This window comes from uncultured Paraglaciecola sp., assembly GCF_943787955.1.
Lineage (GTDB): Bacteria > Pseudomonadota > Gammaproteobacteria > Enterobacterales > Alteromonadaceae > Paraglaciecola.
This window is the reverse complement of record NZ_CALSOK010000010.1, coordinates 523,290-638,632: the sequence shown is the minus strand read 5'-3', so window position 1 is coordinate 638,632 and position 115,343 is coordinate 523,290. Positions and strand designations below refer to the sequence as shown.

The window sequence follows — 115,343 nt, the reverse complement described above, 5'->3', positions numbered from 1 at the left end:
TCCTACAAGCTTTACTTGAACAAGGCAGTCATTTTGAAGCGGCAAGTATTGGTGAAATTGAATTGTGTATAAAAGTAGGCGTAGCTCCTGCAAACATTCACTTTGGTAATACGGTAAAGACCATCCAAAGCATCCAAAAAAGTTATGATTACGGTATACGAAGTTTTGCTTTTGATTGTAAAGAAGAACTGGATAAAATTGTTTTGCATGCGCCTGGGTCAAATGTGATTTGCAGAATAGAAACAACAGGAGAGGGCGCGACTTGGGGGTTATGTAGAAAATTTGGATGTACAATTAACAATGCAACAGCACTTCTTTTAAGAGCTAAGACCCTAAACATGGGCAAGTTAGGAGTTTCATTTCATGTTGGATCTCAACAAAAACGACCTTTAGCATGGAAAAGAGCCTTACTCGACACTCAAAAAATTATAACCTCACTCAAAGCCCTTGATCTTGAAGTCGATGTTATCAATATTGGTGGTGGTTTTCCTGCTTCTGGATACCTTGGGGAAGATAATACACCTGCTATTTACGACTTTAAACATTATGGCGGCGAGATCACATCATATATTCAAGAGATTTTTGGTGATGATCATCACTATAATTTCATGTGTGAACCTGGGCGTTTTCTTCTCGCACAAGCGGGATGTATAAAAACTCAAATAATACTCGCCACAGATAAAAATATCGGGAATGAGCTTCAACGCTGGTTGTATTTAGACATCGGTAAGTTTAATGGTTTATATGAAGGCACCGACATTAAACATCCCATAAGTTACGCCGGTTCGTCACAAAGCAAGTTAATTACCACAACGCTTGCTGGTCCTTCATGTGATAGTGATGACATGCTTTCTTATGGAAGCGACTTACATCTATTACCTTCCGAAATAATAGCCGGAGAATACTTAACATTTAAGTCGACAGGTGCATACAGCAGTAGCTATGTAACTTCTGGCTTTAACGGTATCCCTCCGCTAAATGAATATTATATTTAACAGGAACAAGCATGACAACAACCAATGAATTGAGTAATGACCTGATAACAGAAACTAACTCAAGGAGCAATAAAATTGGCTTACTTGTTAATGTTATTTCTACTCTAATAACAAGCATATCAATGGGGATGCTTGCTGTTCTTGTACCAGTTCATTTAAGTAGTTTTGCTTATAGTGACTCGCTACTTGGCATCGTACTTTCCTTTGAAACTATAGCCGCGCTTATTATTTGCTTATGTATTCCTAGTATTTTAAAGCACACTAAAGTGCCATTAGGAATATTAAGTTCTAGCTTATTTCGCATACCCACTATCTTGCTATTCCCTTACTTTAGTGATTTAGGTGTCTTAGTACCCACTATTTTTATACACGCTGTTGGTTGTTATTATATTTTTTTATTACTGCAAATATGGGTGAACTCCATTCCTTTTAAACAAAATAAAGGATTAATGATCTCCCTGTACAGCACTGCAATTTCTGTAGGTTTGGCTATCGGTCCTATTACAGTCAACTATCTGAATGCTAATCCGGCACTATTTACCGACATGACCGATAGTGTGCTTGCTTATACGACTTCTATAATCGGTCATAGCCCAATCGTAGAATCCAGCCGACTTTTTGTGTTTGCAATGTTGCTTAGTGCTTTCTCTGTGTTGCCTCTTTTGCTCTACATTACCAAGATCCCAAAAGTAACCTATAAGGGAACCTCATCTATATTCAAAACAATAATGGACAATAAAGGCGCTATGTTTTCTATTTCAATGGCAGGTGTATCTCAATTTGGCGTTGGGGCATTTATTATCATTTATGGAATGAAAAATGGATTATCACTTTCTGACTCAGCTTTGTTATTAAGCTCTTTTATGCTGGGTTCATTGCTACTAGAAGTACCAATTGCATGGTTGTCTGATAATTTTGACCGTCGTTATTGTATTGTTGGTTGCTCATTTTCTAGCATGATCTTTGCTGTTTACTTGCCCATTGCTATTTATACCCCCATCCAGGCGTGGATATTAGTATTTCTATGGGGAGGTGTTATTGCTGGCATTTATTCTATATCACTTACTATCATTGGAGAGAGATATACTGACGGAGACGATTCTATTGCTTCAAATGCAGGATATTCATTAATGGAAAGCATTGGTGGAACAATCGGCATCGTTGCTATCGGCGCATCTATGCAGTACTTAGGTACCGATGGCATGCCATACATCATCATGTTCTCAAGTATTTTATATTTTTCATTTGCTCTAACGCGTTACCCTATTGAATAGTAACAAAGTAGATTATTAATGCTTATAATTTTTGGTTACATTGGATAGCAGGGATAAACTACTTACAGGCGCCAAGTTGATTATTTAATTCAGTATATTGGAGACTTCTAGACTAACTCGTGAGATTGTCGAACTGTTTTTACATAGTGATGGATCGTTCTATCTTCTTCATTTTACCGGGTATCTCCCAGCATTTTTTGAATGTAGGTAGGGTGAGACCTTATTTATCTGATAAGTAATAATAGGGGTTAGATCCCATCCATACCTATTTTTAAGTGGTTAAAAATAACTAAGAATGATGCCCCGTTTAAACTAACAAGCCACCTTTGCGATTTTAGGCAACACATTAGCATTAGACTTACAACCATGAAGACCCAACATTGGACCTGGGGACACAGCACAAAAACAGAAATAGACGTTAACTGAATAGAACTCTTTTTTTATTAGAGGTTATAAATGAGGGGATTACCCAAATAAACGTAAGCGTCCGGTGATCCCACCTAGCGTTTAGCGCAATTCCATGGCAACAGGTGGTCGATAGTGTCATCTGGTTTCAGGCTTGGGATTTCATTTAGCAGATGGTTGAGGTAATCGAATGGCACTAAGCCATTGGATTTAGCAGTTTCGATAATACTATAAAGTGTGGCACTGGCGTTTGCGCCGTTAGCCGTGTTTGAGAATAACCAGTTTTTTCGACCTATCACAAAGGGTTTTATGGCCCGTTCCGCCCGGTTATTGTCGATAGTCAGGTTGCCATCTTCAATGTAACGAATGAGTTTGGACCATTGATTCAGGCTGTAGGCAAGGGCTTTGCCCAGAGCCGTTTTAGGCGGTACCTCTGTGGCGGACTTATCCAGCCAGCCTTTGAATTGCATAAGTAAGGGTAAGGCGTCAGCCTGACGTATTCGGTATTTTTCTTGTGCTGTTTTACCTTTGATTTTTGTTTCTATGCGATACAGTTTTTGGATTTGATTGAGTGCCCAATTGGCTTTGCCGGTTTTGCCTTTCGGTTGTGCGGTTTCTGCCTCAACAAACTTTCTGCGGGCATGGGCCATGCAGGCGACCAGCGTGGCCTGAGTTTGGGCATACCCCTGATAACCATCCACTTGCAAATAGCCTGAATATCCGGCGAGGAAATCCACCGCACACTGACCTCTGCGACTGTTTTGATAGTCGTAGAGCACAATATTGGGAGTGGAGCTGTCGTTGGGCGAGTCTGTGCCACTGCAATACAGCCACATATAACTGGTGGTTTTGGCTTCCCCGATAACTTTTAATGTTGTCTCATCCGCTTGAATGACCGATTGTTGCAGCAGTATTTCCCGCAGTCGCTCATACAGTATTTGCAACGCCAGTTGCGACTTTATCATCCAATCAGCCATGGTCTTGCGACTCAGCTCGATGCCGTATTGTTTGAACAGGCTTTCCTGGCGGTAAAGCGGTAAACCATATTGGTATTTACTGGTAATGATTTGGCTGAGCAAGCTGGGGGTGGCATAACCTTTGGGAATAATGCTGGCTGGCACAGGCGCCTGTTTTATCTGGTTTTGTGTACCGTCTTTTTCGCAGGCTCTGCATGCATACTTTGGCCGTACCGTTTCAATCACTTTGACTTTAGCTGGGATAAATTCCAACTTCTCGCTCTTATCTTCGCCAATCTGATGCAGTTCACCGTTGCAGCAAGCACAGACTTTATCTTCATCGGCAATATCAATGACCACGACTTCACGGGGTAAGTCCTTCGGCAGCGGTTTGCGCTTTGGCTTATTGCGGGTGTATCCAATTGTCTCTTGTACTGGCTCAACGTCAAGCTGCTCTACTTCGGCTTCCACCTCATTAAACAACTCGCCTTGGCCCGGATGACCTTCACTGCTGGCACCAAACTGTTTTTGTTGGGCAAGGCGGAACTGCTCTTCTAGAAATGCTATCTTGGCATCTTTCTCTGCCAATAAGCTTTCCAGCTCAGTAATGCGTTGTTGGTATTGCGTCTCTATCATGCCTGTATTTTATCGAATAACAGACTGATTTAATTGACTTTTTTAGAATAAGTCGTGATCGTTAAATGCTGCTTATGAGCTGTGGTTATAAGCTGACGGCTTGATACGTCAAGGGGCTGTGGCCGATGATGTCATAACCGCCGAGTAACCAATTGAGCTGTTGCTCTGACAGAACTAAACGACTTAGCTGGTCATCTTTGGGCCACTTGAAGCGCTGCTTCTCCAGCCGTTTGTACCACAACGCAAAACCTGTCTTATCCCAGTAAAGGATTTTGAGTTTATCCCGTTTCTTGTTGCTAAAGACAAACAGCGCATCGCTTAAGGGTGACAATTCAAGTTGCTGCTCAACCACCACAACCAAACCGTTAATCGACTTTCGAAAGTCCACAGCCTCAATGTGCATATAGATATCCGACGGCTCAATAAACATCTTCATGCTGCCACTGCCTTGAGCAATTGTGCCAACCACAAGGGCTCGCAATTGAGTGGCAAAGACAATGTAGCGTCACCTATTTGCAGTGACATCATTGTTGTATCAGGACTTGTTTTACTGACCTTGATAAACGGTGATGATAGTTTGCGTTGTTGACGCTTGAGCAATGACTGTTTTCTGGCATGGAAGTATTTATTGTTTAGCGCGTGTTGTTTGCAAAATTGAGCAACCGATATGCCGCTGCTTTCCTGTTGCTCAATGATGACCTGCCATTCTTTAGAACTACGTCTTCCCATATTCGACTCCGATGATTATCAAAGTCGATATTCTGCTCTGCAAGGTTAACTAATGGAACGTGCTAATTACCGGACGCTTACAAATAAACCAATGGAAATAAGCCAGCTATTAAATATATCAAAAAAGTGTCCGTGTGAAGTTGAGCAGAACACAGCTATAAATATTTGACTATTGCATAAGAAAAATACATAAAAAAACGTTCCAAATATTGTTTCTTAGAGAAGTACTGATGTGCATATTTCAATCGGTTAAGCAAAGGCGCCTCTTTCAAACTGGCAAATACCTTTATAGCCGCTGCGGAGCTGCTATCAACGGCTGCCGGGTGTAGCTCTTCATAAAGGATTGTCAAGCTTTTTGCCTGTTCAATAGACAGCGAAAGATGCGCAGGATAGTCAAGCAGTGCTTTGTATAGATGTTTTTTAACGTAGCTAACTTGCTCGGCATTAGCAATGGCTCCAATCGCATTATCATTGTGCTGGCGGTAGTTTACCAGCGGCTCATCGTAAAAATCCAGCACTCCAAACAACATCGCACATTGTGCAAACCACCAATCATGGACTATTGCATTTTGCGGTATAGGTGAAGCCTGTTGCAACAATGAACGGTTAAAAAGAACCGTACAACCAGTAACCACATTTTGAAAACAAAAGGTCGGAAATTCATGTTGAGTGGGGTCAGGAATAGCTTGATATTTAATATATGATGGAGCAATTTCATTAAGCTCCTCATCCACCACTCTTAAATCAGTATGAATCATGATGGGCATACCTACGCCATACTTTGTTTCCAACTCCACCATACGAGTTTGTAATTTTGCCAATTTATCTCTGGTCCAGTCATCATCTTGGTCGCTAAAAGCAAAATAGTTTTCTTCTCTGGTGAGGGCTAAAGCACATAGCGCCGAAAAATTACTCAAATGGCTTTTTTCGTTGCCATCGCTTTTTATAAGGTCGATCTCACAATTTAACAATTGCGTCTTTAATCGGCCTATTTCATCCAAAGTATTGTCAGTAGAGCCATCATCACTTATTAACACCGAAACTCTGATATCTTTTTGTTCGGCAATACTTACCAGTTGATTTGCAATAAACCTTTCGCCATTATAACTGGCTAGCAATACACATATTTTGTTATATCTTAAATGTCCCATATAAACCTCGGTACAGAGTTATCTGACATAAGCCGAAAACAAGGTCTGTTTCGTCTTTTTAACGACGCAACAGACCAAAGAGCGATCAACATATTCAGGCAATACGGCTTGAAAGCCTATATAGCCATGTCGAGGGCAATTAAATGAATTCATCAACATTTGATACTTGTTGGCAATCAATTCCTGTTGTTTTTTTTCCATCCCAATGCAACTCAATAACTAATGGCTTTTCACAACCTTTTTGAAACGCCCAACCAACTAAATTATGGCTATCTTGAAATTCAAACTGCCCATAAGTATAACTGACATTTTTTGATGAAGGGCTTTACGTTGCTCATGCAACCGCAGCAAGAATTGATATAATTTAATATCTTTTTGATTAAGTTCAATTATTTTCTCAATGACTTGTGGTTCAAATTCAGCTGTAAGCAAAGCCTCCCTTGGTGCAGTATTATTGAACAACATCGGGATATTCATATTAAATTGCTTATTGAAAATAGCGATTGCTTCTTGATACAACTCAGTGATTCCAGTGAAACCAATTCCAAGAATTGGTACTTCGCGCAAAAAAGCACTTTGCACGTTATTGGATCGGGTTTGTTTGGCAAATTTCAGTAAACTGCCATCGTAACCACGATGCCGTTGAAAATGCTTAAATTCTGAAATAACCCTGCCAACAGGCTCGCGCACAAAAGTAGTCATATTTTCAATCGGCAATATTCGTGCATATTTAATCGCGGTAAAATGACCAGCCAGTAACACCGTTTTTCCATCGAGCAGTTTTTTACCGAACGCATAAATGTCTTCACGCCGATAAACTGAAGTCAGCACTTCTGCCGAGGTTTCCGGTGCCTTAGGTGAATAGTCTCGCATTACCCGATTAAGACCAAATTGTTGCTCAAAGGCATTTCTAAAGCTTGTGCCTGCTGATTTTGGGATATGAACAAAAAATAATGGTGAGTTCATCGTTTAATAATACTCTTTTCACTGATCATCATCTAAAGATACCAAATTCTACGCAAAATACTGGTGTCCGCAAACTTATATTTAACTATTTCTTGAGTACAATAACACTCTGTTTAGTTCTCTCAATCTTTTGGTTTTGAAAATAGACAAGACTAAAACCCGACCGTTCAACAAGACTGAAAAAAGAATAATTATTCATAACAGACCCGATGAAGCAAGGCAATCTCAGAGCTAATATTGGTTATAAACGGCGTTACTTTAAGCCTTCTACGCCTCATATTGCAGCAGATAACCATCTACAGCAGCAATTTGTTGTGTGCGAGCCTGATACCGCTTGGGTTGGAGATATTACTTACATCAAGACTTATGAGGGATGGTTGTATCTGGCTGTCGTATTGGACTTGTTCTCACGCAAAGTGATTGGTTGGTCAATGCAGCCTACTATGACATCGGATATTGTGATTAAAGCGCTGCTCATGGCAGTATGGCGACGACCCAAAGCAACACAGGTAATTGTTCATAGCGATCAAGGGAGCCAATATGCAAGCGGTGATTATCGAGATTTCCTAAAAGCGCATAATCTGACTCCGAGTATGAGCAGACGAGGGCATTGCCTAGATAACGCTGTGGCAGAAAGCTTTTTTCACTCTATTAAGACTGAACGTGTAAAGCGAAAAGTGTAAGCAACCCGAAGTGAAGCCAAAGCAGATTGGTTTGATTACATAGAAGTGTTTTACAATCGAACTCGACTGCATAGCCATCTTGGCCATGTGTCTCCAGATGAATATGAAATCATGTATTCACAGGCAAGCTAAGTGTTGTGGTTGAATTAACCGGACACTTCAATAAAGGATTATAATCCTGTTAATTGAGGTGAATATGACTAAACGAACAAATAAACATTATCCCGCAGAATTTAAACAAGAAGCGGTCGCTCTGGTAATAGAGCAAGACTATCCAATCGTACAAGCTGCTGCATCTTTAGGTGTGACAGACAAACTACTTTACAACTGGGTAGCTAAGCATAAGAAACAGGCACTAGGTGATGCATTATCTGGTGATGAACGAGCAGAGTTAATTCAACTCAGGAAAGATAGTAAACGTCTACAAATGGAGCGTGAAATCCTAAAAAAGGCAAGTGCCTTCTTCGCGAAAGAAATGAAGTAAGATATTCTTTTATAAGTGAGCTTGATGCTAAGTATCCTGTGTCAGTCGCTTGTAAAGTGATGGAAGTGAGTTCGTCAGCATACTACGCATGGCTAAAAAAACCTGGTGAACTCATTAGCGCTCAAATGCTAAGACTGTATCGACGAGCCAAAGCATTATTCAAGGCAAGTCGAAACAGTTTAGGCAGCAGAGAGCTTGCTAAAGCACTACGCAAAGAAGGCTTTGAAATAACGCGGTATCGCGCCATTAAGTTAATGGAACGGCTTAAATTAGTTGTGACTCAGCGAATAGCTTATAAAGTGACAACCAAGCGCAAACACAGTGATGCTGTGGCTGACAACTTGCTAAATATGAATTTCAATCCTGTTGGACCCAATCAAATTTGGGCGGGTGATGTGTCCTATTTAAAGACTGGTGAGGGCTGGTTATATCTAGCAATTGTCATGGATTTGTACTCACGCCGTATTGTGGGCTGGCATATATCAAAACGCATGACGCGTGATTTGGTCGAGCAAGCGCTGATAAAGGCTCATAACTTACGCAAACCACCAAAAGGTTTGGTGGTTCACAGTGACAGAGGCTCTCAGTACACGAGTAAAGGCTTTAGAAATCTACTGTCGCGATTAGGTTGTCGAGCTAGTATGGGGGATGTTGGAGCTTGCTGGGATAATGCTGTTGTGGAGCGCTTCTTTGGAAGTTTAAAGCATGATTGGTTGTTTAAAGTACCGCAGCCCACTCGAACACATATGCGAGAAGATGTTGCTAGGTACATGAAATATTATAATGTTGAGCGACTACATTCAGCTAATTTGGATCAATCGCCAATTGAATTTGAAAACTCCTTTAGAAAAGTGTCCGGTTGGACTTGACCAGAACAAAGTGTCTATAAGATTGGGGGAAGATCATACTTTGAATAAATGTAGATTCATTTTAGAAAGACACTCCATGACGATTACAGAATATGTTTCTTGCATTAATCAATTCATCTAAGTCCAAATTTTCTAGTACCTTTTTTAAGGTTTCAAACTCATCTATTGGTGCTTCACGAATCGTTCTCAATACCAAGTCACATCTGTTTTTTACCAACTTTCTGGCAACAAGAATTTCTACTTTTAATCCGAATTTCTGCATAAATTGCTCACGTAAACAATAATATTGCGCTATGAATTCTTTGTTTAGTTTAATATGTGTACTGCCCTCACCATGTTCGTAACCTCTTCGGTTGCTCTTGAATAAAGATTTCTTTTTACTATTTTGTATGGGTCTGCCTCTGGCTAGAGCTGCAATATATTCTAATTGGCTACGACACATTCTATGTAGTATAAAAAATTCTTTGATGGGTTTTGAAAGTTCTTCTTTATTAATGCGAGAATAAGGAACACATGTCTGTATAAATTCACAACCGTTCGCTAACAAATAAGTTCCAGAAGAAAATACATTATGAGGGTTCATCCTAGTTACATTCAATTTTGTATTTACTGCCACTTTAACTTGAGGCGCACGTCTACCCACTATTTCACTTTCCACAACCGGGCTAAACGGTTGATGATCATTTAACTTATTTAACCACTCAAAGGCAACCACATCCGAATTGATGACTTTTAGTACCGTATGAATATTAGTTAAAAAATCTTTTGCCATCCAGAATTCATCAATGTCTAGAAATACGACATGAGAGTATCCTTGTCTACGGCTTCGATTAAACGCGGATAAATAGACTGCGATTTGAGGAGCAAGTTCATTTTGTTGGAAAAATGCATCTCCTTCGATAAAGCTAACTTGCTTATTTACAGTAAATTTATTCGCAATCTCCTGTGTATTATCGGAAGTATTGTTTACGTAAATATCAATCGCGTCAAAACCAAAATGTAAATGATGAAAAATCCAGTCAGGAATATAGGCAGCCTCATCTTTCGCGATTGCGACCAACTTGACACGAACACGTTCGCCATTTCGCCAATGATTAATTACGTTAAACAGTTTGGTTTCTAATCTTGAGCGAACAAATGACATTCCCTTTGTTAGTAATTTATAGTTCTGGCTCATATCTTGTAACTTACTCATTAAGGAACACTCAAAAGCTGTTAATCAGAAATTGAGAAATTTTCTCTTCTAAGTGTAAGGTTTGGATTATTGTGGTTGAATTAACCGGACACTTCAATAAAGGATTATAATCCTGTTAATTGAGGTGAATATGACTAAACGAACAAATAAACATTATCCCGCAGAATTTAAACAAGAAGCGGTCGCTCTGGTAATAGAGCAAGACTATCTGTTGTGGTTGAATTAACCGGACACTTCAATAAAGGATTATAATCCTGTTAATTGAGGTGAATATGACTAAACGAACAAATAAACATTATCCCGCAGAATTTAAACAAGAAGCGGTCGCTCTGGTAATAGAGCAAGACTATCCAATCGTACAAGCTGCTGCATCTTTAGGTGTGACAGACAAACTACTTTACAACTGGGTAGCTAAGCATAAGAAACAGGCACTAGGTGATGCATTATCTGGTGATGAACGGGCAGAGTTAATTCAGCTCAGGAAAGATAGTAAACGTCTACAAATGGAGCGTGAAATCCTAAAAAAGGCCAGTGCCTTCTTCGCGAAAGAAATGAAGTAAGATATTCTTTTATAAGTGAGCTTGATGCTAAGTATCCGGTGTCAGTTGCTTGTAAAGTGATGGAAGTGAGTTCGTCAGCATACTACGCATGGCTAAAAAAACCTGGTGAACTCATTAGCGCTCAAATGCTAAGACTGTATCGACGAGCCAAAGCATTATTCAAGGCAAGTCGAAACAGTTTAGGCAGCAGAGAGCTTGCTAAAGCACTACGCAAAGAAGGCTTTGAAATAACGCGGTATCGCGCCATTAAGTTAATGGAACGGCTTAAATTAGTTGTGACTCAGCGAATAGCTTATAAAGTGACAACCAAGCGCAAACACAGTGATGCTGTGGCTGACAACTTGCTAAATATGAATTTCAATCCTGTTGGACCCAATCAAATTTGGGCGGGTGATGTGTCCTATTTAAAGACTGGTGAGGGCTGGTTGTACTTAGCCATTGTCATGGATTTGTATTCACGCCGGATTGTAGGTTGGCATATATCAAAACGCATGACGCGTGATTTGGTCGAGCAAGCACTGACAAAGGCTCATAATTTACGCAAACCACCAAAAGGTTTGGTGTTTCACAGTGACAGAGGCTCTCAGTACACGAGTAAAGGCTTTAGAAATCTACTGTCGCGATTAGAGTGTCGAGCTAGTATGGGAGATGTTGGAGCTTGCTGGGATAATGCTGTTGTGGAGCGCTTCTTTGGAAGTTTAAAGCATGATTGGTTGTTTAAAGTACCGCAGCCCACTCGAACACATATGCGAGAAGATGTTGCTAGGTACATGAAATATTATAATGTTGAGCGACTACATTCAGCTAATTTGGATCAATCGCCAATTGAATTTGAAAACTCCTTTAGAAAAGTGTCCGGTTGGACTTGACCAGAACAATTGTGAGTAGCTAGAAAAATCAATACATTAGGACTGGTAGAACGTAGACAAGACATTCAGATTTCTAGCCTTTTGCAATTAAACACCTGTCACACATGCTTTCGATTAGCGCAGAGCTGCTTAAAAGATAAATACTCATGACCGCAGAAACTTGTACTTTGAGCTTCCTAGTGTGAATGTCGTATGATTCATACGCTGACCATACAACACATTATGTAAACCTTTTACTAAATATTTTAATTTGCTCAGCATTAAAATTCCTCCCCACTGGTATAAGTATATATCTGCAGTATTGACAAACATCTATTACCTTGGCCCACCATCATATTAAAAATTCGGTGAGCAGCATGGACATCACCAAAGGATTGAAAAAGACCATGCTAAACAAAACACTGAACCTTTATAACGTCCAACAACATCCCTTTTAGCAAGAGACCAAATCAATTGCCGATACTTTACCAAACATATGAACACTTAACAGGCCTTTAAAATTTGGTTTGAAATTGGAAGATAGGGGTCAAGTCACTTGTCTAGTAATACTTTTGAATCTACACTTATTTTATAGTTAAAACGCTTTTGATGATTATGCCGAGACAACCGAGAATCGAATATGAACATGCCTTTTACCATGTTATGAACCGGGGTAGAGCCAGGTGCATGATTTTTCATGAAGATGTTTACTATCAAACGTTTCTTGATACTCTCGGCGAGGCTTGTTTGCGGTTTGACTGTTTGGTTCACGCCTATTGCCTCATGGACAATCATTATCACATTTTAATCGAAACACCCAAAGCGAATTTAAGTCGTATCATGCGACACATAAATGGCGTTTATACCCAGCGATATAACCGTTTGAAAAAATCTGATGGGCCACTGTTTAAAGGCCGATTCAAAGCGATTATGGTTGACCATGACGGTTATCTTTTGCAATTGTCCAGATATATACATCGCAACCCGATTGATATGAAAAGTCCTTTGGTGAGTCAATTGCCTGACTATTATTGGTCCAGTTACCCGAGTTATGTCGGCAAGGCCAAGCCGGTTGACTGGCTAGCGCAGGATTTGACGTTTGGAATGTTGGGTAATGAAGACAAACACAAGGGATATGCCAACTATGTAATGGCAGGGGTGGACGAAGAAACCACCCGATTTTACAGCAAAGGCAATATGGCCAGTATTATTGGTGATAAAGGATTTAGAGAATGGGTTTATGAAGAACTATTACCTCAATTGGCCGCTGAACAAAAAAGCAGAGTCATTCAACCTTATTTGACTATGGGGCAGGTGATCAGTGTCATAGCCAATGATTTTGCTGTAACAGAAGTCGATATTACAAAAAAAGTCAAGGGCCCGCAAAAAGAGAACGAAGCAAGAAAGTTGGCTATGTATTTTTGTCAGGAGTTAGTTGCATCTAAGTTGACAGATATAGCTGCTCGATTTCATTTGAGTCACGTCGGATCTGTAAGCTTTATTACCCACCAAATCCGCAAGCGCAAGAGAGAAAATAGCCAGTTTAGGACGCGAGTTGAGGGATTGATCAAGAGTATTGTGAAGCAAGCAACTTGACCCCTTTTATCCATACAGGCGACTCAACGTTTCCCAACATGCAATGCCAGCTAGACCAGGGCCATTCCTCAGGCGAGCTGACCATGTTAGCTCGCACAGGGTTTAAAACAATGTAGCGGCATAGTTCCAGCAGGTAAGCATCTTTATCTACCAAGATAGCCTTGTATCTTCCCTGAAATAAATGCCCTACCCGGTGGTGTTTGCGATTCATCGATTGCGTAAAAACACCATTTAACTGGCGCATCCCACGACTAAGGTTGGCATCCGGTGTCTCAACTAAAAGGTGGTAATGGTTACTCATTAAACAATACGCGTGAATAACCCAATTATAACGCTCACACACCTTAGCTAAAATCTGCAGAAACAACTCAAAATCATCATCCTGAAGATAGATCAAGTTTCTACCGTTGCCACGTGAGGTAATATGATAAAGCGCCCCGGCAAACTCTAATCGTAATGGGCGACTCATGCTTTCTCTCGTCTAAACTAGATATGAATAAAATAACCATAGTTTAAAAAAGAAAATATGCAAAATACAAGACCTGACCCTGCTTTTTTTGAACAATCTCAAACTATCAATCGTTGAAAATAAAATGTGGCTGGTGTAATATCGCACCAGTCACATTTGGAGAATAAGAAATGCCTAGACAAAGTGTTACATTGACGGAAAGCAATAACAGTTGGCTCAACTCTCATGTTGAAAACATCGGCGACTATGCGAATAAGAGTGAGTTGATTAATGATCTTATAAGACGTGCAAGGCGAGCTGAGTTTATAAATCAAAAGCTATCAAAGGCAGAAAAAAGTAACTTCATTTCACAGTCACCAGATGAAATTCTTGCCGAGTTTAAAGCAGATATTATAAAGTAAATGAGTAAATATCGCTTAACGGACGAAGCAAAAGAAGATTTGCGCAGAATCTACGAATATGGATATGAGGAGTTTGGTGAAGAACAAGCTGATGAATATTTTTACAGCTTCTTTGAAGCTTTTCTTAAAATTGCAGAATCACCCTTAATATATCAGTCTGTTGACAATATTAGACCTGGCTATAGACGCTGCCCACATCGTTCTGACGTAATTTACTATCGAATAAACCAAAGTACCATCGAGATCATGGCGATTATAGGTGGTCAAGATACAGATGTTTGGCTTTAGAACGGACCGGGGTCAGAACTTGGAACGGACCGGATGTCCTAATCGTAATGGCCGACTCATGTTTCTCACGTCTAAACTAGATATGAATAAAATAACCATAGTTTAAAAAAGAAAATTTTATGCTACTACAAGCAACTTTTGGATTATTGACATAAATTAGCCTTTTATCCTTGGTTGGTAGTAATTTCACATTGTATAGCTCGTTCATTTATTAAACCTTTAAAGACTAATTTTGTAGAGTTCACTCTCGGCAGGAAAGTCATTGATTATTCTGGCTAGCCCATCGGATGATACCAAAGGCCTGTTAGCAGAATTACTAGTGTTGAGAGAATCAATATTGACGTCGCAATTCAGAATACCGCTGAGCCATCGAGCACATTCGCCAATACTTTCCAAAGTGAATATTTTATCTATATGTTTTCGCCCTTCTTTGTCAATATTATGGGCTTCTAAAGAAAGTGGCGAAAAATTAGTATCATTAATATAAGAAGGACAATATATACGCCATTCCCCAATCCCTACCCTTCCACATTCTATCCAATGCTCAAAATTTGAAAGATTATCTTTATCATATGTGGGTGAGTAGTAATAATTTGAATTTATGTCAGGTTTAAAGTAATTAAAGTATGACCAAAGCATATCAATAGGATTTCGTGTAATAGTAAACGTTTGATATTCTGTAAAATCGATACCCTTTTTCTGCAAATACGCATGGACAGCAGGCCCACTCATGTGTGGGTGCAGCGCAGGATTTTCGTTACCATAATCAGAATATTCATCACCAGGTTGCATCATAGAGTCTAAAAAACGTCTTACCGAAGTAGAACCGCACCTGGGTTTACTTATAAAAATCAACTTTCTTGAATGTAGTATTCTCATTATATCTTTTTGTCTTTGGTTATTGTTGTAGAAATTGCGACTGCACGACACCAAGGTAGTCTTCAACTATCCTATTCTCTTTTATCCCATTAGGGTCATTTATACGATTATGAGATTGTTCATTAATATAATATTGGGAGTAGAGTTCCGGCACCAAACAAAATGTTTTGCCGTGTTTTGTACATTCTAACCAAAATGCCCAATCGGCGCTCGTGCCGTACTTTTCTTCATTAAAGTAGCCATGTTCGTCATGCAACGATTTACGCCATATAGGCATACAGTGCATGATGTTACGAGAAATAATATCACCATCTTCTGTCGTTGCATGTAGGTCGTCAAATGTGATTTTTTCATTGAAACCATAAGTAAACCAATATTGATTATCTGTAAAAGTAAACCAACTTACATTTTGCGCAGTATTCGCTCGGATCGCCGCTGCTGCCCCATAATACGTTGGCTCGCTTTCAAGCTTTTGGAGTAATACACGGGATTGAAACGGGCTTCTTCGGTCGTCAAGATTCGCATTGCCTACATAATGACTATCGCTTTGCTCTATGGCCAACTTCCAACAATTGTAGAGTCCAGGATCTTTTTCAAGGTGAATGTACTTGATACGCGATTCTATGCCGGGATATTTTTCAATAAAATCGTCAAAAAGACCTCGTTCATTACCAGGTGAATTGGCGTTCACAAGAATAACCATCCCGTTAGCTTCTATTAAGGAAGGTGTAATATTCTCGAGAAAGCCTTGAAAATATTCATCACCTTTATAAATAGAAGTGAGATAAGTGACTTGTGTTGCTTTAGTTGGCACATCTGCAACACTTTTTAGATTCTGCAGAATATTAAATTCAGGTTCATCGTTCACTATTAAATTAATTTCGTGCAAAAATGGTGTAAATTGTTCGAAACCTGCTTCTATACTCATTGTAAAATAATTTTGTAATAATTGCTTATCATCACTATTTAAACACTTGAGTAAACAATACATTTCAATATCGTTGATTTCTTCAGTCCCTGCTTGACATAGTAGCGCTGGGGTATGGCCAACGCCAAAAACACCATCTTTAACATAGTATTCAGTATTTGAATCGTAGATTGAACCAGGCCTTTCCAAAATTGCCGATTGGTAACTTGTAATAAGCGTTTCAGTTGTTATTGCGACCTTTTGGTAGTGAGGTAACTCTTTAACAAAGAGCTCATCTTTCCCTTTGTTTGAAACGCCTATGGTTAATAGTGGACTATTGATAAATTGCCTAAAATTAAACATTATTTCTGCAATGTCAGAATGACACATATAATGTGGCATATTTATGTTAACAATATGTCCAGCCTGCACTTTTGAATTAATTTTTAACGCAATGATGGCTTGAATTAAAACGGCAAGGATATTTGAACCATCTGATTTAAGGTTAAAATTGATGATCATATCACTCCACATCAAAGTCATGTCAGCTCTGTTTGGATGTTTAATATCCGTTATTCGACACCATTGCACACCTCTAAGTGGAAACTCTCCCCCACAGGCAATAATCTCATCATCTAACTTGCTTTGAATAGATTCACGCAAAACAATTTCTTTTTCTTCCGATGAATTAAATACCGGATCATGAATGTGGAAACAATTTACCGATAAACAAGGATTGTATAAACGGTAGCCAGACTTCCCTAGATAGAAATTCATAAACGAATCACAATGAAACGAACCTATCGGAAAGTCAGCCTTAAAATCATATTTCAAAGGTGCTTTATATATCCATACATCTGCAGAAAACGTATTGGGTATGCCAAACTGATTCATAATAAGGCCATCATCAGTATGAACTTTAGGGACGACCTCTTTTCTACTTAACACCAAAAAAACGTCATCTAGATCTTTGCCTTGTACTAATTTTATAGTGTCATCAAAGGCAATATCAGCGTTCGATACGAACGCGGTTACTCCTGGAAAATATAAATCGATGGAATCAAAAATACTTCTGAATGTTGGTCGGTAATCTATATTGATGAAAAACACTTGTGCGAGCGAGTGCCCTGAGCGCTTAAGTTTGTCATAGACTTCTTTTGCACCTTCAAGAAAAGCACCATTTTGCTCTTCATAATACAATGCGAGAATGTCAAATTCGGCGATGTTTCTCCCAAAACATTCTAAATACTCCTGCATTCGGTGTGGTACTTTTTCGTCATAAACGCTGGTGGCAAATAGCCTGCCGTTATTTTCATCTACAACCGGTTCATAACAATCGTTTTTCTCACGAGTAATATCACTACGAAGTTGTTTCAGTTTTTCATAGTCATCTTTATCGTAACCAACCACAGTATAAGATTTTGAAAAACTTTTAATTTTTCCATAGCTTTCACCTGTACTAGTAACCAGGCAACACTCGGCAATATCACAATCCCTATCAATAGCGGCTATACTACTTAAAAAGTCATTTTCCCCGATAAAAAATACGGGCAATGACTTATCTAAACCTAACAGTATTTTAGAGCAGTCGAATGGAATCTGACGTTTGTGGTCAGCGTAAAGCTGCATAGCCAGTGATTTGATATCACAAGGTAACCATACCCAAGAATTGAATTTCCAGGTTAACAATTGTATTACCGCATAACTTATCGCATCAGTTTGAATATATTCAGGTATATATGCATGCTGACTTACTCTACCAGCAAGCCACAAATTATTATTTTTCTTTTCGATTGAATAACTTTGAAGATTAGTTGGAAACCAAAAATCATAAAGCTGCGAAATATTTTTATTGATTAAATTATATAATTCGGTCGCGTTGTAACAGTCTAAAAATTGTTGTTTAGCTATATTTTGGTTTATTAATCTTAACTCTTCTTTCTGGTCGAGATGTAAAATTGAGCCAGGTTCTATGAACTTTTGAGCTAATCCAGCGTTTGCAGTTAGGCGTTTATAAATATCGCTGTCGTCATAACCGTACGTGCGTATAAACTCATTGTAATAACCAATTTCAAGAAGATCTTTTTTGAACGCACCGAAAGAGCCATTTACGAATTTTTGTTCATCGTTTCCAGAATCACTCGCTAACTTCCATGATCCTCGGCAAAATTCACCCTGCAAAAAATTGTTTTTCTCTAAAAAATCGCTGGTTACTTGAATATCGGCATCGAATTTAAAAACCTTGGAGTATCTTGTAAACCTAAGCCCTACATTAAATCCATAAGTTAAAACCCACTTTTCTTCATCATCAACCCTGATTATTTTGACACGTTCATCTATCAAGTCCTTAATAGTCTCTTCTACAGGCTCTATTGAAGACCAATCAACTATAACAATTTCATCAACATCTAATTCCAACCAGGTTATTAAAGCCTTACGCAAATTCTCATTGCGATTCATACAACAACTGACAATACTGATCCCTTCGCTGAATGGCTGTTCATCTAGTTGAGCGAGTGTTTTAATATCTGCATAACTTACATCAATTTTTTTGTTCTTTTCAGCAGGCATTGCTGCACTAAAATTCGACATTTCAAGGTTGTAACGCAAACAAATTGCTTCCAGCAAGGATTTTGCCGCAGGCCCAAGCGACATCTGCGCTAATATTTTTGCTAGTTTATGTGCCGCGTCAAAGTCTCCATTACTAACAAGTGACTTTAAGGTAGCGAATTCTTTCGATATTGGCTTATTCATTTTTTCTCTTTATTCTTTTCCGATATTTTATATCGCTGGATTAAATCCATATTTTTTGCACAATAAAGTAAATGTCTTAGATTTCTTTATTTCACATGCAAACTCAGGAGATATTTCCCTTCTCGGACGGATTGCTATTTTTTCACCCGTTCTGCCACTATCGCCTGTAACCTTAAATTGATCGAAAAGATCCTTATAAGAATCATTAAATTCAACCTGTAGCACATTACACATCTTTCTCATCACTTTGTCCGGCGACCGCGTAAAACTTTCATATTTTATAATCTGTTTTTTCCGAAACTGAGACAGGAAATGAATCACCCTTATACAATACTCTTCAAATGTTTGTGGATTGAAGTGCAACCAATAGTTTGATTGAAGCGAAGCATAGGAATCAATGGGATTGCGAACCGTCACTAACGACAGTATTTCAAAATCTTGATTTAATAACTCTCTTACGACGGATTTTTCAGTAAAGGAGCTGCCTACACAATAATCAGAATGACTATGGTCTCTAAGTACTAGTATACCGCCCAGCTCGTCAACATGCTGGTACGTTTCGTGTATAGCAGATTTGAAAATTTTCCGAGCCAAAGCATCAGAATCAGGAAATTTAGCCTGGTGGGCTAATGTTGCTATATCTGAGGGTAAAAAAGTCGCTTTATCTGCAGGTAAATGACGGTATGAATGAGGGTGTACCTCACTAAGAATGAAGTTATTAGGCATCGCTGAGAAACACTTTGTAATAAGTGATCCGCCGCTGCAGGCCATGTGATGTAGCACCCTTAATTTAGGTCTGATATTTTCAGCTTTTTCTAACACAAGCTTGCATGTATCAAGTATTGATTCTGTATTCTCTACAAAAATAGTGGTACTTTTTTCGATAACTGTATTTGTTGGCTCCGTATTGTCCAGTTTTCTGTCAATAAGCTCTACAGAGCTTCTTAGCTCTTTTTGAAGTTCTTCTAGCCACCTACTCATCGTTACTTGTGTCCAACTGAATCTGGTACATCTTTTTCAACTAATTCAGGATAATCTTTTTGCAAGCGAAAATAGTAATTCGCTGCCATTTCAAGTTTCTCCCTAAGTTGCTTAACTAATGCTAATAGTTGACGTTCACTGTCGACTTTATGCTGATATTTGCTCCTCAAACTATCTAAATCTAACTGCGCTTTAAGCATCATTTTACTCGATAGTGAAGAAGAGTCATTAAACTGAGACTGCAATTGCTCAAAACTATTACTCTTATCGTGTAATTGTTTTTGCAATCCTTCCGCCCATTTTTTATTTTCTTGATGCCAATGAGTCTGCTCTGTCAATTCTGTAGTTATATTATTTAATTGCTGTTCAAGTTCGGCAATTAGCCTCTCAGATTCATCATTGCTTTCACTCAAACTCAAATTAAGTGCAGCATTCTCAGTTTCTAATTCACCAACTTTCGCCTGACTATGACTCAGCTGTTGAGCCAATTCGTGCATCTTCGCTAGCTCAGCACTGAGTTTTTCGTTCGCAGCTTTAAGCGTCTCAGCCAATTGCTTAGTTTCTTGCTGCTGTTGCGTTTGCTGGTCTCGCTGTGCAGTCAGTTCGGCTATTTGCGCATCTTTATTCTTATGGCCTTCGACTAATTCATTTTGCTTAGCTTGTAGCGCCTTAACTTGAGCTGCTAGCTGTTCATTCTCTGTCAGTTTCTGTGCCCTATCGGCGCTGAGTTTTTCGTTCTGAGTTTTAAGCGAATCAGCCAGTTGCTTAATTTCTTGTTGCCCTTGCGTTTGCTGATCACGCTGTTGAATCAGCTCTGCAATTTTGGCATCTTTATTTTTTTGGCTTTCTGCGAGTTCGTTTTGTTTAGCCTGCAACGCGGTAACTTGTGTTGCCATCTGTTGGTTGGCTGTTTGCTTTTCTTCGCTATCAGCACTGAGTTTGTCGTTCTCGACTTTGAGCTCTTCAGCCAATTGCTTAGTTTCTTGCTGTTCTTGTGTTTGCTGGTCACGCTGTTTTGTCAGTTCGGCTATTTGCTCGTCTTTATCAGTTTGACTTTTAGCCAAATTACCCTTCAACTCATTAATAGCCTTTTTCTGTTTGGCATGACTACTAGCAAGGCAGAACTGATGCTTAGCATTATTCACTACTAAGTTAACATAGGGGGGAGACACGTCAGGGAGCACAATGGGCACCAAATCCAATTCTTTTAAATGATTACTCAGGGTATTCATCGGAGCTGGCGTTTCACCAAATAAGCTTTCTGGTGCCGTTTTTATTACTAAGCTATCGAACACCTTAACCAGTGTTACTAACACATGTTTCAACTCAGTCTCGGCACCATTAATATCTAATACTAATAAGGCCGTGTCATTTTTACCCAGCGACTCCTTACTCAGTAATTGCTCAACGGTTATGCCTGTTACATCGTGGCGTTCATTAAAGGTAAGGCCTGGTATAAGTTTTTTTATATGAGCCGGCTTTAAAACACTGCTGTATTTAGTAATACTCCCTTGATAAAAACATTTATCGCTATGAGCTTGGCTTAAATATTGACTATTTAACTGCACACTTTGGCCAAAGGCTTGCTTGTCTATTAATTTTGCACATTGGTCGTACTCTTGCCCAGCAGGCAAATAAATACCCAAACTCTTGGTTTTTGTTAGTAACACGTCAATATCTGGCATCTCGCCAGATGTTACGTAAACAATTCGGTCAAAGTTTTGTTGAATGGCTAAGATGGCCTTTGTTATTTCTTGCATACTGGCTCCGTAGTTCAGGCTGTTGTGCTAGAAAGTATTCTGGTAATTAAATGTAATGACGATGCATTTTCAACTTTTAACATTTTGTGTTCATCTACACCTGATGATATGCCTAGTTGCCTTGCCTGATTTTTTTGTTGTGTATAAAGAGTGAAGTAATGCTCTAATTCTTCTTGTAACTGTGCAATTTGTAATTGTGTAAGCTCAAGCTCTGCTGTATTGATATATAACTCATTTTTAGCCTGCTCTAAATCTCGCTCAAGCTTTTCGAATAGTGAAGTATTGCTGTTGTAATTACTGGTTAATGTCAAAAAAACTTGATGGGCTTGATGTAACGATAACGCTTGGTAATCGTTTTGTGATGATTGAGAGTCGATTGCTAAGAGCTCTTGCTCTCGTTTTTTAATTGTCTCATTTTGCTGCGCTAAAAAATGTCCTAGCTGCTGAAGTTGAGTGCTTGTATATTTGGGTTCTTCACCGCAACAAATCTGACATTGCTTGGGATAAGTCATATACAGTGACTTGATTGCATTGGAGTATCCTAACCAAAGGGATTCAGCTTCAGTAATGGCTTGCAGGTTTGCTACTTCATCGCCAACCTCTTGCTGCAAAAATAATGCAAAAGATGGAAACACAAACGCGAATGAATCTGATTCATTAACAAGTTTAGGGCTTTTAACTTCCTCGTAAACAATTGTGACTCCGCCTGAGGGAGCTTTGAGAAAATTATCGATAGAAAGAGATACGCTGTCTGACTCTTGATAAAACCATGAACCACTGATGGGTAAGTTGCTTTCAACGCAATCACCATCGCCAAGTAAATTAGCAATCTTTGCATTAGGGTAAATCCGAAAATGTCTCACATAGCCCCCTGAGGCGTTACTTTTACATCCTGAAAAAACTGCTCATATTCATCAACTATATCCTTGGCCTGAAGATAGATTGTGTTCATACCATTACCTCATGACCTAATACAATAAAGCTAAGCAACAAAAAAAATCGTGATGACCGACGCATATCTCCTGGTATCTTAACTAGATAAGAATAATCATAAATTAAAAGGAAGACATGCAAAATTCAAGACTTGACCCCGGCATTACCTTTGTTACATATCAACGTTCAGCTGGTTACTTTATTTTGTGATAATAATCTGCCAGGCATACACTCATTTGAAGGAATAATCCCATCATTTTCACAAACGACCTATTAATTGTATTCAAGCCTTGGCCAACCACTTTTAGATCATTATGCACTAATTTGGGTAATTTTTTTAAATTGTTATCGTTTTCAATTTTAACTAATGCCTTTAATAAATTAGCTAACTTGTCAGCAGCCCAAACATCATCTTGATCACAGAAACAAAAATAATCTGCTGCAAATTCATCATAACAAGATTCTAATCTAGAGAAGTTACCCAAAGCAGAAACGCTTGTTTCATCAGGGTTATCTAGTATTTGTATCCTCGGGTCTGTCGTTTGTCATTTTTAACAAAAAATAAGGTGTTGTCTAATTAATAACACCCAATGCTTCTATGTTTGGTTTATTATGCTTTCAATTTGCCCGTGAATAAACATTTCGCAATTGTGAGTAGCTAGAAAAATCAATACATTAGGACTGGTAGAACGTAGACAAGACATTCAGATTTCTAGCCTTTTGCAATTAAACACCTGTCACACATGCTTTCGATTAGCGCAGAGCTGCTTAAAAGATAAATACTCATGACCGCAGAAACTTGTACTTTGAGCTTCCTAGTGTGAATGTCGTATGATTCATACGCTGACCATACAACACATTATGTAAACCTTTTACTAAATATTTTAATTTGCTCAGCATTAAAATTCCTCCCCACTGGTATAAGTATATATCTGCAGTATTGACAAACATCTATTACCTTGGCCCACCATCATATTAAAAATTCGGTGAGCAGCATGGACATCACCAAAGGATTGAAAAAGACCATGCTAAACAAAACACTGAACCTTTATAACGTCCAACAACATCCCTTTTAGCAAGAGACCAAATCAATTGCCGATACTTTACCAAACATATGAACACTTAACAGGCCTTTAAAATTTGGTTTGAAATTGAATCAAGTAACATCAATGAATTACAAATATTTAAAAGTATTCCACAACCATCAAACCCAACCCCTTGCCATCTTTGGCAGAGGTATTGACTGGCACATCATCTAAAATAGGCCAGTCAATATTAATATCAGAATCATCCCATGCGATGCAGCGCTCATGCTCAGGTGAATAATAATTTGTGGTTTTATATAAAAACTCTGCAGTGTCACTCAACGTGATAAAGCCATGTGCAAACCCTTCTGGCACCCATAATTGCTTAGCATTTTTTGCTGAGAGTATTTCTCCCACCCATTTGCCGAATGTCAGTGAGCTTTTACGTATATCCACAGCCACATCAAACACTTCACCTTGGGTTACTCGCACAAGCTTACCTTGTGCCATCGGAGGCAATTGGTAATGTAAACCTCTCAATACTCCCTTTGATGACTTTGAATGATTGTCCTGTACAAATTGCCTTGTAAGACCCGTGGCTTCTTCGAATATTTTTTGATTGAAGCTCTCAAAGAAAAAGCCCCTTTCATCACCAAATACTTTTGGTTCAAAAACCACTACGTCAGGAATGGCTAATCGTGTTGCCTGCATTATGCTTTCGTCTCTTACAATAATTTCAATAAATACTGGCCGTAACCCGTTTTGACAAATTTGCTGGCTTGCTTTTTTAGCTGGACACTATTGATCCAGTTATTGTCAAAGGCAATTTCTTCTAAACATGCGACTTTTAGGCCCTGGCGATGTTCAATTGTTTGCACATATTGAGAGGCTTCTAACAAGCTGTCGTGGGTGCCGGTATCTAACCACGCAAAGCCCCTTCCAAAACGTTCCACATGCAAACTGCCACGTTCGAGATAAACATTATTCACGCTGGTAATTTCTAACTCACCGCGCTCTGATGGCTCAATAGATTTGGCTATTTCCACCACATCATTGTCATAAAAATACAAGCCTGTTACCGCATAATTGGATTTTGCGATAGCCGGTTTCTCTTCAATCGAGATGGCTTTACCCGCTTGGTCAAATTCCACCACACCGAAGCGCTCAGGATCATTGACTATATAACCAAAAACAGTCCCACCTTCGCTTTTCGCGCTGGCATTTTTAAGGGACTCTGAGAAATGCTGTCCATGAAATATATTATCTCCTAAGACCAAACAAACTGAATCCTGACCAATGAATTCTTCACCTATAATAAAAGCTTGTGCTAATCCGTCCGGTGAAGGCTGTTCTGCGTAGGATAATTGCAGTCCAAACTGTTCACCATTTCCAAGTAACTTTTTAAAATTAGGTAAATCTTCAGGTGTGCTAATTATTAATATATCCCTTATACCAGCCAGCATTAGTACCGACATGGGATAATAGATCATAGGTTTGTCGTAAATGGGTAATAACTGCTTAGAGACACCCATGGTAATGGGATGTAGTCGGCTACCTGCGCCGCCAGCTAAAACTATACCTTTACGTGCCATGTCTTTAATCCTTGTTATTCATATAGCTGTTGAATGTGAATTCAAGCTGTTGTTGCCAGCTTGGCAGGGTTATCCCTAATGCACCCTCAAGTTTACTCACATTTAACTTCGAATTTTGAGGGCGTGCCGCTGGAGTGGGGAACTCTGCGGTACTAATGCCGCCAAGCTCATTTAACAACAATGGCAGGTTTTCACGCTTGGCTAGCTCAAATATTTTTTCAGCGAAACCATACCAACTGGTAATGCCACCACACACGAGGTGATAAATCCCTGAGTCAATGGGTTTACTCGCTAATTGGCGGTAAACTGCAAGCGCTGTGACCTCGGCAATCAACCTTGCATTGGTTGGCGCACCAAATTGGTCGTTGACTATATTGAGTGACTCCCTCTGTGCACCTAAGTTAAGCATGGTCTTCATGAAATTGTTGCCCCGGTCCGAATAAACCCAGCTAGTTCTAAAGATCAGGTAATGCAAACAGTGATTGACGACAGCTTTGTCACCACCGAGCTTGGTGCGGCCATAAACAGATAGTGGCGCCACCGCATCACTCTCAAGCCAATAGTTCTGACCCGTTCCCGGGTAAACATAATCTGAAGAGTAGTGTATCAGGTAAGCGTTGGTTTTACGGGCGTATTGGGCTAATTGTGCCGGCAGTGCTGTGTTTAGACGTGCTGTGGCCTCTTGATTAACTTCTGCTGCGTCTACGGCAGTCCATGCAGCTGGATTCACAATTAAATCAGGTTGGTGTTTAGCTAAATAGGCGTCTACAGAGTGAGCATCGGCTAGGTCCAGCTCTTCTCGGTTGGGTGATAAAATGGCACCCAATACCGATAAAGAACGGCATAATTCGTAGCCCACCTGTCCAGTGGCACCGGTAATTAATATGGTTTTAAAGGTATGACTCATAACTGGCCTAAACGCTCGCCCTGATATTGACCACTTCTGACCCGTTGCCACCACGTTTTATTGGCTAAATACCATTCAACGGTTTTTCTAAGGCCGCTGTCAAAGGACTCCTGTGGCGTCCAGCCTAATTCTTTATCAATCTTTCTTGCGTCAATGGCATAGCGGAGGTCATGACCTGGGCGGTCAGTGACAAAGGTGATTAAGTCGGCATAATTATTCAGCCCAGCAGGTTTAGTTGGCTTAAGCTCTTCCAAAATGGCACAAATACTGTTGACCACTTCGATATTTTGCTTTTCGTTGTGCCCACCTATGTTGTAGGTTTCGCCTATAACACCTTGGGTGGCGACCTTGATTAACGCCCGTGCATGGTCTTCTACATACAGCCAGTCTCTAATTTGCGTGCCTGCACCATAGATAGGTAAGGGTTCACCTTCCAGTGCGTTCAATATAGTCAACGGAATTAATTTTTCGGGAAAATGAAAGGGGCCATAGTTATTTGAACAATTGGTGACTACCACTGGAAAGTCGTAGGTACGATTCCATGCTCTAACCAGATGGTCTGAACTGGCTTTACTGGCAGAGTAAGGCGAGCTTGGGGCATAAGATGTTGATTCAGTGAATAGGTCATCGGTACCGTGTAAATCACCATAAACCTCATCGGTAGAGATATGATGGAAACGAAACTGTTTTTTCAACTCATCTGCCAACTCCAGCCAATATGTTTTGGCTGTATTGAGCAAATTAAACGTACCGACAATGTTGGTTTGAATAAATTCTGCCGGTCCATCAATCGAACGGTCCACATGGCTCTCTGCCGCTAAGTGCATAATGATGTTGGGTTGATATTCTTTGAGTACAGCTGCCATCTTATCCGCATCACAAATGTCAGCTTCAATAAAGGTATACCGTTGATTGTCTTCAATCTCAGTTAATGACTCTAAATTGCCAGCGTAAGTCAGCTTGTCTACATTTATCACGCGATGTGGCGTATTTTGTATTAGTTCCCTTATAACTGCGGAGCCAATAAAGCCCGCACCGCCGGTAACTAAAAAAGTCATTTTTTCTATCGACATATAACATTTACCATCAAGTTCTTAAATATACTCCGTGACATACAAGCCTGCAGATTCATCGCTAATTTCTTGTCGCATAAATAATATAAAATATAGAGGAATAGCCCCGTACGTATCAATATCATTAACGAGTTTAGAGCTTTCAAATTCTTTGTAAACAACGTCTACTCGGTCAGGAAAATCTTAATGGAAAGTCAATCGAAATAAACGAGTTATCTAACCCGGAATATAACCAAAATACGGGTTTTGGAAGATTGCTGTCAATTAAATTTCCATCTTTAAAAATTAAGAATATCCGCGCTAGGATAAACTATTAACTAATTGACTCACTCCCATTGTTGGTAGTTATGCGCCCAAAGAATATTGTTCATACTCGTCAACTAAGTCTTCAGCCATCCCTACTTTAATCACCTCACCTTGGTCTAGCCATACCGCACGTTGACAAACGCGTTTGACCTGCTCCCCGGAATGCGACACAAAAACCACCGTTTGCTCAGAACTGATCCGCTCAGAAATAACAGCTTCGGCTTTAATTCTAAAGCTTTTGTCACCTACACCCAATGTTTCATCAACTAGCAACACATCGGCACGCATTAACATAGAGACTGAAAATCCTAATCTTGCTCGCATACCAGAGCTATAAGTTTTTACAGGCTCCTCAAAACTGTTGCCTAATTCAGAAAAATTTAAAATTTGTGGAAGGGCTTTATAAGCAGCGTCTTTACTGTGCCCTAAAAGCATTGCCATAAGAATAGCGTTGTTGCGACCCGATAACTGACTATCAAAACCGGTCTGCAGTGACTGCAGACTGACATGTTTCACATAACTTTTAATACTGCCCTCATCAGGTTTAAGAATTCCAGAAAGCAACTTTAACAAGGTAGATTTACCACAACCATTTCGACCAATCACACCTAATGTTTCGCCTCTGTATACTTCAAATGATACGTTATTTAGCGCGCGATGTTTTGAATATCGGAAAAAACCCTTGCGACTTTTAAACGTCACCCCAACATTTTCTAATCTTATACAAGTCTCTTGAACAGGCATTATTGAAGCACCAACCTTGGGTAATTGTGATCGAACTTTCTTATCAAAAAAATTGCAACAATTAGGGCCAAACCACACCCAATAGCCAATATTGTGAGCTGATTCCAATTAGGCAGTAGTCCCTCCATGATGATATCTCGATACATATCAATTGCAGCAGCCAATGGGTTAAAAAAAAATAAAACTTTATGCTCTGGTATTAAAAACTGTGACGGATTATAAAAAATACCCGAAGCAAACATCATCAACATTGTAAATGTTTGCACAATAAAACGTAAATCAGGTAAAAAAGGCACAAAACTAGCGAAAATAATCGCCAAAGAACTAATAAACAATAACTGCATTAATGCAACGGGAATTATTGCAAACCATGCCAGCGAGGGTTGATAGCCCATTGTCCACAATATTGATAGCATTAGCATAAATACAAAAAAAGTTTTCACTAGATCTTGCCCAATAACTACTAGTGGGAAAAATAGTTTTGGAATGTCAATTTGGTTCATCAACCCGGTTCCGGTCATTATAGAACTTGAAGCGTTGGTGACTGAGCGACTAAACCAAAGAAATGGGATCTTCCCGCAAATTAAAAAGGCAATAAAATTCTCAGACCGAGCATTCAGAAAGACACCAAAAATGACATAATAAATAGCAATAAATAATGCCGGTTCGAGAAGCCACCAGATGTAATTGAGCTGATGCTTTGACGCTTCTGACTTTAAGTTCATCTGGATTTTAACTTTTACGAGTTGCCAAAAACGCAAATTGTTTAATTTATGTTGCATTCTATACTGATGCCATGTTTGAAATTTTCCCTAAACTTTTGAGTAACTTTTGAGTAACTTGTGAGTATACTACGAAACACTTTATTAATTTATTAATTTTATCAATTTTATCAGCAAGATAAAACCCAGAGTTGTTATAAAGTGTTTTTAAACTTGCAGTGCAACCCTGGCTTCAGTTTTTTATTACGCTTGCTAGCATAAAAATGAACAGACAAATATTTTTATATTATATCGTCCGAAAAAACGGTAGCAACTTCAGGTCTTGAATCTTGCACAAATCATCGATTTTTCTTACATCATACACGTTATTTGAATAGCCCGTTTAGCCTAATGATTGCAGCCCAAATTCAGTTTGTTATTCAATATGATAAATTAGGTAACTCGTTCAAATTATCTATAATTAAAGCATTAGGGCATTAGGGCATTAGGGCATTAGGGCATTAGGGCATTAAAAAACGCCTCACGTAGCATTGATGGCCTGTTTTTATTGACTTTTTATTTTTATTTTTATTTTTATTTTTATTTTTATTTTTATTTTTATTTTTATTTTTATTTTTATTTTTGGGGTTTTTAAACCACATAAGTTATTTTTCAACCGGCAAAAAAACGATGGCAATCAAAAATAAGTTTTTACATGTCTGGAACAGTTTCCGCTATTGTTGTAGACGAAAAGTAATCAATAAATCAGGTTTGTTTAATATTCCCTGGTATTTAGAACAAAACCCGGATGTAAAAAAAAGCAATATATCTCCATTGTTACATTACATAATGCATGGCGAAAAAGAAGGGCGCAGACCTAGTTCTGTATTTGATACCTCTTTTTACCTCAAACGATATTATGATGTTAAAAAATATAGAATGGGTCCTTTGGCCCATTATATTATGTATGGAGAAAATGAAGGCCGTAAAGTATCTCCAAACATCATCATTAGCGGTCATCAACTATACCCAAATAAAGCTAAATTAGTATTTGTTTCACATGATGCATCTAGAACAGGGGCACCATTATTTTTAGTAAATCTTCTCCAAAATTTAAAAAAGGACTTCTCACTGCAAATTATCCTTTTAGAAGGAGGACCCTTAATTGATGAATTTGAACAATGTGGCAAAGTATTACATCTGTACACCATATCGCAAGTAACACATCAAGCAACACTAGAATCATTTGTTACAGATGATTCTAGTGCGGTTTATTTCAATACCATTGTTTCGGCTGGAATCATTGATTTCTTTTCTTATTTGGACAGTCCTAAGTTTGCTTATATACACGAAATGGGCTGTAGTTTAGAGTTATATCGAGAATCACTTCAAAAGATACTAGATAGTCAAAGCCATATTATTTTAGCTTCAAAATATACACATAGGTTAATGCTTGAAAAATATGGCGTCAATAAATCTAGAATGACTGTTTTACGCCCTTTTCTGAGTAAAAGAAGCAAACAACTCGATCTCACAAATAAAGTCGCCTTAAGGGAAATATTGGGCTTAAGGAAAAATGCTTTTCTTGTCTTGGGAGCAGGTACGTTGTGTGAAAGAAAAAACCCAGAAGCCTTTATTAAACTAGCACAACAAGTTTGTTCTATTAATGATGATATTGATTTTATTTGGCTGGGGGAAGGTTTAGCAATGTCAAAACTTCAGAAGCTTGTAGCTAAATACGGACTGAGGGATAGAGTTCAATTCCTAGGATACAAACCTAATATTATGGAATATTTTTCAATAGGAGATATGTTCTTTCTCAGTTCCAAAGAAGACCCATGCCCACAGGTGTGTTTAGAGGCTGCAAGTTTTAATTTGCCGATTTTTTCTTTTAAAAACACAGGTGACATTAGCGCTATTTTTGATGATGGTGCTGGTGTAAGTGCAGTTTTAGGTGACCTCGCTGTACTCAAGTCAGCCCTTATAAACTTATACTCAAATAAATCCCTACAACACGCTTGGGGGGAAGAAGCTAACCGACGTGTATTTGAAAAATTTAATAAAAGCACTTACCTAAAACGTTTTCATGAGATGAATGCAATGTATTTAAAAAATTCTAAATATTTAGAATTCAAACAACTTTAAAAATTTAATTTTACACACAGAAAAAATATAAAATCTTGGCAGAAAGTTATTTGAAAGAGTATAAATAACATATTGGAAGTCCCAAGGCTGGTAGCTCAGCCTTACAGTATTTCTGCAAAAAAATCGGGAACTAGTGGGGCAAAAAAGATTACACTGCCTACTCACAATCAAACCCTTAATGGGGTATTTTGGGGAAATGCAAATACATTTTGCCTTGCTTTTATTATTGAAACTAATTCAGACATAGCAGTAAAATTGAAACAAAAAGTTAGAAAATCTTTATACTCTTCTAATAAAAATATCCTAGGAGCCGCCAACTATTTTGACCGTATTTGATGCTATCGTTTAAACCTGAAACAACGTAAAACATGGGTCTTACATTACCGAACTCATCGATATATTAACTAGGTTATTGTGCGTTATTCAAGAGCCACATAGACTTAAATTTTCAATCTATTCTTGCTAGATGTATTCAATCTTTTTTTAGGAATTTATTATGATGGAAAAAACATTTATTTTGGGCGTAGGGTGTCAAAAGGGTGGGACAACTTGGCTATATAAACAACTAATAAAATGTAAATTTGTCGACATGGGTTTTACAAAGGAACATCACGTTTTAGATGTCAAGTATATGGGATGTAACGATCCTGTAGAAAAAACACTAAAAGATAGATCTAAATTGACACGAAAGTGGGGGATTATAAAATCACAGGAAGAAAAGAATTTAGATTTGCTTGTTAAGTTTCGTCAAGATATTGATTCGTATTATAATTTTTTCGACAAATTAATTTCTACTAAACCAGAAGTGAATTTTGTTGGCGATATATCTCCATCATATGCGGGGCTTTCTGTTGACGCGTTAAAAGAGGTCAAAGAAGAACTTGCAAAAAGGGGGTATAACATTAAGGTTATCTTTTTGATGAGAGATCCTTTTGAGAGAATTTGTTCTGCAGTCAGGATGTCTAGAAGACCAAACCGAAGAAAAACCAAAGAATTGATAACAAGTGAAGAAATCGATACCTTTGCATATTACAAAAGCGAACATTGCCGTCTGCGAACACAATATGAAAAAACAATGAGGAACTTAGATGCTGTTTTTGAGCCTGAACAAGTATTTTATAGCATTTATGAAAAATTATTCTCCAAACAAGAAAATCAGTGTCTAGAGAAATTTTTGAACATCCCTGATTTTAAACCCGATTTTAATAAAGTATTCAATAAGTCAAAAAAAACTGAAACAATAAGTGAACAGCTGAAGAGAGACATTGTTAATTACTACGCTGACACCTATTCCTATTGCGAAGAACGGTTTAACACGAAGGAAATGTGGTGTAACAATAAATTATATAAGGCAATGGTAAATTGAAGCGAATAATTATCCATATAGGCATTCATAAGACAGGCTCTACCTCGATCCAACAATCTTTTAGTGACCACCATCATACATTAAAACAGTTGGGATATTATTTCCCGCTATTTAAAAACTCGTATAAACAAAATACTGAATCCAATCATGGGAGTTTATTTACAAACCTTTACGATGTAAATCCCTTTAAGTGGAGTAATAACAGGCGAATCGGAATTGATACTGTTGAGAAGGTAAAAGTGTTACAAGCATCTTATCTTTCTCAACTAGCAGCAGTATTGAAAGAGGAAGTCCCAGCCATCATTTTTTCTGCAGAAAAGCTATCGAAATTTCCCCTTGAAGGTATAAATAAATTTAAAAAAGACATAGAAACATTAACAGAAGGAGCTGTTGAGTTTAAAATTATCTGTTGCCTACGTGAGCCCGTGTCCTATTGGCAAAGCTTATGCCAAGAGAATATAAAAATAGGTGTTATTTCCCTAGATGAAATCTGTAAGAATACACCTCAAAAGCCTAATCTATTTCAAGATGTACTGACTAAATACATCACGGCATTTGGTAAAGATGCTGTTGATGTTTATCGTTTTGAAGACATGCTTGTGTCAAAACAGGGGCCATTTAATTACTTCTTAGGTCGAATATCTGCTGATTTACAAGGAAAGTATGAAGAGAATTGGAGTAATCTTGGTTACTGTCATGAAGCGATTGAGCTCATCTCATATATGAACGAAAAAGTCCCTACGATGATTAATAAAAAAGTTAATCCACATAGGAAAATGAATGAGCATAAAATCTTATCGCAATTACAAGGAGTGAAATTTTCCCTAAGTGAAGAAGTTCAGACAAAAATCATCTCTGAAAGTCAAAATGACAGGCGATGGTTAAAAGCAAATTATAATTTAGAATATCCTAACCCTGAAATCAAACCGGTTCAAAAAGAAAAGCTTTGGCAAGAGTCTACCATCAACCAGTTGTATGGCCTGATGCCTAAATTTAATAACAGCATTTCATCCCTTATTATAAAGGCAATGGAGAATATTGCTATTTCTTATAAAAACACAGAGCCAAAAAAATATGCACTTTTAATAAGAAAACAACATCTATCACCTCTAATTATATGGACTTTTCGCAGGACAGGAGGAACAAATTTAGCACATACTTTATTTTCGTCTATGGACAATGCTAATGCACATTATGAACCTTTCAATAAAAATCGTATCTATGGGTATGTCGTAAAAAATTGGAAGGAAAGTAAAAATAAAGAACAATTGAAAAACGCGCTTATAGATATTCTATCTCAAAAAGTCTGTATTAAGCATTGTTTAGAGAATGTCCCTGATGAAGTAAATGCCATTTTGTTAGAAATTAGCGTTCAGTATGGTTATAAGCATTTATTCTTATACAGAGAGCAGGCAGAAGGTCGATTATTAAGTCTCAATTATGCAGAAAAAACAGGTGTCTGGTCGTCAGATTTTAAGAATAAATCCAATTTAGATAACTCGATATTTTCTCAAAAAATTGAAAGCAAAAGACTCATTCAACATGAATTGACATGCAGAAAACAAATGAAGTCTATCTATCAAAAATCTGTTTCTCTTAAGGCATTTCCCTTAACTGTTAGCTTCGAAAACTTATATAAACAACCCTATAAGCAGTCAAAAAAATTAGTGCAAGACTTATTTACATTGCTAGTGCCATCAATGACAGATATTCCTGAAGAATTTTTTGAAAAACTTCTTAAAAAGGGAGCTCAAGGCACGAAAACAGATTACACACGTTTCAATGGTTCTGAAGATTTCCTCAAACAAGTAAGAGCTTTAGACCAGTTACACCTTTGTCTAGTCCCCAACTATCAGTTAGATAAAACGAAAGAAATTAATGACTTTAAACACTTTGAGATCATCAATATTCTTCCAGGGATAGAAAGAAACAGCTTTCATTGTTCTGGCATTGCTGTTGACAAAAATGGTCAAAGTGTAGATTTATTATTGAAACAAGGAACAGGATCCATCCTTGTAGATACTTCCTTAGAAGGTGGTCATTTTTTATCTAATGCTTGGATCGCCAAAGGACGTAATGAACTGTGGATGAAAAATAACGGACACAACGATGTGTTATTAGCAGTCTTGACGTTTCAAAAAAATGAAATAGTACATGAAGTCAAAAAATCAAAAAATAACCAACTAAAGAGACTTTATTTTTTCTGGGAAACCAGATTAAAAGACCTAACTAAAAATATTTTGAAGCCAAAAACCCAACTGAAACAGGTGGCATTTACGCCACCATCTCCTTTCAAAAAAATCTCTGTTATAAATAATAAAATTGGCTATACACCTATTCCAAAAATAGCCAGTACGTCCATTAAACATGCTCTTTATAAATTAGAAAATAAAAAGGCTTTTTCAATAGAAGAGCACAATACACATATACATAATTTTTTTAATGAAAAGAAAAAAGCAGAAAACAACCCTTTGCCTGACTTCAACTTTATAGTTATACGAGATCCGATTAAACGATTTTTGTCAGGGTACGCCAACCGGGTGATGATGCATAAGGAGCTTTCAAAAAACTTTATTCAAAATACATGCCCATCATTGGAGGGACAAATTCCTTTCTTCGATCCAAAACTTAATCAATTTATCGAAAACTTACCTCTTTACTTAAAGGTGGATACTATTCAGCATCACTTTCAACCCATGTGTACGCTATTGAGCAAGACAGAAAGCCTTAAGCAGTTTGATAAGGTGTACCCTTTAGAAAATATATACTCTCTAGAGAAAGACTTGTCTAATATGACAGGTGAGAACGTGACACTCCCAAACATGCAAAATAGTGCTCCAGTGATCTCGATTGGAGCGTTAAGCAAACAATCTATAGAAGTATTGTTAGAGTACTACCGTGATGATTACGAAGTATTAAATGAATATTATAGCGTCGACCAAGTTTGGAAAGAATGGAAAGCCATATGTTCGGCTAAAGGAATTTGTGTCATGAATAACAAAGTCGGCTATTTCCCTATCCCAAAAGTCGCTTGTACTTCTATCAAAAATGCCCTTTATGAATTGGAGTTTAAGAAAGGCTTTTCGGAAGAACAAGAAGGAATGCATATACATGATGCTTTTAACAACAACCAAAATCTTGCGCTATGTGATTTTAACTTTATAGTCATCCGAGATCCAATTAAACGCTTTTTGTCAGTATACTCTAACCGTGTTCTTTTTCATGGAGAACTTTCAGAAAGTACTATTCAAGATATACACCCATCCTTAAAAGGAGAAATTCCATATTTTGACCCAACTATCACACAATTTATTGAGAATTTGCCCATTTATTTAAAGGTATTACCTATTCAACATCATGTTCAACCTATTTCTGAGATATTTGATAAAGCAAGGAGTTTGGAACAATTTGATAAAATTTACCCTCTAGAAAGTCTGTCTGCTTTAGAAGATGACTTGTCTATCATGACGGGTAGTAATGTGCGTTTCAAGCATTCACAAACAGGTGGACCTAGAATTTCACTTGATAACTTGAACCGGAAACAAATTGAAATATTGTTAGAATATTATCGAAAAGATTATGAGTTGTTGAATGAATATTATCCCGTTGAACAAATTTGGCAAGAATGGGAGAGCAGTAATCCTGACATAACAGATAAAAATGGTTGTTATATTTATTCGAACAAGACGTCTGTCAAAACAGCGGAATTAGTTCTTAAATATCTTGTTGAAAATTTTACAATCAATTCCATCACTCATTTTGGCTGTCGTAAGACTGCTTGGCTAATAGCCTGTTCAGACCTTGGTATTTTACGTTGCTTAGGGTTATATGAGCACGAAGACAAATTAGAAGGGGTAAAAATAGAGACCCTGGAACTTCGACCAATTAACTTGACTGAAAACCTCCATGAACATTTTGACTTAGTCATAAGCCTGCAATTAGTAGAAAACTTAAATCCGGCGCATTCAGAACAATGCATTAAATCATTATGTCATAGTTCAAATATTATTCTTTTTGGATCTACATATTTAACAGAAGCGACGAAACCTAATTGTCAGAAACATAGCTATTGGGCAACGTTGTTTGCTGTACACGGTTATGTTGTTTTTGATCTTTTCCGACCAATGCTTCATCGTCATGATGAAAAGGGGGAATCATGGTATAAAGACAACTTATTTTTATACGTAAAACAAGATAGTACTCAGTATCACACGTTAATAGAGCAAGGTTTTAACCCTATGGAAAATATTTCTTTTATGGATAGTCCTCATCCTTTGTCATTTACACAAATAAATTCTTAATAGCCTTAAAGCGAGCTGTGATGAAAGTAAGTATTGTTATTCCAGTATATAATGTAGAAAAATACATATCTGCTTGTATTGATTCTGTTTTATCACAAACATACCAAGACATCGAAATTATAGTCATAGATGATTGTTCTCCTGACAAGAGTATTTCAATCATAGAGGCCTATCAATCTAATAAAATTCATATTTATGCCCACAAGAAGAATAAAGGACTTTCAGCTTCTCGTAATACGGGCGTAACATATTGTACTGGAGACTACATATTGTTTTTGGACTCTGATGATACTTTGAATCCAAAAGCATTGGAGCATTGCCTCTGTATTGTACAAGAGCATGGCTCTGAAGTCGTTTCATTCAACTCTCGTCACATTGATGAAGAGGGGAATACCTGGCCACTTTTGTGGCATAAAAAATTCAACTTTGTAGAATGTTTTAATATATCTATTGTCAATTACCCCAAACTCGTATGGGATGTAGCAGCATGGAATAAGCTCATTTCTCTAAAACTATATAGAGAAAGCAACTTGATTTTTGATGAAGAACAGCGATGGTTTGAAGACCATTTATTTTCACTACAATTGTATAATAAAGCAAGGAAAGTCAGCATAACTACTGAAGTGCTTCATTACTATTTGAAGCGAACAGATTCAAGCAATCAGTCCATAACACAACAAAAAACTTTTTTAACCTGCGACTATCGAATTCGAATGATCGAGTCCGTTTTGCCCTATTTAGAGTCATCAGATAATCAAAAATTGATCCCCTATTTCTTTGACTTAATCCTTAGTTTTTATCGCTTCCTTATAAAAGATGCCTTTGATACGGCAGAGACACAAACTCAATTTTTTGAACTTGTGTCTCGCTTCAAAAAAATATTAGAGCGCGTCCCTCTAGAAACTATGACTTACCATAGATTATCTCAAGTAGATGTTGCATTGATCATAAAGCATATGAGTGCTGAAGATATTGATTTATTTTACAGAGATCAAATGGTACGGCCTAATATATTAGAAAAACTGTTTTCCTATGATTTTGAAGAAAAAGAATATTTTTTACCTCAATATCTCAAATGGAAAGACGAAAAACAACCTAATCTTAAAAAACTAAAAAGCGCCCCCTCTTTTAAGAAACACACTTTGTTGTGGTTGAATTAACCGGACACTTCAATAAAGGATTATAATCCTGTTAATTGAGGTGAATATGACTAAACGAACAAATAAACATTATCCCGCAGAATTTAAACAAGAAGCGGTCGCTCTGGTAATAGAGCAAGACTATCCAATCGTACAAGCTGCTGCATCTTTAGGTGTGACAGACAAACTACTTTACAACTGGGTAGCTAAGCATAAGAAACAGGCACTAGGTGATGCATTATCTGGTGATGAACGGGCAGAGTTAATTCAGCTCAGGAAAGATAGTAAACGTCTACAAATGGAGCGTGAAATCCTAAAAAAGGCCAGTGCCTTCTTCGCGAAAGAAATGAAGTAAGATATTCTTTTATAAGTGAGCTTGATGCGAAGTATCCGGTGTCAGTTGCTTGTAAAGTGATGGAAGTGAGTTCGTCAGCATACTACGCATGGCTAAAAAAACCTGGTGAACTCATTAGCGCTCAAACGCTAAGACTGTATCGACGAGCCAAAGCATTATTCAAGGCAAGTCGAAACAGTTTAGGCAGCAGAGAGCTTGCTAAAGCACTACGCAAAGAAGGCTTTGAAATAACGCGGTATCGCGCCATTAAGTTAATGGAACGGCTTAAATTAGTTGTGACTCAGCGAATAGCTTATAAAGTGACAACCAAGCGCAAACACAGTGATGCTGTGGCTGACAACTTGCTAAATATGAATTTCAATCCTGTTGGACCCAATCAAATTTGGGCGGGTGATGTGTCCTATTTAAAGACTGGTGAGGGCTGGTTATATCTAGCAATTGTCATGGATTTGTACTCACGCCGTATTGTGGGCTGGCATATATCAAAACGCATGACGCGTGATTTGGTCGAGCAAGCGCTGATAAAGGCTCATAACTTACGCAAACCACCAAAAGGTTTGGTGGTTCACAGTGACAGAGGCTCTCAGTACACGAGTAAAGGCTTTAGAAATCTACTGTCGCGATTAGGTTGTCGAGCTAGTATGGGGGATGTTGGAGCTTGCTGGGATAATGCTGTTGTGGAGCGCTTCTTTGGAAGTTTAAAGCATGATTGGTTGTTTAAAGTACCGCAGCCCACTCGAACACATATGCGAGAAGATGTTGCTAGGTACATGAAATATTATAATGTTGAGCGACTACATTCAGCTAATTTGGATCAATCGCCAATTGAATTTGAAAACTCCTTTAGAAAAGTGTCCGGTTGGACTTGACCAGAACACTTTTTACTTATTTATGGTGAAACAATTGTTTACGTTTTTAATTAACTCGCGAAAGTGGCTAAGTATAGCCATCGAAAGGAATAACGACATTTATCTTATTCAAGAATATGGAGAGTTTGATTTAGAGTATTATACAAAACAGACCAATAAAATATTTGACTCTGAAAAAACTGCAATAATTGACTATGCCTATTTTGGTGAAGGTGTAGGCCTCTGTCCCAATCCATCTTTTTGTCCTAAGAGTTATTTGGACTGTAATACTGATTTATTGGTTTTAGATAAGAATCTATTTGCACATTATTTAAGGCATGGACGTTCTGAGGGTCGTATATGTTCGACTAAAGGAATTTGTGTCATGAATAACAAAGTCGGCTATTTCCCTATCCCAAAAGTCGCTTGTACTTCTATCAAAAATGCCCTTTATGAATTGGAGTTTAAGAAAGGCTTTTCGGAAGAACAAGAAGGAATGCATATACATGATGCTTTTAACAACAACCAAAATCTTGCGCTATGTGATTTTAATTTTATAGTCATCCGAGATCCAATTAAACGCTTTTTGTCAGCATACTCTAACCGTGTTCTTTTTCATGAAGAACTTTCAGAAGTACTATTCAAGATATACACCCATCCTTAAAAGGAGAAATTCCATATTTTGACCCAACTATCACACAATTTATTGAGAATTTGCCCATTTATTTAAAGGTATTACCTATTCAACATCATATTCAACCTATTTCTGAGATATTTGATAAAGCAAGGAGTTTGGAACAATTTGATAAAATTTACCCTCTAGAAAGTCTGTCTGCTTTAGAAGATGACTTGTCTATCATGGCGGGTCGTAATGTGCGTTTCAAGCATTCACAAACAGGTGGACCTAGAATTTCACTTGGTAACCTGAACCGGAAACAAATGGAAAATTTGTTAGAGTACTATCGAAAAGATTATGAGTTGTTGAATGAATATTATCCCGTTGAACAAATTTGGCAAGAATGGGAGAGCAGTAATCCTGACATAACAGATAAAAATGGTTGTTATATTTATTCGAACAAGACGTCTGTCAAAACAGCGAAATTAGTTCTTAAATATCTTGTTGAAAATTTTACAATCAATTCCATCACTCATTTTGGCTGTCGTAAGACTGCTTGGCTAATAGCCTGTTCAGACCTTGGTATTTTACGTTGCTTAGGGTTATATGAGCACGAAGACAAATTAGAAGGGGTAAAAATAGAGACCCTGGAACTTCGACCAATTAACTTGACTGAAAACCTCCATGAACATTTTGACTTAGTCATAAGCCTGCAATTAGTAGAAAACTTAAATCCGGCGCATTCAGAACAATGCATTAAATCATTATGTCATAGTTCAAATATTATTCTTTTTGGATCTACATATTTAACAGAAGCGACGAAACCTAATTGTCAGAAACATAGCTATTGGGCAACGTTGTTTGCTGTACACGGTTATGTTGTTTTTGATCTTTTCCGACCAATGCTTCATCGTCATGATGAAAAGGGGGAATCATGGTATAAAGACAACTTATTTTTATACGTAAAACAAGATAGTACTCAGTATCACACGTTAATAGAGCAAGGTTTTAACCCTATGGAAAATATTTCTTTTATGGATAGTCCTCATCCTTTGTCATTTACACAAATAAATTCTTAATAGCCTTAAAGCGAGCTGTGATGAAAGTAAGTATTGTTATTCCAGTATATAATGTAGAAAAATACATATCTGCTTGTATTGATTCTGTTTTATCACAAACATACCAAGACATCGAAATTATAGTCATAGATGATTGTTCTCCTGACAAGAGTATTTCAATCATAGAGGCCTATCAATCTAATAAAATTCATATTTATGCCCACAAGAAGAATAAAGGACTTTCAGCTTCTCGTAATACGGGCGTAACATATTGTACTGGAGACTACATATTGTTTTTGGACTCTGATGATACTTTGAATCCAAAAGCATTGGAGCATTGCCTCTGTATTGTACAAGAGCATGGCTCTGAAGTCGTTTCATTCAACTCTCGTCACATTGATGAAGAGGGGAATACCTGGCCACTTTTGTGGCATAAAAAATTCAACTTTGTAGAATGTTTTAATATATCTATTGTCAATTACCCCAAACTCGTATGGGATGTAGCAGCATGGAATAAGCTCATTTCTCTAAAACTGTATAGAGAAAGCAACTTGATTTTTGATGAAGAACAGCGATGGTTTGAAGACCATTTATTTTCACTACAATTGTATAATAAAGCAAGGAAAGTCAGCATAACTACTGAAGTGCTTCATTACTATTTGAAGCGAACAGATTCAAGCAATCAGTCCATAACACAACAAAAAACTTTTTTAACCTGCGACTATCGAATTCGAATGATCGAGTCCGTTTTGCCCTATTTAGAGTCATCAGATAATCAAAAATTGATCCCCTATTTCTTTGACTTAATCCTTAGTTTTTATCGCTTCCTTATAAAAGATGCCTTTGATACGGCAGAGACACAAACTCAATTTTTTGAACTTGTGTCTCGCTTCAAAAAAATATTAGAGCGCGTCCCTCTAGAAACTATGACTTACCATAGATTATCTCAAGTAGATGTTGCATTGATCATAAAGCATATGAGTGCTGAAGATATTGATTTATTTTACAGAGATCAAATGGTACGGCCTAATATATTAGAAAAACTGTTTTCCTATGATTTTGAAGAAAAAGAATATTTTTTACCTCAATATCTCAAATGGAAAGACGAAAAACAACCTAACCTTAAAAAACTAAAAAGCGCCCCCTCTTTTAAGAAACACACTTTTTACTTATTTATGGTGAAACAATTGTTTACGTTTTTAATTAACTCGCGAAAGTGGCTAAGTATAGCCATCGAAAGGAATAACGACATTTATCTTATTCAAGAATGTGGAGAGTTTGATTTAGAGTATTATACAAAACAGACCAATAAAATATTTGACTCTGAAAAAACTGCAATAATTGACTATGCCTATTTTGGTGAAGGTGTAGGCCTCTGTCCCAATCCATCTTTTTGTCCTAAGAGTTATTTGGACTGTAATACTGATTTATTGGTTTTAGATAAGAATCTATTTGCACATTATTTAAGGCATGGACGTTCTGAGGGTCGTATAGTAAGCGATTAAAAAATTTTAATCGAAAAAAAGCAAAAAATTACAGACCTAAAGTGTCCAATCGTTGGCTAACTTAAAAGTATTTAGATTTCAGGTAGATTCATAGTACTTTCTTTAAAGTATTGCTCTGGTTAAATATACGCGCCCGACAACACGTCACCTAGTGCCTCTTTTTTATGCTTGGCTACCTAGTTGTAAAGTAGTTTGTCTGTCACACCCAAAGATGCAGCAGCTTGTACGATTGGATAGTCTTGCTCTATTACCAGAGCGACCGCTTCTTGTTTAAATTCATCGGGATATTTTTTATTCATAACACTTTTTACCTTACTTCGGTTTCTAAGTAAAAAGTGTCTACAGTTTCAGGGGAAGATCAAATGTTTATTTGTTCGTTTAGTCATATTCACCTCAATTAACAGGATTATAATCCCTTTGTTCTGGTCAAGTCCAACCGGACACTTTTCTAAAGGAGTTTTCAAATTCAATTGGCGATTGATCCAAATTAGCTGAATGTAGTCGCTCAACATTATAATATTTCATGTACCTAGCAACATCTTCTCGCATATGTGTTCGAGTGGGCTGCGGTACTTTAAACAACCAATCATGCTTTAAACTTCCAAAGAAGCGCTCCACAACAGCATTATCCCAGCAAGCTCCAACATCCCCCATACTAGCTCGACAACCTAATCGCGACAGTAGATTTCTAAAGCCTTTACTCGTGTACTGAGAGCCTCTGTCACTGTGAACCACCAAACCTTTTGGTGGTTTGCGTAAGTTATGAGCCTTTATCAGCGCTTGCTCGACCAAATCACGCGTCATGCGTTTTGATATATGCCAGCCCACAATACGGCGTGAGTACAAATCCATGACAATTGCTAGATATAACCAGCCCTCACCAGTCTTTAAATAGGACACATCACCCGCCCAAATTTGATTGGGTCCAACAGGATTGAAATTCATATTTAGCAAGTTGTCAGCCACAGCATCACTGTGTTTGCGCTTGGTTGTCACTTTATAAGCTATTCGCTGAGTCACAACTAATTTAAGCCGTTCCATTAACTTAATGGCGCGATACCGCGTTATTTCAAAGCCTTCTTTGCGTAGTGCTTTAGCAAGCTCTCTGCTGCCTAAACTGTTTCGACTTGCCTTGAATAATGCTTTGGCTCGTCGATACAGTCTTAGCATTTGAGCGCTAATGAGTTCACCAGGTTTTTTTAGCCATGCGTAGTATGCTGACGAACTCACTTCCATCACTTTACAAGCAACTGACACCGGATACTTCGCATCAAGCTCACTTATAAAAGAATATCTTACTTCATTTCTTTCGCGAAGAAGGCACTGGCCTTTTTTAGGATTTCACGCTCCATTTGTAGACGTTTACTATCTTTCCTGAGCTGAATTAACTCTGCCCGTTCATCACCAGATAATGCATCACCTAGTGCCTGTTTCTTATGCTTAGCTACCCAGTTGTAAAGTAGTTTGTCTGTCACACCTAAAGATGCAGCAGCTTGTACGATTGGATAGTCTTGCTCTATTACCAGAGCGACCGCTTCTTGTTTAAATTCTGCGGGATAATGTTTATTTGTTCGTTTAGTCATATTCACCTCAATTAACAGGATTATAATCCTTTATTGAAGTGTCCGGTTAATTCAACCACAACACTTATTGAAGTGTCCGGTTAATTCAACCACAACGCTTGATCGTGGTCGTTGTGAAGGAACTTGAATTGTCGGTCTTAAGCGAGGCGCTGTTTGTCTTTAGCAACAAGAAACAGGAAAAACTTAGCACCCTGAAAATAGATTGAATTCCTACTGTTGCCTCGTGAAGTATTATGATTAAAGATAATGACAAAATCTAATCAAAGTGAACCACTCATGGTTTGCCTCAACTAAATAAGATATAAATTAAACAGTTTCAGCCTAGAAGATGATTAATGTAAACACAAAACCTGACCACGTTAACTATTTAATGGCTGTTAAACGCCGAATTACTTCACATAATCCAGAAACTCTTTGCGTATTACTGCTGACTGTTATGTAATATCAAGGTGTGTCGGCTCTTTTTAACCAAGTAAAAAAATCATAGTATGCCTTTATCACCTTGATGATTAAACTTGGCTTACCAATCAATAACAATTGTAACGATTTTGCAAAAAATCTAAATGGCACTATTAACAAAAGCTTAGTTCGGTAATAGAGCCAAGTGAACTTCAATGCGCTAAGTGTAGAATTATAAACTGCTACTGCCGAAATATTGCCCTGCCCTGCACCCGTGCTAAGGCCCCCTAAATGAATAACTCGAGCATTTTCACACCAGCCTAAAATAGCCTCGTCACCGAGTTGTTGGGCAATATCTAATTCTTCAAAATATAAAAAAAACGTTTCATTTAACCAAGTGTGTTTTTTACATGCATTATGTTTTTTCACACCATATAAAAAACTTAATGTTGCAGCAGGAAAAAACATCGAGGCACCTACAATATAATCAAATCTTGGCACTGGCTCTAAAAAAAGTTTTTCAATTTTTTGACCAAAGCCATATTGTTTAAATGTACTCAACCAGGGTGAATAAAAGCACCCCCCCGCACATTGAACTGATTGCCCGTCTGCCTCCAGAAGGGTACTCCCCCACATTGAGACTTCTGGTGCTTCTAGCGCAGTGGCTAAATGTGCCTTGATCGCCCCTTCGTCTACCACAACATCATTGTTTAACAACCAGACAAAATCGAAATTATTATTCTCCATAATTTCAGCCAACGCTTTATTATGCCCAGCGGCAAAACCCAGATTTTTAGGCAGCGAGATTAAGTGAACATTTCCCAAACTACTTAATGTGTTTTCCAAAAAGCGGTTACAATAATCCGATGAAAAATTATCAACTACCCATATTTCCAGAAGGCAATCGTCGTCAGCAAAGGCATGCGCTGCCAGCAAACTATTGATGCACGCCATAGTTTTCTCGGCATGAATATAGTTAACAATGCTAACCGCTAATTGTCTGCTCATTTATTTTTGTCTTGGCAATAAAATCAAGCGGAAAAATAACACCATACTCAACAGCCAATGAGTTCGCCAAATCGGCATATTAATAGCGGTTTTTAATCTTTGGAAAATGGACATAGTGCCAAGCTGAGAATATGAGTAGATTTCGTCAAGCTTTTGCTTAGAAAGAATATTTTTCCGTTTCAAGTGAAAATATAACTGTGCAGACTGCTGCATAGTGCGTGAAAATTCGAGATCACCTTTGCGCCATCCAATAAACCAATTATTAAAGGGGTTTAGGCCATGCCAAAAAGACTTTGCACCAATAACGTTCTGGCTGTGTTGACGATAATGAACAAGTGTTTCATCTAAAAACCTAATGCGCCCCATGTAGCTTGCCACCAAAGCGAGCCACCAATCATGCATGATGACATCAAATGGTATCGGACTGGCTATATCAAGCAATGCTTTGTTACACATCAATGTACAACCGGTCACTTCATTTCTTGATAGCAATCTTGCCGGCATGCTTTCATCAGATGGACGTAACCTATTCATTGCTATAAATGAGCGATTAATCGTTTTAAAGTCTCGGTCAATAACTTCAAGATCGCTATGCACCAATGCGGGCAACCTATTTAATCCGCTGTCATTTTCAATTTCAATTAATAACTTTAACGACTTAGATAACTTGTCAGCTATCCAAATATCATCTTGATCACAGAAACAATAATAATCAGCTTCACACTTATTATGATGCGATACTATTCTAGAAAAATTATTTAACGCAGACCCACTTGGCTCTTCAAAATTATCTAACACTCGTATTCTCAGATCCCTCGTTTGCCATTTCTTTAAAAGCAGTAAAGTGCTATCTGTAGACACATCATCTCTAATCAATAACAGCCAATTCTGGTATGTCTGGTTTATTATGCTTTCAATTTGCTCATTAATAAACATCTCACCGTTGAATGTCGCCAGAAAAATCATCACGTTCGGATTATTATCGTTCACTTTAAACACTCATCTAATCTAAGCAACAATGTGCTGGTTAACTTAACACTGCCCAGTGTCTTATGTGGTATTTAACATTTAATCAGTCCCATGGTGATTCATTTAAAAAGTGACTGAATTCAAACCTGGAAGCCTAGTTAAGGAAAATCTCCCCCAAAGCCACTCAACAATCTCGCTGATAAAGTTTTTATTACTGAAGAATAACCTATCATAACACTTGTAATTAAATAACCTTAAAAACCGTCATCATCTGTAAGCTTCACTATAAAATACAGCCCCTTATAGAGTAAATTAGTTACAGGATGTTGACATTTAATAATCCTTAGTCAAGTAATATTGACTATGGATTTCTGATATTTCAAATATCGATTTTCCAATTCATATTTCATGTCAACTAAATTGGACATAAATAAAACAATCACGGTTTAAAAAGGGAAGTTATGCAAAATACGAGTCCCCGCCACATGACCCCATTCAACCACATCCATACTAGACAGCCGGTTCAATTTTATCACCAATATAAACACTACTAATTTTCAGAGAAGCCGTTTCCATAGAAAAAATTTCATTAAACCTAAGACAAGCAGCCCCTCCAAATAGCTGTAAATGGTCAAGATTTTGCTGCGCCCATAATAATTGTTTACGCAGGCTCTCAACGGAATTAGCCTTTACCACTAAGCCTGTCTCCCGTTCTTTAACTACAAACGACATCCCTGAGCCTTCAACATCACTAACTAAGGCAGGCTTAGCCATTGCCGCCGCTTCTAGTATAACGACTCCAAAAGCTTCAGTGCGCTCGATTGACGGAAGGCACAGCATGTTGGCATGGTTTAATAACCGGTATTTTTCGGCTTCTGATACCCCTCCGTGAAAATGTATGCACCGCTCAAGTCCCTTATCCTTTGCCATTGCTTGTAATTGGTTTTTTAATTCTCCTTCCCCAACCACATCTAAAATAATATTTTTACCCAGTAACGTTAATTGCTTTATTGCTTCAAACAATAAAGCGTGACCTTTATAATAAGTTAACCGCCCAATACAAATCAGTCTTAGGGTGTTGTCATCATGACCTTTGGAAATACTCGGTTTTTGTGTGCCCTCGGGGATACTAATACCCAGTGGAATAACGAAGCATTTATTTTGATATGAGGTAAGGGGTTTGCTTGATTCAAGATAATTGGGCGATGTACAAATTACTGCGTCTGCTTTTTTTAACAGCCATCTTTCAAATATGCAATATATTGGATAAAGCAACTTAACTTTTAGGTCAGGAATTGTGCCCAATACGTCTGAATGCCAATGGACCACCCACTTTTGGTTTTTTTTAGTAAAGAGCGATAATACCAGAAGCCAGTAAGCCGACGAGTTAGGCATGTGAATATGCACAATATCAGGACGCTCATGTTTCAGTGCTTTTAACAGCACCATCGGAAATGCTGGAGCAATAGGAGCATAGGCGAACTGACCGTAGGTATTTACACAATAAAGCTTACACCCATGCCAGACATGCTCAACTTTAGTGAATTGCTTTTTTTTGCAATGAATAACGCCAGAAACAATCAAGCCCAACTTTTGCTGTTCAAGCATCAGCTGAGACATAAAGGTTTCTATGCCACCAAAATTTGGTGGAAAGTACTTCCCTATATGCAGTATTCGAAGATTGACTGTTTGTTCAATCAGCATTGTTGGGGTTAACGTTTGCAAAATAAAGATCCTGACCTCATTACGCAAAAAATAAAGTAGCCAAAAAAACTTTGTCTCAGACTACTTTGCAACTGTAAATCGAGTGCACCAACATGAACAGCCAAATTGTTAACAATCGAGCCGCGATCATCTAAGTAAAAGGGCACTGACAATGATGGGTAATAAACGCAGCTAATACCAACTGCCATTAACATACAGAACAACACCGTAGCCCTGCTCTGGCTTTGAACTAGCTTTTCTATCACGAGAGCCCTTAAAAACACTATTTTAATTTAGGCATAGCATACAATGAAAACGGGGGTTTGTTATGTTTTTGATATTTTATACTAAGGTAAGATTTTGGTAACCCTTACAAACTTGTTATCAACAGATATAAAAAAAAGCGACATAAGTCGCCTTTTTATAAATTATTAAAATTATTTAGTCGAAGTACATGTCACTTCTTTTTTTGTATTGATCAGTGATCACGAATCCACGATCTGAGCCAATGTTATAGGCTGCTTGCACTGTGATATCTCCATCAGGTGCATTAACTGTAACATCGATTGACAATTTTCCCTTTTCGAAACCTTCAGCAGCTAAGGCGTCTTTAACTTGAGCCGTGATCTTAGTGACCGAGCTTGCTCCTGCCGTAGCAACCATTCCTAAATCATACTCAGTGCCATCTTCATCATAGGCAGTCACATAAACACCGCCATCAAAATCACCCGAGTTAGTCACATATAATATCTGCGAAATACCCGGAGCGAAAGGCATGTAAGGAATATTAACCACATTGCCATTTAGAGTCCATTCACCAGCTGTAACGTCTTCGCCTGCAGAGAATGTATCTTCACCTTCCTCATCCGCTCCAGCATCAAAGTAATCGGCAGATACGCTAAATGCCTGAGCGATTAAAGGTGTGATGGAAGGAGAATCAACGTCTATACGAATGGTATCAGTGGTTACAGCACCTTCATAATCAACGGTCAATAAACCGTCATCATAATTCGCATTTCCATTCAAAGATACGAATGACAAGTCTTCACCATCCTCAATAGTTTGAATCTCAATTTCAACATAAGTGTTAGTAAATTCTGCAGGATCTTCTAAAGAAGTGTCATTCTCAATCTCGAATGTCATACTGTCTTCACCCGAGAATTCGAACTGAGTGCGACCAGAATCAACATCAATTACCTCGTCAAATTTGTCAGTAACATCGATAGCTGATATTTGACTTGCAGTCGACGTAAGCACACCCGTATTACTACCCTCGGAACCCTCGTCAAACGCTGCATCGCTTCCGGCCTTGATGCTTGAATACGTCACTGACACATCATCTGCAAGAATTGAGGAAACGTTTAGCAAAGCTGCACCAAAATCCACCTCAGTTTCTGTAGTGTCGTAGTTGTCAGTAACAGCAGTAACACGAAAAGTCACGGAGTCATCAGTCTGGCTTAACAGACTAAAAGTAATCGAATCACCTTCAACATCACCTTCTGCTATTATATATCCATCGGCGTCAAAGCTTGACAGAGAGCCTGCGGGTGAGAAAGTAATGGTTATCTCATCAGATGCAATATAATTAGCGCCCAACTCGTAAACTAACGATTCAATTGTTTTTTCAGCATCTGGTGCCAAAGTTTTTAAACCTTCTGTTGAATATTCTAACGTATCATTTAGAACATCACCCGCAACCGCGTAATTGCTTAAACCAGCTATAGCTGCGGCCAGTATGGTCTTTTTAAATATTTGTTTCATTTTTTGTCTTACTCCAAGTCTTGAAATATGGGTTAGGCCGTTCTACTTAACCCTTTGTTTATGAACGTTCATAATATTTCACCATTGTATGGTTACTGACCTTATACTACTAGCATCAATACCAAATTAAAAGTCAAATAATAGGACCTCTATTTAATTAATGATCAGCACCCAAACCTGACGTCCACGTCATTTGTCCCATGGATAAACTATTTTTTACTGAAACTTTAAAGGCGGAAAATGCGTTGACGGGGCCACCTAATCGGATATCATTAGAGCATAAAAACATCGTAGCCAAAAACAAAAAAACGAGCCTAAGTTCGTTTCTTCAAATAATTAGAAAGTTAGAAACCCTTTCAAAAACACGTTCCCTTTTTACTAAATTATTGCCACCTCAGCAAAGCCGTCAAGCTGCGAGCCCATGAACATATGATTAATATGTAATTGAGGCGAGTAGCGACAGCAATGCAGCTGAGGTTTCAAGGATCGCTACTCAATATCAGAAATAACGGGCGAACTGAGAGTCGATGGAAAGTAAAAAAAAGTAAGGACTGAACCGCAATTCCCGACAATTAGCTTGATCGCAGTACTGTACGATTAAAGATTTAAAATAACGAAATCAGTTGTTTAAAATTATCATTGGCTGTTGAGTTTGTATCATGGGTGGCTTGTTAATTTGGTCACCCCGACCAAAGCTTTTTTACAGGCATTTTTGTGATACAGCACGGTGATATAGGCCGTCTGTCTAACATGTTATTAACACTTACAAACTTGTTATCAACAGATATAAAAAAGGCGACATAAGTCGCCTTTTTATAAATTATTTAAATAATTTATAAAGGGCCGTCGTACATGTCACTTTTTTTGTATTGATCAGTGATCACGAATCCACGATCTGAGCCAATGTTATAGGCTGCTTGCACTGTGATATCTCCATCAGGTGCATTAACTGTAACATCGATTGACAATTTGCCCTTTTCGAAACCTTCAGCAGCTAAAGCGTCTTTAACTTGAGCCGTGATCTTAGTGACCGAGTTTGCTCCTGCCGTAGCAACCATTCCTAAATCATACTCTGTGCCATCTTCATCATGGGCAGTCACATAAACACCGCCATCAAAATCACCCGAGTTAGTCACATATAATATCTGTGAAATACCCGGAGCGAAAGGCATGTAAGGAATATTAACCTCATTGCCATTTAGAGTCCATTCGCCAGCTGGAACGTCTATGCCTGCAGAGAATGTATCTTCACCTTCCTCATCCGCTCCAGCATCAAAGTAATCGGCAGATACGCTAAATGCCTGAGCGACTAAAGGTGTGTTGGAAGGAAAATCAACGTCTATACGAATGGTATCAGTGGTTACAGCACCTTCATAATCAACGGTCAATACACCGTCATCATAATCCGCCTCTCCATTCGTAGATACGAATGACAAGTCTTCATCACTAGTTTGAATCTCAATTTCAACATAAGTGTTAGTAAATTCTGCAGGATCTTCTAAAGAAGTGTCATTCTCAATCACGAATGTCATACTGTCTTCACCCGAGAATTCGAACTGAGTGCGACCAGAATCAACATCAATTACCTCGTCAAATTTGTCAGTAACAGTGATAGCTGATATTTGACTTGCAGTCGACGTAAGCACACCCGTATTACTACCCTCGGAACCCTCGTCAAACGCTGCATCGCTTCCGGCCTTGATGCTTGAATACGTCACTGACACATCATCTGCAAGAATTGAGGAAACGTTTAGCAAAGCTGCACCAAAATCCACCTCAGTTTCTGTAGTGTCGTAGTTGTCAGTAACAGCAGTAACACGAAAAGTCACGGAGTCATCAGTCTGGCTTAACAGACTAAAAGTAATCGAATCACCTTCAACATCACCTTCTGCTATTATATATCCATCGGCGTCAAAGCTTGACAGAGAGCCTGCGGGTGAGAAAGTAATGGTTATCTCATCAGATGCAATATAATTAGCGCCCAACTCGTAAACTAACGATTCAATTGTTTTTTCAGCATCTGGTGCCAAAGTTTTTAAACCTTCTGTTGAATATTCTAACGTATCATTTAGAACATCACCCGCAACCGCGTAATTGCTTAAACCAGCTATAGCTGCGGCCAGTATGGTCTTTTTAAATATTTGTTTCATTTTTTGTCTTACTCCAAGTCTTGAAATATGGATTAGGCCGTTCTGCCTAGTCCTTTGTTTATGGACGTTCATTATATTTCACCATTATATGGCTACCTAATTTACATACCATATTACTGATATCTATAGTAACCATACCAATTTTTAATGCCCGTGTCTCGCTCTTCCTCATCGTTAACGAATGCGAATACTTTCGGGTATTTGTTGCTGTTCCAGTCAATAATCAGCATCAGCGACCTTGCTCCTCAAGCTTTTTGAGACATAAACCAAGATTAATTCTGGCCTCAGTATTATTGGGATCCAAATTCAAAGCGTTGGTGTAAAAACCTTTAGCAAAATCATAAAATCCCCTGCGCATATAACCAAAAGCAATCTTGCCTAATAGAGCACTGCGGGCATGGCGTTGTTTTATGTACTTAAGACCCAGCGTTGCCACGACCGAAGCTTTTTTATATTCATTTTTGTGATATAGCACCGTGATATAGGCTGTTAATCCACTGGCAGTGATCTTATTTTTTTCTAAATTAATATCAACACTTTTCTTTAAATATGGTGCTGCCTCGTCATAACGGCCTAACTTCATTAACTCCGTACCAAGTGAGGCATTCGCCCTAGCGTGTTTTGGTGCTAAAGCCACTTCATTAGCAAAAAATTCCAGTGGTTTTTGCCATAATGTATTACGCATACCGGTAGCAAAGGAAAAGATCACTATGACCAATGCCACTGTGCATACCATGAGCGAATGTACCGTTTTGTTTGTTTTTTTTCGCTGCCAGAAAAATTGCAACAATCCTGCAGTTGCTAATAATAAACCAATATTACCAATATAGGTTCGATGTTCGAAAGACAGATCTGTGATGGGAATAATAAATGATTCAACCAAATGACTGGTATAAAAAAAGACCACACCTACAAATAAAAGGGGTATCACTTTTCTTAATTTGTACACTATACTGCACGCCGCTACATGGGCAAGTAACGCCAAGCCAACCAGAGGTGTTAGATTTTTCTGCAGTTCGGTATCAATATTTAGCTGCAAAGAAAACGGATAAATAAAACGCCATATATAATCCCACAAAACCAATTGCTGGGTATAAAAATAGGCTACTCGGGAGGGGCCATTAGCATCGCGTGTATATTCATCTAACGTCAGCAAAAAATCATGTATAAAAGGCGCAGCTAACATCAAGGCAATACCCATTCCTAGGGTACTCTTTAACAAAATACGACGAGTCCTATCAGAGCAGGTAAACAGTTCCCAACAATATAAAAATACCAATACACTGAAAAAATTTTGCTTGGCATGTAACCCTCCAATTATAGAGGCTAACAGCAATAAACCGTAAGCTAGGGCTTTATATTTGGACAAGTGTTGTCTCACTTGGATATAACTGATGATACTCAGTAGATAAAACAAGGTAACAATCAAAGCGAGGCGTTGTACTACGTAGGTGACCGGTTGAGAGTTCAAGGGATGTAATGCCCAAACCATTGTCACCGCCATTGCTAATAAAAGCTGTAGGCTGCGACAGTGCGCTTGTTCAGTTGGATTAAAATAGCGGATTAACTGCAATACCATAACAAACACCAATAGACTATTGATGATGTGGAAACCAATATTGACATAATGATAACCCGACGGCTCTAAGCCACCGAGCTGATAATTGGCCCAAAAAGTAAAATAACCAATAAGGCGCCGCTCCAAGCCGCTTTGCAATAATAAATCGAGTGATCCAGCATGAACAGCCAAATTGTTAACAATCGAGCCGCGATCATCTAAGTAAAAGGGCACTGACAATGATGGGTAATAAACGCAGCCAATACCTACTGCCATTAAGATACAGAACAACACCGTAGCCCTGCTCTGGCTTTGAACTAGCTTTTCTATCACGAGAGCCCTTAAAAACACTATTTTAATTTAGGCATAGCATACAATGAAAACGGGGGTTTGTTATGTTTTTGATATTTTATACTAAGGTAAGATTTTGGAAATCCTTACAAACTTGTTATCAACAGATATAAAAAAAGGCGACATAAGTCGCCTTTTTATAAATTATTAAAATAATTTAGTGCGGTTAGGGCATCATTTCGTACGTGTCACTTTTTTTGTATTGATCAGTGATCACGAATCCACGATCTGAGCCAATGTTATAGGCTGCTTGCACTGTGATATCTCCATCAGGTGCATTAACTGTAACATCGATTGACAATTTTCCCTTTTCGAAACCTTCAGCAGCTAAGGCGTCTTTAACTTGAGCCGTGATCTTAGTGACCGAGCTTGCTCCTGCCGTAGCAACCATTCCTAAATCATACTCAGTGCCATCTTCATCATAGGCAGTCACATAAACACCGCCATCAAAATCACCCGAGTTAGTCACATATAATATCTGCGAAATACCCGGAGCGAAAGGCATGTAAGGAATATTAACCACATTGCCATTTAGAGTCCATTCACCAGCTGGAACGTCTTCGCCTGCAGAGAATGTATCTTCACCTTCCTCATCTGCTTCACCATCAAAGTACTCGGCAGATACGCTAAATGCCTGAGCGACTAAAGATGTGTGGGAACCAGGATTAACGTCTACCGTAATGGTATCAGTGGTTACAGCACCTGAATAATCAACGTACAATACACCGTCATCATAATCCGCCTCTCCATTCAAAGATAAGAATGACAAGTCTTCACCATCCTCAATAGTTTGAATCTCAATTTCAACATAAGTGTTAGTAAAAGCGGCAGAGTCTTCTAAAGAAGTGTCATTCTCAATCTCGAATGTCATACTGTCTTCACCCGAGAATTCGAACTGAGTGCGACCAGAATCAACATCAATTACCTCGTCAAATTTGTCAGTAACAGTGATAGCTGATATTTGACTTGCAGTCGACGTAAGCACACCCGTATTACTACCCTCGAAACCCTCGTCAAACGCTGCATCGCTTCCGGCCTTGATGCTTGAATACGTCACTGACACATCATCTGCAAGAATTGAGGAAACATTTAGCAAAGCTGCACCAAAATCCACCTCAGTATCTGTAGTGTCGTAGTTGTCAGTAACAGCAGTAACACGAAAAGTCACGGAGTCATCAGTCTGGCTTAACAGACTAAAAGTAATCGAATCACCTTCAACATCACCTTCTGCTATTATATATCCATCGGCGTCAAAGCTTGACAGAGAGCCTGCGGGTGAGAAAGTAATGGTTATCTCATCAGATGCAATATAATTAGCGCCCAACTCGTAAGCTAACGATTCAATTGTTTTTTCAGCATCTGGTGCCAAAGTTTTTAAACCTTCTGTTGAATATTTTATCGTATCATTTATAACTTCACCCGCAACCGCGTAATTGCTTAAACCAGCTATAGCTGCGGCCAGTATGGTCTTTTTAAATATTTGTTTCATTTTTTGTCTTACTCCAAGTCTTGAAATATGGGTTAGGCCGTTCTACCTAATCCTTTGTTTATGAACGTTCATAATAACTTTGATTTTACAGCTAAAAGCATGTACGCACAAAATTATTCCCTAATATTGAATTTAAAACTCAACATTTTCAAGCCCTTTTCTAAATTTATTTTTAATTTTATCCCATTGATGGCCCCCATTGATTATTTTTGGGGTCACCAGAATAACTAATTCGGTCTTATCTCGGTTTTCAGTTGCACTTTTAAACAAGTTTCCGAAAATTGGAATATCACCCAAAAATGGCACTTTTGCGTCGCCATTGGATTTATTTTCAGATATCAATCCAGCCATGATAATAGTTTGCCCACTGTTTGCCACTACTTCGGTAGTTACCTGACGATTCAACAAAGTTGAATCACCGGATGACGGTAACTCATTAGAGATATCTAAAGTTATCTCCATAATAACAATCCCTTGGCTGTTAATAGTGGGTGTCACCGTCAACATCAAACCAATTTGTCGGCGTTCTATGGTGCTGGTCGTTCTTTCGTTAATAGTGTCACCGATAGGGATAGACGTTTGCGATGTCACCAAGGCTATTTCATTACCCACAGTAATGCTTGCCGCTACACCATCCCTTACTAATAAGGTGGGACTGGAGAGTATATTAACTAAGGAATTAGTTTTTATTAAATTCGCGGTAATACTGGTATTGCCGCTGCCACTAACCCAGCCTGCCGCCAAACCACCTATACCGGTGGTATCAAATGCGCCAGTGGTACCTAACCCGAAGGAACCGCTACCCAAAGTGTCGTTGGTCAGCGCAAACTCAACGCCGTGTTTAAATTCATCCGACAAAGTAACTTCAGCAATCGTCGCCTCAAGGATGACCTGTCTAGGCAAAGTATCCATTCGTTTTATCAATGGCTGCAATGCCTGATAATGCATTCCGTTGGTGTAAAATATTAAAGTATTAGTTCGTTCATCAATTACCATTGTTAAGTCCTCATTCCCCGCAGAGGCGACAGATGTCGCTTTGCTGGTTCTCATCGCAGAACGAGTATCTCGACTATTATTTCCTTTAGATTCTGGCGTAACGGGTACATTGCTTCCAAACAGTGGGCTCAGACTTTCGCCTAAATCTCTGGCTCGAGCATTTTGGGGTTCATACATAAAATACTGTTTACTATCACCTTTTGAAGGTTGGTCTAATTGTTGATGCCAGAACTGGATCCTTGATAAAAATGCTTCATTGTTGGCAAATACAGCCACTAATCCAATTTGGTCAAGGGGCACCAAAACCACATTTTTTTGCTTTGTCTCATCCACTCCTATAGGAATACCTTCAGCCTCCATAAGGCTCGATACTTGTTTTGAAAATTCTTCTGTGGAGATGTAAGTCAGCCGTAATAAAGCGATGTATTTTCCCTGATTTGATGGCATATCAAGGATTCGAGCCAATTCCATCACTTTTTTGACTTTACTGCGAGTACCTTGTAAGAATATTGCATTTTTATCCATATCTACCGTAATCGCCACATTACTCAGGGCCCGCAAAGTGCGTTCAATGCCAATATTAATACCAAAATTCATCGGCACAATTTGTAAGACTTTACCCTGAGTCAACGGTAAATCAGCATCAGTTCGTCCCACTCCAATACTTACATCTCCCTCAGATTGAGTTTCCATTGGGAATAAATAATAAATACTGTCTTTTACGGTTACTCCAATTTGCTCGCGCAGTAGAATGTCAGTTGCGGCCAAAAACGCTTCTTTTTTAGAGATCGGATTCTGAAAATTCAGGGTAACCGGAGACGCTAAATTGGTAAGTGTTTTGTCCACTACATAGTTAACCCCTAAGATATCCCTAAACACATGGTGAATAAATTCACTCAATTTCATCGCATCCACAGAAAAACGTACTTGGTCTACGGCTGAAAAAGTGATGGCCACCCGCTTAACTTCCTTATCTGCGTTAAACAGCTCAGCCATCGATTTCAAACGGGTAAACTGCGCCTTAGCATCTTGTTCACTAGTCTTTGATGCCTCTCCACTTTTTTCTTGTTCGACCATCATTTGATTAGTTTCTTCAAATAATGCAGGGTTTACTTTATATTTATCTAGACTATTAGATGAAGTACAACTCGCCAAACTCGCCAAACACAATATTACTGCACCTTTACGCATGAAATTAATCATCACTTCCCCTTAACTTATTCACTCTACTGCTCGCTTGAACAACTGTAATTTGACGACGACGTCTTGTTTTTTTAATACCACATGGTACATGCCTATTTCTGTCAGCACATAATCAGTGACGCTTCCTCCACTGACTTTATCTATCCCTTTACCTTTGGCAAATGTAATATAACGTTTGACCTGACTATTAATGTTCTGAATCTCCACCGATGCAAAATCTTTCCCATCATGGAACACTCCTTTAAGCGCCAATAAATCATCACCTAACAAATATTGAGAGGGATCACCCAAAATGGCAGCAGTCACCACTTGACGTTGGTCCAGTGCCTCGGGCTTGGGTTCCACCACAGGAGGAGGTAGCTGTATCGGCTCTGGCAATAATGTTACCGCTTTTATATCTGACCAGCTAAGCAAGGCTTTAACTGCCGCCTCGTCTAGCATTATGTGATTGAGTTCCACCGGCTTTGAACCTTGGTCGACCATTTCGTTTTGCTGCATATTTGAAACACTGGTCAGTGTCAGGCGGTTAGTAAAGTCCATTAGGCCCAGTAAAACTAAAAATACACTAAACAATACTACTGCTTTTTTTAATGCCATCTTATTGTTTTCCGTTTAGCCAATAATAGGTTTCTACGGTTAGCGTGCTAGCCACTAAGCCCATTGAAGTGGCCGACTGATTACTAACCCTATTACTAAAATTCAATATTTTAAACGCTTTTTCACTGGTGCCAAGCCTTGCTTGTAATAATGCAAAGTTTTTAAGTTTTCCGGTAAAATCAACATTAAAACGTGCCTTATAAAAGCCAGGAAACACTTCTTCATCAGTTGAATCACGCCAAAAAAATCGAGTCACTTTCAAGTCAAATTCACCCAGTAAAATATCAATCATCACTTTAGTTTCAATATGAAAATCTTCTGTGGCCTCAAAGCTAGAATAAGCCTGCACCTGAGATTCATATTTTTGGCTCAATTTGCTAAATTGATTTATTAATTCAGATTCTGAATTAAGAAGCCACTGCGCTTTTGTATTTCTTTGCTCGTATTGTTCAATATTTGCTAACAACTCACTTTGCCATGCCATTATGGGTAATAGGGCTAACTTGATGAACAACAAAATCACGACCACTGGTAACATCACTGTAACTTTCAGAAGATTAGTCATTATTTCGCCCCCCTTATTTTAAAGACAATATTAAAATGGTCTTTTCCATCAACTGTGCGTGTAGCCGTATTTAGTTTTGGAGTCTCGACCAAGTCATCACGGTTAAGGAAAGCTAATACTTCTGTGTCTTTACTGGCGATCCCAGCTAATAATACCCGTCCATCGGGTAAATAACTCAGTCTTGTTATCATCACCTCTCGCTGCATCAAAGGCGATAACAAGCGCCATATAACTGAAGGTGCTCCCGGTATTGTCGATACTTCAGACAACTGTTGCTGTTGCAATTCGATTTTGGTGAGTTGCTTTTTTATCATAAAAACTGAGTCAGTTTTACCACTGAGGGTTTGTGAGGTATCGACTGCTGACGATAAGCGTAATTTCAAATAGATTGAGGTGAGTGAAAAATAAGTCATAAATAACACTGCAGACACTACACCACAGTATTTTGCATAGCTGCGCCAATCAACAGTTTGCAGTTGACGTAAGCCGGTTTTTAATCCTAGTAAATGGCGCACCAGTATAGGAGTCAGTTGCTCTGTTAAAGTGCTTAGATAATCATGTTCAGTCACCTCACGTTGGCAGATGTCTGTGGCCAAGCCTGCAGAGGCCATAAACATCTCATTACTCACGATAAGACCCTTTTTTGCTGAACTGAGGTATTTTTTCTGGCTATCATAAAACCAAAAAACTTGCTCGTCACGGGACAAAACAACTAGTTGCTTAGGTCTTGATGACAGCAGTAACAGGCTTTCCGGGATAACAAGTAATGGCTTGATGCCAAAGCGGGTAAAGGTATCTTTAGCACAAGACCAAGTAACCACCTTACGCTCACCGTCAATATAATCTCCCATCTTGTAAAGCATGATTTCAGCATCGTTGGCAGTGCTCTCCAGCGCTAAAATCTTTCTTAATTCTTGCCAACTTTGCACCGGAAAAGTTCGGTTCTCTTCACGATAATGTTCTTTGCCTAGTATCAAAATATCAACTGATGCACGAACAAACTCGTGCTTTTCGGTATAAGCAACTTGTTGACTTGTCCTGTCATAGTACAACCCACGAAGTTCACTTGTCAGTATCCCGGTACGTTTTAAAGCTAAACGAGTGATTTCGTCGATCACCCTTGTTTGTATTGATTTGTTAACCGGTTCCATACATTTTCTACTGTTGTTGTCGTTATCATAAATGAGTATCAATTCGTAAGCACAAGCTTACCCTGATTAGCGCTGCTTAGGTATATTACTCAAGCTTTCTACCGGAAATATGTCATAAGGAAATATCCCATACTCGAAAATTTTACCCACATAAGAATTTTCTACCTGAGCAGTGAGGGTTATTCTATATCCCGGCCCAATAAAATACATAATAGATTCATCAGACTCTAAGCCACTCAAATCTCGCACCTCTTTGCGATTAAAGTTTATTGTTTGTTGCAAGGCTATGACTTCGGAGGCCTTGTTGCTGTCTTGGGTATATATCGCTAATACTGGTTCCGGGGCTGTCATCGGATTAAAAAAAGGGGTTGGCTGAAAGGTAGTATTAGCAATGAGTGCCTGCTCTGCTTCCACGCTCATACCGTTAATATAAACTAGCTCTGTAAAAGTTTGTATTCTAGCATTTCTCACCGTAATACCCGCTGGGTAGTCGTTTTGCTCCGCACCATTGGCGCGGCGAACAGAGTCACTGTCTATCCAGTCCATAACGCTGTTTGCAATTGTTGTCGCTTGTTTGTTTTCAAGGTATTGCTGCAACAATCGTTCTAACATAGTGGCTTCGGTCATAGTGATAAAACTAAATAAACCATTGAGATCTTGTAACTGCACCTTGGTATGCTCGTTAATCGAAAATGCTTGCCCGTAAAAGTTCCAACCTTGTTCGCGCAACTGCATACTGTCTTTGGTTAACAAACCAAACAAAACGCGGTTTTTACCGCTGTATTGAGCCATATATGCTAGAGATTTAGCCTGTAATGCAGCGGCTCTGGCGACCTGACTTTTGGCCACTGATAAGAAAAATATCGTCAGTAATAAAATAATCGATGTGATGATTATTACCTGAATCAATGCGACACCACGTTGTTTTCTCATTAGCAAAACATCACCTCATGTCGTCCTGATAAAATTTAATTAATTTTCGGTGCCCTTCGGCCAATTGATAAGCTATGACCTCATCACCAATGTGTAATTTCATCGCCAGCGGCTGTACCCCACTGTCCGCGGCATCATAAGTATTTAGCCAACTTGGCAAAATATCAGGATAATCTTCGCGCATGAACTTATGTTGCCATTGCTTCCAGCCATAATAGCTGAACCTCAATGGCTCTGAACTAGATAACAACACCAACCGATATTTAAAGTTTAATGGCTGATCTAAGCGGAGCAATATTTTATCTGACAAAGGTGCCTCCTCATAAACCAGCTGGTATCTTGTGCCTGCTTTTTCAATAAATAACCTCACAACCGAGGCATCGTTTTGGGTAACGCCAAATATCGGCGCAGCAGTGACAAAAGTGACCCCTTGGTCGCGGCCAAGGAAATAAAAAGTGTATTCTTCTTGAACTTTTTCGACCATATATGGGATTGCCGAATCAATGGTATCTTTAACCTGCAACAAACCTTGGAACTGAAATAAGGTGCGATCAAATTGCCCTAATCGTCCAGCCCAATAACCGGAGTATTGTGAATAACTATAATTAGCCGTAAACATCAAACTCATCAAAATAACCATAGCAATTAATACTTCTATCAAAGTATAACCACTAAATTGTTTATGTTTAAGCCTCTCTTTTACCTGTGCCAAGTAATTTCCTCATATTGCCAACGTCGTTGATAAAGGCCTTCTCTAATAATCACATTCACTTGCCACAAATTAAACCGGTCACGCGTATCATCTTCAATTTCGACACTCAATCGTTTAGGTGGACCCAACCTTTCGAGTAATGTAGCCTCCCACTGATAATTTAAGTCGAAAAAACTACCACTGTCACCTTGATCAGAAATTTGTTTCGCAGCGACAATTTTATTACGAATGTTCTCAGTGAGCAGTGGTAGAAGCCCTGCAATTTTGGCGGCTCTTTCAGCCTTTCTAGAGGCAGTGGCCGATTGATTAAAGGCTTGGGAGGCAATCGCTAAAAACAAAAATAGAATCACACTGGCAATGAGGACTTCAATCAGGGTAAAGCCTTTTATTGATTTTATTTGACTAGTTGTGTTGCGCATCAATCACATCCCGATTCACACCGAGCATGTCCGTCATGCTAAGGGTTTGTTGTTTTTTACCAACAATAATCATCAAATTATTAACAGATGGAAAACCATTAGAATTGATATAAAAAGATAACCTTGGCAGAGTAATATACTCATAGGTATAAGCCTTTTCGCCTATGGAAGATTTTATGGTCATGTTTTTTTCCGCCAATACCACTTGATACCCAAAGCCTCGAGCATAGGCCTGAGTGGTCATTATTTTCAAAGTGTTTCTCAATTCAAGATATTCAATCTTAGCCCTAGATTTATTTAACTCTTTTAAGCTTAATGGTCCGATTAAACCTGCTCCCAGTGTCATAATCAACACCACAATCATTAATTCGATTAAGGTAAATCCAGAAGGTTTACATTTTATTGAAGCCATTTGCGTTTTTTTCACTCTAACCTATACCGCGACATCATTAATCGACATCACGCTAAGCATCATAGTCACCACAACCCCCCCCACAATAAGCCCCATAGTGATAATTAGTAATGGTTCCAATAGCGCAGTCACACGACTAACCCATTGAGTAAACTCATTGCGGCTACGATCGGCCAACTCACTGAAAATTTGGGTTACTTCACCACTTTCTTCACCGATTTCAATCAATGACAAAAACAAGTCCGAAAACAACGTTGTGGCAGCCAGAGCCTCACTAAGGTGAATACCTTTACGAATACTTTCACTAACCCCTTCAAGTTCACGTCTAATTTCAGTATTAGCAGAGTTTCCCGCACTTAAGCTCACTGCGGTATCCATCGCAATACCAGCCTTAAGTAACAATGACATACTAGAACAAAAACGAATACGGTCGCTCATTAGAACAACCGTTCTGACCCCAGGCACTAGTCGTGAACGCTGGTGAAACCAAGCAATCAATTGAGGGTTTTGACGGTTTTGATATATAAGGGCTGCACCGGCGAGTAAAACAACACCAACATAGACTTGATATGCCATCAGCCAGTCGCTGATCCCCAAAATAATTTGAGTATGTATGGGTAATTGTTCAGCATCGGCAAATAACACCGCCATTTTAGGCACGATATAATTAAAAATAAACACAACTGACAACATACATACAGCAAAAATAATTACAGGATAGGTAGTTGCCTGAATAATAGTCTGTCTTAAATCATTTCGAAACTTTAAGTCGCGGGATAAACCCTTAAAAACAGGGCCGAGGGTACCAGACTCTTCACCAATTTTAAGCAAATTCACATATAGTGAGTCAAACAACGTACTAAAGCTGCCAAAGGCCGCTGAGATGGTGCTGCCGGATTTTAGTTTAAGAGAAATCTGACTCAGCACCTCACCGATACCGGTATTTCTTTTCGCCTTGGCAAGTAGTTCAACTGCTTGATCAAACATTACTGCACTTTCAAGTAACAAATTCAACTCAGAGGTGAGATACTCTAAATCTCGAATGGCGACGTTCCGGCTGCCACCAAATAAGCCTTTACTCTGTGCACCGGCTCCTTGTAACGGGGTGATAGAACTGACCAATAACTGCTTAGACTCTTTGAGCTCTTTTTGCGCCGTCGGCATATTATCCGCTTCGATAGACGATTCTACTTTTTTGCCACTTTTTTCATAAGCGGTATATTTGAACCAAGGCATTAACCGGCAACCCGCATCACTTCATCAATGGTGGTTATGCCCTGCACTACTTTGAGCAGTCCATCTTCTAGCATGGTACGATTTTGTTGCTCAATATTATGCGCTTTCACTTTATCAATAAAATGACTGTCTTTGGGGATAGCACGTATGTCTTCGTCACAGCGTAAATACTCGACAATCGCCTTACGCCCTTTATAACCACTATGACCACAATATTCGCAACCCTTGGGCTGACGAATAGAAACGTCACCTTCATTAAAGCTATCGCTGATCCGTTGTAAGGGATACAGAGATTTGAGTCTGGCAACCGCCGCAGGTTCAAGGGGCTGGGAACATTGGTCACACAGAGTTCTGATCAGGCGCTGTGCGACGATGGCAACTAGCGCAGCATTGAGCAAAAATTCTTCAACCCCAAGGTCAAGTAAGCGAGTGTACGCACTGGCCGCATCGTTGGTGTGCACGGTGGAAAACACTAAATGACCAGTGATCGCCGACTGCATGGCAATTCTTGCCGTTTCTTTATCACGGATTTCACCGAGCATAATTATATCGGGATCCTGACGGACAATACTGCGAAGACCCGCAGAAAAGTCAAAGCCTATATCTGGCTTCACCTGCACCTGATTAATGCCTTCGAGCTGATACTCTACTGGATCTTCTAAGGTAATAATTTTTACTTTTTCGTTATTCAAGGCACTGAGGAAGGTATACAAACTCGTGGTTTTGCCACTTCCAGTAGGGCCAGTCAGGAGGATAACCCCCGCGGTGGTCTTTAAATCTTTGTCCAATTTACGTTGTATATCAGGGGCCAAACCAAGATGGCTCATATCATAATTGAGTGAGTCTTTGCGCAAGAAACGCATCACTACACTTTCACCAAGATTAAGCGGTAAAGCAGAGACACGAATATCTAGTTCTTGCTGGGCAATTTTTAATTCAATTTTACCGTCTTGCGGGCGACGCTTTTCAGCGATATCCATACCCGAGAGAATTTTGATCCGAGTGATCAAGGGTAATTCCATCGCGCTAGGAATATATTCTTCAGCGTGCAATACCCCATCTACTCGAAAACGCACTCGACATTTATTTTCCATCGGTTCAATGTGCATATCCGAAGCGCCTTCTCGAAGGGCACGGGTGATGAGGGAATTCAATAGACTGACAATCGGTGCTTCCGCAGCCAATTCTCGCAAACGGGTTTCTTCTGATGAGCTCAAGTCCACCGAGAACATTTCTTCTGATGGTTCAATTACAGTGAGAAAAATTTGGTCAAATTCGACTTTATTGACGATCATAATCCGTGCATTGATGTCTTTTTGGCCAAACCACTGATTCACCTCCATCTCCAGCGGGTCAAGGGTCACCATTGTCCAATCATTATCGATAATATCAACCACCAGCCAGCCACGATTTTTTAGCCACAGGTGTTGCTCGACATCTAGGTGTGTTCTGACATTTTCTGGTTGGGGTTTAATTCCGGCATCTGCGTATAATGCTAGGCCTAGAAACTGTTGAAAAAATTCCGGTAATTTCTCCTCTGATAGTGCACCCATATTAATAAGCACTTGTTCGATACGGCCATTATATTTATTTTGATAAGACAGAGCCTTTTCATAATCAACATCGCTAACCGCAAACTGCTGACACAGTACCCTTTTCATATCACTCATTGATGGATAATATCCTCGTTGTCACCATCCCCACCTAATTGACCATCTTTACCATATGATGCCAAATAAAAACCCTGACCATTGTCTCCTGGAGTACGATATTGGTAAGGGTTATTCCATGGGTCCAAAGGTATCTTCTTTTTAAAGTAAGGGCCATCCCATCCGGACTTTTGACTATTTCTCAATTCTTCGAGATTTTCTGCATAATCGCCTACATCAAGACGATAAATTTCCAGTGCAGTATCGAAACTCAACATTTGAGTGGCAGCCACTTTTTTCTGAGTCGAGCCAACTTTACTAAACATTTCAGGCGCGACCAAAGAGGCAAGTAAACCCAAAATTACAATCACAATCATCAGTTCTATCAAAGTAAATCCGCTTTGTGCAGCTTTACGGGACATAACACTATTAATTACAAACATTTTATTCCTACCTTCATACCGCATCATTAATTAACCAATAAAGTCTTTATATCGTTACTTTCTATGCTTTAAACCAACTAATAAATCTCATACCAGCGCTTACATTTTATTTTCACTTTGTCTTGTTACAAGCTCAAGCTACTAATAGCCGCAACTGCTACCGCCAACTGGTAAATAATTTGGGTGGAGCTAGACCACAGAGTAAGGCTATCAATATCATCTGAGTCAAACGGGACCACTATAGTGTCTCCAGGTAATATTTCACTGTTTTGATTGGCACCGGCAAACCAAAAGTCATTACCACTTCCTGGTAATACGACAGAACCATTGGCTCGAATAATATAAACTTTATCATCATCAGCTAAATTTTTCATACCACCGCTTTTAACAATATAATCGTTAAAAGTTAAGTTAGCGTTGTATAAATGTGAGGTAGGCACGTATACCTCGCCAATAACGTTAATCGATTGGCTTTTTCTAGGCACATATATGGCATCCCCGCCATCGAGCACAATATCTACGAGAGCATTACCCTTGATTATGTCTTGCAAATCGATAACTAACCGCCCTACAGATTCAACCTTTGTTATATCATCTAAAAGCTTTTTAGCATCGTCATAATTAATCATAGAGCCTGCTCCGGAGCTTCGCCTTAACCCCTCAGACGCGACTTCTTTTCGTAAGTCTGCTGCTAATCGTTGTAAATTATTTTGTTCTTGTATTCTCAATGATTTACGGGTGAAAATTGCGCTATTTGGATCCCCATACTGGTTAAGATTACCGGCCCTATTTAATAGTTCTTTAAGCGTCTCTCCTCGGCGAATAGTATATATTCCTGGAAATTCAACTTCACCTTTAACAATAACTTTTAGTTCTTCCTCCCAAGAAGGAGTGGTAAATATATTAACTCTATCTTTACTTGTTAAATCAACATCTGAAATATTGCCATTTAGAACATCACCTGGGCTAAAACTGAGATGATTAACATTAGCTTTACCTTTTTCGTTCACAGTTGAACGTGTTATTTCAGCTTTTGTCAAATAAGACGACTCAGTTAAACCGCCCGCGGCTTTAATCAAACTGTTTATTGTTTTATTCCTGGTAAGAGGATACACACCAGGTATTTTAATTTGACCCGCAATTTCTACCAATTGTAACGGTTGGCCGTATTTGGCTTGCTCACGTAGTTTTAAGATTAGAGGTGACAGCATACGTTTACGTGAGTAATGATGAGTATCTTTTAATTGAAGAGCTTCATAACGTTCAGTTTCTGTTAAAGTGATTATAGGCGAAGTATTCGTATCATCGATTAGACCGACACTCTCCCAAAATAACTTGTCCTTAATGCGTTTTTGCCATAATTGTTTTTCTTTTAAATCAAGTTCACCTTGGGTGTAGGCCAAGTCAGCTATACGTAAATCGCCTAATTCATCACCTTCAACCCTAGAAAAGACTAATACCCTATCATTTGCTTTTAGTTCAATATTACTGGTTGGATCGTTTTCATCTAGTTCAGTCAAATCCACCTGAAGTATTTCAACGTCACGATTTTTGTTGATATCTCTGACAACTAATACATAGGTTAAATCAGCAATTTCCAAAAAGTTTTTTTCCCTGCTTCCTAAAAATTCAGAAATTTGCAGATTTTCTTTCCACTGGTATTTACCCGGTCTTGCTACCGCACCAATCAGGGTAATAGAATTGGACACAAATGAAGTTATATTTGGAATGTCAATCTGATCACCATCAACAACGTTGATATCCTCAAGTTTAAGGTCAACAGTCAGTTGTAACTGCTCTCCTTCAATGAACCTTCTAACATTGACCGAACCCTCGTAACCTTTTGCAAGCTTTCCGCCGGCCAATTTTATAACATCACTTAAGGTTTCCTCATTTTTGAGTTCATATATTGCAGGACGTCTAATTTGGCCCTTAATCGAGATGGTGCGTTCAATGGTTGGGATGAAAATCGTATCACTGGGTTGTAGAATAACATCATTACGGGTATCGCCGAAATTAAGTAGGTCATACAAGTCAAGTGTTTGTATTAGTTTCCCAGCCCTTTTTAATTGGATGTTTCTTAGCGAGGCAATATTACTTACGCCGCCGCTAACAAACAACGCATGGGTGATGGTTGATAAAGAGCTGATGAGGTAAGCACCGGGTTTGTGTGCCTCTCCCATCACAAAAATCCTCATACCGCGCAATTTGCCCATGGTTAGACTAAGTTCTACACCAATGATTTGCTTTTTAATTTGTTCGGACAAATATGTTTTAGCTTCCGAGAAACTCATTGTAGCAATTGGAATGGGCCCAAGTTTAGGGATAACGATGTTGCCATCCCTGCCAACCGTTAGCTGATACTTTATGTTTTCTTTCCCGTATAACTGCACAACTAATTCATCGCCTGGACCAATTATATAATTAGCGGGGACAGGCGTATTTAATGAAGGTGAAAATGTAGAAGGAGCATTGGCAAATAATGATTGCCCATAAAGTTTTAATGCTTTTTGGTCACTATTTGAGTATGCAGTAACATTTTTCTGATCGTCTCTTGGATTGCCTTGTTGGTCAAATTGAGTACCTCTGGGATACACTTTGTTAGCTTGGTTTTTATCGTTTAAATCAACACCGTTGTTTTTACCTGAAATATCGATACCTAATTGTTTAGCCAATTGCATCTGTTGTGAACTAGGCAGTTGTTTAAATTGTTCAATCTGCTGCGCACTTTGTGCCTCAACCTGATGCAGACTCAGCAAACTGATATAAACAGAAGAAATAATTAGTTTTGATACAATTTTTAACATGCTATTTCCATAAAATTCAAAATTTAATATTCTATAATTCACTTACCAAATAGAAATTTATAATAGCGTATTTGTGTATCGAGTGAAATCCCCACGCGATAGTTATTCTCCCTATGTTTGTAGAAATTTCATTAAGTATCATGATAATACATAGCAAACAGTCGACGAAAAAATTGGTTATTAAAAATGGAATACTATGTATTTTGTACATAAATAGTACATAGTATAAAGTTCTATCACTGACTGAACACTTGAGTTGTTGTTGCGACTTTAGTATAACCATGCCGTGTGGATGGTAAACAAGATTAATTGTTTCTAAACGTGGTCCCTAAAATTACATCGGACTGCATTCATGATGCCACTATTGCCTTAAGGAAGTAACCTCTCAGGGGTACTAAACCGAGGCAACTCAGACTAACTTGTCAAACATTATAACAATAAAAGGCAGACTAAATGACAACTGAATCAGTTCAAACCAAAACAAAGGATTTTCTGGGCCATCCTGGGGGGCTTTCCACACTCTTTCTGACTGAGATGTGGGAGCGAATGAGCTACTACGGCATGCGTGCCATGCTGGTGCTCTTCATGACGGCATCAATTCAAGAAGGTGGGTTAGCCATCACTGTTGCTTCGGCAACCGCTATTTACGGCCTATATACCGGCTCAGTGTATTTAATGGGTTTACCAGGTGGCTGGATGGCTGACCGTTTAATAGGTGGACAAAAAGCAGTTTGGTATGGCGGAATCATCATCATGTGTGGCCATATTGTGTTGGCGATACCCAATGACCATACTTTTTTTATTGGCTTGATTTTAGTGGTGCTGGGTACAGGCTTATTAAAACCTAACATCGGCGCGTTAGTTGGTCAGCTTTATTCAAGTGACGACAAAAGACGGGACAGTGGTTACACCCTTTATTATCTGGGTATCAATTTAGGTTCGGTGATTGGTTATACAGTGTGTGGTTATTTGCGCATTAACATGGGATGGCATTGGGCATTCGGTGCTGCAGCCATTGGTATGGGCATTGGCTTAATTTTATATAAGAAGACCTTGAGTAAATTAGAAGGTGCAGGTGCAGAGCCCACAGTTAGGCTTTCACCAAAAGCAGCAAAAATCAGCTGGTCGGTGATTGGCGTATTTTTACTGGGTGTGGTAGTGGTTGCTTACATGTTAATGAATAATATGATGGCATTTAATGCTGTTGCTGTGGCTCAGAAATTTGCCGTTCTCGCCACCGTATTATTTTTAAGCTACTTTGCGGCAATCTTTTTTCTGGGTAACAACTCACCAAACGAAAAACGTCAATTAGGGGCGTTATTTCTTGTGTGTATTGCGTCTATATTTTTCTGGACAGGTTTTGAACAAGCAGGATCATCGCTTAATCTATTTGGACAAAATTACACCGATAGGATCATAGGCACGTTCGAGATCCCACCCGAATGGCTGCAATCTGCTAACTCTATGTTTATTGTTATCTTGTCACCTTTTTTCGCCGCCATGTGGATAAACTTGGCTAAAAAAATGATCACCCCATCCTATGGTTTAAAATGTGCTATTGGCTTGATCATTATGGCTTCAGGGTTTCTTGTGATGTTTTTTGCTGCCCAAGTGGCTGCCACAGGTTTAAAGGTGGCCCCTTATTGGTTGATCGCCACCTACTTTTTACATACTGTGGGTGAGTTATGTTTGAGTCCCGTTGCCTTATCAGCGGTCAGTAAATTATCCCCCAAGCGTTTTGCAGGTCAGATGATGGGAGTGTTTGTACTCACTTACTCTATCGGCAATGTAGTGGCTGGTTTATTAGCAGGGAACTTTGATCCAAATAAGGTCGAAGATATGCCCAGTCTTTATCTACAAATTAGCTTATTCACTATTTCAATTGGTATTGTCATTTTCTTATTCACATTTAAGACTAAGAAGTGGGAAAAACTGGCGGAACAACCCGTAAAGTAATTGACACTGATTAATTGACAGTTGCTAATTAACACTTATTAATTGACGGTTACTAATTGACACTGATTAATTAACACAGAATACTCAAATCAATGCCCATCTAAGTTTTTGCTTATGTGGGCTGTTTAATCGTTACAAGCAGGTCATATCGCATATGAAGTTGTATTTTTCCACCAAACAGATTCCACAATTACAGTCTTTGTCTTTAACCCAAAGATTAGCAGCGGTGCAATTGGCTCAAACTAAATTAATTGGACCTGAAAAATTATGTCTTAATGTGCTAAAAATGTTGGTTGTTATTCCAGTATTTACCCTTATCATTCAAACAGCGACCAACTGGATGGCCATTGCCTGGGCATTACTGATCACATTACTTTACCCTATCTTAGTCAAACCAGTGCAGTACGGTTTGTGTGCTAAATATATCCCCCAATCTAATATTCATAAGGAAGGAAACAAATGATGCAGACAATTTTAGTAACAGGCGGGGCAGGATATATTGGTAGCCATACTGTTTTGCAGCTCTTGGAGGCGGGTAATCAAGTCATAGTGCTCGATAACCTGTGTAACGCATCGCAGGAGTCACTGAGACGCGTTGAAGAGTTAACCGGTAAAAATACCATATTTGTGCAAGGTGATATCCGCGACCACACCATTCTAGAATTACTTTTTTCCAAACATAAAATTAATGCGGTTATCCATTTTGCTGGATTAAAAGCAGTGGGAGAATCGGTAGAAAAACCACTCAATTATTATAACAACAATGTGTATGGCACCTTAAAACTATGCGAAGCCATGAACAAATATGGTGTTAAAAACCTGGTATTTAGCTCTTCCGCTACTGTATATGGTGATCCTGTGGCACTGCCCCTTCGTGAGGATATGCCAACAGGACAACCCACCAATCCTTATGGCATGTCCAAACTCATGGTTGAGTTAGTTTTACGGGACTTATACAAATCAGACAACGACTGGAACATCGCACTACTGAGATATTTCAATCCGGCTGGGGCGCATCCATCAGGGCGTATAGGCGAAGATCCCAATGGGATCCCCAATAACCTGATGCCTTTTATTACTCAGGTCGCCACAGGCAACCGTGACCAATTATCTATCTTTGGAAACGACTATGATACGCCTGATGGTACGGGTGTCAGAGATTATATTCACGTAGAAGACTTAGCCGCAGGGCACTTAAAAGCGTTAGAAAAACTCTATACAGGCCCAGGGATTGTGACCTACAACTTGGGCACAGGCCAAGGATATAGCGTGCTAGAGATGCTCAAAGAGTTTGAAAAGCAAAGCGGAAAAGCGATCCCATATCAATTTGTACCACGCAGAGGGGGTGATGTTGCCTCGTGTTATGCTGATCCTAAAACCGCCAGCGAAGCGTTGGGCTGGACGGCTACCAGAGGGCTTGCAGAAATGTGCAAAGACTCATGGAACTGGCAAGCCAATAATCCTCAGGGTTATAATAGTTAACCTTTTCATATACAAACATGCCCTGAGAGGTTTCAGGGCATTTTTTATGCTGAGTTCACATTAAAAGCAAACGCTATAAGTCATTCAAAAACGCATCGATATCATCTTCTAACGCGGCTTCTTCTGCAGATTTTTCTACTATTCCATCTTTCACTTTAAATTCTAAATTTTGAAAATAAGCACTTTTCACAAACGCATAAGGGTCAGTAGAAGAAGTAAGCTGTTGTTCTTGTTGGATCACCGACGCCCTGCCTTCCAATACTTTAATACCCACGCGCAAAAAGCCTAAGTAAAAGTTAAGCCCATCAATCGGAGAATAGGAAGAATCAACAAAATCACCTACCGAACTGCGCACATCACTGGGTCCTCGTGCGGGTATCATCAAATAGGGCCCTGTACCCATCCCCCATTTACCCAGTACTTCTCCAAATTCCTCTTCTTGAGTTGCTAGTCCTATTTCACTGGCAACATCAATTACCCCTAACAACCCCACGGTGGAGTTCAGTAGAAAACGTCCGAGGCTGATAAAAGTACCATCCAGCTTCCCTTGCAACAGATTGTTAAGGCCGTTGGATGGCTCCTCAAGATTCTCTGCTAAGTTCAGTAAACCCATGCGCGCTATTTGAGGCATATGCTCTGAGTAGGCGACAGCTGTGGGTCGTAAAATATATGTATCTAAGACTTCATAATTAAAATCCCACATAATGCGATTAAAAGACTCTAAGGGATCTTTAGGATCTTCATATTGTTGCGTTTGTTCATTAGCAGACTGCTGGGATGCACACCCACCAAGCAGCAACAATCCTGTCGCCAACACTAGAACACCTACTTTATTCATTATAATTCCCTATTTATCGTGATTGTTTCTTTTGTCATCTCGTTCGCTCTCAAAGTCGCGATCAATTCACCTTGAAAGTCACCCGCTGACTCAGTCCCGTTTTCATCTATAGACACCCTGGCCACCAACTTAGTTTGTTGGAGTTGCGACAATGTATAATTCGGTGTCATGGCGTTGTTATCAGACAACTCCACCATCAAAGGGAATGCCCCAAGAGGCATTTTCACCACAGCAGCTGGCATTTTCATTTTTCCAGTGCTTTCTTGTGCGAATACGAATAGATACCCATTTGCAGGCAATTTAGCCTTTAATTCATCACTGATAGTGATCGTTAACAACACTCGCGTTAATTCCAACTCGTCGACTGATACCTGAGGTGGGTCCTGAGCTAATGGCTGATTATCTTGGGTTATCTCGGTCTGCAATTGCAAGATACGTTGATTAACCGCCACGTAATTGGGGTCGGTTTGAGGTATGAAAGCCACTAATCGTTGCCAATTTTGTAATGCTAACGCTTTGTCACCTAATTCAGAGGCAGCAATAGCTAAAACGCCCATGGCATTGGTATTATCGGGTTCTAAATTCAATATCTGTAACAGCACTTGCTTAGCCTGTAATACTTGCTGTTCTTGGCCCGTCATTAACAACGCTTGAGCATAGCTGGACAAGGTTCCAATATTATTAGGGTCATATTTCAAAGACTTTTCGAAGGCTTGAATAGCACTGTCTACCCGATTTATGGCGCCAGATACTCGGCCTAACAACATCCACCCGGTAGCATCTTCTGGGGTGTCGACTAATTTTGTTCTTAGTCCTAAAGCAAAGGTTTGTAAATCGTTTAAATTAAGGTTTTCATCGCCTCTGATCATCCGCTGGCCAAGTTCACTGGTTTGTTGCTGCGCCATGAGCCATCGATCAATGTGTTGGATTTGATTTGAATACAGGTACACTCCTATACCTACTGAAACACTAAATAATGCACCAATTGCAAGAGCAATTCCCACGCTTTCCTCGTTGCTTTGACTGGTTTTTGTTTCATCCAACAAAGCAAGCTTGAGCTCGTTTTCTGACTGCAATCTATCTTTATCACTAAGCAAACCTTGCTGTTGCTCGATATGTAACTCTTTTAAACGTTGTTTGATCAGGCTCTTATTGGTTAATCGACTAACAGAGTCATCGCGGCGCTTTGCAAACCAAGGAAATAATATAAACATCACGGAAATAACAATAAATAACCCTGCACCTAGATAAAATAAGCTCACTCGTCACGCTCCAAAATTGCTTGTGCTTTGGCCAGTTGTTCGTTGTCTATCTCAGCCGGTTGGCGTTTGCGAGTCATCACTATCCCAGCCAAAGCCACAAACACAAATAATATGGGTAATAGCCATAACCAAATAGTCATAGGGTTCACTGGGGGTTGGTAATACACAAAATCACCATAGCGTTGTTTCATAAAATCTATGACTTGCTGTCTATCGTGACCTTTTTGCAGCAATTCGAAGACCTTGCGTTTTAAATCCACCGCTATCATGGCATCAGAATCAGCAATGTTTTGGTTCTGACATTTAGGACAACGTAACTCTTTGGTTAAATCTAAAAACAAAGCGCTTTTTTCAGGTGAATCAAAGTGAAACTTGTTTTCAGTGGCTAAAGCTAGGCTGCAAAAACTCCCCAGCACTACAAAAATGAATAGGTAGACTACGCGATTCATTGCGCCGCCAAGAGGTTGTATATGGGTGCAAACTTTTTCTTCCAAACACGTGGATTGATATCGCCAATATGATGCAAACGTATCTTGCCTTGTTGATCAATCAAATAGGTTTCAGGGGCACCTGTTACCCCAAGATCTAACGATAAATCTCGCTTCACATCAAATATATTGTAGGCATAAGGATTACCTAATTGGCTGAGTTTGTCGGTGACTTCCTGTTGGACTCGTTGAACTGTTTTAATCCCAAAGTCGGGATCAATATCCTGGTCATAGTACAAACCCACAATATGTTTGCCTTCATCTCGTAACTGTTTGAGATAGGGCAACTCAACGGCGCATGTGATGCACCATACTCCCCACACATTGAGTAACGTCACTTCGCCAATAAACACGTCTTGGGTATAAGTTTGCTGGGTATCCATCAAGTCGGGCAATACAAATTTAGGCATTGGCTGTTCGATTAAACTAGATTGATGTTCTCTTGGATCAGAAAATAACCCCTGATACAAAAATACAATTAACCCTAAAAACAGTCCTAGTGGGATCAAATACAGTGCCACTTTTTTCACAATGTTTGCTCCGTCAAAGCTGAATGTTGAGATGTATTCGCTTTAGGTTTGACGGTAATTTTCGCCATTCGATAGCGCTTATCACTAATAGACAATATACCTCCAAAGGCCATGATAAATGTACCTAACCATATCCAGTTGATAAAAGGTTTCACATAAATTCGTAAAGACCAATCCCCATTTTTTAGCTGCTCACCCAACGCCACAAATAAATCTCGCGTGAAACCCGAGTCGATGCCCGCTTCCGTCATAACATTTCTTTGTACCGGATAAAAACGCTTTTCAGCAGCTAATGACGCTACTTTTCGGCCGTTTTGGTTAACATCTAGATGCCCAATATCGGCGGTATAATTAGGTCCTGCAAATTCTGAAATACCTTTAAATACAAATTCATAACCTTGTAAAGTGACTTTATCACCCACCGCCATTCTTACATTGCGCTCTACATTATATGCGCTAACTAATGCAATCCCGGTAAGTGTTACCGCAAAACCAAGATGCCCAGATACCATGCCCCAATGACTTGGCGTAAGCTTTTGTAGACTTTCTACAATAGTCATTTTTCCTGACGCAATCTGAGGCTGAACACGCTGACGAATTTCTATAATAGTGGTAATAATGATCCAAAAGCTCATGACTAAGCCTAAGGCTGCCATGTAACTGGATTGTTCGAAACTGGCATTAACCAATATGCCGGCTGACACACTTAAACCAAACGCAATCAATAATTGTTTATATAAAGCATCTGCCGATTGGCTTTTCCAACGTGACAGTGGGCCAATACCCATAAAGAGTACAAATGGCACTATTAGATAAGTAAACATTTGATTAAAAAAGGGGGCGCCGATTGAAATAGAACCCATACCGATTTCTTTGTGTACTAAGGGTAATAAGGTACCTAACAACACAACTAAAGTAGCAGCGGTTAAGAACACATTATTGCCCATCAATAGCACTTCTCTAGAAAACAGTTGGTATCGACCACTTCCTTTTAGCTGTGGTGCCCTGTAAGCATACAAGGCCAAAGAGCCACCTATAATCACCACTAACAATCCAAGAATAAATAATCCACGACTGGGATCGCTTGCAAATGAATGCACTGAAACTAACACGCCCGAGCGCACTAAGAATGTTCCTAGTAAGCTTAATGAAAACGCAGATATAGCCAACAAGACGGTCCAAGACTTGAATACTTTACGTTTTTCGGTAACGGCCAAGCTATGGATCAGTGCTGTACCCACAAGCCATGGCATAAACGAAGCGTTTTCAACTGGATCCCAAAACCACCAGCCCCCCCAACCTAGTTCGTAGTAAGCCCACCAACTGCCAAGAGAAATGCCCACCGTTAAAAAAGACCAGGCAGCAATAGTCCATGGCCGCGACCAACGCGCCCAGGTAGAATCTAGTTGACCGGAGATCAATGCAGCAAGAGCAAAAGCAAAGGCAACAGAAAAACCCACATACCCCATATACAACATGGGCGGATGAATAATCATCCCAAAATCTTGCAACAGCGGGTTTAAGTCTTTGCCATCAATGGGGAAAAAAGGTAACAGGCGATCAAAAGGGTTAGAGGTGAGTAACATAAATAAATAAAAGCCAACCCCCACCATGCCTAAAATAGACAACACTCTGGCGACCATTTTGATGGGAATAGCCTGACTAAAAAGTGCCACCGCCACTGTCCAAATAGAAAAAATTAGCACCCATAACAAAAATGAACCTTCGTGCCCACCCCACACCGCTGTTATCTTGTAATAGATTGGCAAGGTACTGTTCGATGTATTCGCCACGTAGGCCAAACTAAAATCGTCCGTCATAAAACCATGGGTCAGGCAACCATAAGCAAAAGCAGTAAATACAAACATACCAATCGCCAAAGGTTTCGCCATTGCCATCATTTGGGTATGATTTTTATAAGCACCCCACATAGGATAAATGGATAACAATATGCCCATCACAAGAGCCAGCACTAAAGCGAAATTACCTAATTCAGCTAACATATTTATATTCCTGCCTCAGTGTTACCGTAGCTAGCCTGTGAGGGCTTAATGTGTTTAATGCCTTTCATTTTTTCTGCCAACTCTGGGGGCATATATTCTTCATCATGTTTAGCTAGCACTTCATGAGCTTCAATATGATTAATTTTAGTTAACACACCTGTTGCAACGATGCCCTGCCCTTCACGAAACAAGTCAGGTAAAATCCCGTGATAACTCACCGTCACCGTGGGACCGACATCCATTAAATCAAAGGTCACAGTTAACGTTTCTTGATCGCGCTTAACGCTGCCAGGCACCACCATGCCACCAATGCGTAATCGTTGACCCACTTGAGGGATCTGGCCTTGTTTTCCATCAATAATTTCAGATGGCGTATAAAACAAATCAATATTTTGACTTAACGCATACAACACCAAACCAATAGCACTGCCCACTACTAGCACGATTGCAGACACAACCATCAAACGTTTTTGACGTCTTGGGTTCATATTGTTTCTCCGTGAGTTTTTTGTTGCGCTGTGGCACGTTGTTCCGCTGTAGCACTTTGTTCCGCTGTAGCACTTTGTTCCGCTGTAGCACTTTGCTCAGCTGTAGCACTTTGCTCAGCTGCAGCTTTAATTCGCCCTTGCCTTGTTTGTTCATGCAATACGTGTGTTATTAATCGTCGCTTTGAAAAATGTGAGTCTAACCACAAAACCAATAAACATAGGGCTGAGGAGCCAAAAGACAGCCATACGTATAGACCATAACCACCCATATCAAAAAAACTATTGATGTCGTCAAAAACCATTATTTGCCCTTGTTTAACGCTAAGCTTTTGTTTCCCAAAGCCACCACCCAAGGGCGACGAATGTCTCTTTGTAGAATTTCGTTTTGCATGCGCAATAAAAAAATAGCGCCGCTGACAAGTGCCCATCCTAAAATGGACAATAAAAGTGGCCACAACATTTCTGGCGGCATAGAAGGTTTCCCAAGTTTCATTATGGTGGCGCCTTGATGCAGGGTATTCCACCACTGAACTGAGTAATGAATAATCGGTAAATTTATCACTCCCACTATCGCCATCACCCCAGCAGCTTTGCCCGCCTGCTGTTTATCCTCAAAAGCTTTGTATAAAGAAATCACCCCAAGAAACAAAAACAATAATATCAATTGCGAGGTTAATCGAGCATCCCATTCCCACCATGTTCCCCACATAGGTTTACCCCAAGCGGCACCAGTAATAAGTGAAATAAAAGTCACAGTCGCACCTATTGGAGCCAAAGCTATCATTGCCATAAAAGACGTTTTGACTTGCCAAACCAAACCAATAAAAGCAGCAATAGCCATAGCGCTGTATAGGCTTTTTGAGAGCACTGCACTGGGTACATGCACGTAAATAATGCGGTAAGCTTCGCTTTGTTGGTAATCTGTTGGAGCAAAGGCTAATCCCCAAACAGTTGCTAATATAATGACTGCCAAACCGAACAGGCTAAACCAAGGTAATAACCTTTGGCATAAGTGATATGTTCGTTCAGTTTTGGCGTAAGGATGTAACCACTTCCACATCAGGTTTGACTCACTCTAAGTGCATAGGCGATGGCAAAAGGCGCCAAAGCTAAGGAAAAAAGGAACATAGCGCCAATAATTGCCAATTGTGCATTATATTGTAATTGCATTGAGGCCGATCCCACCGCAGAGGTAGCGAAGATTAATAGAGGAATAAATACAGGTAGAAGCAATAAGGCTAGCAACACACCACCGCGATTTAATCCAACAGTTAATCCTACGGCTATGGCACCAATTAAGCTCAATAAAGGCGTGCCCAATAGCAGGGTTTTTAATAATGCCCAATACATGGGTTCGCTCAAATGTAAAAATAACGCCAACAGAGGTGATAATAAGATCAATGGCAAAATACTGGTTAACCAATGAGCCAGAACTTTGACCAAGGCTGCAGCAGGCAATGAAGTGCTCGACAATATTAACTGTTCTAATGATCCATCTTGAAAATCATCACGAAACAAACGTTCTAAACCCAGCAGAGAAGACAATATAGCAGCAACCCAAATCACCCCAGGACCAATGAGTTGTAATGTTTTTGGTTCAGGTCCTACAGCCAGTGGAAAGAGACTTATGACCAAAACAAAAAATAACATTGGCTGTATAAGCTCTGCTCGCTGTCTATAGGCTAAGGCTAAGTCGCGTTTCAAAATAGCCATCAATGCTGTCACTGAATCCGGTACTCCAAGGTTAATTCGTCAGTTGGGTAATCTATACATAAAGCTTGATGAGAAGTCATCACCACCGCTCCACCGCCACTGAGAAATGTAGTAATTTGTTTACTTATCGACTCAACACCTTGGGTATCAAGGGCGGTAAAAGGTTCGTCCAAAATCCATAGTTTTGCATTTTGTTTAAACCAAAACCTTGCCAACGCCACTCTACGCTGTTGCCCAGCAGACAAATTGGCGACGGGGATATCTTCTAACCCAACCAAATTGAGCTGAGCCAAAGTATAAAATATTGTATCAACAGAAATAACGACCTCATGCTGCTGGCACCAATACTGCAAATTTTCCACTGCACTTAACGTTGAGTTAATGCCCAACTTGTGCCCAAAATACACCAGATTTTGATGATAGTGCTCTCGGCAATCTTTGATGTTTTGTAAGGCGAAATACACCTCGCCAGAATCAGCTTCAACTAATCCTGCCAGTACCCTGAGCATGCTGGTTTTACCGGCCCCATTTTGCCCTTTTACGTACAGTAAACTTCCTTGCTCAACGGCAAAGTTTAAGTTTTCAAACAATAACCTATCTCTTTTGACTACAGATAGATTAGCTACAGAAATGACCGACAATGGTATCCTCGTTTTTATATAAAGAGTCAAACAAATAAATAGTAAAAAAAATGCATCAAACTATCGAATAATAATATCATAGGCTTAGGCCCAGACCTACTGGCTAAAACAAATAGTTAGTGGCCATTGGTCACAAAGAATGGCTAACTTAGAAGTCATTGTCCACAGCATTAATTCATTTGTAGTGACCATATCTAACATATCAGACCAAACAAATTTATTAGCACTTAATCTGCAATTTAAGCGGCTAGAGCTGGGGATGCTAGTTGCGGGGTCTTTGTTGTGGCAGATGAAGTGGGAAGTTTGGCAATTAATACCAGTAGGTCTGCAGAAGAGGTAGGTGGACTCATTGCAAGAATTAAACAAATACCGAGGCAGGCGTTAAATTTGCCACAGCACTTGAAGAATCAAATGTTGAATTATCTAATACCATTGCTGGCTTAAATGACAATTACAGCGGTATTAACAATACGGTTGCTATAATGAAATCTTCCATTGTTGGGGTGACGCATAGAAGTTTTATTCAGACGGTAAAGTTAGATCATATCGTTTGGAAAGGCGAAGTATACGAGGTGGCACTAGGGCGTTCTCAAAAATCTGTAGATTCATTTTTAGATCATAAACAATCTAGATAAGGACAATGGGATAATAATGATCAAGCTCCCCAGTACCAAAAAAACATGTCTTTTAAAGCCATCGAGAGACCTCACTCTGAAATACACCAAAACGGCATAGCGGCTTTGAAACATTTACAATCTGGCGATATCAAACAAAGTTTACTCTTTTTTGATAAAATGGAACAAGCCAGTACACAGCTTATAAATATTTTAGATGACTTATAAAACTGAGATGAAACTGGGATAGTCCTCACTTGCCTCATACCAATTGCTTATAATGATTGCTATGCATTATTCTCTGTTTCTGAAACACATAAAAAAACCCGCTATCTCTGCGGGTTTTTCTTTTTTAATCTTTAGATCACAACGCGTCTTCTTTTTTTACAGTCTCATCGGCCTCTACTGGCTTAGACAATAATAATTCTCTTAAACGCTTATCAAGATCTTTAGCCATATCAGGGTGTTCTTTTAAGTAACCGATTGAATTCGCTTTTCCTTGGCCAATTCGCTCACCATTACAGCTATACCATGCACCAGCCTTCTCAACCATTTTATGGGTGACACCTAAGTCAATGAGTTCTCCAAGGCTGTTTATACCTTCGCCGTACATGATTTGAAACTCAGCTTGTTTGAAAGGAGGGGAAATTTTATTCTTTACCACCTTAACGCGTGTTTCATTACCCACGATTTCATCACCGGCTTTAACCGCACCAATACGGCGAATATCTAGACGTACCGAAGCATAAAACTTCAAGGCATTACCACCCGTGGTAGTTTCAGGGCTTCCAAACATCACCCCAATCTTCATTCGGATTTGGTTAATAAAAATAAGCATGGTATTTGAATTTTTTAAGTTACCCGTTAGCTTACGCATAGCTTGGCTCATCATTCTGGCGGCAAGCCCCATGTGAGAATCACCGATGTCGCCTTCAATTTCAGCCTTAGGAGTAAGCGCTGCAACCGAATCCACAACAATGACATCCACTGCCCCTGAACGGGTTAACATGTCACAAATTTCTAACGCTTGTTCACCCGTATCAGGTTGTGAAACTAACAGCTCGTTTACATCAACGCCAAGCTTTTTGGCATAAATGGGGTCAAGTGCGTGCTCGGCGTCAATAAAAGCACACACTTTATTGTTGCGCTGTGCTTCGGCAATCACTTCAAGCGTTAAGGTCGTTTTACCACTGGACTCTGGGCCATATATTTCAACGATACGCCCTAAAGGTAAGCCACCAGCACCAAGCGCTATGTCTAAACCAAGAGAACCCGTTGATATCGTTTCAACGTCCATGGTTTTGTTGTCGCCCAATTTCATAATAGAGCCTTTACCGAATTGTTTTTCGATTTGGCCTAAGGCAGCAGTTAACGCTCTGGTTTTGTTGTCGTCCATCAGAATGTCCTTTGTGATTAATCAGTGTTGAACGTTTTTCAACACTGATTTGATTCAGTAATTAAGTTTAAAGTATACTGTATGGTTATACAGTTACAAGTGAAAAGTAGAAATTATTTTTAGAGTCTTTTTTCATTGTTTATTTTGCAATAACTTAAGTGAATTTGATAAAGCGAACTCAATCGCTTTTATTCTAACAGTTTGCCTATTACCCGTAATCAGTTGTTTTTGACTGATGATACTTCCATTAATGAAAAAACCAAACCAGACTGTGCCTACTGGTTTATCGGGTGAGCCTCCATCAGGGCCTGCAATACCACTGATGGCAATGGCAACTTCGGCATTGGCATGTTTTGCGGCTCCTGCAGCCATTTCTTCGACTGTTTCTGCCGATACGGCACCGTGTTTGATTAAAGTATTATCAGTTACGCCTAACAGTTCTTGCTTAGCGTCATTTGAGTAAGTAATAAAACCTTTTTTAAACCATGCTGAGCTTCCAGAAATACTTGTGATGGCGTATCCTACTCCACCTCCGGTGCAAGATTCTGCACAGGTGATTTGCCAACCTTTTGCAGAAAGAGAAATGCCTAAACGTTGTGCTAATTGGGTAATGTCTTCAGTCATATGGGCAACCTAAATATGTGATAGCTAATGATGAACATGTCACGCCACCCCTTATATAAAAAGAATAAAGTAGTCGCTATTATGCCATCGAGTCATTTTTCAGAGCAAAAAAACATTAGCCCAGCGCTGCAATCTCACACTCCTATGATGCAGCAATATTTAAAGATAAAGGCTGAACATCCCGACATATTGCTGTTTTATCGCATGGGTGATTTTTATGAACTATTTTTTGATGATGCCAAAAAAGCCTCTGAATTACTTGATATATCTTTAACGGCTAGAGGTAAATCAGGCGGCAATGCCATTCCTATGGCTGGCGTTCCTTACCATGCGGTGGAAAATTACCTTGCTCGATTAGTCAAAATGGGCCAGTCGGTGGCCATAGTCGAACAAGTAGGCGATCCTGCCACCAGCAAAGGACCTGTGGACAGAAAGGTCCAACGTATTATTACCCCGGGTACTGTTTCAGACGAAGCCTTGTTAGAAGATAGACAAGACAACATATTAGCCGCAGTGGTGAGTGTCAAACATCAAAGCAATACATACTTTGGTTATGCCACATTAGATGTCACCACAGGTCGCTTTACACTGTGTGAACCCAAGAATACTGAAGCGCTAGCCGCTGAAATACAGCGCACTGATCCAGTAGAATTATTGTACCCAGAAGACTTTGCTTTTCAGCATATTATTGAACAACGCAAGGGATTGAGACGCCGCCCTCAGTGGGAGTTTGATTTTGATACTGCTACCAAGCAGCTAAATCAACAATTTGGCACTAAGGAGTTAACAGGCTTCGGTGTAACCGCTTTCAAAACAGGATTGTGCGCGGCTGGTTGCGTGATGCAATATGTTAAGGACACGCAAAGAAGTGCTCTGCCGCACATTCGCAGTATTGTTCTGGAAACAGAATCTGACACGGTATTAATGGATGCTGCTACTAGGCGCAACTTAGAATTAACCCAAAACTTAGCTGGTGGTAAAGAACACACCCTTGCCAGTGTCTTGGACAATGCGTCAACGCCTATGGGTAGTCGGTTGTTACAGCGCTGGTTGCATCGACCTTTAACCAATAAAACAATACTCAAACAAAGACAGTTAGATATTACATCACTTCTCAACAGTGATTATCCACAGTTGCAGAGCAGCCTCAAACAAATTGGTGACATGCAACGAGTATTAGCCCGCTTAGCGCTGCGCTCGGCCAGACCCAGAGATTTTGTCAGACTAAGACAAGCTTTTTTGCTGCTGCCAGATATTCAAGGGTTTGTTAAAGACCAATCCGCTGAGTCTGCCAACATCGGTTTAATGCAATTGGCAAACGCTATCAATCAGTTTCCTAGCTTTGCAGAACTCCTCAATAACGCCATAGAAGAAGCCCCCCCTGTTTTAATTCGTGATGGTGGCGTGATCAAAGCCGGCTATAATGTAGAACTAGACGAACTGCGCGCTTTGTCCAAAGGGGCAACTGACTATTTAGATGAGCTAGAGCAGCGCGAAAAAGAGCGTACTGGCATTGCTACTTTAAAAGTGGGTTACAACAGAGTGCATGGTTACTTTATTGAAGTCAGCCGCAGTTATGCCGACAAAGTACCCGCAGATTATGTGCGCCGGCAAACCCTAAAAAACAATGAACGTTACATCATTCAAGAATTAAAAGAGCACGAAGATAAAGTGCTCACCAGCCAGAGTAAATCTTTAGCCTTAGAAAAACGCCTTTACGACGAGCTGTTCGATATTTTGATGCCTGAATTAGCGAATTTGATGCAAAGTGCTGATGCAATAGCTGAACTCGACGTACTCACTAATTTAGCTGAACGCGCTGAAACGTTAAATTACCATTGCCCTGAACTCACAGAAAAAAGTGGCATTCACTTTGGCCAAGGCCGCCACCCAGTCGTTGAACATGTCATGAAAACCCCTTTTATCGCGAATCCCATTGCGGTGGATCCACACAGACGTATGTTGGTGATCACCGGCCCAAACATGGGGGGTAAGTCTACCTATATGCGTCAAACAGCATTGATAGTGTTAATGGCTTACATAGGCAGTTTTATCCCCGCCGAAAACGCACAAATAGGCCCCGTCGATCGGGTATTTACCCGTATTGGTGCATCAGATGATTTAGCCTCAGGTCGCTCGACTTTTATGGTGGAAATGACTGAAACGGCTAATATCCTGAATAACGCCACAGCCAATAGTTTGGTGTTAATGGATGAGATAGGTCGTGGTACGAGCACCTATGATGGCTTATCACTGGCATGGGCATGTGTTGAATACCTAGCCACCCACATCCAGTCTTATACGTTATTTGCAACTCACTACTTTGAGCTGACCCAACTAGCCGAAGAGTTGCCTGAACTGGCTAATGTTCACCTTGATGCGGTAGAGCACCAAGAAACGATCCGCTTTATGCATGCGGTACAAGAAGGCGCAGCCAATAAAAGTTACGGTTTACAAGTAGCTCAACTAGCAGGTGTGCCTAGAAGCGTTATACAACAAGCAAAGCGTAAATTAGCAGAGTTAGAAAACCAACCAGTATTGACAAATCCGCCAGCGACTAGGCAAGAGCAGCCACTTAATCTACTGAATACTGTGGATGATTTGCGCCTAAGTCTTCAACAAATCAATCCAGACGATTTAACCCCTAAACAGGCGTTAGAATATTTATATCAACTGAAAACGTTGGCTGCAGACAAGTAAACTCCCATATAATTTAACAAAGGGTACACCATGGAATTACCAGCAATTGTGACACTTATAGCATTACTAGAATATTTATTTTTTGCTTTTAAAGTGGGCTTTAGTCGAGAAAAATATAACGTGATAGCACCTGCTGTATCTGGCAACCCCATATGGGAAAGACTGTACCGTGTTCAACAAAATACACTTGAGCAATTAATCGTGTTTTTACCTGCACTGTGGATTTTTTCCTATTTTGTCAGCCCCACAACAGGCGCCGCAATTGGTATCCTATTTATAATTGGCAGACCCATTTACGCTATCAGTTATGTGAAAGAGCCTCGCAGCAGAGCGCTTGGTTTTATAATGGGATTTTTCGCTAACCTTGTATTACTAGTGGGTGGTCTTGGCGCAGTGATATACAACTTAATGGGATAATCAGAACTTGGCATAAGATATTTATGTCATTTAAATATCTTATGCCTTTTATTTCAGATTAATCTTTGTCTGAGATGGTATTTTTTAGTACAATATCGCTCCGTCCGGTTATGGTTTTTTTCTTGACCTTTTATCAAGAAAATTCAAACCACACTTTACAACGCTGACTCAATTTCAATTCAAACGCCTTTACTAGGGTTATCATGACACATTATATTTTCGTCACAGGTGGTGTCGTTTCATCACTTGGAAAAGGTATTGCGGCAGCCTCGCTTGCCGCAATTTTAGAAGCTAGAGGCTTAAACGTCACTATGCTAAAGCTTGACCCGTATATCAACGTTGACCCAGGCACTATGAGCCCCATTCAGCACGGTGAAGTGTTTGTCACCGATGATGGTGCTGAAACAGACTTAGACTTAGGTCACTACGAACGTTTTATTCGTACCCGTATGACCAAGCGAAATAATTTCACTACAGGACGAGTATACGAAGAAGTGCTCAAGCGAGAACGTCGTGGTGATTATTTAGGCGCCACCATTCAAGTTATACCGCATATCACTAACGAAATTAAGCGCCGTATTATTGCTGGCTCAGAAGGTGTAGATGTAGCCATAGTAGAAATTGGCGGCACGGTTGGGGACATTGAATCACAACCTTTTATCGAAGCAATTCGTCAAATGGGCGTTGAAGTAGGCCGCAACAGAGCGATGTATATGCATCTTACGTTAGTGCCCTATCTCGCCGTGGCAGCTGAAGTCAAAACAAAACCCACTCAACATTCAGTGAAAGAATTGCGATCGGTTGGCGTGCAACCCGATATTCTTGTGTGTCGCTCGGAAGTGCCTTTACCGTCTAGTGAAAAACAAAAAATAGCATTATTTACCAATGTGATAGATAAAGCCGTCATTTCTTTAAGAGACGCTGACAGCATTTACAAAATTCCCGCCATGCTTAAGGCCCAAGGCTTGGATGAGTTAGTCGTTGAACGTTTTGGTTTGGAATGCCCTGAAGCCGATCTGACTGAATGGGAACAAGTACTTTACGCAGAGTCAAACCCAACGGGTGAGGTGACCATAGGTATGGTGGGTAAATATGTTGAACTACCCGATGCGTACAAATCTGTTAATGAAGCCCTTAAACATGCGGGCTTAAAAAATCGATTAACGGTGAAGATTAAATACATAGACTCACAAGATATTGAAAGCAAAGGCGAACAAATATTACAAGGTCTTGATGCCATATTGGTACCCGGTGGTTTCGGTGAGCGTGGTGTTGAAGGCAAAATCACCGCAGCCAAATACGCTCGTGAAAATCTGGTCCCTTATTTGGGTATTTGTTTAGGCATGCAAGTCGCGTTAATTGAGTATGCGCGAAATGTAGCAGGCATGGAAAATGCTAACAGTACAGAGTTTGATCCTGATACGCCCTTCCCCGTGGTAGGCCTTATTACCGAATGGTTAGATGCAGCTGGTACGACAGAGTCTCGTAGCGAAAACTCAAACTTAGGTGGCACAATGCGTTTAGGCAGTCAGTTATGCCACTTACTTCAAGATAGCAAAGTACATGATATGTATGGTGCTAGCGAAATATATGAACGTCATAGACACAGATACGAAGTGAACAATAACTTACGTGACAAAGTCGAAGCGGCCGGATTAAAAGTCTCTGGGCTATCTGCTGACAAACGCTTAGTAGAAGTCATCGAAATTGTTGAGCATCCTTGGTTTGTAGCCGGTCAATTTCACCCAGAGTTCAACTCAACACCTCGCGACGGACATCCTCTTTTTACAGGGTTTGTAAAGGCCGCGGGCGAATATTTTAAAAATCACAATTAATAAAAGGCAAGAATTATGTCAAAGATCAACAAGATCATCGCGCGTGAAATCATGGACTCACGTGGTAATCCAACAGTAGAAGCTGATGTATATTTAGACTCTGGTGCTATGGGTAGAGCTGCTGCACCTTCAGGTGCTTCAACGGGTTCACGTGAAGCCTTAGAATTACGTGATGGTGACAAAAACCGTTATTTAGGTAAAGGGGTTTTAAAAGCCGTTGCTGCCATCAACAACGATATTCAAGCAGCCCTTTTAGGCAAAGACGCAGTTGACCAAGCCTCTATTGATAAAATCATGATTGATTTAGACGGTACTGAAAATAAAGAAAAATTTGGTGCCAATGCCATCCTAGCTGTATCACTGGCAGCCGCTAAAGCCGCCGCTATCCATAAAAACATTCCGTTGTATCAACATATCTCTGAATTAAACGGCACACCTGGCGTATACAGCATGCCTGTGCCTATGATGAACATCATCAATGGTGGTGAACATGCCGATAATAATGTGGATATTCAAGAGTTTATGGTGCAGCCAGTGGGCGCTAAAAGCTTTAAAGAAGCGTTGCGTACTGGTGCTGAAATTTTCCATTCTCTGAAAAAAGTATTGAATGAAAAAGGCCTGAATACAGCTGTAGGTGACGAAGGTGGTTTTGCACCTGACCTCGGCTCTAACGAAGAAGCTTTAACTGTGATCATTGAAGCGGTTGAAAAAGCCGGTTATGTGATGGACAAAGACGTGACCTTAGCGATGGACTGTGCCGCATCAGAATTCTACGTTGATGGTAAGTACGATCTAAAAGGCGAAGGCAAAGTATTTGATTCTGAAGGTTTTGGTGATTTCCTAGCTGACCTTTCTAGAAAATACCCTATCATCTCTATCGAAGATGGCCTAGACGAAAGTGACTGGGATGGCTGGGCAAGTTTAACCAAAAAAATTGGCGATAAGATACAATTAGTGGGAGATGACTTGTTTGTCACCAACACCAAAATTCTAAAACGTGGTATCGACAACGGTATCGGCAACTCAATCTTAATCAAATTTAATCAGATTGGTACATTGACCGAAACTCTTGAAGCCATTCGCATGGCGCAAGCTGCTGGTTTCACGGTTGTTATTTCTCACCGCAGTGGTGAAACTGAAGACGCGACCATTGCTGATTTAGCAGTGGGTACCGCAGCGGGACAAATCAAAACGGGCTCACTGTGTCGTTCAGATCGCGTAGCGAAGTACAACCAACTGTTACGTATTGAACAAGAGTTAGGCGAAAGCGTCAGTTATAACGGCCGTAAAGAAATTAAAGGTCAGTAATCTGTTTCTCAATAGGTAACTGAACGATAATTGATAGTTATTTGAAGTTGCAGAGAATAAAACTGCAAATTCAGTGCAAATTTAGTAATAGTGAGTATAAAATGGTCAGCAAACGCTGGCCATTTTAATATAAGTACTTTCATTAGCTCTTTGTATTAAAAATCGATTAGAACTTCACTCATAATTAAATATGCATATTTCCAATTCACAACAGGTAGACATTTTTTCTGACGACCAAAGTCAGCTGCATTATGCTGAGTTATGTAATGCCTTATATGAACGAGAACTCGCCAGTTTATCCCAACAAAAAATCAGTAATATTAGCCTGTTACAACGTAAAATTGCTGGGCTTAGACATCATGTGAAACGCGCAGCTTACAGCCTATTGCAACACCAGTCCCCGTTACAAGTGGATATACACAATGCAAGTTGGCAAGCTAAACAAGCCGCTAAATGCATGGCTAACAATTATGTTTCGCAGAAAACTCAACAATGGTTTTCTAACAATATCCAGATTGGTTGTAGTATTGCCATTCACGTTAAACACCTAGGCAGTGAACATATTGAGCTCGACTCAATAGACAGAGTAGAGCTGAGCAGCAAACGCATACATGCCAATAAATTTGGCTGGTTCGACATTGATAGAGAACACACCAAAGATAATTACAAGCAAACCGATATACTCCGCCTAAGGTTGCTCAAACCCACAAAAGCCATTTTAACCGCTGCATGTTGTGGTCATAGTTGGGATCACAAAGGCAAAGGTCAACAAAGGGCACTTTCTTTGCGTGAATTATTGTTGTCCCTATCGATAAATTGGAAGACATTTCGTTAACTTACCTTTCCAGCATGCAGGTTTGAAGTAGGAGAGATGCCTTTCAATCTTGGTGGGTTGGCAATTGTCAGAGTGGATGAGTATATTATTTCATTTTATACTTTTAAATTATATGTTTTCTTGTAAACGGTGGTTGACGCGCAGGTGCTATCCGCGATACAAATACATATCAAATGTATAAAAATAAAGTTACGAATTTCATATATGGATAATGCTATTTTTTCTACTTTACACCTGCTGGCAGCAAGACTGCACGGGTAGGTTGTAAGCGAGCGTTAACCAGTTTACAAAACCCGTGCTTAGCACGGGTTTTTTGTATGTGTATTAAAACCACGGTTATATTGTGTAATCGAATAAACAGAGTTTTTAGGAGAAAGGTATGTCAAACGGGGTGACTTCTAACCATGTCAAAATTTTCGACACCACCTTACGGGACGGCGAACAAGCGTTGCCAGCTAGTTTAAGTGTAAAAGAAAAACTGAAAATTGCACTGGCACTGGAACGACTTGGCGTAGACATCATAGAAGCGGGTTTCCCTGTTTCTTCTCCTGGTGATTTTAAATCAGTACAAACCATCGCCCGTGAAATAAAAAATGCCACTGTATGTGGTCTATCCCGAGCACTGGCTAAGGATATTGATGCTTGTGGTGAGTCGTTAAAAGTTGCAGAAAGTTTCCGCATTCATACTTTTATTGCCACATCCGATATTCATGTCAACACTAAATTACGTAAATCTCAGGACGAAGTGGTCGAAATGGCCGTCAATGCTGTGAAACATGCACGTCGTTATACTGATGATGTTGAGTTTTCTTGTGAAGATGCGGGGCGTACACATATAGATTATCTATGTCGCATGGTAGAGGCCGCTATTAACGCAGGTGCAACCACAGTCAATATTCCTGATACAGTTGGCTACACCACACCCACAGAGTTTGGTGGCATTATTCAAAACCTCTTTAATCGTGTTCCCAACATCGATAGAGCGATAATTTCGGTGCATTGCCATAATGATTTAGGTTTGGCTGTAGCCAACTCTTTAGCGGCAGTAGAGCAAGGTGCAAGGCAAGTTGAAGCCACTATCAATGGTTTAGGTGAGCGCGCGGGTAACTGTTCATTAGAAGAAATAGCGATGATTTTGCAAACCCGTCAGGCTAAACTCGGTTTTACAACCAGTATCAAAAGTGAAGAAATTTCTCGTACGTCTAAGCTGGTCAGCAATTTGTGCAATATGCCCGTTCAGGCGAACAAGGCGATAGTCGGCGCAAATGCTTTTAGCCACTCTTCAGGCATTCACCAAGATGGCGTATTAAAAGGCCAAAACACCTACGAAATTATGACACCTGAAAGTGTTGGCATTAATAAGAACAACTTAAATCTAACCTCACGCTCTGGCCGCCATGTCATTAAACATCGCTTGTTTGAGTTGGGTTATAAAGAAACTGATTTTGACTTAGAAACGGTATATGAATCTTTCGTGAAACTAGCCGACAAAAAAGGCCAGGTATTTGATTATGACTTAGAAGCACTATTATTTTTCAGTCAAACTAAACAAGAAGACGAACACTACAAACTCACCTATCTGCAGGCTAATTCAGGAAAAGAAATCATCCCTAGCGCAACAGTAAGTATGTTAGTAGGAGATAAAGAAATTACCGAATCATCCACGGGTAATGGACCTGTTGATGCCGCTTATAACGCCATTACCAAAGTTGTTGGCCATAACCAAGTAGAAATTGTCGACTTCAAACTCGATTCTAAAGGCGAAGGAGCGAATGCATTGGCTCAGGTATCAGTCATTGCACAATATAAAGGTCGCCGTTTTAATGGTATTGGTTTGGCAACAGATATAGTGGAATCAGGCGTAAAAGCGTTAATTTACGTATTGAATAACACACATTTAGCGGATCGGATTGATTTGCAGAAAGAACAACAAGTAAAAATTGCAGGGGTATAAAACAAAATGTCTGACTACAACATAGCGGTATTGGCAGGCGACGGAATTGGCCCAGAGGTCATGGTCGAAGCTAAAAAAGTATTAGCAGCCGTTAGCAAAGAATTTAATATTACGTTTCAATTGAACGACTTCGATGTAGGTGGTTTGGCCATCGACAATCATGGCAAGGCACTCCCCGCTGCCACTTTACAAGGTTGCGAAGACTCTAATGCTATCTTATTTGGCTCTATTGGGGGTCCTAAATGGGATAACTTGCCCTTAGAAGAACGCCCAGAACGTGCCGCTCTTTTAGCATTACGTGGGCATTTTGATTTATTCAGTAATTTACGTCCGGCCAAGATTTATCAAGGTCTGGAAGCATTTTCTCCTCTTCGAGCGGATATTGCCGCCAGCGGTTTTGATGTATTAGTCGTACGCGAACTCACAAGCGGCATTTACTTCGGACAACCCAAAGGACTTGAAGGCGAAGGTGAAGAGCAATTTGCTTATGACACGATGCGTTACAGCAAAAGAGAAATTCGCCGTATTGCTATCAGTGCCTTTGAAGCAGCCCAGAAACGTGGCAAAAAAGTCACTTCAGTAGACAAAGCGAATGTTCTAGTGTGTAGCCGCTTGTGGCGAGAAGTCGTTGAAGAAGTGGCTGTAGACTACCCAGAGGTAGCACTTGAACACATCTATATCGACAATGCGACAATGCAACTTATTCGTTACCCAAGTCAGTTTGACGTGATGTTATGTTCTAATTTGTTTGGTGACATTATTTCTGACGAATGTGCGATGATCACCGGCTCAATGGGTCTACTACCCTCCGCCAGTATCAACCAAGATAACTTTGGTATGTATGAACCGGCTGGCGGTTCAGCACCGGATATCGCAGGTCAAGGCATTGCTAACCCTATCGCACAAATACTCTCAGCATCGATGTTATTGCGTTTCAGCTTAAACGAAACAGCCGCGGCCGATGCGATTGATGCAGCCGTAGTGAAAACCTTGGGTGATAGCATACTAACAGGTGATTTACTTAGCCCTGAGCAGCGTCATTTAGCTAAAAGCACCAGTGAAGTGGGCGACTATATCGCCGCGTTAATTTAACAGATTTAGGAAATAGTCATGGCTACCACCTTATATGACAAAATATGGCAAGCGCATATTGTAGATGCGCAGAAAAACGCTGAAACCGGTGAAGAGGGATTAATGTATATAGACCGACATTTGATCCACGAAGTCACTTCGCCTCAAGCCTTTGCTGGTCTAGACGAAAAAGGCCGCAAGGTACGTTGTCCTCAGCGTATATTTGCCACTATGGATCACAGTATATCAACTCGCTCATTAGCCCTAGATGCCTGTGGCCCAACGAATAAATTACAACTACAAACCTTAGCTGATAATTGCAAAAAGCACGGCATCGAGCTTTTCCCTGTAGGTCATCAAAAACAAGGTATTGTGCATGTAATGGGCCCAGAGTTAGGCCTAATTCAGCCCGGCATGACAGTGGTTTGTGGAGATTCTCACACCGCGACTCATGGCGCATTTGGCGCGTTAGCATTCGGTATCGGTACCTCACAAGTCGAACATGTATTTGCTACCCAAACATTAAAACAAAGCAAAGCCAAAAGCATGAAAGTACAAGTGAACGGTAGTTTACCTATTGGCATTACTGCCAAGGATATTATCTTAGCTATCATTGGTAAAATTGGTCATGCTGGCGCCACTGGACATGTCATTGAGTATTGCGGTGAAGCTATCTCTGCGCTTTCTATGGAAGAGCGTATGACGGTATGCAACATGAGTATTGAAGCGGGTGCAAAAGCCGGTTTAATCGCGCCAGATCAAACCACCTTTGACTACCTTGAGGGACGTGAATACGCACCCAAAGGACAACACTGGGATCAAGCGGTCGCCTACTGGAGTACGTTAGTATCTGACGCAGGTGCGAGCTTTGACACGGTAATTGAACTTGATGCAACCGATATTACCCCACAAGTGACTTGGGGCACTAACCCAGGGCAAGTCATAGGAGTCAATCAGCCTGTACCCGCTCCTAGCGATTTTTCAGATCCCATTGATAAAGACTCCGCCAACAAAGCCCTTAAATATATGGACTTAGCGCCTGGTCAAACATTATCTGAGTTAAGCGTTAATAACGTGTTTATTGGCTCATGTACCAATGGCCGTATTGAGGATATGCGTGCCGCTGCGGCGATTGCCAAACAGGGCAAAGTAGCAGCAGGGGTGACTGCTATTGTGGTACCGGGTTCGGTATCAGTCAAAGCACAAGCTGAAGCAGAACAACTAGATAAAATATTTATCGAAGCAGGTTTTGAATGGCGTTTACCCGGTTGTTCAATGTGCTTAGGCATGAATGACGACATCCTAAAACAAGGCGACCGCTGTGCCTCCACCAGCAACCGTAACTTCGAAGGTCGTCAAGGCCGCGGGGCTCGAACGCATTTAGTGAGTCCTGCTATGGCGGCAGCGGCAGCATTAGCTGGTCACTTCGCCGATGTACGCGACTATCAATAGGCCTTAAGGAATTCATTATGACAACAGGAATTAATATCCACACTGGTAGCGCAATGCCCCTTAATCAGGCCAATGTCGATACCGATCAAATTATCCCAAAACAATTTTTAACCGCCGTCACAAAAAGTGGTTATGGCAAACACTTGTTCCACGACTGGCGTTACCTTGATCAACATGAACAAGTGCCCAACCCAGACTTTGTGTTGAACAAGCCTGAATACCAAGGAGCCAGCGTTTTACTGACGCGCGAAAATTTTGGTTGTGGCTCGAGCCGCGAACATGCGCCTTGGTCACTTGACGATTATGGCTTTAAAGTAGTCATTGGGACCAGTTTTGCCGACATCTTTTACGGTAACTGCATCAATAACCAATTGTTACCGGTACAACTTACTAACAGTCAAATGGATCAACTTTTTGATCTGGTTATAAGTGATGCCTCTGCGCAAATCACGGTACACTTGGAACAGCAAAACGTCAGTGTGGGTGAACTAAGTTTTACCTTTGATATTGCCGAACAGCATAAAACCAACTTATTAAAAGGGTTGGATGCTATTGGTCAAACTCTAGAGCTAAACGATAAAATTACTGAGTTTGAGAATAATTTGCCTGAATGGCAGAGGGCTTAATGTTTTAACCCACAACAAAAAATGGCTCTACTTGAGCTGTTTTTTTTGAACATTATTCAAATGTATCTAGGATATGTAGAATAAAAAAATAAGCTCAATGGATGGGTGATATGAATAACGTTAACACCATTACACCAAGGTGGTTTGTAATACTCGCTATTACAATTGCCATATGGAATCTAATGGGCATGATAGCTTTTATGATGCAAATCACTATGACAGTCGAGCAAGTCTTAGCACTGCCAGAAAAAGAGCAGATATTCAAGACATCCCTCTTTGGGTGAATATAGCATTTGGATGTGCAGTAACGGGAGGTGTACTGGGCTGTGTCGCTTTAGCATTTAAAAAAGCCATCGCCTTACCCATTCTAATCATCTCATTGCTTGGCATTTTAGTGCAGATATATTATTCATTTATCACCGTTGATGCATCCGATGTATACGGGCCAGGCGACACTATCATGCCAATGATGGTGTTGATTATTGCGCTATTTCTAGTTTGGCTGGCTAACAGCGCAAAGGCAAAAGGTTGGATTTGTTAAGAATAACCAAGTAACCGAGAGTCATAATGACTAGTGATTAACACATCACATTAAAGCAACTGCCGCCAGTGCACTTTTGCAGATATGCTGTAAATCGGCACTGACATCCAAGCTAATCATGTCAGGCTCAGCTTTAGGTAACTCCATAGCGCTAAATTGACTGACCAACATAGACTCCGGCATAAAATGTCCTTCTCTTTGCGACATTCTGTGACTGATAGTGTCCATCTCAGCAGTCAGGTGAATAAACAAGGTATTAAAACCTAGCTCTCTAAATAACTGGCGATGCAGCCGTCGCAAACCTGAGTAAGCCAAGACCGAATCGACTAACTTTCCTTTAGCTAAGTGTTGAGTTAAACGTTCTAACCAAGGCTCACGCATGCTATCGGTTAAAGGAATGCCATTGGCCATGTGTTGTTTAGCTGCAACTGAATGAAAATCATCTGCTTCAATAAACTCGTAGTCTAGTTCATCAGCAAGCTGTTTGCCTACAGTGGATTTACCGCAGCCACTGACACCCATCACAATAATCAGTTTAGGCTTCTGGGGCTTAGTCTTACTAGAAACAGGTTCTACTGATTGCATCTATTTGTCACCTTTTTCTGGCATAGGAAGCGTTATTTTTAACGCATAAATATTGTTAGGTTGAATGTTATTAATAGCTGACTCGACTGTCCCGCTATCAGCAATACTGATAAAAAGCGCCACAGTCATAATGATGAAAAAACAAAACAAATTGCAGCCATAAATTTACCATCTGGCGTTCATTTTACGCTCGACTTTATGGTGGAAAATTCATTGCAATATCCAGGTTAAGCTTAATAAATGACAACTTTATCAAACTTGTTAACTCATCACCGTCTGGAAGTTTGCTTTCTACAAAGGCAAGTTAAGATTATTTACCAATCAGTCAGAGCAGCCATAGAAAACATTTGCCCAGAATAATTTAAGATAACATGCTGAGGCTCGATACCGACAATTTCAATCATGCCATCAATTTTATCGCCTTCCCCCATCCTCGTGCCGTTTACTCTGACCCACCTTTCAGACTCAATAGATGCATACATATGAGCCGAAAAAGCCATACTGGGTAATCGATTCATTACCCATGCTGGTAACTGATCAATTCTGGGCACGTCATCGATGCTAGATATACTTTGAACAGGCGGCAGAGTCACCGGGGAGTCTGCCACTTCGGTGATGGCTTTTCTGAACCTCGCTAGTACATCAGCAGAAATTTGCGGCTCGGGTACTTGAGTGATTGTTCGTACAACATCATTTAGCTCAGAATTATTCGCAACATCATCTGTTCCAGAGACTTGTTGCATTGGCGCATTTGCAATGCCAATACTGTTGACATCTCGAGGGTTATCAACCTTAACTGATTGTTCGCTTTTATTATCCAGCTGCTCAGGTGCTGAGGCAACGGCCGCTTGAACGGGTTCAGAAGCTATCGTTGTTGGCTGTTCAATCTGAAGGCTCAGTAAGGTCAATATTCCCTGAAAATTAGCTAAACTCCAGCCTAAGCTCAAACCACCGAGCGTAATAAATGCCGCTAACACATAACGCTTAATATAAAACTGCCAAGCCGATGGAATATCTTGTGCAGAAGGTAAAAACAAACTGCGATGAAATTGTTCTGATAATCCATCATCGATTTGGGTATGAGTGACCTTGTTGTTTTCAAGCATTCTAAGGGTCGCTGATTTTTTAATGTTTGGCACGGCTACTTCTGCGTTGAGTTCAACGGTTTGGTCTGGATCTATTTGTACTTGTTGAATACCCATTTCAATCAAGCCTTGCACCATATCTTGACTGGTGACTAAACCTGACTTCTTGATTTTGACAGGCCCGTTTTGCTCTGTGATCCTCACAATCACCATGCCTGGTTTTAGATCATGAATATCAAGTTGCCTAAGCATTAAACTGGCCTATAACAAAGCCAATGGCCGCCGCCGTTACAAAAAGTCCTAGCAGGGTATAAGTCCAGCGTTTGCCTTGGCGCTGTTTTACCACATCATCCCCTAAAATCTGCTGTGCTGCGGCAATAAAAATATGCTGTGACACAACGGACATTTGTTTCGTAAAAGTTAAAGTTAAGGCTCTATCACATAACAAATTGATCACTCTTGGAATACCACCCGTCATATCAAATGCAGCACGAATAGTAGCTTTAGAAAACACACTGATATCACCATTAGCCACACCTAACCTATGTCCAATATAAGCAGCTACTTCAGAAGAGCTTAAAGGCAAAAGATGATAACGAGCGGTGATACGCTGCGCTAATTGACGCAACTCATTCCGTTTTAACAATTGCTGCAATTCAGGTTGACCAATCAATACCACCTTAAGCAACTTTTCACGGTTAGTTTCTAGATTGGTTAATAACCTGAGTTGTTCTAATACTTCAGGTAATAAATGCTGCGCTTCATCAACAATCAGGACTGTGTTAACACCAAACTCATGATTATTAGCTAACTTATCGAGAATTTGATCGGTAAAATATTTAAGGCTGGCATGTTTACGTTTGTACTCAATGCCAAGCTCATTACAAATGGTACCGAGCAGCTCTAATGCAGATAATGTAGGGTTCAAAATCATCGCCACTTGGGTGTTTTCAGGTAATTGTTGCATCAACTTGCGCGATACCGTTGTTTTTCCTGTGCCAACCTCACCAGTTAGCATCACAAACCCACCACTTTCACGCAAACCAAAGGTTAAGTGAGCCAAAGCCTCTTTATGACGAGGGCTCATATACAAATACTCGGGATTAGGCGCAATGGAAAACGGATTATCAGATAATCCAAAATAGCTGAGATACATAATTTAGGCAGAGAAGTCCGTGAAAAATACAGCATGAATATGATGTCTAAACTAACCAGTTAACTAGATATTGTCAAAGAGACAGTTGCTATTTTAGAGTAATTTTATGCCTATGTGACTTCTTCATAGCGTAGGTCTAAGGCATACTAGTATTTCCTGTAATCTGCCGTTGACCGCTAAAAGTGATATTTAACATTTTAATCTATCTAAAAATAAACGTTAATTTGTATTTCACCTCACAGATGAAGGCGCTACAGACATTGAGGTTGGTTAAAAATCGCGGGCTCTACGTTATCAATTTTATAAGTGAAACAACCATTTATCGCAATTCATGTTTTGATCCCATAATGTTTTCCTGCGCCTCCACGCGTATCCAATCCCAGATGCTAGGTTCTATGAAAGATGCTGAGATTTTATGCAAACGTATTTAGTCGGTGGCGCCGTGCGCGACAAGTTGCTAGGCCGCCCTATCAAGGACCGGGATTGGGTAGTGGTGGGCAGCACCCCTAGGCAAATGTTGGCCCAAGGTTATCAAGCAATTGGCGCCGACTTTCCGGTATTCTTGCATCCCAATACCAAAGAAGAATATGCCCTTGCTCGCATTGAACGTAAAGTAGGCGCAGGTTATACCGGTTTTAGTTGTGATGCCTCAAGCGGTGTCACCCTAGAAGAAGATTTATTACGCCGCGACCTGACCATCAACGCGATGGCGATGGATAACCAAGGTAAGATCATCGACCCCTACAACGGTCAGCAGGATCTTAAACACAAACTCTTACGCCATGTGTCTGCAGCCTTTGTTGAAGATCCCTTACGTGTTTTACGTGTTGCCCGATTTGCAGCCCGTTATTACAACTTAGGGTTTTGTATCGCACCAGAAACACTCACTTTGATGCAAACAATCGTCGCCAACGGTGAACTCACCACCCTAAGCGCAGAGCGTGTTTGGCAAGAAACAGCACGCAGCCTGATGGAAACACATCCAGAAATATATTTTGAAAATCTAAGAAACTGTGGAGCACTAGCCGCCTGGTTTCCTGAGTTAGATGTCTTGTGGGGGATCCCAAACTCACCCAGACGGCATCCTGAAATTGACACCGGCATTCATACCATGATGGTGTTGCAACAAGCAGTCAGACTATCAGACAAGCTGCATGTACGTTTTGCAGGATTGGTGCATGATTTAGGTAAAGGACTCACACCCACCAAAACTTGGCCATCACATATCGGTCATGAAAAAACAGGGCTGGAAGCAATTAATACACTCTGTGATCGTTTAAAAGCACCTAATGATTGCCGCGAACTCGGTTTAATGGTCAGTGAATTCCACACTCATATTCATCAAGCCTTCGAATTAGAGGCCACCACCATACTTGGTATGTTGAATCGCTGCGACGTGTGGCGCAAACCACAAAGATTTGCCGACTTTTTACTGAGCTGCAAAGCGGATGCCAGAGGCAGAACCACCTTTGAAAACAGCGAATACAAAAACGCCGAGTATATTTGGCAAGCTTATGAGGCGGCGGCAAAAGTTGATATCAAAGCCATAATCGCCGAAGGTTATCAAGGTAAAGCTATTAAAGAAAAAATTGAAGAACAACGTGTCAGCGTTATTCAAACATTCCAACGTTGTAATGAAAATAACACCAAAAAATAAAGGACAGCCACCACTATGCTCAACTCAACTCAACTTGCCACTATGTTATCGCTGCAAGACGCCATGAACAAAAAGGTTAACCCAGATTGGCTCAACGCCGGTTACGCTTATTTACGCGCTGCCATGATTGAATCAGTAGAAGGCATAGAGCACCATGGATGGAAATGGTGGAAAGCTCAGCAAAAAGATTTGCCTCAATTACAGATGGAACTGGTTGATATATGGCACTTTGCCTTGTCAGACATCATTATTGGTTTTTCGGGTGACATTCAAAAGTCCGCCAACACTATCGCTGAACAACTAGCGTCCAACCGCAGCCAAGTCACTTTTGATGGCAAAGAATATGTGTTTACCGAACAGGACATACTAGATAACTTAGAATTAATGGCCGGCTTATGCGCCGCCAAACGTTTTGATGTGCCGTTGTTTCTAAAAATAGTTGAGCAGGCCGAAATGGACTCAAACGAGCTTTATCGCCAATACGTGGGTAAAAATGTCCTGAATTTCTTCCGCCAAGACCATGGTTATAAGGATGGCACATACCATAAAATCTGGAATGGTCGTGAAGATAATGAACATTTAGTTGATGTGTTAAACACTCTTGATATTAGCCTAAAGGATTATAGTGACAGCGTTTATAATGGCTTAAAGCAGCGATACCCGATGGATTAACAGATGGGGGGAGGTGTATCGAGTATCCTACAATCTCAATATCACAACTTCCCATATTATCTCCGCTTAAATTTCAAAAATGACGGGGTCGTTTTTGACCCGCATAAGGGTTTCACCTATTCCTGTTAGCATTTTATTCATTAACCAGACATTGCTGGCTAAAAATGTACATTGCAGCGAACAGGCATTAATAGTAATACCTATCTCTACGAAAGGCGTTTAGCATTGCACTTAACAATAAAATATGTGGCAAGATGTTTCGGTTTTGAGGACGCAAGGCAGTTTCACCGCCTATGGGTTAGATACCACAACAGCCAACCTTTCAGTGTTTCGCCAAGGAGTGTCTACATAATGCGCTATATACTTGTACTGTTAACACTTTTACCCACACTTTCTTTTACTGCTAGCGCACAAACCAAGCCCGTATTGCAAAAGCAACTACTCAACATGGCTCAGCAAAGCCAACAAATCCAAGCAATGCAAAACAGTGACGCCACTGCAATACTAAAAAATATGGCTGCTGACATTACCCAATTACACACTCAAACCCTTCATGAAATCGTCCAGCTACAAGGTTGGGTAACTAAAGCGCAAGTCACAGAAGAAGGGGTAAAAGCCGCCTTTACGTTAGTGAGCCATTCAAAAAATTTACGTTTTCAGCAAGATATGTTGCCACTGATTATTCAGTCTTACATCGATAAACAGGGTATTGATGGGGAAGCAGTCGCGATATTTACCGATCAAGTGTCCATCGCTCAAGGTAAAAATCAGGTATTTGGTACACAAGCGGATCTTATAGACGGCAAGCTAGTATTTTTCCAAATTGAAAATGAAGACAGCGTGGATCAACTAAGAGCTCAAATGGAGCTGCCAACGTTAGCTGAATATAAGAAAGCCTTAAAGGTCTTTTATGGTGTTGAAAAATAATGGTAGCTTCAGTGGCACCCTGACAGTAAATAAAAAATTTCCGCGATAGATGGAATAAAACCTCTCAGTGGGTAAGGATCAATGTTCGAATTAGGCGGCAACGATGAGCAAGTAGAGGTAGGATAGTACTAAGGGCATTTACTAACTGACAGTTGGAGACTTAGATCATGAAAATAGAAGGGGCAATTAAAGACTATACGGGAAAGGATCTTGCGAGAACTTTCAAACAGTTGCAGCCATCACCAGAACGTCAATCTGAGCTCATCAACCAAGACTTTAGAACCTTAATGTCTGAGGGTTATGTGATTATTGAAAACCTAATTACACCCAATCAGTGCGCTCACATCAAAAACCAGTGTATGCCTTTAATGAGCCACACAGGCAGAAATAATTTTGAGGGTGAAAAAACCCAAAGAATATACAATGTTTTAGGAAAGACAAGGTGTAGTGATCGGTTAGCAGACCATCCTAGGATACTAGGGCTAATGGATCTGTTGTTTAGGCCTAACTACCTGCTGAGTCAAAGTCAGGTCATCAATATCCTACCCGGTGAGAGCCAACAGGCATTTCATTACGATGATTCGTTTTATCAAATCCCTAGACCGAGGCCCCCCTTAGGTGCTGCCAGTATTTGGGCCATAGATGATTTTACTGAAGAAAACGGCGCGACAATTATAGTTCCTAAAAGCCAAGAATGGGATGGACAGCAAATTCCAACCACTGAAAAAATGATAAAAGCAGTAATGCCAGCAGGCTCTGCTATATTTTTCCTTGGAACAACTTGGCATGGAGGAGGTAAAAATCAATCTTCAAAACCAAGACTTGCTGTGACCCATCAATATTGTGAAGCATTTATGCGCCAGCAAGAAAACTACTTGTTAGAGTTAGACAAAGATATTGTCCGTTCATTATCACCAGAATTACGCTCTCTGGTTGGCTATTCAATTTATCCCCCTTTTATGGGAATGGTTGATGGCAAACATCCACTTCGCCTGCTCGATGAATAGTTCACCTATATAACTAAAGAACGCGAGCGCATACTAAAGCGGTTCCTCCTATACATACCATTGATGTATAGGAGGAATGGCAAAGTGTTTGGGTGTTAGACTTTTATGACAACACAAAGAGGATCATCTCATTTTTTCATAGTCCCTATCACAACCCTGCACAACCAAGCTGCTGTCATTTAAATTGGGCGAAACTAACACTCACTCCACACTAACTGAAACACTCAATTAAAGTCACCTTAAACGCGATATCGTAATTAAGCATATTGACAAAGGGTACCGGATTGATTTCCATCCGTGCATTTCGAATGTGCTAGAGGGCTGTTTCTAGCGAAGTAAACCAAGAAAAGCGCAAAGTACCTTTCTCTCAACTTAGTTAGCCTAATAAAGCGTTGCTGTGTATCAGAGGATAATCATGATTTTGTGACGCCATATCACTGGAGGTCAAAAACAAAACCGGACTTGATTTTTCAGCACTGTGTAATGTTGACACAGGGACTGCTATAGGCGTGGGAAATAAACACAACACATGAATTTTTTCAAAAGTAGACTAGAATTCAGATTGCGGTTAACCGCGAAGTCATAGCAAATAAATCTCTTTTGCTAAACCGTAAAAATTGAAAAAGGAGCTCCTGTGGAACATCGATATGAAAGTAGACAATCGGTACATGAAATTGTCGAACTATGGAATGGCAACACAAAATATGGCAATTTTGAAACCGATAATTTGTGTAGTGGTGGCATTTTCATCAAAAATTGCCAAAATAAAATAGGCAACAGCAAGCACTTAACGATTAAATTTAAAAACAATCCTAATCTAAGTTATCACGCGAGTCGCTGTGGGTTGGTGGTACATAAAAACACTATGGGTATAGGGTTAATGTGGACCCACTTAAAACATTAACCGCATTATTAAAATGAACGAGTCCTTGCTTAATTAGAAAGACTCGTGAAATACACATGAATATGCCATTCGTTCACTCGAAATAGTATTGATTATGCGTCGTATTATCACTAGAGTTAAACCCAAAAATATCCATAAAAACCCGATACTGCCTCCCCCCTTCATTACCTCTGGCGTTACTGGTTTGGAGTTGGGGTCATTCGGATCTGAGCCAGCTTCGAACTCAGCTATATTGCTGCTACCATCGTTATCAGCGTCTTGCTGTGCATCACTTCCATCTAGTGGATTCAAATTGTTAGCGGTTTCATAGGCGTCAGGTAGACTGTCATTATCGTCGTCTGTGTCAGTATTATTACCCGTACCGTCGTTGTCGAAATCTGCACTTTCAGATGCATCTAAAGGGAAGGCGTCGTCAATATTATTGACTAAGTCGCCATCTGAGTCATGTTGTCCATCTAATCTAAATTCGTCTTGTGGTAACCCAGCAAATACTAAGCTAACAGGTTCATTAAGGCCACCTGCAGCAGTTTCTACAAATACATCTAAGAAGGCTCCTGACACGCCATCATACTTTAGCACTTGATCAGTATCGGTACTGCATATGTAGATATCGCCTTCAGGGCCAATAGTTAAACAACCAGGTTGGCCTAATCCTCCGCTACCAGCAGTAATAAAACGTCCTAAAAAATTACCATTGCTATCAAATTGGCTAAGATCTTTACTACCCGCATTAGTCACATATATATTAGCGTTGCTGTCTACAGCAAGGTGTTCGGGTTTATCAAGGCCTTGGGTACTCAATATTTGTGGCGCTGCCGTTAAATTATTTAAATTAAAAGATAACAGTCTATTTGTGCTTCTTTCAGCAGTGATAAGTCTATTACCATTGACAACAAAATCCCGCCAAACCCGATCGTCACTGGTTGAGTCTCCCCGCTGATTACCCGACGCCAACAAACTAAAAGACTCAATGTGGCTTGTGCCTAACCCATTGTTAACAAGTAGTGTGCTGTTATCCTGAAAAGCTAAATGTGCAGGGAAATTGGTACTGAGAAAACTACGATCAATCACTGGTCTGATGGTATTGGTTTGCCGATCAAATGCCAGTACATCACTAAAAGCAATAAAAAATAATTGTTGCGCATGCGATAATATTGCATCCGAGCGAAAAGAAAAACCGCCTGTCGGCACTTCCAATAAGCTAGCTATAAATGTGCCAGTTTGACTGTCATACCGCAGAACATTGTCGCTTCCTGCACTCACTACCCAAGCCTCAGTTTCGCTTAGCTTAATGGGTAAAAAATAATCAGGCACACCGTCATTGTCATCATCAAGATCGTTTCGATCACCTATACCGTCTTGGTCGTTATCTTTTATCTCTTGAAAATCATTGTCTAAATCATCTGAATTTTCGCCTACCCAATCAGCATCAGCATCTATCGTTTCTAAGGGTTCAATAGGTAAAGCATCAGCAAAATCATCGGTGCCGTCGTTATCATCATCCTCATCAGCATTATTTCCAATACCATCAAGGTCGGTGTCTTGTTGTTCGTTGAAGTCGTTTGGAAAGGCATCTTGATTGTCACCCACGCCATCTAAGTCTGAGTCTAAAAATTCAGTTGAGTCAAATGGAAATGCGTCGCTGTCATCAAACACCGCATCTCCGTCGCGATCGGTTACACTTGGTAAAAATGATGGTAATTCTGTTTCACTTATTGCATCACGGAGCGCTGCATTGGCGTGTGAAAAATGGTTAATCGTTGCGCTATTATTTGCCCGTATTGCGTCACCACAAGATACCGAGGCACAGGTTACCTCTGGATTTGAAAAAATGGCTAGCCCGAAATCACGATTAATATCACCAGTGCCAATTGAACTCATCATCGTATTAAATTTGCCTGGTACAATTAATGCTCCAGCCGCAGACTCAGCACCTTGTGAATTACCATTGACGCGCTGATGACCCGCCCCAAAATTATGACCAATTTCGTGAGTAAACGTATCAATACAATTGGACCCCCCGCTTATACCCACATTACTTACGTTTACCAAATAGTCCACAATAGGGTTTGGGAACATTGCAATGCCACACACTTCCCGTTCGTTCAAATCGTGAGTACGGATCATAGAAACCACATCTGCACCGAATGAATCTCTGAGGGAAGCAACACTGGCAAGGGATGGATCTATCGTGGTATTGGGATCATCATCTAAAGCATCACGCAATTGATTGAGAGCAACTATGCTTGAAGGGTTGGTATAATTGACAAATTGGGTATGTACCAGACGCAAACGCATATCAATACGACTATCAAAAAACGTCTGATTAGCTTTAAAAACCAGGTGTTCCATTAACGTTTGGGCCATATCATCGGGGAATGTGTCAACAATGTTCTGGGTGAATAAAAGCATCAGGTCTACCACAACCACATCATTTGCAGCGACTTCATGAAGGTTTTTTGCATAGGATGAGGGAGCCTTTAGCCCACTAAAATCCTTCAGTTCACCAACAACATCATTTTCATAAATCCCCGGCGTTAGTCCAGATAAACCGAGATCGACAGCAAATACTTGTTCGCCGCGCTGTTCAATCAACACATGTTGACCGTTACCGAATAATTCCCCAAAACCGCTATTACTGCCTTGTGTATAAGTGAGCGTCCAATCTTTATCATTAGTTTTAAATGACGACGAAAATGAGCGTGTATCACGTTTATTATAAGTCACCTCATCGATGCCAATATCTATAGACGCTTGGTTTAACTTAAGTGCAAAGCGATAATTGGTTCCACGTTTTTGAACCGACAATAGCTTTTTACTTGGAACCAACACTTTTTGTATTGCTTGAGGTTTTATCGTTTTTAAATGTGCAGGCACAGGAAAAGGGTTATCAACGGCGTGTGCAAATTTAGGGACGAAGCAACACATTAATCCTAATAAAGATATCAAACTGATGCGACTCAACATAAAACCTCTTTTGGGCGTCATGGATTTGGAGATTTTTAGGGTAAACGTCGCACCTTATTTATGCAACATCACTGATTAATATAGCGTTTCAAATATCCATACCCACTTAGGACAGAGGAGCCAATAATGTGCCTAAAATATCATCTGTTAAACTTAGGTTACCTTGGCTGACTTCCTCTGATAATAAGGCATTAGCCAACTCCGCTTTTTTATTTTGGATTTGTAGAATTTTTTCTTCGATAGAGTTTTCAATAATTAATTTATAGACAAATACAGGTTTGTCTTGACCAATACGGTAAGCTCGATCTGTAGCTTGATTTTCCACTGCAGGATTCCACCAAGGATCAAAATGGATCACAGTGTCGGCGGCAGTTAAATTCAAACCTACGCCACCGGCTCTTAAGCTAATTAAAAATACAGGTACTTTTCCAGACTCAAATTGCTCAACTATTGCTTGGCGATCTCTACTGCTACCTGTGAGTTTGACATAGGGTATCTTGCTGGAGACTAGCTCTGTCTCTATCAAAGCTAACATGCTGGTGAACTGAGAAAAAATAAGAACCTTTCTTCCTTCTTCAACCATTTCTGGCAAAGTTTCCATCAAAAATTCTAACTTAGCGGATTGATGCACAATTTTTGCGCTGGGCAATGATAACAACTGTGGATGATTACAAACTTGACGCAATTTTAGTAACGCATCTAGAATTTCTATTTGGCTGCGTTGCAGACCTTTTGCGGCGATGATTTCTTTTAGACGAGAATCCATGGTCAAACGCACAGACTCATATAACTCAGCCTGTTTACCATCAATTTTAAGAGATTGTATAATGGTGGTTTTTTTAGGTAATTCTTTGGCAATAAGTTCTTTGGTTCGACGTAATATAAATGGCTTGATACGTTGGTTAAGCATGCTCTTACGTTCATGGTCATTGTGCTTTTCAATCGGTGTTTTAAACAGACGAGTAAATTGTTGATAACCTGCTAAAAAGCCTGGTAATAAAAAGTTAAATTGTGCCCAAAACTCACCTAAATGATTTTCCATGGGCGTGCCAGTTAAACATAACTTATGCTCAGCCTTGAGTGTCAACATCGTTTGGTAAAGCTTGGTTTTTGGATTTTTGATATAATGAGCTTCGTCTAAAATCAAATAATAATAAACGTGGTGCTGATGCACTTCACTGTCTTTTAACACTAAAGGATAACTGGTGATCACGATATCGTATTGCTTCAGTAGCTCAAAATTCTCTTGCCGCTTAGCACCATTTATGACGATATAAGACAAGCTAGGCGTAAACTTTTCTATTTCTTTGGCCCAATTAAATAGCACACTGGTGGGCGCAATAATTAAACTAGGCCCAGTCAGCCGACCTTGTTCTTTCTCGAGTAATAAGTGGCTAAGTGCTTGTATCGTTTTTCCTAGTCCCATGTCGTCGGCCAAAATACCATTGAGTCCATATTCTCGTAAAAACTGTAACCAATTCAATCCTTGATGCTGATATTCACGCAATTCAGCCAATAATAGCTTGGGGATAGGGGCAGACTGGATCGCGTTAAAATTTCGTAGCTTTTCTGCAAGAAGACGCAATTTATTTGCACCTTTAGTGAGGATCCCTTGATTATCCAATTCACTGAGGGTTTGATGACTTTGAAAGCGTGATAAGCGAATGGTGCCATCGTCTTGCAAAGACCCGGGTATAAATAATTCAACAAATTGTTTCAGTAAAGGCTGAATACTCTGATATGACAACGCAATGAATTTTCCTTCAGAGAGTTCAACAAACACCTTTTCATCACTGTCGAAATAAGTTTGATCATTCACCAGCATATCTTTAGGTAGTTGCTCTAGAGCACTGAGTAATATAGGAAAAGCAGCCACACTTTGTCCATCTATGTTTAAATTCAAGCCTATGGAGAAAAAATCATGACCTTCTTTTTGTATTACATTGGCATCAAATACACTATCCGTATCTAATTCTTGATAATGAAAACTATCATCATACTCTATTTGCCACCCCTGCTTTTTCAATTGTGGTAGCTGATTATGTAAAAATGATAAATTAAGGTTTCGTCCTTGTAACACCATCATATAACCACTCTCAAAGCCTTTATGATTGGAAGCAGATTGCAATTGAGGCATGAAATTCCATGTTTTAAGGGACTCCATGATCATTTTTTCAAAAGCAAAATCACGATAAATGCTTTCATCACCCTTTTGAGAAGATAATTGGTGTTTATTATTTAAAGGGCTTACACGCTGGCCATTATAAGCAAACCATAATGACAGTTGAGTATAATAAGCTTGATTTATATTTGGCGTAGCTAGGCGAATATGAGGCACTGGCCTTGCTAGGCTAAACTCTTTTTTAAGCTTTGGTTTAGGCAACTTTCTCGCAATATCCCCCAAAGACATATCTAACTTACTCAACACCCAGGGCATCTTTTCTTCAGAAAAAGTAGGGCTGTCAAGAAACTGCCCATCAAACTCACTATTTAAATCAGTTTCAACCAGACCCAACATATTGGTTTTGATATTGTAATAACTAATAGGCTGTGACTTTATCAATCTAACATCAGCATTACTTTTATCTAATACCAAGTCTAACTTGTGCACTGTACTGCGTGTTTGCCACTGCCAGTTTGCTTTTAGAGGCGCTCCTAGAGAAATAGCATGTTTTAAGTCCGCCCCATCTCCCCAGAAGCATCGGCCAGTACTCACCAACAGATGCAATGCCTTATGCAGCTTAATATCATTAGAATGATGCTGATTTCTGATCACAGAGCTAATAATTTGCACATCTTGATCATCTAGATAAGGCTGTTTTATGAGATAGCTGTCTAAGTTTTCGTAAATCAGGGTTCGACTCCAAGCCCCATTTTTCTTCAAACTAGAGCTTTTGACTCCCAACTGTAAATAATCATTAGGCGCAACACTATTTTGATTAAGAAAATACAAAATCGCTTTTTTTTGCTGAAAAACCAGAGGCTCTTCTGTTGAAAATGTATTCAGCCATGCTTGTATGACGTTGTTGGATGCCGAATTTACATGCATATTTTCAAGGTAATAGTGAGCCAAAGCAGCGGCATGTTTACAATCGGACTTCAGGTAACAATTACAATATGACTTAGCCCGATTTTTACTTTCATCATATTCAAAACGTGTTAAATAAGTTTTACTTCGTTCAGATTCACTTATAACTGACCCTCTCAATACCTGCTTATCCAGAGCGGCACTGATCACATGGCTCAAATGGTAAAGCCTCGCCCCTTTTTCCCAAGTTTTTTTGCTCAAAACGTCTTGCAAGTTAGTTTTGTTAAACATATTTAAATCGAGTACCTGATGATAAGTTGTGTTGACTACGTGAGGAAACAGAAAACCGCTTACATCATATAGTCAATTTTCATAACCTTCTATTATTTAAAAATTCTCATAATCAAACACTTGCCCAACACCCATCAACACCCAGTCTATTACTTACTTTGGTTATAAATTAAAATTCAAAATAAAAAACGTGGCTTCTAGCACATTCAGATCACAAACTTTATAAAAATCTAGCCGCTGCTGCCGCTAGATTTTCAGGCAGCAAGTGATACCCTCTTTTTGTTCAATCATGTCGATAAATTAACGCAAATATTATCAATATATGGAATTTGCCATAAGGATAACAAACAACCTAATACTTATGCTTCACCCACAAAATAATCGGTAGCGACGGTCTATCATTGGCGGTATGACTTCTGATAAAGGCCTGGCTAAAATAGTGATAATAAAGTAATGTTTTAAAGGTGTGTAAATCAAAGCTAATTTTACCACACCCGTTCATGCCACATAAGCGGTTAATGGGTTCGCCCCAAAATAGACGTGCAACACGCCAGTTAAGGACGAAACAATTGTAACGGTGAATACGTATCTAAAAGGCACGTTACTCAACGGTAATGAACCTCGGCGAGCTCTAAATATTCAAACATCTGAATGACATTGTCCCCCTAATCAATAAAAATAGTAAACCACTCTTTTTAACAGAATATCGACACGCTCTCGGTTACACAACAGAGATAAATAAAAAGAGTCCTAATCACAATAAATATTAATAATTAACAAAAAAGAAAGCTCGATAGGATATGGAATGCGGTCCTATTAACCACCGTATCTTTGAAAGATATGATATGAAATTCATGCTAAGCCATTTACTTTATTTGTTCCCACGAGTCTGGCACAAAACAAAGTTTCTAAAAAAGTATATTTTCACCTGAAATCAAAAACGATTAAAAAGCATGGGTAGCTTGAGGTATAGCCTGTCTTTCTTCCAATTCAAAAATGCATAGGCATTTACCTCGTCACTCCTTTATAATCCCCTACAATTCCCAAGCCAACGATAAAACAAGGCTTAAACATACATGTTTGAACAATTAGAACTAGACGATGACCTGATACACGCGGTGACGGACTTAGGTTATAAAGAACCCACTAGTATACAGTCACTGGTCATCCCACAAGCCATGAATGGCAAAGATATATTGGCCTCAGCCCCAACAGGCACAGGTAAAACTGCTGCATTTTTATTACCTACTTGTCAGTTTTTATTAGATTATCCACGACGCCAACCAGGTTCGACGCGGGTTTTGATCCTTACCCCTACTCGCGAATTGGCCTTGCAAATTTTTGAGCAAGCCAAAGCTATCAGCAAATATGTGCCACACATTGCATGTGGCGTCATCACCGGCGGCATCAACTACGGTACTGATCGTGAGTTATTAGAAAAAAACCTTGATATTTTAGTTGCTACACCTGGTCGCTTATTCGAGCATATCGAAAAAGAAAGCTTTGACTGTCGTGATATCGAATGCCTGATTTTAGATGAAGCTGACCGCATGTTGGATATGGGTTTTTCTCCCGTTGTCAACCAAATCGCCGTAGAAGCGCGCTGGCGCAAACAAACCATGTTGTTTTCAGCCACATTAAGAGGCAGCGGGATCGCACGTTTTTCTGATGAGTTGTTAAATGAACCCGTTGAATTAGAAGCGGACTCGAGCCGCAAAGAGAAAGGCATTATCCACCAGTGGATACATCTGGCAGATAACGCGACTCATAAACTTGACTTGTTAACTCACATTTTGAGCACACAAGTGGAAACAGCCATAGTGTTTGTTAAAACGCGTGAACGTTTAGCCATTTTAGTCGGCCAACTGCAATCTGTCGATATTGACTGCGTCTGGTTACAAGGTGAAATGCCTCAGGATAAACGCAATACCGCGATGGAACGTTTTCGTACAGGCGATGTAAAGATATTAATCGCTACTGACGTGGCAGCCCGGGGTATTGATGTAGAAAACATTAGCCACGTCATCAACTACGATATGCCTCGCACAGCTGATGTATATGTCCACCGTATTGGTCGCACAGGCCGTGCGGGTAACAAAGGGACGGCTATTTCCATAGTAGAAGCCCATGATATTGGCGTAGTGCCCAAGATTGAACGTTATACAGAACAGGCGTTAAAACGTAGGGTAATTGCCGCATTGCGCCCTGCCAATAAAGAAGCTAAACCGACTACCAAGAAAAAGATTAGTAATAAGACTAAAAAGGCAGTCATTAAGGCCAAACGTACCGCCAAAATTAAAAAGCGCAAAAATACAGGACGAGGGAAAAAAACGCCTTAACTTATCAAAATTTATCGTTACGCACCCTGGCGAATTTCAACTAAATTGAAGTTTGCTTGGGTGTCTCCTACCACCATTATTTTGCAACGTCCCCACCGTTTAGGGATTTTCCATTCTGTATCTTGCGCAACGGTATACTTTTCTCTTTTGTTATCGCAACGCACTTCTACTGTATTGAGCGTACCTTCGATATCACTAAACATAAACCGGTTACGACTAAGAGAATGCCACCAATCACCATTGCTACCTATTTCTCCTTGCACGACAATAAAGTCTCGATTTTTTAAGACCTGCCGAACTCGGGTTGCATACTTTTCTAGGACACTGACTGTTTTTTCATTATTAGGACGCTGCTCAATTTGTGCAAATGTCTCTAAAGCATCTGAAAATAATGATGCTTTTATTTCTAAGGTAAATTTTTGATGTAAAAGATAAAGGTAATAAGCCTCACCAACGTACTCATCGCTTTGACTAGAAGAGACGAGTCGCCAAATACTGCTCAATTGAGAATGATCATGGCCTTGCGCTTTTGCAATCTCAGACTTCAACATCCAAAACCATGCGTCTTCGTAACTATTCCAGATCTTACCTTCCCAAATTTGATTGGGTCCAACAGGATTGAAATTCATATTTAGCAAGTTGTCAGCCACAGCATCACTGTGTTTGCGCTTGGTTGTCACTTTATAAGCTATTCGCTGAGTCACAACTAATTTAAGCCGTTCCATTAACTTAATGGCGCGATACCGCGTTATTTCAAAGCCTTCTTTGCGTAGTGCTTTAGCAAGCTCTCTGCTGCCTAAACTGTTTCGACTTGCCTTGAATAATGCTTTGGCTCGTCGATACAGTCTTAGCATTTGAGCGCTAATGAGTTCACCAGGTTTTTTTAGCCATGCGTAGTATGCTGACGAACTCACTTCCATCACTTTACAAGCGACTGACACAGGATACTTAGCATCAAGCTCACTTATAAAAGAATATCTTACTTCATTTCTTTCGCGAAGAAGGCACTTGCCTTTTTTAGGATTTCACGCTCCATTTGTAGACGTTTACTATCTTTCCTGAGTTGAATTAACTCTGCTCGTTCATCGCCAGACAAACCCATTTGGGTAATAAGTTGTTCAGCTAAAACGAAATTATCAGCTCTTAATGCCTCATCCGTATTTTTATATTCCCTGACAAATCGTTTTCTTCCGCCCTTTGTTCCTTTATCTAATTTAAAATTCATTTGCACACTATTACGACACTGTTCGATTTTTTTTCCGTTACGGATAGCAGGAGAATATTGCCATTGTCTTATAGCTCGTAGGCTAGCTTTCTCAAAATCACGAATGCCGGATGAGTCTTCAATAACGGGATCAACCACTGCACCATTTGCATCTACAACAAAACTTAATTTTACCCAACCTTCATTACCGTTTCGAGCTGCTCTCCTAGAAAATTTGGCAGGCACACGCTCTATGGGTTTTGCCGGGATAACGGTTTCCAATAGTTCAACGCTGGATGACAACACATGCCCTGCGATTAAAAAGCTCGAAAACAAAGATAAGATGAACAGGGATAATTTCATTTTACGTCCTTGAAAAGTGATATAATAATGCAGATTTTTCTTAGCTGATAGTAAGGAGTTATCTGAGCAATTACAAATAGAAAAACGGAATGTGTTAAGTGAATCAAGCAACATTAGAATAATATTGAAGGAAAATATGTGCGTAAAAAAGTAGTTCTTGCCACGGGTAACAAAGGAAAAGTCAAAGAGCTTGCTCGTATGTTGTCTTGTTTAGATTTTGAAGTATTGCCACAAAGCGAATTTGACGTAACGGAAGTGGCCGAAACAGGCACCACTTTTGTGGAAAATGCCATCATTAAAGCCCGTCATGCTGCCAAGCAAACAGGTTTACCGGCTATCGCTGACGACTCGGGTTTGGCAGTTCATGCCCTTGGTGGCGAGCCCGGAGTATATTCCGCACGTTATTCCGGAGACCAGGCTACCGATCAAAGTAATATTACTAAGTTACTTGATGCCATGGCTAGTATTCCAATAGAAAAACGCCAAGCCAAGTTTTTATGTGTTTTGGTATTCATGCGTCACGCTGATGATCCCAGACCTATTATTTGCCAAGGTGAATGGTGTGGTGAGATCGCGACTGAGCAACAAGGTGAAAATGGTTTTGGCTACGATCCAGTCTTTTGGGTCAAAGAACAGAATTGTAGTTCTGCTCAGTTATCACCCGAACACAAAAATACATTAAGTCACCGCGGTAAAGCCCTAAAACTGTTATTAACCCAACTACAAAATCAAATAGGTTAAATACTTGTCACAACCACTTACGCTTAAATTGCCGCCTCTTTCGCTATATATCCATATTCCTTGGTGTGTACAAAAATGTCCTTACTGTGATTTTAATTCTCACGGGCAAAAACAACAGGTATTGCCTGAAACTGAATATGTCAGTCACTTGTTAGATGACTTAACTGAAGATGTTAAATTAGTTGGCAACAGAGCTATTCATAGTATTTTTATTGGTGGTGGCACACCCAGTTTATTTTCCCCACAAGCTATCCACACTCTTTTAAAGGGAGTAAAAAAACGAGTGAACTTGTTAGCTGATGCTGAAATTACGATGGAAGCGAATCCAGGCACAGTGGAAAGCCAACGTTTTGCTGATTATGTCAAAGCAGGTATTACTCGCATCTCCATAGGTATTCAAAGTTTTCAACCAGAAAAATTAACAGCACTTGGCAGGATCCATGATGAAAACCAAGCGCTTAAAGCTACGAAGCTGGCCAAGAGCATAGGACTCAATAATTTTAACCTAGACCTAATGCACGGCCTACCTAAACAATCTTTAGAAGATGCTATGTTTGATTTAAACACCGCTATAACGCAACAACCTCCACACTTATCTTGGTACCAATTAACCATTGAACCGAATACTCAGTTTCATTCTAAGCCACCCAAGTTACCCGAGGATGAGCTGTTATGGGATATTCAAGAACAAGGTGATGATTTACTTAGGCAGGCAGGATTCGAACAATACGAGATTTCTGCATACAGTCAAGCAGGTCAACAATGTCAGCATAATTTAAATTATTGGCGTTTTGGTGACTATTTAGGGGTCGGTTGTGGCGCACATGGTAAAATCACACTAGCCAATGAAAATAAAATAATTCGCACGGTTAAGGTTAAACACCCCAAAGGTTATATGGATTTAACTCGCAGTTATACTAGCGAAAAAAAGGTAGTGACTAAACAAGACTTACCTTTTGAGTTTTTTATGAATCGCTTTCGTTTACTTGAGCCATGCCCTAAGTCTGATTATGCAAGCTTTACTGGTATACCTTTGGATAACGCCACCAAACAAAACCTAGAAACGGCGATAACTCGCGGATTATTAGTTGAGTCAAGCGACGAATGGCAAGTTACGCCATTAGGCAGACGTTATTTAAATACATTAT

At 39.8% G+C, this 115,343-nt stretch carries 99 protein-coding genes and 1 pseudogene (2 of these 100 cut by a window edge); 41 read left to right on the top strand and 59 right to left on the bottom strand.

Annotation, left to right across the window (positions count from 1 at the left end):
* Together Q0Y52_RS10575 and Q0Y52_RS10570 are read left to right on the top strand one after the other, a co-directional pair.
* Positions 1-995: the 3' portion of a type III PLP-dependent enzyme gene (locus Q0Y52_RS10575; RefSeq protein WP_297821325.1), read on the top strand. It extends 193 nt beyond the left edge of the window; the window shows 995 of its 1,188 coding nt (coding positions 194-1,188); its start codon lies beyond the left edge, outside the window; it ends in the stop codon at positions 993-995.
* A gap of 11 nt (positions 996-1,006) precedes the next feature.
* Positions 1,007-2,269: an MFS transporter gene (locus tag Q0Y52_RS10570; protein WP_297821323.1), complete on the top strand. Its 1,263-nt coding sequence runs from the start codon at positions 1,007-1,009 to the stop codon at positions 2,267-2,269.
* Between the two features lie 500 nt (positions 2,270-2,769).
* Here Q0Y52_RS10570 and Q0Y52_RS10565 read toward each other — a convergent pair whose 3' ends face one another.
* From Q0Y52_RS10565 to Q0Y52_RS10545, 5 genes are all read right to left on the bottom strand, one after another.
* Positions 2,770-4,266: an IS66 family transposase gene (locus Q0Y52_RS10565; protein WP_297819522.1), complete on the bottom strand. Its 1,497-nt coding sequence runs from the start codon at positions 4,264-4,266 to the stop codon at positions 2,770-2,772.
* Between the two features lie 85 nt (positions 4,267-4,351).
* Positions 4,352-4,702 (bottom strand): IS66 family insertion sequence element accessory protein TnpB, encoded by a 351-nt coding sequence (gene tnpB, locus Q0Y52_RS10560; RefSeq protein ID WP_297819525.1) that lies wholly within the window; start codon positions 4,700-4,702, stop codon positions 4,352-4,354.
* Complete coding sequence (locus Q0Y52_RS10555) at positions 4,699-4,995, bottom strand: hypothetical protein (RefSeq protein WP_297819528.1); 297 nt, start codon at positions 4,993-4,995, stop codon at positions 4,699-4,701. The genes tnpB and Q0Y52_RS10555 overlap by 4 nt, the downstream gene beginning before the upstream one ends.
* Before the next feature lie 155 nt (positions 4,996-5,150).
* A complete protein-coding gene (locus tag Q0Y52_RS10550) occupies positions 5,151-6,146 on the bottom strand; it encodes a glycosyltransferase (RefSeq protein ID WP_297821321.1) in 996 nt (331 codons plus the stop codon).
* A 258-nt stretch (positions 6,147-6,404) separates the two neighbouring features.
* Positions 6,405-7,112 (bottom strand): sulfotransferase family 2 domain-containing protein, encoded by a 708-nt coding sequence (locus Q0Y52_RS10545; protein ID WP_297821318.1) that lies wholly within the window; start codon positions 7,110-7,112, stop codon positions 6,405-6,407.
* Positions 7,113-7,321: 209 nt separating this feature from the next.
* On the opposite strand from Q0Y52_RS10545, the pseudogene Q0Y52_RS10540 reads away from it, so the two are divergent.
* Positions 7,322-7,927, top strand: a pseudogene (locus tag Q0Y52_RS10540) (IS3 family transposase); the annotation flags it as partial.
* Between the two features lie 64 nt (positions 7,928-7,991).
* Positions 7,992-9,148, top strand: a protein-coding gene (locus Q0Y52_RS10535) for an IS3 family transposase (RefSeq protein ID WP_297821316.1) whose coding sequence is annotated in 2 segments (ribosomal slippage) — positions 7,992-8,238 and positions 8,238-9,148 — 1,158 coding nt in all. Because the reading frame shifts where the segments join, the coding sequence is not laid out codon by codon here.
* Between the two features lie 61 nt (positions 9,149-9,209).
* Here the strand turns inward: Q0Y52_RS10535 and Q0Y52_RS10530 are convergent.
* Positions 9,210-10,343 carry a glycosyltransferase family 2 protein gene (locus Q0Y52_RS10530; RefSeq protein WP_297821314.1) on the bottom strand — a complete coding sequence of 378 codons (1,134 nt, stop codon included), beginning with the start codon at positions 10,341-10,343 and terminating at the stop codon, positions 9,210-9,212.
* 130 nt (positions 10,344-10,473) lie between these two features.
* On the opposite strand from Q0Y52_RS10530, the gene Q0Y52_RS10525 reads away from it, so the two are divergent.
* The 3 genes from Q0Y52_RS10525 to Q0Y52_RS10515 all read left to right on the top strand — a co-directional run bounded on the left by Q0Y52_RS10525 (position 10,474) and on the right by Q0Y52_RS10515 (position 13,347).
* Entirely contained in the window at positions 10,474-10,569 is a 96-nt protein-coding gene (locus Q0Y52_RS10525) for a transposase (RefSeq protein WP_297821312.1), read from the top strand.
* Positions 10,570-10,615: 46 nt separating this feature from the next.
* A protein-coding gene (locus Q0Y52_RS10520) for an IS3 family transposase (protein WP_297816341.1) occupies positions 10,616-11,772 on the top strand; the annotation gives its coding sequence in 2 pieces (ribosomal slippage) (positions 10,616-10,862 and positions 10,862-11,772; 1,158 coding nt in all).
* Between the two features lie 588 nt (positions 11,773-12,360).
* Positions 12,361-13,347 carry a transposase gene (locus tag Q0Y52_RS10515; RefSeq protein WP_366939284.1) on the top strand — a complete coding sequence of 329 codons (987 nt, stop codon included), beginning with the start codon at positions 12,361-12,363 and terminating at the stop codon, positions 13,345-13,347.
* Here the strand turns inward: Q0Y52_RS10515 and Q0Y52_RS10510 are convergent.
* Complete coding sequence (locus tag Q0Y52_RS10510) at positions 13,319-13,816, bottom strand: transposase (protein ID WP_297821308.1); 498 nt, start codon at positions 13,814-13,816, stop codon at positions 13,319-13,321. The genes Q0Y52_RS10515 and Q0Y52_RS10510 overlap by 29 nt on opposite strands.
* Before the next feature lie 170 nt (positions 13,817-13,986).
* On the opposite strand from Q0Y52_RS10510, the gene Q0Y52_RS10505 reads away from it, so the two are divergent.
* Positions 13,987-14,217: a CopG family transcriptional regulator gene (locus Q0Y52_RS10505; protein WP_297821306.1), complete on the top strand. Its 231-nt coding sequence runs from the start codon at positions 13,987-13,989 to the stop codon at positions 14,215-14,217.
* A complete protein-coding gene (locus tag Q0Y52_RS10500) occupies positions 14,218-14,505 on the top strand; it encodes a type II toxin-antitoxin system RelE/ParE family toxin (RefSeq protein WP_101201341.1) in 288 nt (95 codons plus the stop codon). It abuts the gene before it with no gap.
* Positions 14,506-14,724: 219 nt separating this feature from the next.
* Here Q0Y52_RS10500 and Q0Y52_RS10495 read toward each other — a convergent pair whose 3' ends face one another.
* The 12 genes from Q0Y52_RS10495 to Q0Y52_RS10440 all read right to left on the bottom strand — a co-directional run bounded on the left by Q0Y52_RS10495 (position 14,725) and on the right by Q0Y52_RS10440 (position 29,148).
* A complete protein-coding gene (locus Q0Y52_RS10495) occupies positions 14,725-15,384 on the bottom strand; it encodes a hypothetical protein (RefSeq protein WP_297821301.1) in 660 nt (219 codons plus the stop codon).
* A gap of 19 nt (positions 15,385-15,403) precedes the next feature.
* Positions 15,404-19,045 carry a glycosyltransferase gene (locus Q0Y52_RS10490; protein ID WP_297821299.1) on the bottom strand — a complete coding sequence of 1,214 codons (3,642 nt, stop codon included), beginning with the start codon at positions 19,043-19,045 and terminating at the stop codon, positions 15,404-15,406.
* Positions 19,046-19,072: 27 nt separating this feature from the next.
* A complete protein-coding gene (locus Q0Y52_RS10485) occupies positions 19,073-20,026 on the bottom strand; it encodes a hypothetical protein (protein ID WP_297821297.1) in 954 nt (317 codons plus the stop codon).
* Positions 20,027-20,028: 2 nt separating this feature from the next.
* Entirely contained in the window at positions 20,029-21,786 is a 1,758-nt protein-coding gene (locus tag Q0Y52_RS10480; protein ID WP_297821295.1) for a hypothetical protein, read from the bottom strand.
* Between the two features lie 14 nt (positions 21,787-21,800).
* On the bottom strand, positions 21,801-22,649 hold the full coding sequence (locus Q0Y52_RS10475; protein WP_297821293.1) for a hypothetical protein: 849 nt from the start codon (positions 22,647-22,649) through the stop codon (positions 21,801-21,803).
* Between the two features lie 264 nt (positions 22,650-22,913).
* Positions 22,914-23,204, bottom strand: a complete 291-nt coding sequence (locus Q0Y52_RS10470) for a hypothetical protein (RefSeq protein ID WP_297821291.1) — start codon at positions 23,202-23,204, stop codon at positions 22,914-22,916.
* A gap of 699 nt (positions 23,205-23,903) precedes the next feature.
* Entirely contained in the window at positions 23,904-24,455 is a 552-nt protein-coding gene (gene rfbC / locus Q0Y52_RS10465) for a dTDP-4-dehydrorhamnose 3,5-epimerase (RefSeq protein ID WP_297821289.1), read from the bottom strand.
* A 14-nt stretch (positions 24,456-24,469) separates the two neighbouring features.
* On the bottom strand, positions 24,470-25,336 hold the full coding sequence (gene rfbA, locus Q0Y52_RS10460) for a glucose-1-phosphate thymidylyltransferase RfbA (RefSeq protein WP_297821287.1): 867 nt from the start codon (positions 25,334-25,336) through the stop codon (positions 24,470-24,472).
* Between the two features lie 4 nt (positions 25,337-25,340).
* Complete coding sequence (gene rfbD / locus Q0Y52_RS10455) at positions 25,341-26,243, bottom strand: dTDP-4-dehydrorhamnose reductase (RefSeq protein ID WP_297821285.1); 903 nt, start codon at positions 26,241-26,243, stop codon at positions 25,341-25,343.
* Positions 26,240-27,301, bottom strand: a complete 1,062-nt coding sequence (rfbB, locus tag Q0Y52_RS10450) for a dTDP-glucose 4,6-dehydratase (protein WP_297821519.1) — start codon at positions 27,299-27,301, stop codon at positions 26,240-26,242. The genes rfbD and rfbB overlap by 4 nt, the downstream gene beginning before the upstream one ends.
* Before the next feature lie 360 nt (positions 27,302-27,661).
* Positions 27,662-28,366, bottom strand: a complete 705-nt coding sequence (locus Q0Y52_RS10445; protein WP_297821283.1) for an ABC transporter ATP-binding protein — start codon at positions 28,364-28,366, stop codon at positions 27,662-27,664.
* On the bottom strand, positions 28,366-29,148 hold the full coding sequence (locus Q0Y52_RS10440) for an ABC transporter permease (RefSeq protein ID WP_297821281.1): 783 nt from the start codon (positions 29,146-29,148) through the stop codon (positions 28,366-28,368). Before Q0Y52_RS10440 ends, Q0Y52_RS10445 begins: the two co-directional genes overlap by 1 nt.
* Positions 29,149-29,757: 609 nt before the next feature.
* Here Q0Y52_RS10440 and Q0Y52_RS10435 point away from each other — a divergent pair.
* From Q0Y52_RS10435 to Q0Y52_RS10395, 9 genes are all read left to right on the top strand, one after another.
* Complete coding sequence (locus Q0Y52_RS10435; protein WP_297821279.1) at positions 29,758-31,212, top strand: glycosyltransferase; 1,455 nt, start codon at positions 29,758-29,760, stop codon at positions 31,210-31,212.
* 72 nt (positions 31,213-31,284) lie between these two features.
* Positions 31,285-31,548 (top strand): hypothetical protein, encoded by a 264-nt coding sequence (locus tag Q0Y52_RS10430; protein ID WP_297821277.1) that lies wholly within the window; start codon positions 31,285-31,287, stop codon positions 31,546-31,548.
* Positions 31,549-31,708: 160 nt separating this feature from the next.
* On the top strand, positions 31,709-32,578 hold the full coding sequence (locus Q0Y52_RS10425) for a sulfotransferase (protein ID WP_297821276.1): 870 nt from the start codon (positions 31,709-31,711) through the stop codon (positions 32,576-32,578).
* Positions 32,575-36,879 (top strand): sulfotransferase family 2 domain-containing protein, encoded by a 4,305-nt coding sequence (locus tag Q0Y52_RS10420; RefSeq protein WP_297821274.1) that lies wholly within the window; start codon positions 32,575-32,577, stop codon positions 36,877-36,879. Before Q0Y52_RS10425 ends, Q0Y52_RS10420 begins: the two co-directional genes overlap by 4 nt.
* A 20-nt stretch (positions 36,880-36,899) precedes the next feature.
* A complete protein-coding gene (locus Q0Y52_RS10415; RefSeq protein ID WP_297821272.1) occupies positions 36,900-38,039 on the top strand; it encodes a glycosyltransferase family 2 protein in 1,140 nt (379 codons plus the stop codon).
* Between the two features lie 46 nt (positions 38,040-38,085).
* A protein-coding gene (locus Q0Y52_RS10410) for an IS3 family transposase (RefSeq protein WP_297821270.1) occupies positions 38,086-39,242 on the top strand; the annotation gives its coding sequence in 2 pieces (ribosomal slippage) (positions 38,086-38,332 and positions 38,332-39,242; 1,158 coding nt in all).
* Positions 39,199-39,885 (top strand): sulfotransferase family 2 domain-containing protein, encoded by a 687-nt coding sequence (locus Q0Y52_RS10405; RefSeq protein ID WP_297821268.1) that lies wholly within the window; start codon positions 39,199-39,201, stop codon positions 39,883-39,885. Before Q0Y52_RS10410 ends, Q0Y52_RS10405 begins: the two co-directional genes overlap by 44 nt.
* Positions 39,886-40,013: 128 nt before the next feature.
* Positions 40,014-40,916, top strand: a complete 903-nt coding sequence (locus tag Q0Y52_RS10400; RefSeq protein WP_297821266.1) for a hypothetical protein — start codon at positions 40,014-40,016, stop codon at positions 40,914-40,916.
* A 20-nt stretch (positions 40,917-40,936) separates the two neighbouring features.
* On the top strand, positions 40,937-42,400 hold the full coding sequence (locus Q0Y52_RS10395) for a glycosyltransferase family 2 protein (RefSeq protein WP_297821264.1): 1,464 nt from the start codon (positions 40,937-40,939) through the stop codon (positions 42,398-42,400).
* A 176-nt stretch (positions 42,401-42,576) separates the two neighbouring features.
* Here the strand turns inward: Q0Y52_RS10395 and Q0Y52_RS10390 are convergent, their stop codons facing one another.
* From Q0Y52_RS10390 to Q0Y52_RS10290, 21 genes are all read right to left on the bottom strand, one after another.
* Positions 42,577-42,699, bottom strand: a complete 123-nt coding sequence (locus Q0Y52_RS10390) for a transposase (RefSeq protein WP_297821261.1) — start codon at positions 42,697-42,699, stop codon at positions 42,577-42,579.
* A gap of 127 nt (positions 42,700-42,826) precedes the next feature.
* A protein-coding gene (locus tag Q0Y52_RS10385; RefSeq protein ID WP_297816348.1) for an IS3 family transposase occupies positions 42,827-43,983 on the bottom strand; the annotation gives its coding sequence in 2 pieces (ribosomal slippage) (positions 42,827-43,737 and positions 43,737-43,983; 1,158 coding nt in all).
* A gap of 444 nt (positions 43,984-44,427) precedes the next feature.
* Positions 44,428-45,390: a glycosyltransferase family 2 protein gene (locus Q0Y52_RS10380; RefSeq protein WP_297821259.1), complete on the bottom strand. Its 963-nt coding sequence runs from the start codon at positions 45,388-45,390 to the stop codon at positions 44,428-44,430.
* A complete protein-coding gene (locus Q0Y52_RS10375; protein ID WP_297821257.1) occupies positions 45,391-46,380 on the bottom strand; it encodes a glycosyltransferase family 2 protein in 990 nt (329 codons plus the stop codon). It abuts the gene before it with no gap.
* A 489-nt stretch (positions 46,381-46,869) separates the two neighbouring features.
* Positions 46,870-48,084 (bottom strand): glycosyltransferase, encoded by a 1,215-nt coding sequence (locus Q0Y52_RS10370; protein WP_297821255.1) that lies wholly within the window; start codon positions 48,082-48,084, stop codon positions 46,870-46,872.
* 420 nt (positions 48,085-48,504) lie between these two features.
* On the bottom strand, positions 48,505-49,824 hold the full coding sequence (locus Q0Y52_RS10365; RefSeq protein ID WP_297821253.1) for a hypothetical protein: 1,320 nt from the start codon (positions 49,822-49,824) through the stop codon (positions 48,505-48,507).
* An 833-nt stretch (positions 49,825-50,657) separates the two neighbouring features.
* Positions 50,658-51,974, bottom strand: coding sequence for a hypothetical protein (locus Q0Y52_RS10360; RefSeq protein WP_297821251.1), 1,317 nt, complete (start codon positions 51,972-51,974; stop codon positions 50,658-50,660).
* 229 nt (positions 51,975-52,203) lie between these two features.
* On the bottom strand, positions 52,204-53,823 hold the full coding sequence (locus Q0Y52_RS10355) for a hypothetical protein (RefSeq protein ID WP_297821249.1): 1,620 nt from the start codon (positions 53,821-53,823) through the stop codon (positions 52,204-52,206).
* Between the two features lie 226 nt (positions 53,824-54,049).
* Positions 54,050-55,372: a hypothetical protein gene (locus tag Q0Y52_RS10350; protein WP_297821247.1), complete on the bottom strand. Its 1,323-nt coding sequence runs from the start codon at positions 55,370-55,372 to the stop codon at positions 54,050-54,052.
* Positions 55,373-55,504: 132 nt separating this feature from the next.
* Positions 55,505-57,571 (bottom strand): secretin N-terminal domain-containing protein, encoded by a 2,067-nt coding sequence (locus tag Q0Y52_RS10345; RefSeq protein WP_297821246.1) that lies wholly within the window; start codon positions 57,569-57,571, stop codon positions 55,505-55,507.
* Between the two features lie 18 nt (positions 57,572-57,589).
* Positions 57,590-58,168 carry a hypothetical protein gene (locus Q0Y52_RS10340; RefSeq protein ID WP_297821244.1) on the bottom strand — a complete coding sequence of 193 codons (579 nt, stop codon included), beginning with the start codon at positions 58,166-58,168 and terminating at the stop codon, positions 57,590-57,592.
* A gap of 1 nt (position 58,169) precedes the next feature.
* Positions 58,170-58,733 (bottom strand): hypothetical protein, encoded by a 564-nt coding sequence (locus Q0Y52_RS10335; protein WP_297821242.1) that lies wholly within the window; start codon positions 58,731-58,733, stop codon positions 58,170-58,172.
* Positions 58,733-59,884 carry a hypothetical protein gene (locus Q0Y52_RS10330; protein ID WP_297821240.1) on the bottom strand — a complete coding sequence of 384 codons (1,152 nt, stop codon included), beginning with the start codon at positions 59,882-59,884 and terminating at the stop codon, positions 58,733-58,735. The genes Q0Y52_RS10335 and Q0Y52_RS10330 overlap by 1 nt, the downstream gene beginning before the upstream one ends.
* 66 nt (positions 59,885-59,950) lie before the next feature.
* Positions 59,951-60,817, bottom strand: coding sequence for a type II secretion system protein GspK (locus Q0Y52_RS10325; protein WP_297821238.1), 867 nt, complete (start codon positions 60,815-60,817; stop codon positions 59,951-59,953).
* 10 nt (positions 60,818-60,827) lie between these two features.
* Entirely contained in the window at positions 60,828-61,529 is a 702-nt protein-coding gene (locus Q0Y52_RS10320) for a prepilin-type N-terminal cleavage/methylation domain-containing protein (RefSeq protein WP_297821236.1), read from the bottom strand.
* Entirely contained in the window at positions 61,517-61,948 is a 432-nt protein-coding gene (locus tag Q0Y52_RS10315) for a type II secretion system protein (RefSeq protein ID WP_297821234.1), read from the bottom strand. Before Q0Y52_RS10315 ends, Q0Y52_RS10320 begins: the two co-directional genes overlap by 13 nt.
* Positions 61,932-62,375: a Tfp pilus assembly protein FimT/FimU gene (locus Q0Y52_RS10310; protein ID WP_297821232.1), complete on the bottom strand. Its 444-nt coding sequence runs from the start codon at positions 62,373-62,375 to the stop codon at positions 61,932-61,934. Before Q0Y52_RS10310 ends, Q0Y52_RS10315 begins: the two co-directional genes overlap by 17 nt.
* A gap of 6 nt (positions 62,376-62,381) precedes the next feature.
* The gene (locus Q0Y52_RS10305; RefSeq protein WP_297821230.1) at positions 62,382-63,596 is read right to left on the bottom strand and encodes a type II secretion system F family protein; all 1,215 of its coding nucleotides are present in this window, start codon (positions 63,594-63,596) and stop codon (positions 62,382-62,384) included.
* Entirely contained in the window at positions 63,596-65,266 is a 1,671-nt protein-coding gene (locus Q0Y52_RS10300) for a GspE/PulE family protein (protein ID WP_366939277.1), read from the bottom strand. Before Q0Y52_RS10300 ends, Q0Y52_RS10305 begins: the two co-directional genes overlap by 1 nt.
* On the bottom strand, positions 65,263-65,688 hold the full coding sequence (gene gspG, locus Q0Y52_RS10295) for a type II secretion system major pseudopilin GspG (protein ID WP_297821228.1): 426 nt from the start codon (positions 65,686-65,688) through the stop codon (positions 65,263-65,265). Before gspG ends, Q0Y52_RS10300 begins: the two co-directional genes overlap by 4 nt.
* Positions 65,689-65,813: 125 nt before the next feature.
* Positions 65,814-68,495 carry an SLBB domain-containing protein gene (locus tag Q0Y52_RS10290; RefSeq protein ID WP_297821226.1) on the bottom strand — a complete coding sequence of 894 codons (2,682 nt, stop codon included), beginning with the start codon at positions 68,493-68,495 and terminating at the stop codon, positions 65,814-65,816.
* A 453-nt stretch (positions 68,496-68,948) separates the two neighbouring features.
* On the opposite strand from Q0Y52_RS10290, the gene Q0Y52_RS10285 reads away from it, so the two are divergent.
* The 3 genes from Q0Y52_RS10285 (at position 68,949) to galE (ending at position 71,933) form a co-directional block, all read left to right on the top strand.
* Complete coding sequence (locus Q0Y52_RS10285) at positions 68,949-70,451, top strand: peptide MFS transporter (RefSeq protein WP_297821224.1); 1,503 nt, start codon at positions 68,949-68,951, stop codon at positions 70,449-70,451.
* 154 nt (positions 70,452-70,605) lie between these two features.
* Positions 70,606-70,914 (top strand): DUF6170 family protein, encoded by a 309-nt coding sequence (locus tag Q0Y52_RS10280; RefSeq protein WP_297821222.1) that lies wholly within the window; start codon positions 70,606-70,608, stop codon positions 70,912-70,914.
* A complete protein-coding gene (gene galE / locus Q0Y52_RS10275) occupies positions 70,914-71,933 on the top strand; it encodes a UDP-glucose 4-epimerase GalE (protein ID WP_297821517.1) in 1,020 nt (339 codons plus the stop codon). Before Q0Y52_RS10280 ends, galE begins: the two co-directional genes overlap by 1 nt.
* Positions 71,934-72,006: 73 nt before the next feature.
* On the opposite strand, the gene Q0Y52_RS10270 is transcribed toward galE, so the two are convergent.
* The 10 genes from Q0Y52_RS10270 to ccmA are packed head-to-tail and all read right to left on the bottom strand — an operon-like array spanning position 72,007 to position 79,896.
* Positions 72,007-72,771: a VacJ family lipoprotein gene (locus tag Q0Y52_RS10270; protein WP_297821220.1), complete on the bottom strand. Its 765-nt coding sequence runs from the start codon at positions 72,769-72,771 to the stop codon at positions 72,007-72,009.
* Positions 72,771-74,033: a c-type cytochrome biogenesis protein CcmI gene (gene ccmI / locus Q0Y52_RS10265; RefSeq protein WP_297821217.1), complete on the bottom strand. Its 1,263-nt coding sequence runs from the start codon at positions 74,031-74,033 to the stop codon at positions 72,771-72,773. Before ccmI ends, Q0Y52_RS10270 begins: the two co-directional genes overlap by 1 nt.
* Positions 74,030-74,482: a cytochrome c-type biogenesis protein gene (locus Q0Y52_RS10260; protein WP_297821216.1), complete on the bottom strand. Its 453-nt coding sequence runs from the start codon at positions 74,480-74,482 to the stop codon at positions 74,030-74,032. The genes ccmI and Q0Y52_RS10260 overlap by 4 nt, the downstream gene beginning before the upstream one ends.
* Positions 74,479-75,051, bottom strand: a complete 573-nt coding sequence (locus Q0Y52_RS10255) for a DsbE family thiol:disulfide interchange protein (RefSeq protein WP_297821214.1) — start codon at positions 75,049-75,051, stop codon at positions 74,479-74,481. Before Q0Y52_RS10255 ends, Q0Y52_RS10260 begins: the two co-directional genes overlap by 4 nt.
* Complete coding sequence (locus tag Q0Y52_RS10250) at positions 75,048-77,054, bottom strand: heme lyase CcmF/NrfE family subunit (RefSeq protein WP_297821212.1); 2,007 nt, start codon at positions 77,052-77,054, stop codon at positions 75,048-75,050. Before Q0Y52_RS10250 ends, Q0Y52_RS10255 begins: the two co-directional genes overlap by 4 nt.
* A gap of 2 nt (positions 77,055-77,056) precedes the next feature.
* Positions 77,057-77,542 (bottom strand): cytochrome c maturation protein CcmE, encoded by a 486-nt coding sequence (gene ccmE, locus Q0Y52_RS10245; protein ID WP_297821210.1) that lies wholly within the window; start codon positions 77,540-77,542, stop codon positions 77,057-77,059.
* A complete protein-coding gene (gene ccmD / locus Q0Y52_RS10240; RefSeq protein WP_297821208.1) occupies positions 77,539-77,844 on the bottom strand; it encodes a heme exporter protein CcmD in 306 nt (101 codons plus the stop codon). Before ccmD ends, ccmE begins: the two co-directional genes overlap by 4 nt.
* On the bottom strand, positions 77,844-78,602 hold the full coding sequence (locus tag Q0Y52_RS10235; RefSeq protein ID WP_297821206.1) for a heme ABC transporter permease: 759 nt from the start codon (positions 78,600-78,602) through the stop codon (positions 77,844-77,846). Before Q0Y52_RS10235 ends, ccmD begins: the two co-directional genes overlap by 1 nt.
* Complete coding sequence (gene ccmB / locus Q0Y52_RS10230) at positions 78,602-79,255, bottom strand: heme exporter protein CcmB (protein WP_297821516.1); 654 nt, start codon at positions 79,253-79,255, stop codon at positions 78,602-78,604. Before ccmB ends, Q0Y52_RS10235 begins: the two co-directional genes overlap by 1 nt.
* 8 nt (positions 79,256-79,263) lie before the next feature.
* Entirely contained in the window at positions 79,264-79,896 is a 633-nt protein-coding gene (gene ccmA, locus Q0Y52_RS10225; RefSeq protein ID WP_297821204.1) for a cytochrome c biogenesis heme-transporting ATPase CcmA, read from the bottom strand.
* A gap of 282 nt (positions 79,897-80,178) precedes the next feature.
* Between ccmA and Q0Y52_RS10220 the strand changes: the two genes are divergently transcribed.
* Both Q0Y52_RS10220 and Q0Y52_RS10215 read left to right on the top strand, forming a co-directional pair.
* Positions 80,179-80,340 carry a hypothetical protein gene (locus Q0Y52_RS10220; protein WP_366939276.1) on the top strand — a complete coding sequence of 54 codons (162 nt, stop codon included), beginning with the start codon at positions 80,179-80,181 and terminating at the stop codon, positions 80,338-80,340.
* A gap of 236 nt (positions 80,341-80,576) precedes the next feature.
* The gene (locus Q0Y52_RS10215; RefSeq protein ID WP_297821202.1) at positions 80,577-80,738 is read left to right on the top strand and encodes a hypothetical protein; all 162 of its coding nucleotides are present in this window, start codon (positions 80,577-80,579) and stop codon (positions 80,736-80,738) included.
* A gap of 136 nt (positions 80,739-80,874) precedes the next feature.
* On the opposite strand, the gene recA is transcribed toward Q0Y52_RS10215, so the two are convergent.
* Together recA and Q0Y52_RS10205 are read right to left on the bottom strand one after the other, a co-directional pair.
* Positions 80,875-81,906, bottom strand: a complete 1,032-nt coding sequence (gene recA / locus Q0Y52_RS10210) for a recombinase RecA (RefSeq protein WP_297821200.1) — start codon at positions 81,904-81,906, stop codon at positions 80,875-80,877.
* A gap of 132 nt (positions 81,907-82,038) precedes the next feature.
* A complete protein-coding gene (locus Q0Y52_RS10205; protein WP_297821198.1) occupies positions 82,039-82,530 on the bottom strand; it encodes a nicotinamide-nucleotide amidohydrolase family protein in 492 nt (163 codons plus the stop codon).
* A gap of 81 nt (positions 82,531-82,611) precedes the next feature.
* Here Q0Y52_RS10205 and mutS point away from each other — a divergent pair, with 81 nt between their 5' ends.
* From mutS to Q0Y52_RS10155, 10 genes are all read left to right on the top strand, one after another.
* The gene (gene mutS / locus Q0Y52_RS10200) at positions 82,612-85,230 is read left to right on the top strand and encodes a DNA mismatch repair protein MutS (RefSeq protein ID WP_297821513.1); all 2,619 of its coding nucleotides are present in this window, start codon (positions 82,612-82,614) and stop codon (positions 85,228-85,230) included.
* A gap of 30 nt (positions 85,231-85,260) precedes the next feature.
* Positions 85,261-85,647: an MAPEG family protein gene (locus tag Q0Y52_RS10195; protein ID WP_297821196.1), complete on the top strand. Its 387-nt coding sequence runs from the start codon at positions 85,261-85,263 to the stop codon at positions 85,645-85,647.
* 203 nt (positions 85,648-85,850) lie between these two features.
* The gene (locus Q0Y52_RS10190) at positions 85,851-87,482 is read left to right on the top strand and encodes a CTP synthase (RefSeq protein WP_297821194.1); all 1,632 of its coding nucleotides are present in this window, start codon (positions 85,851-85,853) and stop codon (positions 87,480-87,482) included.
* 15 nt (positions 87,483-87,497) lie between these two features.
* Positions 87,498-88,790, top strand: coding sequence for a phosphopyruvate hydratase (gene eno, locus Q0Y52_RS10185; RefSeq protein WP_297821192.1), 1,293 nt, complete (start codon positions 87,498-87,500; stop codon positions 88,788-88,790).
* Between the two features lie 190 nt (positions 88,791-88,980).
* Positions 88,981-89,625, top strand: coding sequence for a hypothetical protein (locus Q0Y52_RS10180; RefSeq protein WP_297821190.1), 645 nt, complete (start codon positions 88,981-88,983; stop codon positions 89,623-89,625).
* A 379-nt stretch (positions 89,626-90,004) separates the two neighbouring features.
* Positions 90,005-91,579: a 2-isopropylmalate synthase gene (gene leuA / locus Q0Y52_RS10175; RefSeq protein ID WP_297821188.1), complete on the top strand. Its 1,575-nt coding sequence runs from the start codon at positions 90,005-90,007 to the stop codon at positions 91,577-91,579.
* A 6-nt stretch (positions 91,580-91,585) separates the two neighbouring features.
* Entirely contained in the window at positions 91,586-92,671 is a 1,086-nt protein-coding gene (gene leuB / locus Q0Y52_RS10170) for a 3-isopropylmalate dehydrogenase (RefSeq protein WP_297821187.1), read from the top strand.
* Between the two features lie 18 nt (positions 92,672-92,689).
* Positions 92,690-94,102, top strand: a complete 1,413-nt coding sequence (gene leuC / locus Q0Y52_RS10165) for a 3-isopropylmalate dehydratase large subunit (protein ID WP_297821185.1) — start codon at positions 92,690-92,692, stop codon at positions 94,100-94,102.
* Positions 94,103-94,119: 17 nt separating this feature from the next.
* Complete coding sequence (leuD, locus tag Q0Y52_RS10160) at positions 94,120-94,728, top strand: 3-isopropylmalate dehydratase small subunit (RefSeq protein WP_297821183.1); 609 nt, start codon at positions 94,120-94,122, stop codon at positions 94,726-94,728.
* Positions 94,729-94,900: 172 nt separating this feature from the next.
* The gene (locus Q0Y52_RS10155) at positions 94,901-95,269 is read left to right on the top strand and encodes a hypothetical protein (protein ID WP_297821181.1); all 369 of its coding nucleotides are present in this window, start codon (positions 94,901-94,903) and stop codon (positions 95,267-95,269) included.
* 45 nt (positions 95,270-95,314) lie between these two features.
* Here the strand turns inward: Q0Y52_RS10155 and Q0Y52_RS10150 are convergent, their stop codons facing one another.
* The 3 genes from Q0Y52_RS10150 to Q0Y52_RS10140 form a co-directional block, all read right to left on the bottom strand.
* Positions 95,315-95,854, bottom strand: coding sequence for a gluconokinase (locus tag Q0Y52_RS10150; protein WP_297821179.1), 540 nt, complete (start codon positions 95,852-95,854; stop codon positions 95,315-95,317).
* Between the two features lie 314 nt (positions 95,855-96,168).
* A complete protein-coding gene (locus tag Q0Y52_RS10145) occupies positions 96,169-97,191 on the bottom strand; it encodes a general secretion pathway protein GspB (protein WP_297821177.1) in 1,023 nt (340 codons plus the stop codon).
* The gene (locus tag Q0Y52_RS10140; RefSeq protein WP_297821174.1) at positions 97,184-98,095 is read right to left on the bottom strand and encodes an AAA family ATPase; all 912 of its coding nucleotides are present in this window, start codon (positions 98,093-98,095) and stop codon (positions 97,184-97,186) included. The genes Q0Y52_RS10145 and Q0Y52_RS10140 overlap by 8 nt, the downstream gene beginning before the upstream one ends.
* Before the next feature lie 415 nt (positions 98,096-98,510).
* On the opposite strand from Q0Y52_RS10140, the gene Q0Y52_RS10135 reads away from it, so the two are divergent.
* The 5 genes from Q0Y52_RS10135 to Q0Y52_RS10115 all read left to right on the top strand — a co-directional run bounded on the left by Q0Y52_RS10135 (position 98,511) and on the right by Q0Y52_RS10115 (position 103,262).
* Positions 98,511-99,752 carry a multifunctional CCA addition/repair protein gene (locus Q0Y52_RS10135; protein WP_297821172.1) on the top strand — a complete coding sequence of 414 codons (1,242 nt, stop codon included), beginning with the start codon at positions 98,511-98,513 and terminating at the stop codon, positions 99,750-99,752.
* 15 nt (positions 99,753-99,767) lie between these two features.
* Complete coding sequence (locus Q0Y52_RS10130; RefSeq protein WP_297821170.1) at positions 99,768-100,424, top strand: dUTP diphosphatase; 657 nt, start codon at positions 99,768-99,770, stop codon at positions 100,422-100,424.
* 351 nt (positions 100,425-100,775) lie between these two features.
* Positions 100,776-101,351, top strand: coding sequence for a DUF6624 domain-containing protein (locus Q0Y52_RS10125; protein WP_297821169.1), 576 nt, complete (start codon positions 100,776-100,778; stop codon positions 101,349-101,351).
* Between the two features lie 167 nt (positions 101,352-101,518).
* Positions 101,519-102,358 carry a phytanoyl-CoA dioxygenase family protein gene (locus Q0Y52_RS10120; RefSeq protein WP_297821167.1) on the top strand — a complete coding sequence of 280 codons (840 nt, stop codon included), beginning with the start codon at positions 101,519-101,521 and terminating at the stop codon, positions 102,356-102,358.
* Between the two features lie 634 nt (positions 102,359-102,992).
* A complete protein-coding gene (locus tag Q0Y52_RS10115; protein ID WP_297821165.1) occupies positions 102,993-103,262 on the top strand; it encodes a hypothetical protein in 270 nt (89 codons plus the stop codon).
* Between the two features lie 33 nt (positions 103,263-103,295).
* On the opposite strand, the gene Q0Y52_RS10110 is transcribed toward Q0Y52_RS10115, so the two are convergent.
* A complete protein-coding gene (locus tag Q0Y52_RS10110; RefSeq protein WP_297821163.1) occupies positions 103,296-106,229 on the bottom strand; it encodes a reprolysin-like metallopeptidase in 2,934 nt (977 codons plus the stop codon).
* Positions 106,230-106,335: 106 nt separating this feature from the next.
* The gene (locus tag Q0Y52_RS10105; RefSeq protein WP_297821161.1) at positions 106,336-109,548 is read right to left on the bottom strand and encodes a DEAD/DEAH box helicase; all 3,213 of its coding nucleotides are present in this window, start codon (positions 109,546-109,548) and stop codon (positions 106,336-106,338) included.
* Between the two features lie 1,076 nt (positions 109,549-110,624).
* On the opposite strand from Q0Y52_RS10105, the gene srmB reads away from it, so the two are divergent.
* A complete protein-coding gene (gene srmB / locus Q0Y52_RS10100; RefSeq protein ID WP_297821159.1) occupies positions 110,625-111,887 on the top strand; it encodes an ATP-dependent RNA helicase SrmB in 1,263 nt (420 codons plus the stop codon).
* A gap of 17 nt (positions 111,888-111,904) precedes the next feature.
* Here srmB and Q0Y52_RS10095 read toward each other — a convergent pair whose 3' ends face one another.
* Positions 111,905-112,807 (bottom strand): hypothetical protein, encoded by a 903-nt coding sequence (locus Q0Y52_RS10095; RefSeq protein ID WP_297821157.1) that lies wholly within the window; start codon positions 112,805-112,807, stop codon positions 111,905-111,907.
* Between the two features lie 59 nt (positions 112,808-112,866).
* Complete coding sequence (locus tag Q0Y52_RS10090) at positions 112,867-113,454, bottom strand: TonB family protein (protein ID WP_297821155.1); 588 nt, start codon at positions 113,452-113,454, stop codon at positions 112,867-112,869.
* A gap of 138 nt (positions 113,455-113,592) precedes the next feature.
* On the opposite strand from Q0Y52_RS10090, the gene Q0Y52_RS10085 reads away from it, so the two are divergent.
* Together Q0Y52_RS10085 and hemW are read left to right on the top strand one after the other, a co-directional pair.
* Entirely contained in the window at positions 113,593-114,195 is a 603-nt protein-coding gene (locus Q0Y52_RS10085; protein WP_297821153.1) for an XTP/dITP diphosphatase, read from the top strand.
* A gap of 4 nt (positions 114,196-114,199) precedes the next feature.
* A protein-coding gene (gene hemW, locus Q0Y52_RS10080; protein ID WP_297821151.1) for a radical SAM family heme chaperone HemW crosses the window boundary here: on the top strand, positions 114,200-115,343 show its 5' portion. Its footprint extends 17 nt past the window's final position; 1,144 of the gene's 1,161 nt are visible here — the first part of the coding sequence; it begins with the start codon at positions 114,200-114,202; the stop codon falls past the right edge of the window.

Excerpts from the sequence above, each read along its gene's own strand:
- Q0Y52_RS10570 (WP_297821323.1), top strand. The coding sequence starts at position 1,007 with ATGACAACAACCAATGAATTGAGTAATGACCTGATAACAGAAACTAAC.
- Q0Y52_RS10565 (WP_297819522.1), bottom strand. The coding sequence starts at position 4,266 with ATGATAGAGACGCAATACCAACAACGCATTACTGAGCTGGAAAGCTTA.
- tnpB (WP_297819525.1), bottom strand. The coding sequence starts at position 4,702 with ATGAAGATGTTTATTGAGCCGTCGGATATCTATATGCACATTGAGGCT.
- Q0Y52_RS10555 (WP_297819528.1), bottom strand. The coding sequence starts at position 4,995 with ATGGGAAGACGTAGTTCTAAAGAATGGCAGGTCATCATTGAGCAACAG.
- Q0Y52_RS10550 (WP_297821321.1), bottom strand. The coding sequence starts at position 6,146 with ATGGGACATTTAAGATATAACAAAATATGTGTATTGCTAGCCAGTTAT.
- Q0Y52_RS10545 (WP_297821318.1), bottom strand. The coding sequence starts at position 7,112 with ATGAACTCACCATTATTTTTTGTTCATATCCCAAAATCAGCAGGCACA.
- Q0Y52_RS10530 (WP_297821314.1), bottom strand. The coding sequence starts at position 10,343 with ATGAGTAAGTTACAAGATATGAGCCAGAACTATAAATTACTAACAAAG.
- Q0Y52_RS10525 (WP_297821312.1), top strand. The coding sequence starts at position 10,474 with ATGACTAAACGAACAAATAAACATTATCCCGCAGAATTTAAACAAGAA.
- Q0Y52_RS10515 (WP_366939284.1), top strand. The coding sequence starts at position 12,361 with ATGATTATGCCGAGACAACCGAGAATCGAATATGAACATGCCTTTTAC.
- Q0Y52_RS10510 (WP_297821308.1), bottom strand. The coding sequence starts at position 13,816 with ATGAGTCGCCCATTACGATTAGAGTTTGCCGGGGCGCTTTATCATATT.
- Q0Y52_RS10505 (WP_297821306.1), top strand. The coding sequence starts at position 13,987 with ATGCCTAGACAAAGTGTTACATTGACGGAAAGCAATAACAGTTGGCTC.
- Q0Y52_RS10500 (WP_101201341.1), top strand. The coding sequence starts at position 14,218 with ATGAGTAAATATCGCTTAACGGACGAAGCAAAAGAAGATTTGCGCAGA.
- Q0Y52_RS10495 (WP_297821301.1), bottom strand. The coding sequence starts at position 15,384 with ATGAGAATACTACATTCAAGAAAGTTGATTTTTATAAGTAAACCCAGG.
- Q0Y52_RS10490 (WP_297821299.1), bottom strand. The coding sequence starts at position 19,045 with ATGAATAAGCCAATATCGAAAGAATTCGCTACCTTAAAGTCACTTGTT.
- Q0Y52_RS10485 (WP_297821297.1), bottom strand. The coding sequence starts at position 20,026 with ATGAGTAGGTGGCTAGAAGAACTTCAAAAAGAGCTAAGAAGCTCTGTA.
- Q0Y52_RS10480 (WP_297821295.1), bottom strand. The coding sequence starts at position 21,786 with ATGCAAGAAATAACAAAGGCCATCTTAGCCATTCAACAAAACTTTGAC.
- rfbC (WP_297821289.1), bottom strand. The coding sequence starts at position 24,455 with ATGCAGGCAACACGATTAGCCATTCCTGACGTAGTGGTTTTTGAACCA.
- rfbA (WP_297821287.1), bottom strand. The coding sequence starts at position 25,336 with ATGGCACGTAAAGGTATAGTTTTAGCTGGCGGCGCAGGTAGCCGACTA.
- rfbD (WP_297821285.1), bottom strand. The coding sequence starts at position 26,243 with ATGAGTCATACCTTTAAAACCATATTAATTACCGGTGCCACTGGACAG.
- rfbB (WP_297821519.1), bottom strand. The coding sequence starts at position 27,301 with ATGACTTTTTTAGTTACCGGCGGTGCGGGCTTTATTGGCTCCGCAGTT.
- Q0Y52_RS10445 (WP_297821283.1), bottom strand. The coding sequence starts at position 28,366 with ATGCCTGTTCAAGAGACTTGTATAAGATTAGAAAATGTTGGGGTGACG.
- Q0Y52_RS10440 (WP_297821281.1), bottom strand. The coding sequence starts at position 29,148 with ATGCAACATAAATTAAACAATTTGCGTTTTTGGCAACTCGTAAAAGTT.
- Q0Y52_RS10435 (WP_297821279.1), top strand. The coding sequence starts at position 29,758 with ATGGCAATCAAAAATAAGTTTTTACATGTCTGGAACAGTTTCCGCTAT.
- Q0Y52_RS10425 (WP_297821276.1), top strand. The coding sequence starts at position 31,709 with ATGATGGAAAAAACATTTATTTTGGGCGTAGGGTGTCAAAAGGGTGGG.
- Q0Y52_RS10415 (WP_297821272.1), top strand. The coding sequence starts at position 36,900 with ATGAAAGTAAGTATTGTTATTCCAGTATATAATGTAGAAAAATACATA.
- Q0Y52_RS10395 (WP_297821264.1), top strand. The coding sequence starts at position 40,937 with ATGAAAGTAAGTATTGTTATTCCAGTATATAATGTAGAAAAATACATA.
- Q0Y52_RS10390 (WP_297821261.1), bottom strand. The coding sequence starts at position 42,699 with ATGAATAAAAAATATCCCGATGAATTTAAACAAGAAGCGGTCGCTCTG.
- Q0Y52_RS10380 (WP_297821259.1), bottom strand. The coding sequence starts at position 45,390 with ATGAGCAGACAATTAGCGGTTAGCATTGTTAACTATATTCATGCCGAG.
- Q0Y52_RS10365 (WP_297821253.1), bottom strand. The coding sequence starts at position 49,824 with ATGAAACAAATATTTAAAAAGACCATACTGGCCGCAGCTATAGCTGGT.
- Q0Y52_RS10360 (WP_297821251.1), bottom strand. The coding sequence starts at position 51,974 with ATGAAACAAATATTTAAAAAGACCATACTGGCCGCAGCTATAGCTGGT.
- Q0Y52_RS10350 (WP_297821247.1), bottom strand. The coding sequence starts at position 55,372 with ATGAAACAAATATTTAAAAAGACCATACTGGCCGCAGCTATAGCTGGT.
- Q0Y52_RS10345 (WP_297821246.1), bottom strand. The coding sequence starts at position 57,571 with ATGATTAATTTCATGCGTAAAGGTGCAGTAATATTGTGTTTGGCGAGT.
- Q0Y52_RS10340 (WP_297821244.1), bottom strand. The coding sequence starts at position 58,168 with ATGGCATTAAAAAAAGCAGTAGTATTGTTTAGTGTATTTTTAGTTTTA.
- Q0Y52_RS10335 (WP_297821242.1), bottom strand. The coding sequence starts at position 58,733 with ATGACTAATCTTCTGAAAGTTACAGTGATGTTACCAGTGGTCGTGATT.
- Q0Y52_RS10330 (WP_297821240.1), bottom strand. The coding sequence starts at position 59,884 with ATGGAACCGGTTAACAAATCAATACAAACAAGGGTGATCGACGAAATC.
- Q0Y52_RS10325 (WP_297821238.1), bottom strand. The coding sequence starts at position 60,817 with ATGAGAAAACAACGTGGTGTCGCATTGATTCAGGTAATAATCATCACA.
- Q0Y52_RS10315 (WP_297821234.1), bottom strand. The coding sequence starts at position 61,948 with ATGCGCAACACAACTAGTCAAATAAAATCAATAAAAGGCTTTACCCTG.
- Q0Y52_RS10305 (WP_297821230.1), bottom strand. The coding sequence starts at position 63,596 with ATGCCTTGGTTCAAATATACCGCTTATGAAAAAAGTGGCAAAAAAGTA.
- Q0Y52_RS10300 (WP_366939277.1), bottom strand. The coding sequence starts at position 65,266 with ATGAGTGATATGAAAAGGGTACTGTGTCAGCAGTTTGCGGTTAGCGAT.
- gspG (WP_297821228.1), bottom strand. The coding sequence starts at position 65,688 with ATGTTTGTAATTAATAGTGTTATGTCCCGTAAAGCTGCACAAAGCGGA.
- Q0Y52_RS10290 (WP_297821226.1), bottom strand. The coding sequence starts at position 68,495 with ATGTTAAAAATTGTATCAAAACTAATTATTTCTTCTGTTTATATCAGT.
- Q0Y52_RS10285 (WP_297821224.1), top strand. The coding sequence starts at position 68,949 with ATGACAACTGAATCAGTTCAAACCAAAACAAAGGATTTTCTGGGCCAT.
- Q0Y52_RS10280 (WP_297821222.1), top strand. The coding sequence starts at position 70,606 with ATGAAGTTGTATTTTTCCACCAAACAGATTCCACAATTACAGTCTTTG.
- galE (WP_297821517.1), top strand. The coding sequence starts at position 70,914 with ATGCAGACAATTTTAGTAACAGGCGGGGCAGGATATATTGGTAGCCAT.
- Q0Y52_RS10270 (WP_297821220.1), bottom strand. The coding sequence starts at position 72,771 with ATGAATAAAGTAGGTGTTCTAGTGTTGGCGACAGGATTGTTGCTGCTT.
- Q0Y52_RS10260 (WP_297821216.1), bottom strand. The coding sequence starts at position 74,482 with ATGAATCGCGTAGTCTACCTATTCATTTTTGTAGTGCTGGGGAGTTTT.
- Q0Y52_RS10250 (WP_297821212.1), bottom strand. The coding sequence starts at position 77,054 with ATGTTAGCTGAATTAGGTAATTTCGCTTTAGTGCTGGCTCTTGTGATG.
- ccmE (WP_297821210.1), bottom strand. The coding sequence starts at position 77,542 with ATGAACCCAAGACGTCAAAAACGTTTGATGGTTGTGTCTGCAATCGTG.
- ccmD (WP_297821208.1), bottom strand. The coding sequence starts at position 77,844 with ATGGTTTTTGACGACATCAATAGTTTTTTTGATATGGGTGGTTATGGT.
- Q0Y52_RS10235 (WP_297821206.1), bottom strand. The coding sequence starts at position 78,602 with ATGTGGAAGTGGTTACATCCTTACGCCAAAACTGAACGAACATATCAC.
- ccmB (WP_297821516.1), bottom strand. The coding sequence starts at position 79,255 with ATGGCTATTTTGAAACGCGACTTAGCCTTAGCCTATAGACAGCGAGCA.
- Q0Y52_RS10215 (WP_297821202.1), top strand. The coding sequence starts at position 80,577 with ATGTCTTTTAAAGCCATCGAGAGACCTCACTCTGAAATACACCAAAAC.
- recA (WP_297821200.1), bottom strand. The coding sequence starts at position 81,906 with ATGGACGACAACAAAACCAGAGCGTTAACTGCTGCCTTAGGCCAAATC.
- Q0Y52_RS10205 (WP_297821198.1), bottom strand. The coding sequence starts at position 82,530 with ATGACTGAAGACATTACCCAATTAGCACAACGTTTAGGCATTTCTCTT.
- mutS (WP_297821513.1), top strand. The coding sequence starts at position 82,612 with ATGCCATCGAGTCATTTTTCAGAGCAAAAAAACATTAGCCCAGCGCTG.
- Q0Y52_RS10195 (WP_297821196.1), top strand. The coding sequence starts at position 85,261 with ATGGAATTACCAGCAATTGTGACACTTATAGCATTACTAGAATATTTA.
- Q0Y52_RS10190 (WP_297821194.1), top strand. The coding sequence starts at position 85,851 with ATGACACATTATATTTTCGTCACAGGTGGTGTCGTTTCATCACTTGGA.
- eno (WP_297821192.1), top strand. The coding sequence starts at position 87,498 with ATGTCAAAGATCAACAAGATCATCGCGCGTGAAATCATGGACTCACGT.
- Q0Y52_RS10180 (WP_297821190.1), top strand. The coding sequence starts at position 88,981 with ATGCATATTTCCAATTCACAACAGGTAGACATTTTTTCTGACGACCAA.
- leuA (WP_297821188.1), top strand. The coding sequence starts at position 90,005 with ATGTCAAACGGGGTGACTTCTAACCATGTCAAAATTTTCGACACCACC.
- leuB (WP_297821187.1), top strand. The coding sequence starts at position 91,586 with ATGTCTGACTACAACATAGCGGTATTGGCAGGCGACGGAATTGGCCCA.
- leuC (WP_297821185.1), top strand. The coding sequence starts at position 92,690 with ATGGCTACCACCTTATATGACAAAATATGGCAAGCGCATATTGTAGAT.
- leuD (WP_297821183.1), top strand. The coding sequence starts at position 94,120 with ATGACAACAGGAATTAATATCCACACTGGTAGCGCAATGCCCCTTAAT.
- Q0Y52_RS10155 (WP_297821181.1), top strand. The coding sequence starts at position 94,901 with ATGGAATCTAATGGGCATGATAGCTTTTATGATGCAAATCACTATGAC.
- Q0Y52_RS10150 (WP_297821179.1), bottom strand. The coding sequence starts at position 95,854 with ATGCAATCAGTAGAACCTGTTTCTAGTAAGACTAAGCCCCAGAAGCCT.
- Q0Y52_RS10145 (WP_297821177.1), bottom strand. The coding sequence starts at position 97,191 with ATGCTTAGGCAACTTGATATTCATGATCTAAAACCAGGCATGGTGATT.
- Q0Y52_RS10140 (WP_297821174.1), bottom strand. The coding sequence starts at position 98,095 with ATGTATCTCAGCTATTTTGGATTATCTGATAATCCGTTTTCCATTGCG.
- Q0Y52_RS10135 (WP_297821172.1), top strand. The coding sequence starts at position 98,511 with ATGCAAACGTATTTAGTCGGTGGCGCCGTGCGCGACAAGTTGCTAGGC.
- Q0Y52_RS10130 (WP_297821170.1), top strand. The coding sequence starts at position 99,768 with ATGCTCAACTCAACTCAACTTGCCACTATGTTATCGCTGCAAGACGCC.
- Q0Y52_RS10125 (WP_297821169.1), top strand. The coding sequence starts at position 100,776 with ATGCGCTATATACTTGTACTGTTAACACTTTTACCCACACTTTCTTTT.
- Q0Y52_RS10120 (WP_297821167.1), top strand. The coding sequence starts at position 101,519 with ATGAAAATAGAAGGGGCAATTAAAGACTATACGGGAAAGGATCTTGCG.
- Q0Y52_RS10110 (WP_297821163.1), bottom strand. The coding sequence starts at position 106,229 with ATGTTGAGTCGCATCAGTTTGATATCTTTATTAGGATTAATGTGTTGC.
- Q0Y52_RS10105 (WP_297821161.1), bottom strand. The coding sequence starts at position 109,548 with ATGTTTAACAAAACTAACTTGCAAGACGTTTTGAGCAAAAAAACTTGG.
- srmB (WP_297821159.1), top strand. The coding sequence starts at position 110,625 with ATGTTTGAACAATTAGAACTAGACGATGACCTGATACACGCGGTGACG.
- Q0Y52_RS10095 (WP_297821157.1), bottom strand. The coding sequence starts at position 112,807 with ATGGAAGTGAGTTCGTCAGCATACTACGCATGGCTAAAAAAACCTGGT.
- Q0Y52_RS10090 (WP_297821155.1), bottom strand. The coding sequence starts at position 113,454 with ATGAAATTATCCCTGTTCATCTTATCTTTGTTTTCGAGCTTTTTAATC.